The following is a 109,838-nucleotide window of genomic DNA, read 5'->3' on the forward strand; positions in this document are numbered from 1 at the left end:
CGGCTGGTGATGACCTCGCCCGTGACGACGAGGTGGTCGCCCAGGTCGACGAGCGCCTTGAAGTCGGCGAGCGACTCCTCGCCCACCTCGGCCAGCGACAGCATCGCCTGGATCTCGGAGCCGTCGCCCTCGCGCAGCCGGACGAAGCACAGCTTGCCGGTGTTGCGCAGGAAGATGACGCGGCCGGCGATCGACACGACCTGGCCGGTGTGCGCGTCGGCGCCGAGCTGCTCGGGGTCGTGGGCCTCGACGACCTCACGGATCGTGTGCGTGCGCTCGACGAGCAGCGGGTACGGATCGACGCCGGAGTCCAGCAGGCGCTGGCGCTTCTCCCGGCGCACCCGCATCTGCTCGGGCAGGTCGTCCTCGGGAAGTTCAGGCGTCTCGGTCACGAGGCACGAGTCTAGTCGGCGGCTCGAGGGCGGCCGACACGGTCACTCGGCCGCGCGGCCCTCCTCGGCCAGGTAGGGCTCCACGCGACGCTCGGGACGCACCCCGGCCTTGTCGGCGAAGAAGGCGCGCATCACGTCCATGTCGGCCTTCACGTCGCCCGTGAGGTGGATCGTCGGGCCGATGCCGGTCGTCATGGTGGTGCGGTCACAGTACGCGAGCGTGACGGGCAGGTCGGCCTCGCGGGCCAGGCGGTAGAAGCCCGACTTCCAGCGCGGCACGTTCCCGCGGGTGCCCTCGGGCGTGATGACCAGCTGGAAGGTCTCGCCCGAGCGGGCCTGCTTCACGAGGTCGTCGACGAGTCCGGCCGGGTTCTTGCGGTCGACGGCCACGCCACCGAGCGCGCGCATGATCGGGCCCGCCGGGCCGCGGAAGAGCTCCTTCTTGCCGAGGAACTTCGGGCGGAAGCCGGCGCGCCAGGCGACGCCCAGCATGAGGACGAAGTCCCAGTTCGAGGTGTGGGGCGCCGCGAGCAGGATGCCCGAGTGCTGCGGCGCGGGCTCCGACCGGAACGTCCATCGGCTGAAGAACCAGTACACGTCGGCGACCAGGCGCAAGATCCTCATCCCCGGAGGCTAGCGCGGCACGACTCCACCCGCGGTCCCGGACGCACGTCGGCGGAAGTTCGGCCGATCCACAGGCTGCGTTCACCTCACGGTCAGGTGCGGCGGGCAGCGTGGAGCCATGACAGCACCGCGGATCACCGCCCACCGGGGGCAGAGCGCGACGCACCCCGAGAACACCATCCCCGCACTGCGCGAAGCGGTGCGCCTGGGGGCCGACGCCCTCGAGATCGACGTGCAGCCCACGGCCGACGGCTCGATCGTGCTGATGCACGACCGCTCGCCGCTGCGCACCACGAACCTGCGCCACGTGCGCACCGCCAAGGTGGGCCTGTCGGTCCAGCGGTTCACCCTGGCCGAGCTGGCCGAGCTCGACGCCGGCAGCTGGAAGTCGCCGACCTTCGCCGGGACGCCCGTGCCCACCCTGCGCGACGTCGTGCACGCGCTGCGCGGCACCGACGCGCGGCTCGTCGTCGAGCTGAAGCCCGCTCCGGTGGACCCGCGCTCCTACGTGCGCGCCGTGCTCGACGAGCTCGGCAGCCACAGCCGCGCCACGCTGATGAGCTTCGACCGTGCGATCTGCGAGGCCGCGCTGCCGGTGCACCATGCCGTGGGCCTGGTGACCCGGAGCCGCCCGAGCCGCGAGGACCTCGAGCGCTTCGACGAGTTCCACGTCAGCGCCCGCCGCGTGGACCGCGCGCTCGTCGAGCGCGTGCACCAGTCCGGCGGCACCCTGACGGCGTGGACCGTGGACGACCCGCAGCAGGTCGAGCGCCTCGGCGCCCTCGGGGTCGACTCGGTCACCACGAACGACGTCTCCGCCGCCCGCCCGGCGCTCGTCTGACTCGCCCGCCCGGCACCCCGCTCCACTTCTGGAGCGCGTTGCACCCATTTCACGTCGAGAACGGTGCAACGCGTTCCAGAAGTGGAGAAGAGGGCGTGGGGCTCAGCGATTCTTCGCGGCCACGAGGCGCAGGCCCTGCAGCGTGAGCTTCGGGTCGCGGGCGGTGATCGTCTCGCACTCGGTGAGCACGACCGCGGCGTGGCTGCCGGTGGCGATGACCGAGACGTCCTCGGGCTCCTCACCGAGCGAGTCGATCATCCGCTCGACGATCGCGTCGATGAGGCCCGCGAAGCCGAACACGATGCCCGACTGCAGCGCCTCGACCGTGTTCTTGCCGATGACGTCCCGCGGCGTCGTGATCTCGACGCTGCGCAGCTGGGCGCTGCGGCGCACGATCGCATCCAGCGAGACCTCGACGCCGGGCGCGATCGAGCCGCCGAGGTAGCGACCCTGCGCGTCGATCGCGTCGATCACCGTGGCCGTGCCCGTGAGGTCGACGACGATCGCCGGGCCGCCGTACAGCTCCTTGGCCGCCAGTGCGTTGACGATGCGGTCGGTCCCGACCTCGCGCGGGTTGTCGGTGTGGATCGGCACGCCGGTCTTCACGCCCGGCCCGACGACCCACGCCGGCACGTCGCCGTAGTAGCGCAGATAGGTGCGCCTCAACGCCACCATCAGTGCCGGGACGGTGCAGCACATGGCGATCTCGTCCACCTCGGGCAGGTTCGCGCGACGCAGGAAGCCCTCCACCACGAGGAACCACTCGTCGGACGTGCGGCGCTCGTCGGAGGCGACGACGAAGTCGGCGATCAGCTCGTCGCCGTCGAACAGGCCGATGCTCGTGTCGGCGTTGCCCGCGTCGATCGCCAGCAGGGTCATGCCCGTCGCTCGCTCATACGGTCACCAGGTCTCCGCGCTTGAGGCCCGAGTCGGCCGGGACGTCGGCGGCGTCGTGGCCCAGCGTGACGATCGAGTTGTCGGCGTCGACGAACACGACGCTCGGCTGCAGCTCGCGGGCCTCGGCGTCCTCGACCTGCGCGTAGGCGATGAGGATGACGATGTCGCCGGGGTGCACGAGGTGCGCGGCAGCGCCGTTGATGCCGATGACGCCCGAGCCGCGGGGCCCGGCGATCGTGTAGGTCTCCAGGCGGGCGCCGTTGGTGACGTCGACGATGTGCACGAGCTCGCCCGGCAGGATGTCGGACGCGTCGAGCAGGTCCTCGTCGACGGTGACCGAGCCGACGTAGTGCAGGTCGGCCTGCGTCACGGTGGCGCGGTGGATCTTGGACTTCATCATGGTGCGCAGCATGGGGTCACTTCCCTCTCTTCGCGACGTCCCCGAGAGGGACGGCGCAGTTGTCGAGCAGGCGCGGTCGGCCCACCCGGGCGGCCACCAGCAGGCGCGACTCCCGGCCGGGCTGGGCCGGTCCGAGGTCGGGGCTGGTGAGCACGAGATAGTCCGGGTCGATGCCGGCGTCGGCCAGCACCTTCCCGGCGGCATGGAGGACGGCCTCGGGGCCGTCGGGGCCGGCGTCGACGCCGGCGCGGAGGGCGGCCGAGATCGCGGCGGCCCGCTCGCGCTCGGACGCGGTCAGGTAGCGGTTGCGCGAGCTCATCGCGAGCCCGTCGGCCTCGCGGACCGTGGGGCAGCCGACGACCTCGACGCCCAGGCACAGCTCGCGCGCCATGAGCCGAATCAGCGTCAGCTGCTGGTAGTCCTTCTCGCCGAACACGGCGACGTCGGGACGCACGAGGCCGAACAGCTTCGAGACGACCGTGAGCACGCCGCGGAAGTGCGTGGGGCGCTCGGCGCCCTCGAGGATCGAGCCGAGAGGGCCCGGGTCGACCGTGATCGCGCCGTCGAGGCCGTGCGGGTACATCTCGTCCACGGTGGGCGCGAAGACGACGTCGACCCCGGCGGCCTCGCAGTGCTCGAGGTCGGCGTCGAACGTGCGCGGGTAGGCGTCGAGGTCCTCCCCCGGCGCGAACTGCGTGGGGTTGACGAAGATCGAGACGACGAGCGTGTCGGCGAGTGGACGCGCATGCCGCATGAGGCTCACGTGGCCGTCGTGCAGCGCGCCCATCGTGGGGACGAGGGCGACGGTGCCGGACGTCGCGGCGCGCAGCTCGGCCGCGGTGCGGACGACGGTGGGCATCAGCGGACCTTCTCGCGGATGACGGCCGTGCGGACGGCGTCGGCCGTGTCGGTGTCGATGCGGCCCGTGGACTCGGCGCGGTCCGCGGTGGCGGTGGCCAGCGCGGCGTAGGTGCGGCGCACCGACGGGTCGGCCAGGTGGGCGATGTGGGCGCGGACGGTGTCGACGTCACCGCGCGCGACCGGACCGGTGAGGGCGGCGTCACCGTAGGCCAGCGTGTTGTCGAGCGCGGCCTCGAGCAGCGGGCGCAGCACGGCCGCGGGGTCCTCGGCGCCGATCTGGCGCAGCAGGTCCATGGCCTGGGTGACGATCGTCGTCAGGTGGTTCGCGCCGTGGGCGAGGGAGGCGTGGTAGGTCGCGCGGTCGGCCTCGTCGACCCACATGACCGAGCCGTCGAGCTCGGCGACGAGGGTCTCGGCGGCGTCGCGGTCGGCCGGCGCGGCGGTGACGCCGAAGACGCAGCCGCGGTCGAGGTCGACCTCGGTGCCGGTGAAGGTCATGGCGGGGTGCATCGCGAGGGTGCGGGCGCCGGCGCGCGCGAGCGGCTCGAGGACGGCGAGGCCGTGGCGGCCGCTGGTGTGGGCGATCAGGCGGCCGGGACCGACGTGTGGGGCGAGATCGGCCACGACACCGGCGAGGGCATCGTCGGGCACGGCCAGGACGACGATCTCGGCGCGGCGCACGACCTCGGCGGGCTCCAGCACGGGGACGCCGCCGAGCAGGGTCTGCACGCGGAGGCGCGAGGCGTCGGAGCGTCCGCTGACGCCGACGAGGCGGTGGCCGGCTCGCTGGAGCCGGGCGGCGAGGACGGCACCGACACGGCCGGCGCCGACCACACCCACGCGGGGGTGCGACATGGATCTTGCCTTTCGTTCCAGTCCCGGAGCGGGTACCAGACAAAGTGACGCCGTCAGTCTACGTCGCGGATCCGCCTCATGTGCACTGAGGTGACCACGATCACAGTGGGACGCACGATGAGGCATGCGGGTGCCGCAGAGGGGCGAAAGGCCTCATCGTCCGTCCCCGCGAGAGCGGGTCGCTCTGCCACACTGGCGCCATGGCTCGGATCCTCATCCGTGCGGGCAAGGACCCGTTCACGGCGGTCGTACCCGAGACGACCCTGACGCAGGACGTCTTCAACTCCAACAGCGGGAACTTCCTGTTCCAGCACTCCGTGTGGAAGGCGCTCGACGTGGCCCCGCACGAGCTGGTCGCGAACTCCACGCTGAGCGAGCGCCGCGCGGCCACGGCCGACGACGCCGCACGCATGAACGACGAGTTCGACCATTTCGTCGTGCCGATGGCGAACTCGTTCCGCGCCGACTTCGCGGACAAGCTCGACAACCTCGCGGCCCTGGTCGAGCAGCTGACGATCCCCGTGACCGTGATCGGCATCGGCGCGCAGGCCCCCGCCGACCGCTCCTTCGACGCCCTCGCGGACGTGCGCGACGTGACCCGGCGGTTCGTCGCGGCAGTCCTCGAGCGCTCCGCGTCGATCGGTGTCCGCGGTGAGTTCACGCGCGACTTCCTCGTCGACCTCGGCTTCCCCGGCGACTCCATCGACGTCATCGGCTGCCCCTCGCTGTTCCTGCACGGACCCGACCTGAAGGTCCGCGACGTCCCGGCCTCGCTCGCCGAGGACGCCGCGCTCGGCCTCAACCTGACCCCCGAGGTGCCGGGCATCGGCGCCTTCGCCACCGAGCAGGGCGCCCGGCACCCGAACCTGACCTACGTCGGCCAGGACCAGCACGACCTGAGGCTGCTGCTGTGGGGCGTCCCGCACCCGCACGTCACCGACCCGCTCGTGCCGGCGCACCTGCGGCACCCGCTGTACCAGCAGGACCGGATGCGGCTCTTCGTCGACACGTGGTCCTGGTACGACTTCCTCGCCCAGCAGGACTTCGTCTACGGCACCCGCTTCCACGGCAACGTGGCCGCGCTGCTGGCGGGCACGCCCGCGCTCATGCTGGCGCACGACTCGCGCACCCTCGAGCTGGCCGAGTACCACCGGATGCCGCACCGGCTGCAGCCGCGCTTCGACGAGCCGGTCCGCGTCGAGGACCTCCTCGAGGCCACCGACCTCGCGCCGTTCCACGAGGCGCTGCCCGAGCGCTTCGACCGCTACGCCGCCTTCCTCGAGCGCAACGGCCTCGAGCACCGCTGGCAGCCCGGCCGCGACGCCTCGCAGTTCGACGACCGGCTCGAGGCGGCCTCGTTCCCGCCGGCCGTGCACACGCTCGCGCGCCCCGATCTCGGCGAGGTCGCGGCCCGGCTGGACTGGCTGCGGCACGCGATGGTCATCGACATGACGCGGCACCCGAAGCGGTACGACTACCCCTTCGACACGCCGGCCTACCAGGGCGCAGGCTCGCGCCACGCCCGTCTGGCCGACCAGCGCGACGAGCGGGCGAAGCGGCAGCAGCAGCGGATCGACGAGCTGACCGCGCGGATCGACCGCCTCGAGCGCGTCACCCCCGGCGGCCTGCTCGTGCGGCTCGCGCGCAGGCTGCGCGCGCTCTTCCGCAGCTGACGGCGCCCCGCACGACTCGCGTGCGAGGCGCCGCCTCGTCGGAGGCTCAGACCTCCAGGTAGTGCTGCTTCTCGGCGTGGCCACGCGGCTCGTGCGCCATCTCGCCGAAGTCCTCGTACGCGTTCTCCCGGTGCAGCGCCCCGTCGAGGCCCTCGCGCTCCTGCTCGTCGGTGACCCGGATGCCGATCGTGCGGTGCAGCACCGTCGCGATCAGCCAGGTGAGCGTGAAGGTCCACGCGCAGGTGGCCGCCAGCGCCAGGGCCTGCTTGCCCAGGAGACCGACGCCACCGCCGTGCAGCAGGCCCGCCTCGCCGATCGGCGAGTCCGGGTGACCGATGAGGCCGATCAGCAGCGCACCGACGATGCCGCCCACGAGGTGCAGCGCCACGACGTCGAGCGCGTCGTCGTAGCCGAAGCGTCGCTTCAGGTTGACGGCGAAGTAGCAGACCATGCCCGCCACCACGCCGACGCCGAGGGCGCCCATCGGGGAGACCGTGCCGCACGAGGGCGTGATCGCGACCAGCGCGGCGATGGCACCGGAGCAGGCCCCGAGCGTCGTGGCGTGGCCGTCACGCACCTTCTCCACGACGAGCCACGCGCACGTACCGGCGCAGGCCGCGACCAGCGTGTTGAAGATCGCCACGGCGGCGTCGTTGTCGGCGGCACCCAGCGCCGAGCCGTCGAAGCCCAGCCACCCGGTCAGCAGCAGGCCCACGCCCGCCAGCACGAGCGGGAGACTGTGCGCCTTGGGCTGGACGGGCCACGTGCGACGGCGACCCAGCACGATGGCCAGGGCCAGCGCGGCGATGCCGGAGTTGACGTGGATGGGCGTGGACCCCGCGTAGTCGACCGCGCCCAGGACGTTGGCCAGCCAGCCGCCGGTGGTGTCCTCCCCGTCGAAGGCGAAGGTCCAGTGAGCCACCGGGAGATAGCAGAGCACGACCCAGATGGCGGCGAACATCATCCAGGCGCCGAAGCGCATCCGGTCGGCTGCTGCTCCGGCGACGATGCCGATCGTCAGGCCGGCGAAGCCGAGGTGGATCGTGGCCAGCGCCAGCGGCGGCAGCGCCGCACCCTCGGACGCCACCATCAGGTCGCCCAGCCCGGCGCTCTCCAGCGGGTTGCCGATGAGGCCGAGGCCGCCGACCGAGTCGCCGAAGACGGCCGAGTAGCCGAAGGCCACCCAGATGAAGGCGGTCAGGGCGAACGAACCGAAGACCATCATCATCATGTTCGTGGTCGTCCGGCGCGACACCATGCCGCCGTAGAACAGCACGAGTCCGGGCAGCATCAGGATGACCGCGATGATCGCGGTCAGGAGCCAAGCGGTGTTGGCGGCGTTCGTGGGATCCATGGGCGGGCGCCTCCGGTCAGTCAGGACGTGGACTGACGCACCGCCAATTCGATGCGTCATCGAAAGAGTCCGCCGACCGCTTTTCAATGACGCATCGAATCTGTTTCCGTCCGGTTAATCCTCCCCCAGCGCCTCCAGCGCGAGCCGCTCGACCTCGTCGATCCGCGCGGGTTCGGCCAGCAGTCCACGGACGGCGGTCGTCGCCGCCAGACGGGCTGCGTCCCGCGTCGAGGCCAGGGCGCTCGGCCGGTCGCTCGCATCCGGAGTCGGCGTACGCAACCGGTGCTGGACTCCCTCGGTCTGCGCGAGGCAGGCCACCACCGCCAGCCGGGCGTCAGCCGCGACGAGCGCTCCCTCCTCCGCGCCGGCCTCGACGATCCGTTCCAGCTCGTCGCGCAGCCGGCCGTAGTCGTCCAGCACCTCGGCGAACACGTCGGGCTGTGCGCGAGCCGCGCGCTCGAGGTCGTAGAAGTCGAGCGCCCCCTCGCACATCTGCAGGACGTCGGCGTACAGGACCGCGTAGAGCCTCACGGCCGCAGGAGCGTCCCCGGCGGCCAGGCGCTCGGCGACGTCGAGCGACTCGCGGTTCGCACTGACGAGGGCCTTGAGCAGGTCCTCCTTCGAGCGGAACCAGTAGTACAGGGAGGACTGGCCCAGCCCCACCTCGCGCGCGACCTGCGTCATCGTGGTCGGCGCGTAGCCCCGCTCGGCGAAGAGTCGCGAGGCAGCCTCGAGGATCTCGCGACGCGGATCGCCGCCGGCGACTCCCGTGCGTCGGGGGCGTCCGACGGAGCGAGCAGGAGGGGACTCGGTCATGGCGGCTCCTGTGAGTTAACACGCAGGCAACAGTTTCGATGACCTATCGAAATATCGCCCACGCATTCTTTCGATGAGTCATTGAAACCGTATCGCAGGAGGACCACCATGAGCGTCACCGACACCACCCCCACGGCCGCCCCCGACGTGGACGTCAGCGCCCTGCAGCACGAGCTCGCCGCCTCGGGCGTCCGCTACGCGATGGCCGGGTTCACCGACGTGCACGGCCGCCTGAAGGGCAAGGTCGTGCCGATCGGCCACCTCCCCCAGATGGCCGCCGGCTCGGAGCTGTTCACCGGTGCCGCCGTCGACGGCGTCCCCCAGGACATCAACGACGAGGAGGTCTCGGCGCACCCCGACCTGAGCCGCGGCTTCCGGCTGCCCTGGAAGCCCGAGGTGGTCTACTTCCCCTCCACCCTGTTCACCGAGGGCAAGCCGTTCGAGGCCGGTGCCCGCCACGTGCTGGAGCGCCAGCTGGCCGCCGCCGCCGAGCTCGGGCTGGGCTTCAACCTGGGCATCGAGACCGAGTTCTTCGTCCTGCGCCAGGGCGAGAACGGCCTCGAGGAGGTCTCGGACCGCGACACGGCCGAGAAGCCCTGCTACGACCTGAGCACGACGCTGGACAACTTCGCCTGGCTCACCGAGCTGGTCGAGGCGATGGACGAGCTCGGCTGGGACGTCTACTCGTTCGACCACGAGGACGCCCGCGGCCAGTTCGAGATCGACTTCACCTACTCCGACGCGCTCACGATGGCCGACCGCGTGACCTTCTTCCGGCTGATGGCCGGCGAGATCGCTCGCAAGCACGGCCACCTCGCCTCGTTCATGCCCAAGCCGTTCGCCGACCGGACGGGCTCGGGCGCGCACTTCAACATGTCGCTCAAGGACCTGGCGACGGGCGCCAACCTCTTCGAAGAGGGCGACGACACGCACGGCGTCGGCGTCTCGGAGATCGCCTACCACTTCATCGGCGGCATCCTGCGCCACGCGAAGGCCATCAGCGCGGTCATCGCGCCGACGGTCAACAGCTACAAGCGCCTCGTCCGCAAGGGCTCCACGTCGGGCTCGACGTGGGCCCCCGTGTTCGTGAGCTATGGCGACAACAACCGCACGAACATGCTGCGCGTGCCGCTGGCCGGCGGTCGCGTCGAGTGCCGAGCCGCGGACATCAGCTGCAACCCGTACCTGGGCGCGGCGATGATCCTGGCCGCGGGCCTGGAGGGCGTGCGCGAGCGCATCGACCCCGGCGCCCCGCACCGCGAGAACATGTACGAGTACTCCGACGCGCAGATCGCCGAGCTCGGCATCGACGTGCTGCCGCGCAACCTGTCCGAGGCGATCGACGAGTTCCAGGCCGACGCGCTCTCGCGCGAGGTGTTCGGCGAGGCGCTCTACAACGCGTTCATCGACCTCAAGCGCGACGAATGGCAGGCCTACCAGTCGCACATCTCCTCGTGGGAGACCGAGCGCTACCTGACGTTCTTCTGATGGTTGCGACCTCCACCGTCGAACGGCTCGCGCTGGACTCCCTTCCCCTGGAGTCCGGTGCGAGCCTGTCGGCCGAGCTGGCCTACGTCACGCACGGCACGCTGTCGCCGACGCGCGACAACGTCGTGCTGGTGCCCTCGTACTACACGGGCACGCACGACAGCTACCGCCCGTGGATCGGCGCGGGCGGCGTGCTCGACACGAATCGCTGGTTCGTCGTCGTGGTGAACATGCTGGGCAATGGCGTCTCGACGTCGCCGTCGAACGGCGGCGCGTTCCCGCTCGTGACCGTGCGCGACCAGGTCACGGCCCAGCGGCTGCTGCTGGACCACCTCGGCGTCGAGCGGCTGCGCCTCGTCCTGGGGTGGTCGATGGGTGCGATGCAGGCATACGAGTGGGCCGTGAGCCACCCCGACCGAGTGGACGCGCTGCTGCCGATCTGCGGTGCCGCGCGATGCTCGCCGCACAACCACGTCTTCCTCGAGGGCGTCCGAGCGGCGCTGCTCGCCGACCCCGCGTTCGCCGGGGGCGCATACGACGCTCCTCCCGTGGCGGGCCTCCGGGCCTTCGGCCGGGTCTACGCCGGTTGGGCCTACTCGCGCGAGTTCTTCGCCGACGGGACGTACCGCCAGCTCGGGTACGAGTCGGTGGAGGCGGTCCTGGAGGACTGGGCGCAGGACCACGCGGCCCGGGACGCCAACGACCTGCTCGCGATGATGGACACGTGGCAGTCCGGCGACGTGGGTCGCGGACGCGACGGCCACCAGCATGCCCTGGCGTCGATCACCGCCCGCACGATCGTCATGCCGTCGACCACCGACCTGTACTTCACGGTCGCCGACTCGGCGGTCGAGGCGCGCCTGGTGCCGGGCGCCGAGTTGCGACCGATCGTGTCCGATCTGGGGCACGTGGCCGGCCGGCCGGGCGTGCGCGCGGCCGAGACGGAGGCCGTCGCCGCGGCCGTCCGTGACCTGCTCGGCGGTGCGTGGGACCGCTGAGCACGGTCCGACTGGCAGACTGGAGCCCGCGCCTCGGCGCGGGCCTCTAGCTCAATTGGCAGAGCAGCGGACTTTTAATCCGCGGGTTGTGGGTTCGAGTCCCACGGGGCCTACCGCTCGTGGACACCGAGGTGTCGCGGCGCGGTCAGTCCGACGCGGCGACCGCGCGACGCAGGGAGTGCATCAGGAGCGCGCGCACCTCGCCGCGACTCACCTCGCGGGTCTGCAGGGCCAGGTGCGAGGAGTGCAGCAGCGACCAGAGCGTGTCGGCCACCCACCACGCCGGCTGCTCGCCGTCGATGGATCCGTCGGAGATGCCTCGCCGGGCGACGCCGAGCAGCAGCGGCTCGTCGTCCGGCTCGTCGTGGTGCAGCAGGAACCACCAGCCGAAGACGTCGAGCCCGTCGAACAGCTCCGAGCCGAACCGGAGCAGCGCGTCCAGCCCGGAGCCCTCGTCGAGACGGGCACCGGCCGCCACGTCGGCGTACTCGGCCTCGACGAACGCGTCGATCGCCGACTCGAGCGCCGGACGGTCGGGGAAGTACCGGTGCACGGTGCTGCGCGCGACGTCCGCCTCCTCGGCCACCTCCCGGATGCCGGCACTGCGGTTGGCGCTCAGCACCCGGACGGCGGCGCGCAGGATCGTGCGTCGCGTGCGGTCCTGCGCAGGCGTGAGCGGCTCGTCCATGCGGCCACCGTACTCGCTTGCCGGGCATCGCGCTCCCATCATGCGTCATTCATGACTGCATTTGGACACATGTGTCTTACTGGCGGAGTGTCCCATCGCTCCACATCACGCCTCGCGATCCTCTGGTCCTTCGCGCGTCCCCACGCCCGCGTCATCGGCGGGGCCCTCGTGCTGGGTCTCGTCGCCTCCTCCATGGAGCTCGCGACGCCGCTGGTCACCAAGGCCGTGCTGGACGCGCTCACGGCCGGTGGCTCCATCACGCTCCCCGTCGTGGCGCTCCTCGCGCTGCTCGTGGTCGGCGCGGTCGTCAGCTACGTGCAGTGGCGGCTCCTCGGCACGGTCGCCGAGGACATCGTGCTCGACGCGCGCCGCACGATGGTCGGCCGCTTCCTCTCCGCCAAGGTCCTGCCGTTGGTCGCGCGACCCACCGGCGAGCTCGTCACCCGCGTCACGAGCGACTCGGTGCTGCTGCGCGAGGCCGCTTCGTCGAGCCTCGTCGGGCTCGTCAACGGCAGCGTGGTGCTGGTGGGCACCCTGGCGCTGATGGCCTGGCTGGACCTGACGCTGTTCGGCGTGACCGTCGGAGCGCTGGCCGTCGTCGGGACGCTGTTCGCCGTGCTCGCGCCGGCGATCGCCACGGCCCAGGAGCGCGCCCAGTCGTCACTGGCCGACCTCGGCGCCGGCACGGAGGGCACGCTGCGCGCGATCAAGACCGTGAAGGCCGCCGTCGCGGAGGACCGGCAGCGCGTGCGTCTGCTGGACGACGCCGAGCGTGCCCGCGACCATGGCGTCGTGGCCGCGCGCCGCGAGGTGCTGGCCTGGACCGTCGCGCAGACCGGCGTGCAGGCAGCCATCGTCGCCGTCCTGGCGTTCGGTGCCGCGCGGGTGGCGTCGGGCGACCTGGCGGCGTCGACGCTCGTGGCCTTCCTGCTCTACGCCTTCGGCCTGATGGGGCCCGTGCTGTCGCTGAGCCAGGACGCGACCGCCCTTCAGGCCGGTGTGGCCGCCGCGGGTCGCATCCGCGAGATCGACGCGCTGCCCGCCGAGGTCGCCGTCGACACCGTCGACTCCCTCGACAGCGGCACGGTCGGCGGTCCGGTGGTGCTGCGCGACGTGACCGCCCGGTACGAGCCCGACGGACCGCGCGTCCTCGACGGCGTGTCGCTGACGGTGCCCGAGCGCGGCCACGTCGCACTCGTCGGACCGTCCGGCGCGGGGAAGACCTCGATTCTCTTCACGGTGCTCGGCTTCCTCGAGCCCGAGTCCGGGCAGGTCCTGGCCGGCACGACGCCGTACGAGCACCTCGACCACGCGCAGATCCGCCGGCGCCTGGCCTACGTGGAGCAGGAGAGCCCGGTCGTGCCGGGCACGGTCCGCGAGAACCTGCTCTTCACCCGCCCCGACGCGAGCCAGGCCGACCTCGACCGCGTGCTGCGCGAACTGCGGCTCGACGACCTCGTCGACCGGCTGCCGCAGGGCCTGGACACCCCGCTGTCGAACGTCTCGGTCTCCGGCGGACAGCGTCAGCGGATCGCCTTCGCCCGGGCCCTGCTGGCCGAGCCCGACGTGCTGCTGCTCGACGAGGCCACCGCCCAGGTGGACGGCACGACCGAGGCGGCCATTCACGACGCCATCCGTCGTCAGGCGCGCCGCGGCGCCGTGCTGACGGTCGCGCACCGGCTCTCGACCGTGGTCGACGCCGACGAGATCGTCGTCGTCGAGGCGGGCCGCGTGAGTGACCGCGGGACCCATGAGCAACTGATGGCCTCGAGCGCGCTGTACCGCGGGCTGGTCGACGCGCTCACGCTGCCATCGGTCGGTGGACGAGCTCCTTCAGCAGGATGAGCTCAACGGGCCGCACCGTCTCCCTCTCCCGCTCCCCGTGGAGCCGAGTGGCGCACACCGGATCCCCGAGCGGCGCAGAACCGCCCGCCACTCGGCGAGTGGCGGGCGGAATCGCGCCACTCGCGGTTCAGGGGGCGAGCGGCGGGGTGGTGCGGTCAGGCGGTGGGGTCCTCGCGGAGGCGGACGATCGCCTTGCCGGTGTTGGCGCCGGTGAGCAGGCCGACGAAGGCCTCGGGCATCGCGTCGAGGCCGTCCCAGGTGGTCTCGTTGTAGGTGAGGTCGCCGTCGCGGAGCCACTGGCCGACCTTCTGCTCGAACTCGGGGCGCAGGGACTCGTGGTCGCTCACGATGAAGCCGCGCAGCGTGAGGCGCTTGCCCACGGCCTTGAACATGTTGCGCGGACCGCTGGCCTTCGGGTCGTTGTAGCCCGAGATCGATCCGCACAGCGCCATCCGGCCGCGCTCGTTGATGTGCTCCAGCGCCGCCTCGAGGTGGTCGCCGCCCACGTTGTCGAAGTAGACGTCGAAGCCGTCGGGGAACGCCGCGCCGACCTGGCCCATGACGTCGCCGTCCTTGTAGTTGATCGCGGCGTCGAACTTCAGCTCGTCGGTCAGCAGCGCGACCTTCTCGGCCGAGCCGGCGCTGCCCACCACGCGCTCGGCGCCGGCGAGACGCGCGAACTGGCCGACGAGGCTGCCCACGGCACCGGCGGCCGCCGACACGAAGACCGAGTCGCCGGGCTGGAACGCGGCCACGTCGAACAGGCCCGCGTAGGCCGTGTGGCCGGGCATGCCCAGCACGCCGAGGAAGTACGAGGTCGGCAGGCCGTTGAGGTCGAGCTTCGTCGCGTACCGGTCGGCCAGCACCGCGTGCTCGCGCCAGCCGAGGCCGTGACGGACGACCGTGCCGACGGGCAGGCTCTCGGAGCGCGACTCGACGACGACGCCCACGGCACCGCCGTCGAGCGCGTGGTCGAGCTTGTACGGCGGCACGTACGACTTCACGTCGTTCATCCGCGGGCGCATGTACGGGTCGACCGTCAGCACGATGTTCTCCACCAGCACGTCGCCCTCGCGCAGCTCGCGCAGCTCGCGCTCGACGAAGCGGTAGGTCTCCGGTCCCGGCAGTCCGGTGGGTCGCTGGGCGAGGTGGATCTCGCGGGTCGTGGTGGTCATGCTCGTCCTCACGGTCGGTGGCCGCTGTCGCGGCGGTGGTGCCGGCCGGGTCGAAGCGATCGGCGGGCAGGGCCATCGTAGATGTCGGCGTGGAATCGTGGCCGAGGCCGAGCGGACGGTCGGCGGCGAGGGTCTCGAGCCCACGAATGTCACCAAGCCCCCCGAGTGTTACATGACCTGTGTCTCACCGGCCGAAAAGGGACGTCTCACCCCTCGATCCGCGGCGGTGGGCCGTGGAAGACTGGACGGACCATGTCGGCTGATCACACGCAGGGATCCGGGTCGGCCACCGCCCACGCCCGCGGTGTCGCCGACCTGTTGCGCCATGCCCAGGAGGTGGCCGCCGAGCTCGAGGCCTCCGCCGCCGCCGAGGCCGAGCGGATCACCACCGAGGCGCGCCGGCTCGAGGCCGAGGCCCGGCTCCTCTACGACGACGCGCGCCAGGTGCGCGACACCGCCGACGCCCACCTCGTCAACGTCACCGAACAGCTCGCCCGGGCGTCCGAGGACGCCGCCACGATCGTCGCCGACGCCAGCGAGCAGGCCACCGTGCTGGTCCGCGACGCCGAGCAGCGCCGCGAGGTCGCCGAGCGCGACGCCGAGGCGACCTTCGCCGACGCCCACGAGCGCACCGAGGCCCTGCTCACCGAGGCCGCCGGCGAGGCCGGACGCCTGCTGTCCGAGGCGCACGAGAAGGCCGACCGGCTGGTTCGCGACGCCGAGGCCCGCGCCGCCGCGCTCCTGGCCACCGCCGAGGCCGACAGCGAGCGCCGCACCACCGAGGCCGAGGAGTACGTCGAGCGCATCGTCGCCGAGGCCGACCAGCACACCCTCGAGATCTCGCAGGCCGCCACCCGCAACGCCGAGATGGTGGTCGAGTCCGCCATCGACGAGGCCGATCGCGCCAAGGTCGAGGCCGAGCGCCTGCTGTCCCACGCGCGTCAGGACGCCGACAGCCGCGTCGAGCACGCGCGCGCCGAGTCCGAGCGCACGATCGCCGCCGCCCGCGCCGAGCTCGACGAGACCCGCGCCACGATCGACCTGCTGCTGGGCAACGGCCGTCTCGAGTCCGAGCGGATGCGCCAGCAGGGCCACCGCGACGCCGCGTCGGTGCTGCGTCGCACCCGCATCGTGGCCGGCGGGATCGCGGCACGCGTCCGGGCCCGCCTGGCCGACGACATCGCGCAGGCCGAGGAGGCCGCCGCCGACCTCGCGTCGGCCGCCGACGACGTCCTCTCCGACGCCCAAGTGCGCGCCGAGCGCATCCTCGTCGAGGCCGGCCGCGAGGCCACCCGCCTGCGCTCGCGGGCCGAGGCCCTGGCCGAGGCCACCGAGGAGCGCGCGTCGCGCCGCCTCGCCGAGGCCGAGTCCGCCGCCCGCCTGCTGCGCTCGCGCGTGAGCGACGAGGTGCTCACCACCCAGCGCGACGCGCTGCGCGAGAGCAAGGCCCGCCGCGACGAGGCCAGGGCCCTGCTCGCCGAGGCCCACGAGCGCGTGGCGCAGGCCCGCCACGAGGCCCGCACCCTGCTCGAGCAGGCTCGCGGCGAGGCCGACGACCTGCTGGCCGCGCGCGATCGCGCCGCCGACGAGCTCGCACGACTCTCCGACGTCATCACGGTGCTCTCGGGCCATGACACCGACCACTCCGGCAACGAGGAGCAGCCACCCGCATGACCGAGTCCACCGCCGACTTCCGCATCGTCCTGCGCGGGTTCGACCCCGTCCAGGTCCAGTCCCGCGTCACCGAGCTCGAGGACGAGATCGAGCGCCTCCGCGCCGTTCCCGAGGCCCCGCCGGTCGACGAGGAGCCGCGGCCGGCCGAGCCCGCCTCCTTCGAGCACCTCGGCGAGCGCGTCGTGCAGATCCTGGCCCTGGCCCGCGAGGAGGCCGCGGCGCTGCGCGAGTCCGCCGCCACCGAGGTCGCCGAGGCGCGCCGCGCCGCCGACGAGGAGATCGCGCGTCTGCGCGAGCACGCGCAGGTCCACGCCGACACCACGCGCGGCGACGCCGAGGCCGAGGCGACCCGCACGGTCGAGGACGCCCGCACCACCGCCGCCGACCTGCTCGAGAGCGCCGAGCGCGAGGTGGCCACCCGGCGGCACGAGGCCGAGACGCTGGTCGAGCGCCAGCGCGCGAAGGCCGCCGCCGCCAACGCCGACTTCGAGGTCGCGATGGCCTCGCGCCGCGAGGCCGCCGAGCAGCAGTTCGCCGAGTCCGAGGCCGAGCACCGCTCGCGCCTCGACGAGCTGGAGCGCCGCCTGCAGGAGCAGCACGCGGCCGCCGAGGCCGAGCGTGCCGACGCCGAGCGCGACGCCCGCCGCATCCTCGAGGAGGCCCAGGCCCGCGCGAACGGCCTGGTCCACGACGCCAAGTCCACGGCCGACCGCATCCGGGCCGAGTCCGAACGAGAAGTTGCCGCCGCGATGCAACGACGCGACAGCATCAACGACCAGCTGGCGAACCTGCGCCAGATGCTGAGCACCCTCACCGGGTCGCCGGCCACGCCTCGGGACGACACCACCGCGTGACGCGAGACACCAGACCCGTCTGTTGAGGGCCTACGAGGTGCTTGTCCCCTCTGAGACACTGGACCCACCATGAGCAGCCCGAACTCGTCCTTCCGCACCGTCATGCGCGGCTACGACCCCAGCGAGGTCGACGCGCACATCGCCACGCTCAAGGAGCACGCGAAGGCCCTTCGCGAGCAGATCGCCGAGGGCGAGGACCGGCTGGCCGCGGTCACCGAGCCGAACTTCCGGCACCTCGGCGACCGCGTGGGCCAGATCCTCAGCCTCGCCGAGGAGGAGGCCGCCGCGCTGCGCAAGGCGACCGCCAAGGAGGTCGAGACCCAGCGCACCGACGCGAACGACGCGGTCCGCAAGCTGCGCAAGGAGGCCGACGCCTACGACGTCAGCACCCGTCGCGAGGCCGACGAGTACGCCGGCGCCACGCGGCGCGAGGCCGACGAGTACGCCGGCGCCACGCGGCGCCAGGCCGACGAGTACGCCGAGGCCACCCGTCGCGAGGCCGATCTCGAGGCCGACCGCGTGCGCAAGCAGGCGCTCGACGAGGCCGCCAAGGTCACCGAGGCGGCCCAGGCCGAGCTCGACCGCATCACCGCCGAGCACCAGCGGTCGGTCGCGGAGTTCGAGCAGGACCTCGCGGCCCGTCGCGCGAAGGCCGACGCCGAGCAGGCCGAGGCGGCCCGCCTCGACCGCGAGCGTGCCGACGAGGCGCACCGCAAGGCTGCCGCGATCGTCGAGGACGCCAAGGCGGAGGCCGAGCGCGTCCGCCTCGAGTCCGAGCGCGAGGTCGCCGAGATCGAGCGCCGCCGCGAGAGCATCAACGCGCAGCTGACGAACGTCCGCCGCGCGCTGGCGAACCTCACGGGCGAGGCCCCGCAGGAGGAGCAGGGCTCGCTCTTCGAGACCTCCTCCGAGCGCGGCTGACCCGCACCGAGCACGTCACGGCCCGCCCCAGCAGGGGCGGGCCGTTCTCGTTCCACAACGGACTGTTCTTTCGGCCTGCGGTCAGTCATCATTCTCCCCATGCGTCACTTTCGTCACATCGGAGCCGCGGCTGCCGTCGCGGTCACCGTGACCGCCCTCGCCGGGGGCGCGCTCGTGGTGGCGCAGGAGCGCACGGCGGTCGAACGTCAGTCCGGGACGACGCTGCAGCCGGCCGCGAAGAAGCCCGCGCTGAGGCTCGGCGCCACGCCCCGCAGCCTCGAGCGCGGACAGGTCGTGACGTTCCGCCTGAAGACCTCCACGAAGCACCCGCGGCCGGTGCACCTGCAGCGCTACGACTCGACCCGCAAGGCCTGGCGCACGATCGCGAAGCGCACGGTGCGCGGGAGCGCCTCCATTCGCCTGAAGCCCGGGACCGGCACGTTCACGTACCGCGCGGTCGCGCCGCGCGTGAGGCACAGGAGCGGAGGCTCCGCGCACACGCACCGGCTCGCCCGCTCGGGCAAGGTCAAGGTCGCCGTGCGCGCCGTGCAGCGCACCGTGCCGTCGCGGCCCGCCACCCTGACGGCCGAGGAGAAGACGCTCCTCGCCGCCGTGCGCGAGGCCCGCGGCACCTACGCGCGTCCCGCCGTCACGGCCGCCACCGATCGCGGCGCGGAGGCCTGCCTCACGACGTACGCGCGACGTCATGCGGCCTGGATGGCGAGCCTGGGCCGCGCCGCCGATCCGGGCTCCGCGGAGCACCGCGCCGCCGGCCGCAGCCTGCCCGCGAAGGACTGTCCCGGACGTACCGTCTCGGCCGTCACCCGCGCCGTCGGCGGAGCGAGTGCCGCCGACGCGATCCGCACGACGGTCGACGCCTGGCTGTCCTCTCCCTACGGCGAGACCGGCCGCCTGCTGTCGGCCTGCCACGACGCGAGCGGCTTCGAGTACGGGATCGCCTCGACCACGGCCGGCGGGACCCGCTGGCTCACCGTCCTCGTCTCGTCGGACACCGCCGCCACGAAGTCGTCGGGGGTCTGCTGATGGTCGCCCTCCCCGGCACGCAGCCGCGCCTGCCCGAGTACGCGCAGCACCTCGTCCGCCGGTTCACGTACGGCCACAACGGCCGTCTCGAGGCCGACGTCCTGCGGCTCGGATCGGTGGACGCGTGGTTCGAGGCGCAGCTGTCACCCGGCAAGGACGCGGCGGCGGACGCGACGCTGGCGTGGTTCCCGCACCTGCGCGACTCCCCCGCCACGGCGTGGGAGAACGCGCGCAGCGGCGCCTACGGCGGCTGGCAGTACGGCAACGACCTCGTCCGGTACTCGCTGTGCCGTCGCGTGGTGTCGACGTGGCAGGTGCACGAGGTGATGGTGGACTTCTGGTCCAACCTGCTGCACATCCCGGCCGGCGAGGACTCGAGCTTCCCCTGGCGGATGCACTACGACACGCACGCGATCCGGCCGCATGCCCTGGGCACCTACAAGGCGCTGCTGCGGGCCGCCGTGACCCACCCGTCGATGTCGGGCTACCTGTCCAACCACCGCAACACCAGGGCGCAGATCAACGAGAACCTCGGGCGCGAGCTGCTCGAGCTCTACACCGTCGGGCGCACGGCCGGGTACACCGAGGACGACGTGAAGGACTCGGCCCGTCTGCTCACCGGCTTCACCGTCGCGGTCGGCAAGGACTACGCCGCCGGCTACGACCCGGCCCGCCACCACGTCGGAGCCGTGTCGGTGCTGGGCCAGCGGTTCGAGAACGCGGCGGCGGACGGGCGGCCCCAGCTGGACGCCTACCTCGAGTGGCTCGCGATGCGGCCCGAGACGGCGACGCGCATCGCGCGCCGGCTGTGCGTGCGGTTCATCAGCGACGACCCGCCGCAGAGCGCGGTCGACGCGGTCCGCGCCACGTACCTCGAGTCGGGCTCGGACATCAAGGCGTGCCTGCGCACCCTCGTGCGGCACGACGCGTTCCGCGCCTCGGCCTTCCGCAAGGCGCGCACGCCCGTGGAGGACGTGCTGGCCACCCAGCGCGCGTGCGACATCGTGCCCACCGGCGCGGGCTCGGGCAGCCATGTCGACTCGTTCAGCTGGCAGTGCAGCTGGACCGGTCAGGCCCTGTTCTCGTGGCCGCGTCCCGACGGGTTCCCCGAGCAGTCCGACACCTACCTCTCCCCCGCGCGCATGCTGCGGACGTGGACGGTTCACACGTGGATGGCCAGCACGAACGGCACGCTCAAGCAGGCGACCCGTCCGCTCGTGCGCGACCTGATCCCGCCCGTGTGGCCGCTGCCGCTGGAGGACCTCGTGCACCACCAGTCGGTGATGATGACCGGCCGGCGGGCCACCGCCGAGACCGTCGCCGGGGCCGCCACGCTGATCGACAAGCCCGCGACCCACGTCTTCTCGAAGTCCTGGGAGCGCGAGACCGACTACCTCGCCTGGATGCTGACGCTGATCCGGACGGCGATCCTCAACGCGCCGGAGGCGATGCTGCGATGACCGACGGACACGACGCGTCCTGCGCCGACTACGGCGTGACCCGCCGCAACCTGTTGAGGTCGGCCGGCCTGATCGGCATGGCGGGCGTCTCCACGAAGATGTTCGGCGACGTCCTGACGTCCACCGCCTACGGCGCCACGAACGGCAACATCCTCGTCGTCCTCTCGCTGCGCGGCGGGGCCGACGGGATGTCGATGATGGTGCCGCACGCCGAGTCGGCCTACTACGCCGCGCGGCCGAACATCGCGGTGAAGAAGGGCGACCTGCTCCGGCCCGACCACACCTTCGGCCTGCACCCGTCCTTCAAGCCGCTCGAGTCGCTGTGGGACAGCGGACGAATGGCCGCGATCCACGCCGTGGGCCTGCCGACCCCGAACCGCTCGCACTTCGAGGCGATGGAGCTGGTCGAGGACGCCGACCCCGGGTCGTCGGAGCGCATCGGCTGGCTCAACCGCGTCATCGGCTGCTTCACCTCGAACGACGTCTTCGACGGCGTCCAGGTGGGCTCCACCGTCATGCCGACCTCGCTCATCGGGCCCGAGCCGTCGTTCGCGACCTCGGACTTCACCTCGCTCTCGGCGCCGTGGGCCGACCACGCCAGCCTCGGTCCGCGGGTTCGCTCGGTCCTGTCGACGATGTACCGCGACGCGGGCACCGTCATCGGCAAGGCCGGCCAGGAGGCCCTCGCCCTCGACCGGCGCACCGGCACGATCGCCGCCGAGGAGAAGAAGGGCCCGCAGCACGGCGCCGTCTACCCCGAGCACCACGAGCTCGGGCGCGCCCTGGCCAGCTCGGCCGCGCTCATCCGCGCGGGCGTCGGCGTGCGCGCGATCGCGGTGGACTTCGGCGGCTGGGACCACCACGTCGACATCTCCTGGCGGATCAGCCGGCAGGTCGAGCAGATGTCGAAGTCGATCGCGGCGTTCCTCACCGACCTCGGCCCCGACGCGTCGCGCGTGACGATCGTGACGCTCAGCGAGTTCGGGCGCCGGCTCGGCCAGAACGGCGCGGCGGGCCTCGACCACGGCTACGGCAACGCCGTATTCGCGTTCGGCGCCGGAGTGCGGGGCGGCTTCTACGCGAACTGGCCGACGCTCGCCACGGACCGACGGGTCGACGGCGATCTCGCCGTCACCACCGACTACCGCAGCGTGCTGGCCGAGATCCTCGCCGCGCGCTTCCCCGAGGTGGGCGTCGGCACGGTCTTCCCGGGCCTCACGCGCACGACCCTCGGGTTCATGTCGCCGTACTGAGTCAGCCCGGGAACTGGCGCACGCGGCGGCCGCGGACGTCGTCGATCGTGATCGCGATGTGGACGGCCGCGCCCTCGGCGGCGACCCACGAGTTCGGCAGCCGGGTGCCGAACTCCTCGAGCTGCTCCTTCGTGGCCCGCGTGGCCGTTCCGCGCACGACGACGCTCCAGCCGGTCTGGTAGGTGTCGTCGTGGTGGTCCGCCTCGAGGACGAACCGGCGGTCGACGATCGTGGACAGTCCTGAGGTCTCGCTCGTGCGGATCAGGATGATGCCGTCGTCGTAGGCGTAGTTGACGGGCAGCAGCTCCAGCTGGTCGCCGGTGTCGAACGCGATCCGCGCGAACCGACCGACCTTCAGCAGCTCACGGCACTCGTCCTGGTCCAACTCCTGGATCGATCCGGTGCTCATGAGTCCATTGTGCACGCGTGACCAGCGTTACGGTGTGGCCATGAACTCGCTCCGCAGCCCCTGGCTCGCCGCGTTCGGCCTCGCCGTCGTGGTGCACCTGGCGCTCGTGCTCGCCGAAGCCCAGCCGTGGGAGAGCATCACCAAGTGCCTCCTCGCCCCCTTGCTCATCGGGTGGGTGATCGAGCAGCAGGGCCCACGGATCCTCGTGCTCGCGCTCGTCCTCTGCCTCGGCGGCGACCTGTTCCTCGAGATCGACGGCCTCTTCCTCGCCGGCATGGCGTCCTTCGCGGCGGCGCACGTGTGCTTCGTGACGTTCTTCGTCCGCCGCGGCGCCCTCGACGTGCTGCGCCGCCGGGCGTGGATCCCGCTCGCGCTCGCGGTCGCCGCGGTCACGCTGCTGGCGTGGGTCTGGTCCGGGCTGGACGCCGAGCTGCGGGTGCCGGTGCTCGTCTACGCGCTGCTGCTGTCCTCCACCGCGGCCACGGCCCTGGCGGTCGACCTGCGGGCCGGGATCGGTGCCCTGCTCTTCCTGTTCAGCGACGGCCTCATCGCGGCACGCATCGCCGACCGGGTGCCCGAGGAGTCGGCGTTCGGTAACTTCGTCGTCATGCTGACCTACGCGCTGGCGCTGTTCTTCCTGACGACCGCGATCGTGCAGAAGGAGGCCCGCAGCCGGGCCGCCACCACGGGGCTCGATGCGACGCGGCCCACGGACTGCTGGCCGAAGCTGCCGACGGAGACCGCGTGAGCACCGTCGAGGCCTCGGGCCTGGCCTTCGACGTCGACCTCTTCGGACCCGAGGACGGCACGCCCGTCGTGCTGCTGCACGGCTGGCCGCAGGACCGCCGCTCGTGGCGTGGCGTCGCCGAGCGCCTCGCGGACGAGGGGCTGCGCGTCATCGTGCCCGACCAGCGCGGCTACAGCCCGACCGCGCGCCCGGAGGGCGTGGAGAACTACGACGCCGACGTGCTGGCCGACGACGTCGTCGCGATCGCGGCGGCCCTCGGGCACGACCGGTTCCACCTCGTCGGCCACGACTGGGGCGCGGCCGTCTCGTGGGTCGTGGCCACGCGTCACGCCGCCCACGTGCTGACGCTCACCGCGGTCTCGGTGCCGCACCTGGCCGCCTACAACGAGGCCCTCGCCGGCGACCCCGACCAGCAGGAGCGTGGCGCCTACATCGGCCTGCTGCGTCGTCCCGGCAAGGCCGAGACGGTCCTGCTGGAGGACGACGGGGCACGACTGCGCGCGATGTACGGCGGCGATGTTCCACCCGAGGACGAGGACGCCTACGTCGAGAAGCTGTCCGAGCCGGGCGCGCTGACGGCGACGCTGAACTGGTACCGCGCCATGACTCCCGCGCTCTCGGCGACGCCCTCGGTCACGGTGCCGACGACGTTCGTCTGGGGCGCCACCGACCTCGCGATCGGCCGCTACGGCGCCGAGCGCTGCGGCGACCACGTCACCGGCGACTACCGCTTCGTCGAGGTCGACAGCGGCCACTGGCTCCCCGACACGCACCCCGACCTGCTCGCCTCCGAGATCCTCGACCGGGTCCGCAGTTTCCCCGCTTAAGTGGGTTTTCTGTCACTGAGCGAGGTTTGCAAACCTCGTGAAGTGAGAGTTTCCCCGCTTGACCGGGGAAACTGTCAGCGCCGGAAACGGCATGATGGGCGCATGACGGAGCGCGCAGGACAACCGGCCGTGGCGGAGGACCTCGTCGACCTGGCCCATCTCGTGACCGCGTACTACACGCTGCGGCCGGACCCCGGCGTGGTGGAGCAGCGGGTCGCGTTCGGCACCAGCGGGCACCGCGGCTCGAGCCTCGACACCGCGTTCAACGAGGACCACATCGCGGCGACGACGCAGGCGATCTGCGACTACCGGAGCCACGAGGGCATCACCGGTCCGCTCTTCATCGGCCGCGACACGCACGCGCTGTCCGAGCCCGCCTGGGCGACGGCGCTCGAGGTGCTGGTCGGCAACGACGTCGAGGTCCTGGTGGACGCGCGCGACGGCTACACGCCCACACCCGCCGTCTCGCACGCGATCCTGCGCGCCAACCGCGGCCGCACCACCGGCCTGGCCGACGGCATCGTCGTCACGCCGTCGCACAACCCGCCCGCTGACGGCGGCTTCAAGTACAACCCGCCCCACGGCGGACCGGCGGGCAGCGACGCCACGTCGGTCATCGCCGACCGCGCCAACGAGCTCATCGCGGCCGGCCTCGGCGGCGTCCGGCGTGTGCCGTTCACGCGGGCGCGCGCCGCGTGCCGGCCCTACGACTACCTCGGCACGTACGTCGACGACCTGCCTCACGTGATCGACGTCGAGGCCATCGCGGCCGCGGGCGTGCGCATCGGCGCCGACCCGCTCGGCGGCGCCAGCGTGGCCTACTGGGCCGAGATCGCCGACCGGCACGGCCTCGACCTCACCGTCGTCAACCCCCTCGTCGACGGGACGTTCCGGTTCATGACGCTGGACTGGGACACCAAGATCCGCATGGACTGCTCGTCACCGCACGCGATGGCGTCGCTCATCGAGCAGCGTGACCGCTTCGACGTCGCCACCGGCAACGACGCCGACGCCGACCGCCACGGCATCGTCACGCCCGACGCCGGCCTGATGAACCCCAACCACTTCCTCGCCGTGGCGATCGCCCACCTCTTCGGCGGTGCGCGGCCCGACTGGCCCGCCGGCGCCCAGATCGGCAAGACCCTCGTGTCGTCCTCGATGATCGACCGCGTGGCCGAGCAGGTGGGCCGCCCGCTCGTCGAGGTCCCGGTGGGCTTCAAGTGGTTCGTGCCCGGCCTGATCGACGGCTCGTTCGGGTTCGGCGGCGAGGAGTCGGCCGGCGCGTCGTTCCTGCGCCGCGACGGCGGCGTGTGGACCACCGACAAGGACGGCATCACCGCCGCGCTGCTGGCGTCGGAGATCATCGCCACCACAGGGAAGACCCCCAGCCAGCTCTACGGCGAGCTGGTGGAGCGCCACGGCGACCCGGCCTACGCCCGCGTGGACGCCCCCGCCGACCGGCAGCAGAAGGCGCGCCTGGGCAGCCTGAGCGCCGACGACGTGACCGCGACCGAGCTCGCGGGCGAGCCGATCACCGCGGTGCTGACCGAGGCGCCGGGCAACGGCGCCGCGATCGGCGGCCTCAAGGTGACGACGGAGTCGGCGTGGTTCGCCGCCCGCCCCTCGGGCACCGAGGACGTCTACAAGATCTACGCGGAGTCGTTCCGCGGACCCGACCACCTGGCCGAGGTACAGGCCGCGGCGAAGTCGGTGGTCGACGCGGCGCTGGCGTCGGACTGAGTCAGGCGAACGGCCAGTCGAGGCCGGGGATGGTCAGGCCGCGACCCAGCTCGTGGGCGCGCTTGTTCCAGTCCATCGTCCGGGCGGCGATCCAGTAGCGCTGCTGCGCCATGAGCATCGTGAGGCTGGAGCCGACGATCTCGGGGTAGGCCGTGCCCATCGTGATCGCGATCTCGCGCGCCGCGCGGGCGTCGTGGGCCGCGTCGTGCGCCTTGTCGAGCCGGACGCCGTAGTGCGAGGCGACGTCGGACAGGCGGCGCTGGCCGTCGCGGTCGCGGTCGACGCCCCAGTCGATGACGAACGGGTCGACCACGAGGAGGCGGTCCCAGTCGGGCTGGTCCAGCCCATGGCGCTCGGCCTCGGCACGCAGCAGCGTGAGGTCGAACGAGGCGTTGTAGACGACCAGGCCGATGCGGCGCTGGACGAGGTCGTGGACCCACGCCAGCACGGGACGCAGCGCCTGCGCGGACATCGGCGCGCGCGCCAGGTCGGACGCGGTGATGCCGTGGATGTCGGCCGAGGACTCGGGGATCGGCACCCCGGGGTTGACCATGCCCATGAGGTCGCCGCCCACGTCGGACAGCGCGGCGAAGCTCAGGATCCGGTCGGCGCGCGGATCGATGCCGGTGGTCTCGAAGTCGAGCGAGGCGAGCGGCTGGCGGTACCAGGCGTTGGGGTCCTCGCGCGGGGGCAGGACGTTCTTGGCGCGCCGTCCCGGGCCGGGACGATCCGGCTCAGACGTGGGGCGGGCGGACGCTTCAGGCATGGGGCGGTTCCTCTCGGTGCTCATCATTCGACTCGTCCGCCCCCGCCCGCGTGTCCGCGTCCCGTTCCCTCAACCGTCCTTCGAGCTCGGAGACCTTGGACTTGCGCCGCCGAGCCGAGGCCAGTGTGCCGACCAGGGCCAAGGACGCGAGCACGCCCGCGATGGCCCCGAACAGCGTCGCCCACTGGAATCCGGGAGCCTCGTTCACCAGGGTGATCCAGCCCGCGTCCGACGCGCTGTTGTCGCCCAGGCTGATCGACAGCGTCAGCCAGTTGGGCGCGGCCAGCGCGACCGCCACGAGGGCCACCCCGATCTTCCACGGCCACTTCAGGAACGGGCGTCGCACCTGCCACACGACGAGCACCGGGAGGAAGCTGAAGACGAAGCCGTAGAACAGACCCCAGAAGATGCCGACGGTCATGCGTCCGTCGACCTGACCGCCCACGCGCTGGGCCCACCAGCGCGGCAGTGCCGCGGCCAGCAGACCGTAGACGACGAGGGCGACCACCACGAGCACGAGCACCACGACGATGCGCCGCACCCAGATCTCTGCCCCGGTCCGAGACCCGGGACCTTCCGATGACAGACCTGCGGAACGGGAGTTCGCGGGGTCGGCCATGGCGCCCATTCTGACACTCCTGCCGGACAGTTCACAGGGGGCCACCCGCTAGGGTTGACCCGAGCCCATGGTCTTCCTCGTCACGCTGCACTTTCTCGTTGCAGCGACCTCCCCTGCGCTCGTCCGCATGCTGGATCGCAAGGCGTTCCTGGTGCTCGCGCTCGTCCCCGCGGCCTCGTTCGTGTGGCTCCTGGGACCCGTCAGCCGGGCCACCACCGACGGCGAGGCCACGTACGAGCACTGGGCCTGGATCCCGCAGATCGGGCTCGACATCGACTTCGGCGTCAACGCGCTCAGCGGCATCGTGGCGCTGCTCGTCACGGGCGTCGGCGCCCTCGTGCTGGTCTACTGCGCCTGGTACTTCCGCCCCAAGGACTCCGAGATCTGGCGGTTCTCGGGCGTCCTCACCGGCTTCGCCGGCGCGATGCTCGGACTGGTCCTGGCCGACAACGTCTACGTGCTCTACGTGTTCTGGGAGCTCACGACGGTCCTGTCGTTCCTGCTCATCGGCCACAACCCCGAGCGCCGCGCCAACCGTCGAGCCGCGCTCAACGCCCTCATCGTCACGACCTTCGGCGGCCTGGCCATGCTCGTGGGCCTCATCGGCCTGCACCTGCTGAGCGGCACTCCGCGGATCAGCGCGATACTGGCCGACCCGCCCGCCGCCGGGACCGCCGTCACGGCCTCGATCGCCCTCGTGCTGGTCGGCGCCCTGTCGAAGTCGGCGCTGCTGCCGTTCCACTTCTGGCTGCCCGGCGCGATGGCGGCGCCCACCCCGGTCAGCGCCTACCTGCACGCCGCGGCGATGGTGAAGGCCGGCATCTACCTCGTCGCGCTGCTGGCCCCCGTGTTCGCCGAGACGCCCGGCTGGCGCCCGGTGCTCATCGGCTTCGGCATCGCCACGATGCTGCTCGGCGGCCTGCGCGCGCTGCGCCAGTACGACGTCAAGCTGCTGCTCGCCTACGGCACGGTCAGCCAGCTGGGCTTCCTCATGGCGGTCGTCGGTGCGGGCACCCGCTCGGCGGCGTTCGCCGGGCTCGCGCTGCTGTGCGCGCACGGCCTGTTCAAGTCGGCGCTGTTCCTCGTGGTCGGCGTGATCGACCGCTCCGTCGGCACCCGCGACCTCCGCGAGCTCTCGGGACTGCGCCGGGCTCGACCCCTCCTCTTCGCCACCACCGTCGTCGCCACCGCCTCGATGGCCGGCCTGCCCGTGCTGTTCGGCTTCACCGCCAAGGAGGCCGCGCTCGCCGCGTTCGTCGACCTCGGCGAGGACCTCGGCCACCCCGGTTGGGGCCTGGCCGCCCTCGTCGGCATCGTGCTCGGCTCGATCCTGACGGTCGCCTACAGCGCGCGGTTCGTGTGGGGCACCTTCGCCGACAAGCCCGGCGTCGAGCCGTGCACCCCGCGCGACTTCTCGGTCTGGTTCACCGTCGTGCCGGCCACGCTGGCCGCGCTCAGCCTCGTCGCCGGCCTCGCGGGTCCGTTCCTGACCCCGCGCCTGGCGACGTACTCCGACCAGTTCCCCGAGGGCGCCCACGAGGCCGTCCTCACGCTCTGGCACGGCTTCACGCCGGCGCTGTGGCTCTCGGTCCTGGCCATCGCCGCGGGCGTCGCGCTGTTCGTGTGGCGGCGCCCCGTCGCCGCGACCCAGCACGCGATCGTCGACCGGCTGCCGTTCCCCGACGCCGAGCGGGCCTACCAGGGCGTCATGCGCGGGATCGACCGCCTGGCCGTCGAGGTCACCGGTCGCACCCAGCGAGGCTCGCTGCCGGTCTACCTCGGCATCATCCTGGTCACCCTCGTGATCGTCCCCGGCATCGCGCTGTGGCGCGCCTGGGAGACGCCCGACGTGCGCCTCTCGGACAACCCGCTGCAGATCGTCGTCGGCATCGTCATGGTGGCCGCCGCGATCCTCACGGTGCGCTCGCGCCGCCGCCTGCGCGCCGTGCTGCTGCTCGGCGTCACCGGCTACGGCACGGCGATCCTGTTCGTCGCGCACGGCGCCCCCGACCTCGCCCTCACCCAGGTGCTCGTCGAGACGTTCCTGCTGGTCACGTTCGTGCTCGTCCTGCGCCGCCTCCCCCCGTTCTTCAGCGACCGCCCGTTCAACGTCGCCCGCTGGTGGCGCGTCGGCCTGGGCACCGCCACCGGCATCACGGTGGCCGGCTTCGCGTTCATGGCCACCAACGCCCGCCAGTCCACGCCGATCTCTGCCGGTTGGGCCGAGCCCGCCTACGAGTACGGCGGCGGCAAGAACATCGTCAACGTCGCCCTCGTGGACATCCGCGCGTGGGACACGATCGGCGAGCTCAGCGTCCTGGTCGTCGCGGCCACCGGCATCGCGAGCCTCATCTTCCTGCTGACCGACCGCTCGATGCGCCAGATCCGCCCGAAGCGCATCGTCACGGTGGACTCCAACGCCTGGCTGGCGGCCAACCTGCACGACCAGCGCCGCTCGATCGTGTTCGAGATCATCACCCGCCTGATCTTCCACACGGTGATCCTGTTCTCGATCTACCTCATGATCTCGGGCCACAACTCCCCCGGCGGCGGCTTTGCCGGCGGCCTCATCGCGGGCCTGGCCCTGATGATCCGCTACCTCGCCGGCGGCCGCGAGGAGCTCGACAACGCCGCCCCCGTCGACGCCGGCTTCGTGCTGGGCCTCGGCCTGGCCACCGCCGCCCTCTCGGGCCTGCTGCCCACGCTGCTGGGCGGCGGCGTCCTGCAGAGCGCGATCGTCGACATCCCGCTGCCGCTGCTCGGCGAGCTGCACCTGGTGACCTCGGTGTTCTTCGACATCGGCGTCTACCTCGTCGTGGTCGGCCTGTCGCTCGACGTGCTGCGCAGCCTCGGCAGCGGCATCGACGCCCAGATCGACGACGAGAACGACGCGGCCGAGGTCGCGACCAGCGAGGTGGCGCGATGACCGCGAACCTGATCCTGATCATCGTCGTGGGCGTGATGGTGGCCTGCGGCACCACGCTCGTGCTCGAGCGCAGCCTGACCCGCATCCTCGTGGGCTTCGTGCTGATCGGCAACGGCCTCAACGTCATGTTCCTCGTGGTCTCCGGTCCCGCCGGCGCCGCGCCCATCCTCGGCCTCTCGGGCGACCCGATGGCCGATCCCCTCCCGCAGGCCATGGCGCTGACCGCCATCGTCATCACCCTCGGCACCACCGCCTTCGGGCTCGCACTGGCGTACCGCGCCTGGCAGCTCACCGGCACCGACGACGTCCAGGACGACCTCGAGGACGACCTGATCCGCCGCCGCGCCGAGACCGACCAGGTCTCGGCCACCTTCGACGAGGCCGACAGCGAGCTGCCCGACGAGGGCTACGCGGGCGACGCCACCCTCGGGCCCGGTGACGAGGTGCCCCGATGAACGACCTGCTCGACCAGCTCGTCCTGGCCCCGGTGATCCTGCCGCTGCTGGGCGCGGGGCTGTGCCTGGCGTTCGGCCGCTTCGCCGCGCCCCAGCGCATCATCAGCATCATCACGCTGCTGGCCGTCGTGGCGTCCGCCGCCGTGCTGCTGGTGCGCGCCGACCGGCACGGACCCCAGTCCTTCAACGTGGGCGGCTGGCCGGCCGAGCTCGGCATCAGCCTCGTGGCCGACCGGCTCAGCTCGCTGCTGCTGCTGATCTCCACCCTCGTCACGCTGTGCGTGCTGCTGTACTCGATCGGCCAGGGCATCGTCGAGTACGGCCGAGACTCACCGCTGTCGGTCTTCTACCCCACGTTCCTGGTGCTGAGCGCCGGAGTCTCCAACGCCTTCCTCTCGGCCGACCTGTTCAACCTGTTCGTGGGCTTCGAGATCCTGCTCGCCTCGTCCTACGTGCTCATCACGCTCGGCGGCACCGAGGCCCGCGTGCGATCGGGCACGATCTACATCATCGTCAGCCTGGCGTCGTCGGCGCTGTTCCTCATCGCCATCGCGTCGGTCTACGCGGCCACGGGCACCGTGAACTTCGCCCAGCTGGCGCTGCGCCTGCCCGAGCTGTCCGATGCCACCGCCACGATGCTGCAGCTCATGCTGCTGCTGACGTTCGCGGTGAAGGCGGCCGTCTTCCCGCTGTCGGCCTGGCTGCCCGACTCCTACCCCACCGCGCCCGCCCCGGTCACGGCGGTGTTCGCCGGCCTGCTGACCAAGGTGGGCGTCTACGCCATCCTGCGCACCCAGACCCTGATGTTCCCCACCCACGAGCTGCGCACGATGCTGCTGTGGGCCTCCATCCTCACGATGGTGGTCGGCATCCTGGGCGCCGTCGCGCAGTCGGACATCAAACGTGTCCTGTCGTTCACGCTGGTCAGCCACATCGGCTTCATGCTCTTCGGCATCGCGCTGGGCACCGAGCTCGGCGTCGCCGGCGCGATCTTCTACATCGTCCACCACATCACGGTGCAGACCACGCTGTTCCTCGTGGCCGGACTGGTGGAGTACAGATCGGGCACGACCAACCTCGACCGGCTCGGCGGACTCGCCCGCCTGGCGCCGGTCCTGGCCGTGATGTTCTTCGTCCCGGCGATGAACCTGGCCGGCATCCCGCCGTTCTCGGGCTTCCTGGGCAAGCTGGCGCTGCTCGAGGCCGGCGTCGACGAGGCCGACTGGCTCGCGCTCGTCGCCGTGGCCGCCTCGGTCATCACCAGCCTGCTGACCCTCTACGCGGTCGCCAAGATCTGGAACCGCGCCTTCTGGCAGCCGGCCGGCGACCCCGAGGACGACACCCCCGTGCCGTTCGACCCGCAGGTCCAGGGTGGCTCGCTGCACGGCCGCAGCGGCGTCTCCACCGCCACCCAGCGCGAGACCACGTGGAAGACCGACACCGAGGGCGAGCGACTGCCCTCCCGGATGGCGGTGCCCACGATCGCGCTCGGCCTCGTCACCGTCGCGCTGACCGTGTTCGCCGCTCCGCTGTTCTCGGTGGCCGAGCGCGCCGCCGACGAGCTCCACGAGCGCACCCCCTACATCGAGGCGGTGCTCGGCGATGGCTGACCGCACCCGGGGGCTGCACCTGTGGCACCTGCCCGTCATCGCGTGGCTGACGATCGTCTGGCTGCTGCTGTGGGGCGAGGTCACCCGGATCAACCTCGTCGGCGGACTGCTCGTCAGCGCGATCATCGTCCTGGTGTTCCCGTTCCCGCGGGTGTCGGTCGAGGCGAAGGTCCGGCCCTGGGCCACGATCGTGCTGCTGTCGCGCTTCCTGGCCGACCTCGCGGTCGCCAGCTTCGGCGTCGCGTGGCTGGCCGTGCGGCCGAAGGACCCGCCGCCCAGTGCGGTGCTCGAGATCAAGCTGGTGAGCGGCTCCGAGCTGCGCCAGACCCTGACCGGCGAGCTCATCTCCCTGGTGCCCGGCTCGCTGCTCATCGAGCTCGACTCCGAGGGCCACCGCCTGTGGCTGCACGTGCTCGACGCCGGCACGCCCGAGCGCATCGCCGAGGCTCGCCGCAAGGCCCGGATGCAGGAGCACCGACTGCTGAGGGCGATCGGCACCGATGCCGAGGTCGCCGAGAGCGAACGACGACTCCGGGAGGACGCCGCATGACCGTCGTGGGAATCGTCTGTGCCGTGCTGCTGGGCCTCACCGGCCTGCTGTGCCTGGTGCGCATCGTGCGCGGCCCGACCATGCTCGACCGCACCGTCGCGGCCGACGTCTTCGTCGCGGCCTGCGTGGGCGCGATCGGCGTCGAGGCCGCGATCGGCCGTCACAACACCACGCTGCCGATCCTCGTCGCGCTGGCCCTGGTGGCCTTCCTGGGCTCGGTCAGCATCGCGCGGTACGCCGCGCAGTCCGCAGGAGGTGGCCAGTGAGCTGGGGCCTGATCGTCGACATCCTCTCGGGTACCTGCCTGGTGCTGGGGGCAGCGTTCGCGTTCGTCGCCGCGGTCGGCGTCGTGCGCTTCCCCGACGTGCTCACCCGCATGCACGCCGCCACGAAGCCGCAGACCTTCGGCCTGCTGCTCATCCTGGCCGGGCTCGCGCTGCGGATCGAGAGCCTGAGCGACCTGACCCTGGTGGTCGTCGTGGCCCTGTTCCAGCTGCTGACGGCGCCCGTCTCGGCGCACATGGTCGGACGCGCCGCGTTCCGCGCCGACCAGGTCGACCGCGACCGGCTCGTGGTGGACGAGGGCGACTGACCCTCTGGGCAGCGCCCCTCGCGCGCCCTAGAGTGCGGGCATGATCCGATTGCTCATCCGCGCGGCCATCAACCTGGTCTCCGCCGCCATCGGCCTGCTCGTGGCCAACGCCGTGCTGGACGACCTCGAGGTCACCGCCTCCGGCTTCGTCCTCACCGTGGTGATCTTCACGCTGGCCCAGGCGATCCTCGCGCCGTTCATCCTCGTCGTGGTGAAGCGCAACGCCGAGGCGTTCCTCGGGGGCGTCGGCATCGTCTCCACGCTGGTGGCGCTGTGGGTGGCGAGCCTGTTCGGCGACGCACTGACGATCTCGGGCCTGGCCACCTGGCTCATCGCCGCGGTGATCGTGTGGCTCGCGGCTGCTCTCGCGTCGTTCCTGCTGCCGTTCATCCTCGTCAAGGCCGGCGTGGAGAACGCGCGCGAGCGCCGCGGCGCCTGAGTCAGTCGGCGAGGTCGACCACGACGGGCGCGTGGTCGCTGGCGCCCTTGCCCTTGCGCTCCTCGCGGTCGATGAACGCGCCCTCCACGCGCTGCGCGAGCGCCGGCGAGCCGAGCACGAAGTCGATCCGCATGCCCTTCTTCTTCGGGAAGCTCAGCTGCGTGTAGTCCCAGTACGTGTAGACGCCCGGGCCGGGGGTGTGCGGGCGGACGACGTCGGTGAAGCCGGCGTCGACCACGGCTGAGAAGGCCGCGCGCTCGGGCTCGGAGACGTGGGTGCGACCCGCGAAGACCGCCATGTCCCACACGTCGTCGTCCTGCGGCGCGATGTTCCAGTCGCCCGTCAGCGCGATCTGCGCGTCGGGGTCCTTCGCGAGCCACGCCTGGCCCGCGTCGCGCAGCCGCGCCAGCCACTCGAGCTTGTAGGCGTAGTGGGCGTGGTCGACCTCGCGGCCGTTGGGGACGTAGAGGCTCCACATCCGCACGCCGCCGCACGTGGCGCCGATCGCGCGCGGCTCGAGGAGGTCCTCGTACTGCGGCTGGTCGACGCCGAACGAGCGCTCGACGTCCTCGAGGCCCACGCGCGAGATGATCGCGACGCCGTTCCACTGGTTGACGCCGACGTGCGCGTACTCGTAGCCCAGCGCCGACAGCTCCAGGCCGGGGAACTGGTCCTCACGGCACTTGGTCTCCTGGATCGCGAGGACGTCGACGTCGTGCCGGTCGAGCCAGCCGACGACGCGGTCGATGCGGCTGCGGATCGAATTGACGTTCCACGTCGCGATGCGCATCAGAAGTCGACTCGCAGGGGGTAGGAGGACTGTCCGTCAGCGGGGGTGTTCACGCCGAGCACGTGGGTCAACTGGATCTCGTTCCTCTCGAAGGCCAACCGCGATCCTGCCATGTAGAGGCCCCACACCTTGGCCCGGCCCTCGGTGACCTCGTCGAGCGCCTCGTCCCAGTGGTCGACCAGGTTCTGGCACCACGCGGCGAGCGTCAGCGCGTAGTGGTCGCGCAGGTTCTCGACGTGACGGACCTCGAAGCCCTCGTCCTGCATCGCGCTCACGATCGTGCCCGACCCCGTGAGCTCGCCGTCGGGGAAGACGTAGCGATCGATGAACTGCCCGGCCGTGGCGCGTCCCGTGTTGTCGCGGCGCGTGATGCAGTGGTTGAGCATCCGGCCATCGACCTTCACCTTGCTCCGCGCGAAGGCGAAGTAGTCGGCGTAGTTGCGCACGCCGATGTGCTCGGTGAGGCCGATCGAGCTGATCGCGTCGAAGTCGGTCTCGGGGACGTCGCGGTAGTCGCTGAAGCGCACCTCGGCGAGGCCGGACAGGCCCTGGCGCTCGATGGCCTGCTGCGCCCACTGGGCCTGCTCGCGCGACAGCGTGACGCCGAGCGCCTGCACGCCGTAGTGCTGCGCGGCGTGCCGGACCATCCCGCCCCAGCCGCAGCCGAGGTCGAGCAGCCGGTCGCCGGCCTTGAGGTCGAGCTTGCGGCAGATGAGGTCGTACTTCTCGGCCTGGGCCTCCTCCAGGCTCGCGTCAGGCTTGGGGTAGACGGCGCACGTGTAGGTCATCGACGGGCCGAGGACCAGCTCGTAGAACCGGTTCGAGACGTCGTAGTGGTGGTGGATCGCCTCGGCGTCGCGGCCCTTGCTGTGCCGCAGGCCCTCCAGGGCGCGCCGCCACTTCGGCAGGTGCTCCTCGGCCGGCGGGGTGGGCGGTCGGAGGTTGCCGAAGCCCAGGCTGCGGACGATCTGCAGCATCTCGGGGGCGCTCGGGACCCGGAACTTGAGGCGGCTCATGAGCGCCTTCATGATCTCGTACGGGTCGCCGGGGTGGACGCCCTCGACCTCGAGGTCGCCCGACACGTAGGCGCGCGCGAAGCCGAGGTCGCCCGGGGCGGTCATGAGGTAGGCCAGGCCGCGCTCGTTGACCAGGCGCAGGCGCAGGAGGGAGTCCTCCGGCCCGAGCGAGCTGCCGTCGAACGCCTCGAACCGGATGGGCATGCCGTCGCGCAGGAGCCGTTCGAAGGCCTCCGCGATCGTCAGTCGCGTCTCGGATGCGATGCTCATGAGTTCCTCACCGCCTTGTCGTAGAGAGAGTGGAGTCGAGCCTGCGGGTCGTACCGGTCTCGCAGCCGGTCGAGCCCCGCGGTGTCGTAGAGGGAGTCGAAGGTCTCGCGGTCGTAGAAGGCCTCGGAGTAGAGCGACTTGTGGCCGCCGAGCCGGTGCACCTCGGCCTCGATCCGGCGGTTCACGGCGCCCGGCTCGGAGTCCTCGGGCACGACGACGGTGCCCCAGAAGCCGAGGTTCACGTAGACCTCGCCGGGCACGAGCGGGTAGGTGGGCCACGCGCGCGTGGTGCGCAGCGGGCACAGCCAGACCGGCCGCATGCCGACCTCGCGGTCGAACCAGGCGAGGAAGTCGTCGAGCCGCTCGAGCGGGACCTCGATGTCCTGGATGACGCGCTCGCGACCCGGGACGTGCTTGAGGCGGTCGAGCACGCGGCTGACGCCGACGGTGGAGTCGAGCGCGACGAGCCGGTGGTAGACGTCGCTGCGGCGCCAGCGGCGCGGCCAGACCCGGCGGGCCAGCGGGTGCTGCGCCCCGAACGCGGCCGAGCACCAGAACCAGTCGGTGTCCCAGCGCCACAGGTAGTCCTCGAGCGTCAGCACGTCCTCGCGGCGCTGCTGGATCGAGCGGTAGTAGACCTGCTGGCCCGTGTAGTCGCTCGTGGGCAGGTCGGTGTCGGCGAAGCGCGCGAGGCTGAGGTAGACCTCATCGGGAGTGAAGGCGGTGCCGTCGACGGCATCGACCTCGACCCCCTCCCAGCGGCCCGTCTCGGCGATCTCGGCGATGGCCTTGGCGGCGTCCACGGCCGAGCCGAATCGCACGTGGCGCAGGTGGGCCTGGGCGGGCGCGGGCTCCAGTCGGATGCGGAGGCGCACCGCGTAGCCGAGGCTGCCGTAGGAGTTCGGGAACGCCGCGAACAGCTCGGCGTGCTCGTTGTCGGGAGTGGCGGTGACGATCTCGCCCGAGCCCGTGAGCACGTCCATCTCGAGCACGGCCTCGTGCGGCAGGCCCAGGCGCAGCGACGTGGACTCGATGCCGAGTCCGGTGACGGCGCCGCCGAGGGTGATGGTGCGCAGCTGTGGCACCACGGTGGGCACCAGGCCGTGCGCGAGCGTCTCCTCGACGAGCCTCTCGTACGTGCACATGCCCTGGACGTCGGCGGTGTGGCTGACGGGGTCGATCTCGATGACCCCGTCGAGTCCCGAGACGTCGAGGCCGGGGCCGTCGGTGCGGCCGCGGGGGCGAAAGAGGTTGGAGGTCTTCTTCGCGAGTCGGACGGGGCGTCCCTCGGGGATCGCCCGCCACGAGGCGAGGAGGGTGTCGACGGCGTGCTCGTGCTGCGTCCAACCCTGCATACTCCGCAGGCTATCCCCGTGGATGGTCCGGCAACCAGACCAAGGTCTCCACATTCTCTCCGGCGAGTCTCAGCGTGACCGGGCCGTGGACCCGCAGCTCGTCGCCGCCGGCGAGGGTGATGCCGTCGACCGTGACGGGTCCGCGGGTCACGTGCACCAGGGCTCCAGCCGGGGCGGCGACCTCGAGCGGCTCCCCCGCCGGTCGCGCGACCAGCAGCCGGGCGTCGGCGTGGACGGGCACCGTCTCGTGCAGGCCGGGACCGTCGGGCACCGTGACCTGGGCGTACTCGGGGGCGTCCCAGTTGCGGCTGCGCAGCATCATCTGGACGAATCGGAGGGGCTCGGTGGCGCTGGCGTTGCGCTCGGCGTGGGTGACGCCGGAGCCCGCGCTGAGCCGCTGGGCGAGGCCGGGCGCGACCTCGCCGCGCTGGCCCGTGGAGTCCTCGTGGGCGAGCACGCCGTCGAGCACCCACGTGACGATGTCGGCGTCCTCGTGGCGGTGGTCGTCGTAGCCGGCACCCGGGGCGAGGCGCTCCTCGTTGATCGCCACGACCGGCCCGAAGGCGACGTTGTCGGGGTCGTAGTGCCGCCCGTACGAGAACGAGTGGAGCGTCTCGGTGCCCTCGCCGACGGTGCGGTAGCGGTCGGCGGCGCGGCGGACGACGCGGTCAGGCATAGCCGAGCTCGTGCAGTCGCGCGTCGTCGATGCCGAAGAAGTGGGCGATCTCGTGGACCACGGTGATGCGGACCTCCTCGACGACCTCCTCCTCGGTCTCGCAGATCGCGAGGGTGGGGTTGCGGTAGACGAAGATGCGGTCGGGCACGACGCCGGCGTACGTGGAGTCGCGCTCGGTGAGCGGGATGCCGTCGTAGAGGCCGAGCAGGTGGGGGTCCTCGGGCGGCGCGTCGTCCTCGATGAACAGCACCACGTTGTCGAGCCGGTCGGCGAGCTCGGCGGGCACGTCGGCGAGGGCCGCGGTCACCAGCTCCTCGAACCGGTCCGGGTCGACGTCGATCACGCCCCGAGTCTAGGCGGCTCCCCGAAGCGCTGGCAGTGACGTTCGCGGGGCCATTCGGGCGCATCGAGCCCGCGAACGCCACCGCCACCGCTTCGGGGGGAGGTCGCGGGTTGCCCTATGCTGGACGGGTTGTCCGGCCCCCTTCGTCTAGCGGCCTAGGACGCCGCCCTTTCAAGGCGGTAGCGCGGGTTCGAATCCCGTAGGGGGTACTCGCTCGAGGCCGGCTCGGTCCGGCCTGCGACCGCCCTCCCCCCTCCACTTCTGGAACGCGTTGAACCGTTCGCGCGTCCCGAAGCGTGCATCCCGTTCCAGAAGTGAGAGCGTCGGCGGCCGGCGCGGGCCGCGGATTCCGGGATCGGCGCCGCGGCCACGTAGGGTGGTGGGGCCTCGGCCCCCGCCGAGTCGCCGCGTCGTCACGACCGAGCCCTCCGAGCCGAACTGCTGCACATGCCCCAGAGAACCCTGCCTCCCACCGCCGACGCGGAGGAGACGCCCCGCCTGCACTGGGCCGCCCTCGTCTTCACGATCGCGACCATGCTCAGTGCCGCGGTCGTCGGCCTCACCGCGAGCGACCACTTCACCCGCCTCACGATGGCCGCGAGCGTCATGGGCTGCATCGCGCTGTGGCAGACGCTGCGCGATCCGGTGGTCATGGTGGGCCTGACGGTCGTGATCCTGGGTGCCGTCCTCGGCTGGGGACTGAACTTCTACGACCGCATCTGGTGGTACGACGACTTCGCCCACTTCACGTTCTCGCTCGTCAGCACGATGGGCATCGCCCGGCTGCTGCTGCACAAGTACCGCGCCGAGTCCGCCGCGCTGCTGCTGGTCGCCCTGTGGCTGTCGTGGCTCGGCATCGGCTCGCTGTGGGAGATCGGCGAGTGGACGTCCGACCAGCTGCAGGCCACGCACCACTCGCGCGGCTACGCCGACACGATGGCCGACATGATGCTGAACTCGGCCGGCTCCGCGATCGGCATCTGGATCTACTGGACCTGGCTGCGCACCCCCGCCGACCGCGCCACGGTCCTGCCCCCGGCCGACTCCGCGCGCTAGGTTCGAGGCAGGGCCCGACCCAGGAGGACGGCATGAGCTTCGAGACACCCACCGGCACACGAGGACGCAAGAGCACGAGCAATCCCCTGATGCGACTGGTCAACCGGTTCATGGTCCGCAAAGCCCGCCGCTCGGAGACGGCCTCGCTCGGGCGCATGCGGATCCTCGCACTCACCACCACCGGCGCGAAGAGCGGCCAGCGCCGCGAGACGCCGCTCGCCTGGTTCCCCGGCGACGACGGCACGTGGCTGGTCGTGGCCTCGGCGAACGGCGCCGCGAAGAACCCCGCGTGGTACCACAACCTCGCGGCGCACCCGGACGACGCGACGATCGAGATCGGCGATCGCCGGATCGCGGTCACCGCCGAGCAGCTGCACGGTCACGAGCGCGAGGCGGCGCTCGCGGCGATCATCGCCGCCGCCCCGAACTTCGCCGGCTACGGCGACAAGACCGACCGCGAGATCCCGGTCATCCGACTGACCGAGCGTCCCGCGGCCGGCTGACGCGGGTCAGGCGCCGGCGACGTCGATGACGACGCGGCCGCGGATGCCGCCCGAGAGGATCTTCTCGCTCAGCTCGGGCAGGTCGGTGAAGGCCGCGTCCACCGCCACGGCGCGCAGGTCCTCCTCGGAGAACAGCTCGTCGAGGCGCGACCACGCCTGCTTCCGCGCCTCGAGCGGCGCATGCACGCTGTCGACGCCGAGCAGCGCGACGTTGCGCAGGATGAACGGCATGACGGTGGCGGGCAGGCCGTGGCCGCCGGCGAGTCCGCACGCGGCCACCGCGCCGCCGTAGCGGATCTGCGAGAGCACGTTGGCCAGCGTGGTGCCGCCGACGCTGTCGACAGCAGCGGCCCAGCGCTCCTTCGCGAGCGGCCGCGGGTCGCCCGAGAGCTCGTCGCGCGCGATGATCTCCGACGCACCGAGGTCCGTGAGGTACTGGTGCTCGCTGTCCTTGCCTGTCGCGGCGTGGACCTCGTAGCCGAGGCGCGCGAGGGTGGACACCGCGAAGCTGCCGACGCCGCCCGTCGCGCCGGTCACCAGGACCGGGCCGTCCTCGGGCGTCACGCCCGCGGCCTCCAGGCGCAGGACGCACAGCATCGCCGTCAGGCCTCCGGTGCCGACGGCCATGGCGCCCCACGGGCCGAGGCCGGCGGGGGTGGCGACGACCGAGTCCGACTCGATCCGCTGGTACTGCGAGTAGCCGCCGGGCTTGGTCTCCGACAGCTCCGCGCCGGTGAGCACGACCTGGTCGCCCTCGGCGAAGTCCCCGCCGCCCTCGACGACCTCGCCGGCCAGGTCGATCCCGCAGGTCATCGGGAACGAGCGCACGACGCCGGGCTTGCCCAGGATCGCGAGGCCGTCCTTGTAGTTGAGCGACGAGTGCGTGACGCGGACGAGCAGGTCGCCGCCGGTCAGCTCGTCGCGGTTCGAGGTCACCAGCTCGGCGGGCTGCTTGGGCGCGTCGACCCGGTAGGCCTTGAAGGTGGTCTCGGTCATGGGTGTCTCCTCGGACGTTGCGGTCGAATCGATGGTCAGAAGGTGCCGGTGTACGGCCGCGGGGCGACCGCGGCGTGGACGTACCGGATGAACTGGGTCCAGTCCCACACTGGCAGGCCCGTCGCACGATGCACGGCGGAGGTGTACGGCGGGAGGTCGCTGCACTCCAGGAAGATGCCGCCGATCGGCGCCTCGCGGGTGGCGCGCACGGCGGCGTCGACGACGTCGCGCTCCATGATCTCGGTGTCGAGCGTGCCGTTCTCGCGGAAGATCGCGTCGACGAAATGCTCGTACTCCTCCATGCCCACGATGTGCAGCCTGTCGAGGTCGGTGAAGCCCGCGGCCTCCAGCAGGGTGGGGGTCATGTTGGCGCCGTTCGCGGTGACGAGCGCGAGCCTGCGGTGCGAGCCCAGCATCGTCGTCAGCATCGGCAGCTGCTGCAGGCTCGACAGGAACACCGGGATGTCGAGCGCCTCGGCGACGGCCGGCTGGTAGGCCGCCATGAAGCCGCAGTTGCTGGTGATCGCGCGGACGCCCTCGTCCTGCAGCCGCAGGGCGGCCTCCACGACGCGACCCGTCGAGTCCGGGTCGGCGCCGTTGAGGACGGCCGAGCCGTCCATGCCCTCGATGCCGAGGTAGCGGATCGGGAAGTCGAACGTCGAGGCGTTGCCGATGTCGCCGGGCGGGAACGCGATGTGCCACTCGGCGCTCAGCATCCCGATCGTGTAGCCGTAGGACACCTGGCCCTTGCGCGCTTCGTAGACCGTCATCGTCGTCCTCTCATTTCCAGTCGTCGGCGTGCTCGCGCACGAAGTCGTCGAACGTGCGGGGCGCGCGTCCGGTCAGGTCCTCGAGGTCCGTCGTGATGTCGGCGTACCGCCCCTCGCGCACGTCGACCAGCAGCTCGGCGTAGTAGGAGCCGCGCTCCGTCCCGTCGTCGTAGGTCGTCGCGAGCTCCTCGACGCGCAGCGGGTCGGCCGCCTCCACGATGCGTCCCGTGACCACACCGATCCGGCGGGCCAGCTCGGGCACGCCGAAGGACTCCGGACCCGTGAGCGTGTAGCCGCGGCAGCAGTGGCCGTCCTCGGTGAGGGCCACGAGCGCCGCCTCGGCGATGTCGCGCGTGTCGAGCCACGACACGGGCGCGTCCCCGGTGGGCAGCGCGATCGTGCCGTCGACGACGCCGGCGCGGAAGCCGCCGCCCGCCGAGAAGTTCTGGAAGAACCAGCTCGGTCGCAGCAGCGTCCACTCGCCGTCCCACCGCTCCAGGACGCGCTCGACCGCGCGGTCCGGGTCGGCGTCCGGCTTGTCGCCCCGCCCCATCTCCGAGAGGAGGACGACGCGCCGGATCGCGGGCGCGGACGCGAGCAGGTCGGCGACGAGCTCGGCCATGCCCGTGCCGTGGGGCGGCTTGACCAGGTACAGAGAGTCGACGCCCTCGAGGGCCGCACCCCACGTGGCGCCGTCGGTCCAGTCGAAGACCCGGTCGCCGCAGCCCGGGCGGCTCGAGAGCCGCACGTGCGCGATCCCGCGCTCCGCGAGCAGGGCCGCGAGGTCGCGCCCGGTCTTGCCCGACGCGCCCGTCAGCGCGATCACGACTCCATCGTCTCCAGCCAGTTGGCCGGCACGAGGCAGAAGAACGCGTTCGTCCCGGGCGTGCCCTCGTACTCGACCGTGCAGCCCTTCTCGAGCGTCACGACCTCGCCGGCCGGCACCACGATCGTCTCGTCGCCGACGTGCAGCGAGAGCTCGCCGTCGATGACGTAGAACGCCTCCTCGTACGGCAGGGTCCACGGCTCGGAGCGGCCTCCGTCGGGGAACCGCACGATGCCGGCGGACAGCTCGGACAGGCCGTTCGGCATCGAACGGCGCTCGATGCCGATCGGCCCGTTCTGGGCGGTGAAGTCGGCGTTGAAGGGCGCCAGGCGGACGGGGTGGGACATGGAGGCTCCTCGGGTTCAGGGAAGGGGGATCATGCCGCCGTCGACGACATGGTTCTGGCCGGTGACGAACGACGCCTCGTCCGAGAGCAGGAAGCGCACGACCGTGCCGATCTCGTTGGGCTGGGCGTAGCGACGCTGCGGGATCGTGGCCAGGCGCTCCCGGTCGACCGGGTGGGTCTGCACGAAGCCCGGCAGGACGCAGTTGGCGCGGATGCCGTCGGCCGCGACCCGCGTGGCGTAGAGCTTCACCCAGCTCTGCACCGCCGCGCGGACGACGCTCGAGACGGGCATCGCCGGCTCGGGCAGGAGCGAGGCGTAGCTCGTCACCACGGCCCAGGCTCCACGACCGGCCGCCTGCATGTGCGGCGTGACCAGCCGGGCCAGGTCGACGACGCTCGTGAACAGCAGCTCGAAGCCGGTGCTCCAGTCCTCGTCGGTGAGCTCCAGCAGGTCGCCCTTCGGCGGGTGGCCGGAGTTCACGGCCACGGCGTCGATGCGGCCGAACCGCTCGATCGTCGTGGCCACGAGGTGCTCGCGGTCGGCCGCGTCCGTCAGCGAGCCACGCACGGCGACCGCTCCGAGCTCGTTGGCGAGCTCGACGACGGCCTCGGAGCGGGCGAACAGCACGAGGTCGTGCGACGACGCCAGCGTGCGGGCGATCCCCGCGCCGATGCCGCTGCTCGCCGCGGTGACGATCGCGACCGGACGGCTCACTTGCGCGCCGCCCGCAGCCACTCGAGGTTCTCGGTGGCCGTGCGGTGCGGGTCGAACGCCTTCACGTCCAGCACCGGGTCGGGCATGCCGAGCATGAGCTTGGCCAGCAGCTGCGACGCGGCGGGGCCCATCATCGTCCCGTGGCCGTCGAAGCCCGTGATGGTCCACAGGCCCGACTCGACCTCGCCGATGAACGGGTGGCCGTCGCCGCCGGTCGCGTCGGCGGCCGCGCTGATCGTGCTGCGGATGCCGACCTCGGCGAAGATCGGGGCGCGCGTCTCGGACGCCTCGGCGAACTCGGCCAGCATGTCGCTGACGCCGTAGCGCTCCGGCAGGGTGGAGCTCAGGATCGTCACCATGGCGCCGTCCTGCTCGCGCTCCACGCACCAGCCGGTCTCGAGGTCGATCGTCAGCGGCAGGCGCTGGTCGCCCAGGACGGGCGTCGTGAAGCCGTAGTGCACCCACATCGGGAAGATGTCCATGTCGAGGCCGAACTTCGCCAGGAGCTTGGGCGACCCGAGGCCGCTGGCCACGACGACGCGCTCCGCCACGACGGGCTCGGGCCCGGCGATGAGCCAGCCGCCCTCGACCTGCGTGAGGTCGGCGACCTCGAAGCGCTCGCGGATCTTCACGCCGAGCCGGCGCGCGGCCGCGGCCACGCCGTAGACGCCGTCGGTCGGGTTGACGCGGCCGTCCTCGGGAGTCCAGCAGCCGCCGACGAGGCCGTCGGTGCCGAGCCACGGCACGACCTCCTTGAGGTCCCGCGCGGTGAGCATCTCGACGTTCGGCGCGCCGTGCGTCGCCTGCGTCTTGGCCGCCTCGGCGAGCTTCGCGAAGAGCTCCTCGCGGCCGGTCAGCATGAGGTAGCCGTCCTGGTGGTACTGGCACGGCTGATCGAAGACGTCCTCGAACGTCTGCCAGAACCGGCGGCCACGGATGGCCAGCTCGATCTCCGTCGCCGTGCTGAACTGCTGGCGCACGCCACCGAGCGACCCGCCCGTGCATCCGCTGGCCAGCTCGCGACCCTCGAGCACGACGATGTCCTTCTCACCGAGCTCGGCCAGGTAGAAGGCGAGCGTGACACCGACGATGCCGCCGCCGATGATGGCGGTGCCGACCTTGGTCGCGTCGTTGCCGGGTGTCTGTCCCATTGAAGGGTCCTTTCGAAGATGTGGGTGATGTTCAGGGTGTGACGGGATCACATGACGCGTCCACCGTCGGAGACGATGACCTGCCCCGTGACGTTCGGCCAGGAGCTCACGTCGAGGCCGGTGCGGGCGATCTCCGCGGGGTCGGCGATCCGCTTGAGCGGGGTCGCGTCCTCCACCGCGGTCTGCTCGTCGGCCGGGATCGAGGCGTACATGTCGGTGGCGACCGGGCCGGGCGCCACGGCGTTGACCCGCACGTGCGGGGCGAGCTCGCGGGCGAGGGTCTTCGTCAGTCCGATGACCGCCGCCTTCGACGCTCCGTAGGAGACGCCGTGGACCGAGCCCACGACACCACCGGTCGAGGACAGGTTGAGCACGGCTCCCCCGGTCGCCGCGAGGTCGTCGCGCAGCGCCCGGGTCAGCTTCATGGGCGCCTTCACGTGGATCGCGAACGCGTCGTCCCACAGCTCGTCGGTGGTCTCGCCGAGCTCGCCGTGCGCGAGGATGCCGGCGTTGTTCACCAGCAGCGACACGGCACCGAGGTCGCCGGCGGCCGACTTCACGGCGGCGACGCCCTCGTCCGTCGTGACGTCGGCGACGACGGCGACCGCACGACCGCCGATCTCCTCCACCGCGCGCACGGTCTCCTCGGCGTCGGTGCCACGCCCGCGGTGGGTGAGCACGACCGCGTAGTCGCGGCGCGCGCACTCCAGCACGAACGCGCGACCGATGCCGCGCGAGCCCCCGGTGACGACGGCGACGGGAGTCGTCATCGGTCCTCCGGCAGCTGGACGACACCCTCGATCTCGACGAGACCGCCGAGGGGCAGCTCCTGGACCGCGAAGGCCGAGCGGGCCGGCGGGTCGGTCGGGAACCAGCGCGCGTACACCTCGTTCATGTCGGCGTAGTGCTCCATCGACGACATGAAGACGGTGGTCTTCACGACGTCGGCCAGCGTGGCGCCGTGCTCGCGCACGACGGCCTCGAAGTTGGCCAGCGCGCGGTCGGTCTGGTCGCTGGCGCCGTCGACGAGCGCGCCGTCGACGATGCCGAGCTGGCCGGACACGAAGAGCAGCGAGCCGGCCTTGACGCTCGCGCGGAGGGGGTAGGTGGCCATGGGTGGTTCCTTTCGGTAGGTCAGAAGGTCGCGGCGAGTCGGAAGGCCGCGTGGACCGCACCTTCGATGCGGTGGGGGTTCATGACGTCGCCGACCGCGTGCACGGTGACGTCGTCGGGCAGCTCGTCGAACAGCTCGGAGCGCGGCTCGGTCCAGGTGTGGACGACCCAGTCGGCCTCGAGCTCGACGACCTCGGAGGGGCGGACGACCGGCCGTCCGTGGTCGTCGGTGTGGCGGTAGGTCAGCGCCTCGACGCCGCCGTGGTGGCACAGCAGCCGCGGCCCGTCGGGGTCGAACTCCGTGACCTTGGTGGAGCAGCGGATCGCGATGCGGGCCTCGTGCATGAGCGTCAGGAAGTCGTCGCGGACCTCGGGCTCCACGAGTTCGGCGGGCCCCGGCGTGGCGGTCACGAAGGTCACCTCGCAGCCGGCGCGCGCGGCGACGAGGGCCGCCGACATCGCGTTGGTGCGGTGGTGCTCGTCCACCACGACGACTCGGCCCGAGAGGACCGGGTGCCCCGAGACGACGTCGGCCGCGGCGACGAGGCGCCGGTGGTCGCGCGCCGCCCACTGCGGCAGGGTCTCGGCAGCGCCGGTGGCCAGGACCACGATGTCGGGGTCGAGCGCCGCGATGTCGCGACCCTCGGCGGTCCGGCGCAGGCGCAGGTCCACGCCGAGGCGGCGGACCTCGTTGCCCAGCCAGTCGACGGCGTCGACCAGCCCGTCGCGACCCTCGGTGCGCGCGGCGATCCTCACGGTGCCGCCGGTGTCGGGACGCTCGTCGAACAGCGTGACGTCGTGCCCGCGCAGGGCGCTGACCCGCGCCGTCTCGAGTCCGGCGGGCCCGCCGCCGACCACCACGACGCGGCGCGAGGTGGGCGCGGTCGTGGTCTCGATGTCGCCGAGGAAGCGCTCGCGTCCCGTGACGGGGTTGTAGACGCACTTCACGTTGCGGTGACGGCCCAGCTCGCCCTGGCACATCTGGATGCAGCCGATGCAGGGCCGGATCTCGTCCTCGCGCCCCTCGAGCATCTTCGTGACGAGGTGGGGGTCCGCGATGTGGGCGCGCGTCATGCCCACGAAGTCGGCATCGCCGGCCTCGATCGCCGCGGCGGCCATCGCGGGATCCGTGATCCGCCCGACCGCGCCGACCGGCAGGCCGACGCGCTCGCGCACGGCACGCGCGTAGTGCAGGTAACAGCCACGGCGCACCGCCATCGTGGGGATGACCGAGCCGTTGAAGTTCGCCGAGACGTTCATCCCGTCGACGATGCCGAGCTCGTCGATCCGCTGGTCGATGTCGAGCCAGGCGTCGGTGTCCAGCGACCCCTCGGTCTCGTCCGACCCGTTGACGCGCACCATCAGCAGGGCGCCGCCGATCCGCTCGCGCACCGCCTCGAGCACGCGCCGGCAGAAGAGGAAGCGCGCCTCGTCGCTGCCGCCGTACTCGTCGGTGCGGCGGTTCGTCAGGGGCGAGAGGAACAGGTTGACCAGCTGGCCGTGACCCACGGCGATCTCGACGCCGTCCATCCCGCCGCGCACGGCCCGCTCGGCCGCGCTGGCGAAGGCCTCGACGATCTCGTCGACCTGGCGCCGCGTCATCTCGCGCGGGACCGAGCCGTAGAGGTGGTGCGAGAAGCCCGAGGGCGCCCAGACGCCCCCGTCGCCGCCGTCGGTGCGCCCGCCCATGTGCCCCAGCTGGGGCACGATCACGGCGCCGTGGGCGTGCACGGCCTCCGAGAGACGCTCGTAGCGCTCGACGATCCGGTCGTCGAAGTTGTGGTAGATCCCGTAGGGCGTGGGCGAGCTCGGGTGCACGGCGGTCGTGCCCATCGAGACCATCGCCGCGCCGCCCTTCGCCCGCTCGGCGAAGTACGCGACGTCGTCGTCGTTGGGCAGGTGCTCGGTGTCGATGTTGTGCGTCGCGTGGGCCGTCACGACGATGCGGTTCCGCAGCGTGACCGGACCGAGCCGCAGCGGCTCGACGAGGGAGCGCAGGTGGGCGGACGTCATGCCCATGCCTCCCACGCAGGGGCCGAGGCGTCGAGGACGAGCGCGTCGTCGTCCCGCAGTCCCGCCAGGACCCGGTCGGACTGCTCCCCCAGCGCCGGCGTCAGCAGCAGACGCCACTTCTCCTGCAGCTCGGCGCGACCGAAGTCGGTGCCGGGATCGCCCGGGGCGTCGAGGAAGACGCCGTCGACGCTGGCGCCGTCGGTGGTCTCGATCGTGACGCGGCTCGGGTAGCGCGCCGGGTAGTGCTGGTCGAGGTCGGCGTCGTGCTCGAGGACGACCCGCGAGGCGAGGTCGAGCCGCTCGGGCTCGGCGAGGACGGACTCGTCCATCTCGGCCGCACCGGCGGCGCCGTGCAGCGCGATCGAGGCCAGCACGAACGGGAAGCTGTACTGCGCGGAGTCGATCGTGCCGGGACGGAGCTCGTCGAGGAACGTGGCGGCCTGGTGGGTCCCCACGCGCACCCGTGCGATCCGCTCGGGCGTGATCGCGTGCTCGGCGAGCAGTCCGCGGAAGCCCGCGGCGGCGGCGTGCGTGTAGCGGCAGGCCGCGAACGACTTGAAGTAGGTGTTGCCCGTCTCGTAGACCTCGCCGATGCTCGTGACGAACGGGTCCTCGGCCGCCCCGGGCTGGTGGAACGGGGTCGCGGGGAGCACGTCGTTGTCGGCGAGCGCGTAGCCCTCCGGCAGGCTCATGAAGCCGGCGGCCGCGAGCTCGGCGGCCATGACGCCGGTGGCGGCGCCCCAGCCGATCGACTCCTTCACCATGGGCGAGCCGAACGTGGCCATCGGGGCGTGCAGCCAGCCGATCTTCACGGCGCGCTCGATCTCGTCGGCGTCGGCTCCGGAGACCTTGGCGGCCGCGGCGGCGGCGCCGATCGCGCCCGCGCAGCCCGTGCAGTGGTAGTGGTCGCCGTCGTGCTTGGGCCACAGCAGATGCGCGGCCCGCAGACCGATCTCGTAGCCGACGACCTGCGCCGTGAGCGCCTCCGCCACGGTGGTGCCGCTCGTCGCCGCCGCGAGCACGGCGGGCACGATGACCGACCCGGGGTGGATCGCGCCGGCCAGGTAGTGGCCGTCGTCGAAGTCCAGGGCACTGGCCGCGACGCCGTTGGCGAAGGCGGCCATGGTGGGCGACGAGCCCTGGCCGCGGCCGACGACCGGGGACGGGCCCGCGGTGCGGCCGGTGACCTTCGCGGCGATGCCGGCCGAGCCGGTCACGGCTCCCCCGACCATCGTCGAGACGGTGTCACTCAGGGCGTCGGCGGCCCGCTCGCGGACGGCGCTCGGGACGTCCTCCCAGCGCAGGCCGGCGGCCCAGTCGGACATCTTCTTGAGGGGATCGGTCATGAGGAGCTCCTGGCAGGACGAGACGTGAGGGGGTGGGCGGGAGGGTCGGGGCGCCCCGTGAAGGGGGCGGGGCGCCCCGACCGGTCACGGGGTGAACGAGGCGAACGCGCCGTCCTGGATCTCCAGCAGCGCCGTCGCCGGGGAGTCCGGGTCGACCGCCGCACCCTGGTTCTCGTCGAAGCGGAACGTGCCGCGGATCGGCAGCTCGAACGACTCGGTGTCGGCGACCTGCGAGATCAGCGACTCGCGGTCCTCGCCACCGTTCTCGAGCCCGTCGAGGAAGACGAAGAACGAGTCGTAGGCGACCGCGTTGGCCTCACCGGGCGCCTCGCCGTTGTCCGCGGAGTACGCGTCCACGAAGGACTTCACGCCCTCCGACGAGGAGTTCGGGTCGAAGACCGCGTTCACGAGCACGCCCTCGACGGCGTCCTTGCCGGCGATCTTGACCAGCTCGGGGGTGTTGGAGCCGGCCGTGACCAGGATCTTCACGTCGTCCCAGCCCAGGGCGTCGGCCTGCTTGATCTGCAGGGCGGCGTCGGTGTACGTGTTCAGCAGGACGATCGTGTCGACGCCCTGGTTGCGCAGCGTGGTCAGCTGGGGCGTGAAGTCCTTCTGTCCGGTGGTCGTGGCGATCGAGTCGACCACCTCGAGGCCCGCGTCGGGCGCGGTCTCCTCGAAGGACTCCACGAGTCCGGTGCCGTAGTCGTCGTCCGAGGCGATCAGGCCGACCTTCTCGGCGCCGATCTCCCGACCCGCCTGGTACGCCATCTCGGCACCCATGGAGGCGTCGTCGATGAGCGTGCGGAAGAGGTTCTCGTGCAGCTCGGCCGTGATCTCCGGGTTCGACGAGTAGCTGACGAACAGCGGGATGCCGCAGCGCTCGTAGATCGGCATCGCCGCGAGGGTCACGGACGAGTTGCTGTGACCGAAGACGGCCATGATGTCGTCGTCGTCGCAGATCTTCTGCGCCACCGAGGCGCCCTGGTTGGGGTCGGCCACGTCGTCGAACGACTTGACCTCGATCTTCGCGCCCTTGAGCGGGCCGGACTCGACGCCGCCTCCGTCGTTGATCTGCTTCGCCGCGAACTGGACGCCCGCGAGCTGGTTCTTGCCGTAGATCGCGTTCTCTCCGGTCATCGGTCCTGCGACGGCCACGACGATCGTGTCCTTGTCACCGGCCTCGTCACCGCCCCCACACGCGCTCAGCATGAGCGCTCCACCGGCCAGCGCGGCCAGCATCAGCTGTTTCCTCGACATGTCACTCCTGGTTTTCGTTGGTTGGGAGTTGCTGCCACGACCGGACGGCCGCCGCGATGGTGGGGAAGTGGTGCCCGGCGGGCGCGGAGTCCGCACCCGCCGGACCGGGACTCACGCGCCGGGGCGGGTCTTGATCTCGCCGCCCTGCACCTGCAGCAGCGACTGCGAGGGCTTGCCGGGCGTGACCGTGGGCTCGTGCTTGTCGTTGAAGACGAACTCCCCGACGATCGGCAGGTCGAAGGACTCGATGCCGTCGATCGTGCTGATCAGCGACTCGCGGTCCTTCGCGCCCTCGTCGAAGGCCCGGAAGACGACCCACGCGGAGTCGTAGGCCACGGCCGCGCCCTCGCTGGGCTCGCGACCGTTGGCGTCGCTGAACGCCTTGACGAACGCCTGGGTGCCCTCGTTGCTGCTGCCCGGGTCGAAGATCGCCGAGACGTACGTGCCCTCGGCGGCCTCGGCACCGGCGATGTTGACCAGCTCGGGGTTGTTGGCGCTGGCCGTGACCAGGATCGGCACGTCCAGTCCGAGGGCCTTCGCCTGCTTGATCTGCAGCGCGGCGTCCGTGTAGAGGTTCAGCAGGACGAGGCTGTCGATGCCGGCGTTCTTCAGCTCGGTCAGCTGCGGGGTGAAGTCCTTCTGACCGGTCGTGGTGACCAGGCTCTTGGCGACCGTGAGGCCGAGCTCCTCGGCGGCGGGCTCGAAGTTCTCCTTCAGGCCCACGCCGTAGTCGTCGTCCGACGAGATGACGCCGACGTTCTTGCCCTTCAGCTCGCCCGCGGCGAAGCTGGCCATCTCGGCGCCCAGCTTGGCGTCGTCGACGAGCGTGCGGAACAGGTTCTCGTGCAGCTCGGCCGTGATCTCGGGGTTCGAGGAGTAGCTGACGATCAGCGGGACGCCGCAGCGCTCGTAGATCGGCTCGGCCGCCAGGGTCGCGGAGGAGTTGACGTGGCCGAAGACGCCGATGACCTCGGTGTCGTCACAGATCTTCTGCGCGACCGACGCGGCCTGGTTCGGGTCGCCCGCGTCGTCGTACTTGACGACCTTGATCTTCTTGCCCTTCAGCGGACCCTCGGGGATGCCGCCGCCCTCGGTGTACTGGTCGACGGCCAGTTGGATGCCCGCCAGCTGCTGCTGGCCGTACTCGGCGCTGTCGCCGGTCATGGGTCCGGCGACCGCCAGGACGACGGTGTCGGAGTCACTGCTGCCGGAGCCGCCGCCACACGCACTGGCCAGGAGGGCCGTGCTGAGTGCGGCGGCCAGGGCCACGCGCTTGCTGAACATGTGTTGCTCCTACTTCTCTTGCGGGGGGTTGGTGGCGGCAGCCGCCTCGGCGTCGGCCGAGACGACTCCCAGGAACTGGTCGGCGAAGTGCTCGTTGTGGCGCAGCTCCTCGGACGTGCCGGAGTAGAGGATCGAGCCCGAGCCGAGCGCGTAGACGCGGTCGGCGATCTCCATCGCGCCGAGCGCGTTCTGCTCGACCAGCAGCACCGTCACGCCGCGGTCGCGCAGCTGGCTCACGAGCTCGAGGATCTGGTCGGCGAGCACGGGCGACAGGCCCATCGACGGCTCGTCGAGCATGATCATCGTCGGATTCGCCATGAGCGCGCGCTCCACGACGAGCCACTGCTGCTCGCCGCCGGAGAGCTGCCCGGCCGTGCTGCCGGCGCGGCGCGCCAGGATCGGCGTCGACGCGATGATCTCGTCGGCCCGCTTCGCCGCGGCGCGGAAGTCGCCCGTGTACGCGCCCGCCATGAGGTTCTCGCGCAGCGTGAACCGAGGGAACACGTGGCGGCCCTCCGGGACGTGCACGAGTCCGGCCGAGACGATCCGGTGCGCCGGGGTGCGCGCGAGGTCGGTCCCGTCGAACGAGGCCTCCCCGCTCACGGGTCGCAGCAGGCCCGAGAGCGTCTTGAGCAGCGTGGACTTGCCGGCGCCGTTCGCACCGACCAGCGCGACGATCTCGCCGCGGTTGACCTCGATCGAGACGCCGTCGAGGGCGGTGACGGGTCCGTACTGGACGCACAGGTCCTTGGCTTGCAGCAGCAGGTCAGGCATTGCGGAACCTCTTTCCCAGATACGCCTCGAGCACCTGCTCGTCGGAGCTCACGGTCTTCGGGTCGCCGTGGGCGATGCAGAGTCCGGCGTCGAGCACCATGACCCGTGACGCCGTGTTCATGACGACGTTCATGTTGTGCTCGATGACCACGATCGAGAGGTCGCGCTGGGCGTGGATCTGGCGGATCAGGGTCACGAGCGACGCGGCCTCGCGCGGGTTCATGCCGGCGGCCGGCTCGTCGAGCAGGAGCAGCTTCGGCGAGGTCGCCAGCGCCCGCGAGATCTCCACGCGGCGCTGGTCGCCGTAGCTGAGGTCCGTGGCGATGTGGTCGGCCTTGTCCGCGATCCCGACGAACTCGAGGATCTCGTCGGCGGCCTGGCGGGCCGACGCCTCGCGGGACGACCTGCCACGGCGCAGCGCGTCGTACCAGTGGAACGTCGAGTGCATCCCGATGAGGACGTTGTCCCGCACGGTGAGCCCGGGCGCCAGGCGGATGTTCTGGAACGTCCGCGCCAGCTTGTACCGCTTGCTCAGGATCCGCGAGGACGGCCAGCGGACGTCGTTGCCGCCGATCGTGAGCGAGCCGGACGTGGGCTTGTAGATGCCCGAGAGCACGTTCAGCAGGGTGGTCTTGCCCGATCCGTTCGGCCCGATCAGGCCGACGATCTCGTTCTCGGCGACCTCGAAGTCGACACGGTCGAGGGCGATGACGCCTCCGAACCGGCAGCCGACGTCGGTCGCCTTCAGCAGGGTCGTGCTCATCGGCTGACCTCCTCCTTCTCGTGCTCGTCCTCGATCTCGTCCGCCGCGGGCGTCGCAGCCGGCGCGCCCTTGCGGCGGCCGATCCTCCCGATGAAGGGCAGCCGGACCGCGTTGGGCGTCCGCGAGCTCAGCCCGAAGATCTGGGCGAGACCGCCCGGACGCCAGAGCAGGATCACGAGCATCAGCACGCCGAACACGGCCGAGCGGTAGTCGGCCAGGGCTCGCAGGTACTCGGTCGAGCCGATGACGAGGATCGAGCCGAGCAGCGGGCCGATCGTCGTGGCCATGCCGCCGATCAGGACGATCTCGACCACGAGGATCGACTGGTCGACCTTGAACGTCGCGGGTCCGACGAAGCCCAGCAGCAGCACCTGCAGCACGCCGGCGAGACCGGCGATCGCGCTGCCGATGCCGAACGACAGGACCTTGGTCAGCGGCACGTTGATCCCGTGGGCGCGGGCGATGATCTCGTCCTCGCGCACCGCGAGCATGGCCCGGCCGAAGTACGACCGTCCCAGGACCCAGGCGAAGCCCATCACGACGACGGTGACCCCGAGGATGAACAGGTACGTGTTCTCCAGCGGCGCCAGGTCCCAGCCGAAGAAGTTGCCGGCGGGGATGCCCGGGAGGCCGGTCGCGCCGCCCGTCAGGTCCTTCTCGTTGATGAGGAACAGGTAGAAGATCTGGCCGACGCCGAGCGTCACGAGGGCGAGGTAGTCGCCGCCCGCGCGCCATGAGGTGAGGCCGACCAGCAGTCCCACCACGCCCGCCCCGACGGTGGCCGCGACCATGACGAGCAGCAGCGGCATGCCGGTGTCGAGCAAGAGCCGCGCCGAGACGTAGGCGCCGACGCCGAAGACGGCGGCGTGGCCGAAGCTCAGCAGACCGGTGAACCCGAGGATGATGTTGAGACCCGTGGCGAACACCGTGAACACGAGGATCAGCGCGGCGACGCGCACCGTGTACGGCTCGACGAGATTCGGCAGCAGGACCGCGGCGACCAGCGCGATCGCGCCGATGGCCCAGAGGAGCTTCTTGGGGAGTACCTGCAGCATCAGACACGCTCCTGGATGCGGGCACCGAGCAGGCCGGTGGGACGGACGAGGAGGATCGCGATCAGCAGGACGAACGCCACCGCGTCGCGGTAGGAGCCGGTCGCGGGGCCGACGGTGGACTCCAGCACGCCGATGACCAGGCCGCCGATCATGGCGCCCTGCAGGTTGCCGATGCCACCAACGATCGCGGCCGCGAACCCCTTGAGCAGCACCGCGAAGCCCATGCCGAGGTAGACGACCTCGAGCGTGTTCGCGTAGAGCAGGCCGCCGACGACGCCCATCGCGCCACCGGTCAGGTAGACGACGGCGATCGTGCGGTTGACCGGCACGCCCATGAGGCGGGCGGCCGTCATGTCCTGCGCGACCGCGCGGATCGCGAAGCCCGCCTTGGTGAACTTCAGGAACGCCAGGAAGGCGAACATCGCGACGAACGCCACGACCAGCGTGACCACCGCCGACTTCGAGATCTGCAGGTCGCCGATGTGGACGTAGCCGCCGCCGGTGAACGACGGGAACGGCAGCGTGCCGTTGCCCCAGATGCGCTCGACGATGTTCCGGATGATGAGTCCGGCGCCGAGCGTGGTCATCATGGGGATGAGCAGGTGCTGGGTGAGGACCGGCCGTACCGCGACCTCCTCCACCGCGACCGCCAGCAGGCTGCCGACGACGATGCCGCCGAGGCACGCCAGGGGCAGCGGGACGCCGAGCGTGTAGAGCCCGTACGTCGAGAACGCGCCGGCCATGAGGATGTCGCCGTGGGCGAAGTTGACCAGCCCGAGCGCGCCGTAGACGACCGAGAATCCGATCGCCACGAGGGCGTACGTGCTGCCGATGGTCAGACCGTTGATGATCTGCTGCAGGAGCTCCATGGCGGCCTCAGTGCCCTGCGTCGACGAGCATGCCGGGACGGTGCGGGACGAGCGCGAGCGGGTCGAGGCCACGGTCGAGCAGGTCCTGGGGCGCCTGCTCCCCGCGGGCCAGCGCCGCGCCGAGACGGGCCGTCGCGGGCGCGGTCTGGATGCCGTAGCCACCCTGTCCGGCGAACCAGAAGAAGCCGGCGGCCTCGGGGTCCTCGCCCACCACGAAGTTGCGGTCGGGGACGAAGCTGCGCAGGCCGCCCCACGAGGTGGAGACGCCCTTCACGCCGATCGTGGTCGCGTCGTTGACCTCGTCGATCGCCCGCGAGATCTCGAGCGAGTCGGGCTTGGCGTCCTTCGGCTCGCTGGGGGTCTCGTCGGCCGGCGAGCACAGGAACTGCTCCCCCTCCGGCTTGACGTAGAACGCCTGGTCGATGTCGCCCAGGATGGGCAGGTCCTTCGTGCCGGCGCCGCCGGGCGAGGAGACCATGAAGATCGTCCGCAGCAGCGGTCGCAGCCCGATCTGGCGCACGCCGGCCGCCTCGGCCACGACGTCTGCCCAGGCTCCGGCGGCGTTGACCACCAGCGGCGCGCGCCGGGTCTCCCCGTCGCTCGTGGTGACCGACCAGCGGCCGTCGTCCTCGCGCTCGATGCGCTCGACCTTGGCGCCCTTGTGGATCTCGGCGCCGTTCTGGCGAGCCGTCCGGACGTAGCCGCCGTGGATCGCCAGGACGTCGAGCTCCATGGCGCCGGGCTCGTACATGCCGACGTTCGAGAAGCCCGGTCGCAGCAGCGGGAACAGCTGCATCATCCGCGCCTCGTCGACCAGCTCGGCATCGGGGACCAGGGGCAGCACGTCGCGGTGCAGCTCCTCGATCACGCTCTCGCGACCCTGCTTCGCGAACTGCAGCAGCGGCCGGGGCGTCATGAGGATCTGCTCGAACTCCGCGGGGGGCTTCGTGAGGAACTCGCGGCTGCCCGTGGTGAGCGCGCGGATGTTCGGTCCGCCGTAGGTCTCCAGGAACGTCGCGGCCGATCGGCCGGTCGTGTGGAAGGCCAGCGAGGACTCCATCTCGACGAGGCAGACCGACCGGTCGCTCGACAGCTCGCTGGCGATCGACACGCCGGCGATCCCGCCGCCGACGACGATCACATCGAATTCGGATTGGGTCATGCGCTCGACTCCCTACCTCGGCTCCACGTGACATCCATCACAGGAGCAGCACTATGACACCCGAAGATAGCGGGGCACAAGCGAGCGCTTAGTCAACATTGCGTTTCCGCAATGTAAAAAGCTGAGATTGCAGGGAAAATTAGTTACAACACTGCGGCGAGCAACGACTGCGACAGCCCTCGGAAGGTCTTTGCGTCCCAACCAGTGAGACGATTCCACCGGTCCAAGCGGTACGCGACGCTGTTCGGATGCAGGTGCAGGACCCGCGCCGTGTCGGCGATCGAGAAGCCGGTGTCAACGTACACATCCAACGTCTCGACGAGGTGCGGATTGGCTTCGACGACGTCCCGCAGCCCCCGCACGATGGGGTCCAGGCGGTCGGCCTGGGACCGGATCGTCGCCCTCAGCCAGTCCTCCTCGAACCGGCGCGTGGGCTGGGCGTCGGTGGCGATCTCGAGACACAGCCGGGCGTCGAGCAACGAGTCGCGAGCGCCCTCGAGCCCGGCGCGCTCGAGACCCACCCCGAGCCGGACGTCGGGCTCCGCCGCGCGGATCGCGAGCTCGAGCTCGTCGGCGCTGCAGCCCTGGGCCAGGACCTGGACGCCCGCAGGGTGACCGACCGCGAAGGCCGTGCCCCGTCGCAGGCCGGAGGTCAGGCTCGCGGCCTGCGCCAGCGGGTCGTCCTCGAGGCCGACCCACGCCCCGACGAACGCGCCGGCCGGGTCGAGCCCGAGCGTGACGGCCACGTCGTGCGCCTCGGCCGCCAGCTCGTCGCGCTGGAGCAGCTCGACGAGCCGCTGCCGCAGCGACAGGGCGTGGGTCTGGCGCGCCCGGGCCGTGGTCTCGTAGGCCGCGACGATCTCGGCCGTCATCACCTCGATCGAGCGCCACAGCAGCGTCGCCAGTCCCGGCAGGCAGGAGGTCTCCTCGTCCGCGTAGGCGACGAGGTTCTGCCACAGCTCGCGGTTGCCCACGTGGTACGCCCCGATGACGGTCGCGACGCTCACGCCCTGGGTGGCCCGCAGCCGGCCGAGGTCCGCGGCGCGTGCCCGCTGGCTGCCGCTCACGACCTCGTGCCGCCCGAGCGCGATCAGCAGCAGCCGCTGCTGCTCGGTGACGTGCTCGACGTGGTCGTCCAGGGGCACGAGCGAGTACTCGGGCTGGGCGAGCCGGATGCTGCGCGTGATGCGCGGTCCCAGCTCGTCGAGGTCGGCCGCCACCCGGGCGCACAGGGCCGTCGCGAGGCGCTTCTCGTGGTCGTCCATGACCCTCCTTTGTGGAATCCACCAAAGACCAGCCCGTTCTGGCCGGGATTTGGTGCTTCTGACCGGTGATATCACGAGTCAGGTCCGATTGAATCAGAGATCCACGTCACAGGAGGTCGTCGATGAAGCTCTCGGATCGCTACACGGTCGAGGACGGAACCGTCTTCATGTCCGGCTTGCAGGCGCTCGTGCGCCTCCCGCTGGACGTCGCGCGCTTCGACCGTCGCGAGGGTCGTCGAACCGCCGGGCTGGTGTCCGGCTACGAGGGATCTCCGCTCGCCGGCTACGACCTCGAGCTCTCGCGTCAGCAGCAGCTGCTCGACGCCGCCGACGTCCAGTTCAAGCCGGGACTCAACGAGGAGCTCGCGGCGAACATCGTCCAGGGCAGCCAGCTCGCCGGCAACGCCACGGACCGGATCAACGACGGAATCGTCGGGTACTGGTACGGCAAGGCGCCGGGTCTCGACCGGGCCTCCGACGCACTCCGCCACGCGAACCTCGGCGGCGCCCACCACGAGGGCGGCGCCGTCGCCATCGTCGGCGACGACTCGATCGCCAAGTCCTCCACCGTCCCCAGCTCGAGCGAGATCGCGATCGCCGAGCTGGGCATGCCCGTGCTCGTGCCTGCCGACCCGGCCGAGTGCCTCCGGCTGGGCCTGCATGCCGTGATGATGTCGCGCTTCAGCGGCCTGTGGACCGGCCTCAAGATCGCGACGAACGTCGCCGACGGCACCGCCAGCACGACCGTGTCCTCCGACTTCGCTCCCGTCATCCCCTCGCGTCGCATCGCGGGTCGGGACTTCACCCACACCGTCAGCGCGCGCTTCCTCCAGCCGACGCTGGCCGAGCTCGAGCGCAGCCTGTTCACCGAGCGCATCGAGCTGGCCCGGCGCTACATCGTGGCCAACGACATCAACCGGGTCGAGGGCGCCGGGGACGGTGCCGTCGTCGGCATCGTCGCGGCCGGCGGGACCTACTACGACGTCCGCCAGGCGCTCGCGGGGCTCGGCCTCGACGACGAGGACCTCGAGGCGAGCGGCATCCGGCTGCTCAAGCTCGGCGCCGTGCACCCGCTCGACCCGGAGCAGATCAAGGACTTCGCGATCGGCCTGTGCGAGGTCATCGTCGTCGAGGAGAAGCGCTCGTTCGTCGAGTCGGCCCTCAAGGAGATCCTCTACGGCCACCTCGAGGCGCCGTCCGTCAGCGGCAAGCGCACGCTGACCGGCCTGCCGCTGTTCCGTGCGGACGCCGACCTGACCCCCGAGATCATCGCCGACGTCCTGCGGGCGCGGCTGGCCGAGCACGTCTCGCTGCCCGAGGTCGAGGTCGAGCTCACGACCCGTCCGCGACGCCGGGCCCGCATCCAGCTGCCGCTGCTGACGGCGAACCGCACGCCCTACTTCTGCTCGGGCTGCCCCCACAACCGGTCCACCAAGGTGCCCGAGGGCTCGCTCGTCGGCGCCGGCATCGGCTGCTCGGGCATGGTCTCGCTCATGCCGGAGGAGCGCGTCGGCGATGTCATCGGGATGACGCAGATGGGCGGCGAGGGCGCCACCTGGATCGGCATGTCCCCGTTCGTCGAGAGCGGCCACCTCTTCCAGAACATGGGCGACGGCACGTTCCACCACTCCGGCTCGCTCGCGATCCGCGCGGCCGTGGCCTCGGGCGCCAACATCACCTACAAGCTCCTCTACAACTCCGCCGTCGCGATGACCGGCGGCCAGGAGGCCGTCGGCCTCATGACGGTCGACGAGATCGTGGAGGAGCTGCTCGCCGAGGGCGTGGCGAAGGTCGTCATCACCACCGAGGAGCCCCGCCGCTACCGGCGCCGCCGGCTGCCGAAGGGCGTCGACGTCCGCCACCGCGACGAGCTCATGCGCACGCAGGAGGAGCTCAGCCGCACCCCCGGCGTCACCGTCCTCGTCAACGACCAGGAGTGCGCTACCGAGCTGCGTCGCAAGCGCAAGCGCAAGATCGTCGAGGCGCCCCCGACGCGCGCGTTCATCAACCAGCGCGTCTGCGAGGGCTGCGGCGACTGCGGCGACAAGTCGAACTGCCTCTCGGTGCAGCCGGTGAGCACCGAGCTCGGTCGCAAGACCAAGATCCACCAAGCGTCCTGCAACATCGACCTGTCGTGCCTCGACGGCGACTGCCCCTCCTTCCTCACCGTCACCCCGGGCGGGGCGAAGGCCAAGCGCGTGGTCCCGGCGCTCTCGGCGGACGTGCTCCCCGAGCCCGAGCCGGTCGTCTCGGCGGACGCGTTCGAGATGCGCATCACCGGCATCGGCGGCACGGGCGTCGTCACGGTCTCGCAGATCGTCGCGACCGCGGCGCAGATCGACGGGCGCTTCGTCCGCGGGCTCGACCAGACCGGCCTGGCCCAGAAGGGCGGCGCCGTCGTCTCGGACGTCAAGCTCAGCACCACCCCGGTCGACCGTGCGAACAAGATCGCGTCCGGCCAGGCCGACCTGTACCTCGGCTGCGACGTCCTCGTCGCCGCGCAGGACTCCTACCTCGGGGTCGCCCACGAGGAGCGCACCGTCGCGATCGTCTCGACCGCCGAGGTCCCGACGGGCGCCATGGTCACCGACACGACGGTCTCGTTCCCCGAGGCCGAGAGCACGGTCGGCCGCATCCAGCAGGTGACCCGCGAGAGCGAGAGCCGCTTCGTCGACGCCCGGGCGATGACGCTCGACCTGTTCGACGACGACCAGTTCGCGAACATCTTCCTGCTGGGCGTGGCCCACCAGGCCGGCGCCCTGCCGGTCCGGGCGGCCAGCATCGAGACGGCGCTCGAGCTGAACGGCGTGGCCGTGGAGCGCAATGTGCAGGCGTTCCGCCGTGGTCGCCAGTTCGTCGCGGACCGCGCGGCGCTGCTGAGCGACCTGACCGCCGAGGCCCCCGAGACGTCGGCGCTGGCGCCGGTCTCCGACCGGGTCCGCTCGCTCGTCGCGCAGGCAGGCTTCGCCGAGGGCGCCGCCGACACCGAGCTGGTCACGTCGCGCGCGGCCGACCTCGAGTCCTACCAGAGCCTGGCCTACGCCCGCCGCTACGTCGAGGTGGTCGGGCAGGTGCGCGAGCGGGAGGCCGCGACGGCTCCCGGGTCGAGCGAGCTGACGCTCGCCGTGGCGCAGCACCTGCACAAGGTGATGGCGTACAAGGACGAGTACGAGGTCGCACGCCTGTCGATCGACCCGTCGCTCGACGCGGCCCTCGAGGCGGAGTTCGGCCCGGGCGCGAAGGCGCAGTACCGCCTGCACCCGCCGATGCTGCGGGCGCTGGGCATGAAGCGCAAGATCGCGCTGGGCGCCTGGTTCAAGCCGGCCTTCCGCGCGCTCTACGCGATGCGTCGCCTGCGGGGCACCGCGCTCGATCCGTTCGGCATGGCGAAGGTGCGCCGCGCCGAGCGGCAGCTGCGCGAGGAGTACGTCGAGCTCGTCGGGCGGATCTCGCGTGACCTGCCCGAGCTGGGCGTCGAGCGCGCGGCCGCCATCGCGGCGCTGCCCGACCTCGTCCGCGGCTACGAGGACATCAAGCTGCGCAACATCGAGCTCTATCGCGAGCGTCTTGCCGAGGCCCTCGCGCCGGCCGGCACGGCCCTCACGGAGGTGACCGCGTGAGCGGACTGTTCGACGTCGCCGGCCGCACCGTGCTGGTGACGGGCGGCGGGCGCGGCATCGGCCGGATGATCGCCGACGGGTTCGCGGCCGCGGGCGCCGAGGTGCACGTGGTCTCGCGGCGCCTCGACGTCGAGGAGCTGCGCGCGGCAGGCCTGCGACCCTGGGTCGCCGATCTCTCGACCGAGGCCGGCTGCGCCGAGTTCGCCTCCGAGTTCGCCGGCGCCACCGGACGGCTCGACGTGCTGGTGAACAACGCCGGCGCCACGTGGGGCGCTCCGCTGGAGGAGTTCGACTCCGCGGCGTGGGACAAGGTGGTCGACCTCAACCTCAAGTCGCCGTTCTTCCTCGTCCGCGAGCTGGCGCCCCTGCTCGAGGCATCGGCCACGCCGAACGCTCCCTCGCGGATCGTCAACATCGGGTCGATCGACGGCCTGCGCGTCCCGACCCTCTCCACCTATTCCTATACGGCGTCGAAGGCGGCGCTGCACCACCTCACGCGCGTGCTGGCCGTCGAGCTCGGCCCGCGGAACATCACGGTCAACGCGATCGCCCCCGGACCGTTCGAGTCCAAGATGATGGCGGCGGTGCTGGCCGAGTCGCGCGACGAGTTCGAGGGGGCCGCGCCCCTGGGCCGCATCGGGCGACCCGACGACGCGGCGGCGCTGGCCATCCTGCTGGCGGCTCCGGGAGGCTCCTTCCTCACCGGCACCGTGATCCCGCTCGACGGAGGCCTCAGCATCGTCAGTCCGCGCTGACGTGCCCCAGCATCTGCAGGATCAGCCCGACGTGGTGGTCGGCCAGCTCGTCGATCGTGCGTGACGAGCGCTCGTTGAACCACGGGGACACATCGGCGAGGCGCAGCACCGCCCGCGTCGCGGTGTGCACGTCGGGCACGCTGAAGTCGCCCTGCTCGATGCCGGCCCGGACCACGGACTCGACGATCTGGTGGATCTCGTCGGCCATCCCGAGCAGCTCGGCGAGCTGGCTCAGGCCGAGCGCGCGGTAGTCGCGGTTGACCACGAGGACGACGATCTTCTCCTCGGCGTGGAACCGCAGGTACTCGCGCACGATCACCGAGATCGTCTCCACGGGCGGGGCGCCGCGGTCGACGATCTCGCGCAGCATGTCGATCACGTAGCGGAAGGTGATCGCCGACATCTCGTGGAGCAGCTCGGACTTGGTGTCGTAGTACGTGTAGAGGCTCGCGGGGCTCGCCTCGGCCACGGTCGCGATGTCGCGGGTCGTCGTGGCGTGGAAGCCCCGGCCGGAGAACGCCACGACGGCGGCCACGAGGAAGCGGAAGCGCCCCGCCGGCTCGACGTCGTCGAAGAGACCGCGCGGGCTGACGGCCGCCGGGCTGCGCTGGAACGACATGCGCCGGCGCGCGGCCAGTTCCATGAAGTCATCGGGCTCGGCGCCGTGGGATGTCACGGCAGCGACTCTAGTGGTTGGTGCGCCGGGCTACCGAAGGGTCACTAGGGTCGGGAGCGTGGCCGGCCGCTTCGCTCCGTCGCCGTCGGGCGACCTGCACCTGGGGAACCTGCGCACCGCGATCCTCGCGTGGCTGTTCGCACGCGCCGACGGGCGCCCGTTCCTCCTGCGGGTCGAGGATCTCGACCGCCAGCGCTCGCGGGCCGAGTTCGAGGCCAGCCAGCTGGCCGACCTCGCCGCCCTGGGGCTGGACTGGGACGGCCCGGTCGTCCGCCAGTCCGAGCGCGACCCTCTCTACGCCGCCGCGCTCCAGCGCCTCACCGCGGCCGGCCTGACCTTCGAGTGCTTCTGCACGCGCCGCGAGATCGCCGAGGCCGTCAGCGCGCCGCACGGCCCGCCCGGCTCGTACCCCGGCACATGCCGCGACCTCACCGAGAGCGAGCGCGAGGCGCGCCGGGCCGAGCGCTCCCCCGCGATCCGGCTGCGCGCCCGCGAGCGCACGTGGACGATCCGCGACGAGCTGCACGGCGAGATCGAGGGCCACGTCGACGATCTCGTCCTGCGACGCGGCGACGGCGCCCATGCCTACAACCTCGCCGTCGTGGTCGACGACGCCGACCAGGACGTCGACCAGGTCGTCCGGGGCGACGACCTCCTCGACGCCGCCCCCGCGCAGGCCTACCTGACGCACGAGCTGGGCGCCCCCGAGCCGGCCTATGCGCACGTCCCGCTGGCCCTCAACGCCGACGGCCGGCGCCTGGCCAAGCGCGACGGCGACGTGACCCTGCGCGACCTCTCCCCCGAGCACGCCTGGGACCTGATCGGCACGTCCCTGGGCGTCGCGGCACGGTCGCCCGAGGCCCTGCTCGCCGAGCTGGACCCCCGGGAAATCAGCCGCGAGCCATGGATCGTCACGTTCTGACCACCCCCGTTTTGGAGACTCGCAGAACCGTCGGGTAGTCTTGCGGTCGCGGTTGAAACCGCAACGCACAAGGCCCCGTGGCGCAGTTGGTTAGCGCGCCGCCCTGTCACGGCGGAGGTCGCGGGTTCGAGTCCCGTCGGGGTCGCCAGTGCTGAGAGCCCCGCCCGTACGGGCGGGGCTTCTCTCATTCCATGAGTGCTCAGGCCGCGCCGAACGCCGCTACCTCCTCCCACGGCGGTGCCGCTGACATCGGCCGCTGATTGCCTGCGTGCTTCGCCTCGGTGTAACCTGACCCATCTGGGCTGGCCGAAAGGCCCTGGTCCAACCACTAGGCGGGGACATCCCCCGCCACCCTCTTGAGGCGGGTTCCACCCGCCTCAAGTCGTGTCCAGGGGCCTGACGTGCGTGAGCTGAGCATCTTCATCGACGAGTCAGGGGACTTCGGCCCGTTCGAGAAGCACTCGCCGTTCTACGTGCTGAGTCTCGTCTTCCACGACCAGAGCGACGACATCGCCGGTCACCTCGACAAGATCCACGAGGCACTGCTCTCCCGTGGACTGCGGAAGAACCATGCGATCCACACCGGACCATTGATCCGTCGTGAGAAGGACTACCGCCTGCTCGACATGCCGTCGCGCCGATCGATCTTCCGGGTGCTCGTCGACTTCGTCCGTACCTGCGACGTGACTCATCACTCGTGGGTGTTCAGCAAGCGCGAGGTGGGCGACACCGACAAGCTCGTCAGCGCCATGTCGCGCGCGCTCGGTGAGCTCATCCGCTCGAACTACGAGTACTTCACCTCTTGGCAGCGCATCGTCATCTACTACGACAACGGCCAGAAGGAGATCACCAACCTCGTCAACAGCGTGTTCAACGCCCACCTGAGCGTCGAGGTACGCCAGGTGGTCCCCGCGGACTACAGCCTGTTCCAAGCCGCGGACCTCTGCTGCACGATGGCACTGCTGAGGCAGAAGATCGGGGCCGGCGGATTGTCGCCGTCCGAACGCGGCTTCTTCTCCACGCCCAAGGACAGCGCCGAGCGCGCTCTCAAGAAGGGCTACTTCAAGACGCTGGATCGCAAGCGCTTCGGAGCCTGACGGCTCGGTCGCCAGTGCTGAGAGCCCGCCCGTATGGGCGGGGCTTCTCTCACTCCCTGGGACTCAAGCCGCGCCGAACGCCGCCGCCTCCTGCGCCTGGAACCTCCGGCGCCCGAGGGCGTTGATGATGCGCAGCGCGGGACCGCCGAGGTTCAGCACCCGGTGCTCCGCGTCGGCCGGCAGACCCTTGAGCGCCCACGGCACGAACTGCCGCGCCTGCGCGAGCGACTGCTTCGGCCGGAACCGGGTCCGCTCGAGCTCCTCCCACTCGCTGCCGCCGACGTAGCGGTGCAGGATCGGGATGGCCGCGCTCTCCTCGTGACCCAGGTGCTGGTCCAGCGCCTCGCCGAGCTCCTCCAGCGAGTCGGACAGCAGGTCGTGGGCCCGCACGTCGCCACCGGCCGAGAGCCGCTCGAGTGCGGCGGACGCCGCGGTCAGCAGCGGGTCGAGGACCGCGTGCTCGGCCTCCATCTCGTGCAGGACGCGCTCGGACTCGGCGTCGGAGGCGGCGCGCACGCGCTCGAGCAGCAGCGGCCAGAGGATCTCGTCCTCCTTGGTGTGGTGCTGGTGCAGCTCGTGCGTGAACAGCGACCAGCGCTCGGCGAGCAGGACCCAGCGCGGGGTGTCGTCGGTGGCGGTGTGCGCGGCGGCGCGGGTGAAGTCCCGCAGGTCGCGCCGGAACGCGTGGTGCAGGACGTACATCATGGTCATGTCGGCGGGGCCTTCGGGCGCGGCGGCCTGGCCCGGCAGCAGCAAGGGGGTGGGGGACATCTGCCTTCTCTCTCGGGACTGCGGTGCGACGGCGGACGGCACGCGCGGGCGCGGCCACCCACGACCGGAGAGCACCCGACGTCGCTGCTGATACGCAGCCGGAGGCGATTTCGGCGGCGCGGAGGCGGTGCGGTAGGGTGAACGTCGCTCCACGGAGCACGGCCAGGTAGCTCAGTTGGTACGAGCGTCCGCCTGAAAAGCGGAAGGTCGCCGGTTCGACCCCGGCCCTGGCCACCGCCTCGAGATCCCCGGTCACCGACCGGGGATTCTCGCTTTCTCCAGCAAGCGTGTCGACGCCCGCGTCGCATCGACCTACGCTGGAACGATGCGCTCCACCGTCCTCCAGGTCGCCCGCCGGCTCACCGTCGTGCTCGGCCTGCTGCTCACCGCCTCGCTGCTCGCGGCGCCCGCCCACGCCGCGAAGCCGAGCTCGCCGAAGCGATTCGGCGGCTACGCCTTCGACACCTGCGTGGCCCCCTCGAACGACGTCATGGACGCGTGGAACGTGGCCTCGCCGTACACCGTGGTCGGCATCTACACCTCGGGCAACTCGCGCTACTGCGACGAGTCGAAGCAGCCGTACCTGAGCCCCGCGTGGGTCCAGCGGCAGGCGTCGCGCGGCTGGCTGTTCCTGCCGATCCACGTCGGCTACCAGGCGCCCTGCTTCGACTCGAAGTCCGCGAAGAAGCGCATGTCGTACGACCGCACGAAGGCCCGCGCCCAGGCGCGCGCCGACGCCGACGAGGCCGTGCGCGCCGCGGCCCGCTACGGCTTCGCCAAGAAGAACGCGGTCTACCTCGACATCGAGTGGTACGACCGCGCCAACCGACGCTGCAACGCCGCGGTGCTGAGCTTCATCGACGCGTTCGTCCAGCGGGTTCACCAGCGCGGCTACAAGGTCGGCCTCTACTCCAGCGCGTCCGCCGCGATCCAGGCCGTCGACGAGGTGCGTCACGCCGGCTCGAAGACCTTCGACTTCCCCGACCAGATGTGGTTCGCCTGGACGAACAGGAAGGCGAACACGAACGGGCGCCCCTACCTGCAGAACACGTTCTGGAAGCGCGACCGCCTGCACCAGTACCACAACAACGTCACCGTCTCCTACCGCGGACGCAAGGTGCTGATCGACAAGAACGTCCTCACCGTGGGCGGCGGCTCGAAGGCCAAGAAGGAGCAGAAGGTGTGCGGCATCAAGCCCACCCTCAACCGCTACCGCACGCTGAAGGCGGGCTCGCGCGGCGGCGACGTGAAGCTGCTCCAGTGCCTGCTCAAGCGCGCCGGCCATGGCGCCACCGTCACCGGCCGCTGGAACGCCCGCACGACCAAGGCCGTGAACTCCTACCGGGCGTCGCTGGGCTGGTCGCAGACGTCCACGGCCTCGCGCCCGGTGTGGACGGCCCTGCTGTCGCGCGGCAAGACGCCGATCGCGCTCAAGCGGGGCAAGGTCGGCGAGCCGGTGCACCGCCTGCAGCGGTCGCTGCGGGCCGCGGGCCAGAAGGTGGACGTGACAGGCATCTACGACGCCCGCACGACCACGGCCGTGCGCACCTACCGCAAGTCGGTCGGACTGCCGACCTACCAGACCGCCGACCAGGCGGTGTGGGACGCGCTCCAGCGCGGTCGCCGCTGACTCAGGTGCGGCTGGTGGTCAGCAGGATGCCGCCGAGGCCCACCAGCATCGCGCCGCCGGAGCGCCGCACGGCCGCCAGCCGCCGCGGCGAGCCCGTGAACCACTGGCGCGCAGTTCCGGCCAGCAGCGCCCAGCCCGAGTCGCACACGATCGCGATGAGCAGGAAGAGCACGCCGAGCACGGCCATCTGCGAGCCGATGGCACCGGACTCGAAGCTCACGAACTGCGGCAGCACGGCGACGAAGAAGACGATGGTCTTGGGGTTGGTCGCGCCGACCACGAACCCCTCCCCCAGGGCGCGCCACGGCGACTCCTCGGGGCCGTCGACCTCGGCGGTGACCGCGATCGAGGCGTGGCGCATCGCCTGCACGCCGAGGTAGACGAGGTAGCCGGCGCCCAGCACCTTCACGATCGTGAACAGCACCGCCGAGCCGGCCACGATCGCGCCGAGGCCCAGCGAGACCGCCAGGACCACCGGCAGCCCGCCGAGCCCGTTGCCCAGCACGCTGAGGATGCCGGCGCGACGCCCGTGCGCGAGCGATCGCCCGATCACGAACAGGACGCTGGGACCGGGGATGAGGATCAGCACGAGCGAGGCGAGCGCGAAGGCGAGCAGCTGGTCGAGGGCGGGCACGGCTGAAGCGTAGTCCTCCGCGGGATCGCACGGGGAACGACGACGGCCCACCCGGGAGCCGGGTGGGCCGTCGTGCGGGAGTGACCGTCAGTGCATGACGACCGGGGGGTGACCCTGGTCGTCGAGCAGCTTCACGGGCTCGCTCTTGCGCGGCAGGAACGCGACCGGGATCAGCGTCACCAGGAGCACCGCGAAGGCGACCCAGTAGGACTGCTCGAACGCGTGGGCCAGGTCGTTGAACCCCGCCTGCAGCTGCTCGGGCGAGACGCCGAGCATCTGGACCAGCTGCGAGCCCTGCTCGGTGTGCGACGCGGCGGCCAGCTGCGCGGGCGTGAGGCCCTCGTCGACGCCCGGCAGCGCCTCCGAGCCCGGGATGATCGAGCCCTTCTGCATGCCGTTGGTCAGGACGACCGAGATGACCGCGATGCCCGAGGCGCTGGCGACCTGCTGCACGACGTTGAGCAGCGTCGAGCCGCGGGCGACCTCGTGCGAGGTGAGCGTCTTGAGCGCCGACGTGAAGATCGGCATCATCGTGGCGCCCATGCCCAGGCCCATGACGAACAGCCAAGCGATGATCTGCCAGTACGGCGTGCTGGGCTCGGTGCTCTGCGCGACGCCGAACATGCCGATCAGGATGCCGGCGAAGCCGAACGGGACGATCCGGCCGACCGGGACCCGGTCGACGAGCGAGCCGGCGATCGGCATCGTCAGCATCGCGCCGATGCCCTGCGGGGCCACCAGGATGCCGGCCATCATGACCGACTCGCCGTGGACCTGCTGGAAGTACGTGGGCACCAGCAGCAGCGCGCCGAAGAAGGCGCCGGCGAACAGGAACATCACGATGAGCGACACGCGCAGGTTGCGGTTGCCGAGCAGGCGCAGGTCGAGCAGCGGGTGCTTCGGGCGGAACGACCACACCACGAACGCGCCGATGAGCAGCACGCCGATGACGGTGGGGACGATCACCTTGGTCGCCATGGCGGTGCCCTCGCCCGGGATCGACGAGATGCCGTAGAGCAGCAGCGCCAGGCCCGGCGACATCAGCAGCATGCCGATGACGTCGAGGGACTCGCTGGGCTCGGGGGCGTCCTTGGGCAGCACGCGCGCGGCGTAGACCAGGCCGATGATGCCGATGGGCAGGTTGATGAGGAACACCCAGTGCCACGACGCGGCGTCGATGAGGATGCCGCCGATGATCGGGCCGAGGATCGGGCCCAGCAGCATCGGGATGCCCAGGATCGCCATGAGGCGGCCCATGCGGTGCGGGCCCGCGGCGCGGGTCATGATCGTCATGCCCAGCGGCATGAGCATGCCGCCGCCGAGTCCCTGCAGGACGCGGAAGGCGATGAGCGACTCGATGTTCCAGGCCGCGGCGCACAGCACCGAGCCGAGGGTGAACAGCGCGATCGCGGTCATGTAGAGGCGCTTGGTGCCGAAGCGGTCGGCCGCCCAGCCCGTCAGCGGGATGACGGCCGCGAGGGCCAGCATGTAGGCGGTGGCGGTCCAGGCGACGGTCGCGTACTTGAGCGGCTCGCCGTCGGTGGACAGCTCGGTCTGGAACGTCGGCAGGGCGACGTTGACGACGGTGACGTCGAGGATCGACATGATCGCGCCGAGCACGACCACGCCGGCGACCTTGAGGATCTCCGGAGTGATCCGGTCGTCGTCGGTGACTCCTTCAGGAGGACTGGCTGACATCTGATTCTTCTTTCGCAAGGGGCTTGAGGGCCTCGACGAGCGCGAGGCACTGATCGGTGTCGAGGGTGCCGAGCAGCGTGCGCACGGCGTCCTCCTTGGACTTCAGGTGGCTCTGCGCCAGGCTGCGTCCACGGTCGGTGAGGGTGACGAGCTTGACCCGCCGGTCCTCGGGGTTCTCGGTGCGCACGACGAGCTTCTTGCGCACCAGCTGCTGGATGTTCCGCCCCGCGGCCGCCGGCGAGAGCCCGACCGACTCGGCCAGGTCACCGATGGCGACGGGGTGCTCGTAGTGGGCGAGCACGAACGAGAGTCGCGCCTGGGTGAACGACAGGTCGAGTCCCGCCACGGACTCCAGCGACTCGCCCTCGGCCGTCGTGAACACCCGCCCAAGGAATCCTCGGACGGCTTCGAACGCGCAGGCATGGGGTGACTGGGTCATGACCGGGAAATACTAACGCACATGCAACTATTGCGGAACCGTGACCTTCGTTACGCCCCACGTGGACAAGGAGTTTCCCGCACTGCCGTAGGATTGGGCGAGTGCCTACACGCTCTGATCTGCGCAATGTCGCCATCGTCGCCCACGTCGACCACGGCAAGACCACTCTCGTCGACGCGATGCTCCAGCAGCAGGGCGCCTACGCCGAGCACCAGGAAGTGACCGAACGGGTCATGGACTCGGGTGATCTCGAGCGCGAGAAGGGCATCACGATCCTCGCGAAGAACACCGCCGTGAAGTACTCCGGACCCGGCACCGAGGACATCCCCGGCAAGACCGTCACCATCAACATCATCGACACCCCCGGCCACGCCGACTTCGGTGGCGAGGTCGAGCGCGGCCTGTCGATGGTCGACGCGGTCGTGCTGCTGGTCGACGCCTCCGAGGGCCCGCTCCCCCAGACCCGCTTCGTGCTGCGCAAGGCGCTGCTGGCGAAGATGCCGGTCATCCTCGTGGTCAACAAGGTCGACCGCCCCGACGCGCGCATCGCCGAGGTCGTCGACGAGACCTACGACCTCTTCATGGACCTGCTGCCCGAGGACGCCGCCGACGACGCGCTGGACTTCCCCGTCGTCTACGCCTCCGGCAAGGCCGGCGTCGCCTCGCTGGAGAAGCCCGAGGACGGCACGCTGCCCGACGGCGACAACCTGATCCCGCTGTTCCAGACGATCATGGAGCACGTTCCCGCCCCCGAGTACACCGAGGGCGCGCCGCTGCAGGCGCACGTCACGAACCTCGACTCCTCCCCCTTCCTGGGCCGCCTCGCGCTCGTGCGCGTCGAGGAGGGCGAGCTCAAGAAGGGCCAGCAGGTCGCGTGGATGAAGCGCGACGGCTCGGTCGAGCGGGTCAAGATCACCGAGCTGCTCGTCACCGAAGCGCTCGACCGCAAGCCCGGCGAGTCCGCGGGCCCCGGCGACATCGTCGCCATCGCCGGCATCAGCGAGATCAACATCGGCGAGACGCTGGCCGACCCCGAGAACCCCATCGCGCTGCCGCTCATCCACGTCGACGAGCCCGCGATCTCGATGACCATCGGCACCAACACGTCGCCGCTCGCCGGCCGCGAGAAGGGCACCAAGGTCACCGCCCGCCTCGTCAAGGACCGCCTCGACGCCGAGCTCATCGGCAACGTCTCGATCCGCGTGCTGCCCACCGACCGCCCCGACGCGTGGGAGGTCCAGGGCCGCGGCGAGCTCGCGCTGGCGATCCTCGTCGAGCAGATGCGCCGCGAGGGCTACGAGCTCACCGTCGGCAAGCCGCAGGTCGTCACCCGCGAGATCGACGGCAAGCTGCACGAGCCCGTCGAGCGCCTGACGATCGACGCGCCCGAGGAGTACCTCGGCACGATCACCCAGCTGCTCGCCGTGCGCAAGGGCCGCATGGAGCAGATGGTCAACCACGGCACCGGCTGGGTCCGCATGGAGTTCCTGGTCCCGGCGCGCGGCCTGATCGGCTTCCGCACCGAGTTCCTCACCGACACCCGCGGCACCGGCATCGCCCACCACATCTCCGAGGGCTACGAGCCCTGGTTCGGCGAGATCTCGACGCGCCCCTCGGGCTCGCTCGTGGCCGACCGCGCCGGCGCCGTCACCTCCTTCGCGATGACCAACCTGCAGGAGCGCGGCACGCTGTTCGTCGAGCCCTCCACCGAGGTCTACGAGGGCATGATCGTCGGCGAGAACTCCCGTGACGACGACATGGACGTCAACATCACCAAGGAGAAGAAGCAGACCAACATCCGCTCGGCCACCTCGGACAACTTCGAGAAGGTCATCCCGCCGAAGAAGCTCTCGCTCGAGCAGTGCCTGGAGTTCTGCCGCGAGGACGAGTGCGTCGAGGTCACGCCGAGCAACGTGCGCATCCGCAAGGTGATCCTCGACGCGGGCGAGCGCGCCCGCACCGCCCGCAAGCGCAAGTAAGCGCTCCGCGCCTCCTCCGAACCCCTCTCCGGCCTCGCCGGGGAGGGGTTCGTCGTCTTCCGACCAACCTGTGCGTCTTGCGTATAGTGTGTGTCGCACACTATGGTGTGACGCATGGACGAGCTGACCCAGCAACACCTGCAGGAGCTGCGCCGCGGAACCGTGGTGCTGGCCTCGCTGCTGAGCCTGCGCGAGCCCGGGTACGGCTACGGCCTGCTCGAGTCGCTGGCCGCCGCCGGCATCGCCGTGGACGGCAACACCCTCTACCCGCTGCTGCGGCGCCTCGAGAAGCAGGGCCTGCTCACCAGCGAGTGGAACACCGAGGAGGCGCGACCGCGGAAGTTCTACCGCACGAGCATCGAGGGCGAGCGGCTCGCCGCCGCTCTCCTGGCCGACTGGCACGAGATCGACACCGCCCTGGGGCGGCTCACCACCGGAGGAACCGCATGACCACCACGCTCACCGACCGCTACGTCCACGCCGCCACGCGCTGGCTGCCCGGACGCACGAAGGAGGAGGTCGCCGCCGAGCTGCGCGAGCGCATCGGCGACACGGTCGCCGCGCGCGGAGGCGGCGAGCAGGCCGAGCGCGAGACGCTCGAGGAGCTCGGCGACCCGCTGCGCGTCGCGGTCGACTACACGGGCCGCGAGCCCGCGCTCATCGGACCGCGCCTGTTCTTCCCGTGGCTGCGCCTCATGACGATCCTCGTCGCCATCGTCGCCCCGCTCGTCACCGCCGTCACCGTGATCGTCGGAGCCTTCGACGGCGACTCGATCGGGTCGATCATCGGCGGCGGCGTCTGGACGCTGCTCGAGATGGTCGTGCACCTGGTCTTCTGGACCACGCTCGTGTTCGCGGTACTGGACTGGATGGGCACCTCGATCGACGGCGTCGAGACCTGGTCGGTCGACCAGCTGCCCGAGCCCGACACCGGCACGGGCACCGCGGACCTCGTGGCCGGGCTGATCTTCCTGCCGGCGTTCGCCGCGATGCTCATCTGGCAGCACGTCGGCTCGCCGTTCTTCGACGACGGCGAGCGGATCCCGATGGCGGACCCGGAGCTGTGGAGCTGGTACCTGCCACTCGTCCTGGTGACGCTCGCACTGGAGCTCGTGCATCTCGTGTGGATCCACCACGCCGGCTACACGTGGGCGGCGGCCTGGGCGAACCTCGGCCTCGCGCTGCTGTTCGCGATCCCCACCATCGTCCTGCTGCTCGACGGGTCGATCGTCAACCCCGAGCTGGTCGCCCACCTCGACTGGGACCCCGAGATCGTCGACACGGTCCTGCGGGGCATCGCGGTCGGCGTGGGACTGGTCACCGCCTGGGAGGCGTTCGACGGGTTCCGCAAGGCACGGCTGCACGCCAGCCGGCTCTGACGGCGCGCGGGGCGAGGGTCAGTAGCCCGAGCCCCGCGTCTGCGCGAGGTAGACGAGCGCGGCCACCGTGCCGGCCAGCGGCAGGATGCCGATGGGGTTGCGCCAGATGATGTCGACGAAGATCGCCAGCGGCAGGATGATCAGCCACACGTTCTTCGGCAGCGTGCCGGCCATCTCGAAGTCGTAGGGCTTGCGGCGGACGCAGTCGACCAGGGCGAAGACCTTCGTGCACAGCAGCAGCCACCAGATCGCCGGGGTCACGAGAGCCAATTCCATGGGGGGAAGACTACGGTGGGCACCACCCTGAGGTGGTGCCCACCGCTGATTCCGTGGGATGCAGGCGTCAGGACGCGGAGGTCCCCGAGCCGTTCGACGTGGTCGACGACTTCTTCGCCGGCGCCTTCTTGGCGGTGCTGGACGTGCCCGTGGCCGTCTTCTTGGCCGCCGTCTTCGTGGCGGGAGCCGACTTCTTCGCGGCGGTCTTCTTGGTCGCGGTCGTCTTCTTGGCCGCGGTCTTCTTCGCGGCGGTGCCCGAGCCGGTCGCCTTCTTGGCCGGGGCCTTCTTGGCGGTGGTCGGCTTCGAGGCGGCCGTCTCCTTCTTCGCGGCCGTCTGGGCGGCTGACGACGACTTCTTGGTCGCGGTGGACTTCGCCGGGCTCTTCTTCGCGGCGGCCGGCTTGGCCGACGACGCGGGAGCGGTGGCCTTGCGGATGCGGGCCGAGCTGGCGAACGAGGCGGCAGCGGCGCCGGCGGACTCGGTGGCGTCCTCGACGGCCTCGGCGGCCTTGCCGGTGAGGTCCTCGGCCTTGGCGGTGAGCTCGTCGATGATCTCCTCGGCCTTGCCCTTGAGGTCGTCGACCAGGTCGTCGGCCTTCTCGCGGAAGTCGTCGACGGCGGTCTTGAGGTCGTCGACCTTGACGTCCTCGACCTTGCCGCGGAGCTCGGACACGAACACCTCGGCGCGCGCGGCGAGGTCGTCGGCGGCCGTCTTCACGTCGTCGATGGTCAGGCCCTTGGCCAGGGTGCGCAGGTCGTCGCTCTTCTTCACGAGGTCGGAGTACGCGGCGGTGGCGGAGCCGAGCGCGGTCTGCGCGAGGGTCTCGGCCTTCTTCTGCAGGGTGGCGACGTCGAAGCCCTTGACGCTCGACGGCAGGGCGGCGATGTCGTCCAGGATGGACTTGATCTGGGCGTTGATGGTGTCGGTGATGCTCATGAGCTCTCCTCGAGGTCTGCTGTTCCGACGAACGAACGGTAGATGTCCCGCAGCGCCGACTTCTGGCGCGCGGTCAACCGCGGGTCGCGGTCGATGGCGTCCTCGACCGAGGTCTCCCCGGCGCGCTCGGCATCGAGGATGCCGGCACGGACGTAGAGCGACTCGGCCGAGATCCTCAGTGCCTTCGCGATCTGCTGCAGCACCTCGGCGGACGGTTTGCGCAGGCCACGCTCGATCTGGCTGAGGTACGGATTCGAGACGTCCGCGAGCTCGGCCAGCTGTCGCAGTGACATCTGCGCCTGGGTCCGCTGGTCACGCAGGTACTCGCCGAGCGACCCGACGGCCGAGCCGACGGCATCTGGCATGTTCAACTTCCCCATGACTCCAGCGTGCTTGCAAAAGTTAGCGAATGCAAGCAAGTGTGATGCACCGGACACGAACGGCGCGATACGAGAAACGGGAGTGACTCGGGTTAGCCTGTGGTGGCCGATGTGCCCTCGGGTGGCGCACCTCCCTCTCTCACACCCGTCAGATCTCCATGAACTTCACGCTGCTCCGGCGCGCCCTGCTCGCCCTCGCCGTCACCGGCACCCTCCTGCTGGCCCCCTCCACCGCCGCCGAGGCCGCCCCGAAGAAGCCCGCCAAGGTCTCGGTCGTCCGCGCCAAGACCTACACCTCCACCCTGACGATCCGCTGGAAGCGCCCCGCGCGGGCGACGAAGGTGGCGATCTGCGTGAAGACCTCCCCGCGCGCCACGTCGTGCATCCGCAAGGTCACGACCCGCAAGACCGGGGTGACCTTCCGCAAGCTGCGCCCGAACTCCGGCACCGACTTCTACTACCGCCTCACCTCCTACCGCGGGAAGCGCCAAGGCCCGTCCACCCGCTGGAAGAAGGCCAACCTCAAGGTCGGCAAGGGCCCGACGCACCGCGTCACCGGCGGCCAGGGGCACTACCTGACCTTCCGCTGGAACCGCGCCACCAGCGCCTCCAGCTACCAGGTCCAGCTGTCCACCAACCGCTCGTTCCGCGGCCAGGTCATCACGGCCAGCCGCCGCGGCTTCGGCGCCAAGGTCACCGGCCTCAACGGCGGCATGACCTACTTCGCCCGCGTCCGTGGCGTCAACGGCGCGGTCAAGGGCCCGTGGGGCCCGGCCACGCGCACCAAGCTGACCGCCGTCGCGAGCCGCGCCACCGTCGCCACCTACAACCTCTGTGGAGAGGACAAGTGCCGCACCTCCGACAGCGGCGCCTGGTTCCTGCGCAACGTGCCGAAGTGGTCGGTGCGCAAGCCGCTCGCCGGCGCGGTGGTCCGCTCGGCCTCGCCCGACATCGTGCTGACGCAGGAGTCGGCCACCAAGACCGCGTTCCACACGCAGCTCCCCGGCTTCCGCAAGGGCGCCTACAAGAGCGCGAAGACGATCTACTTCAAGTCCTCCCGCTTCACCTCGCTCGACGGGGGCGGCCTCACACTGGACTCGAAGACGGGGCGCTACGCCACCTGGAACCTGCTGCGCGACCGCCGCACCGGCACGGCGTTCATCGTCACGAACTCGCACCTCGAGCCGCACAAGGGCGCCGCCCGCGACCAGCTGCGCCTCCAGCAGACCGCGCGCCTCATCTCGAAGGTCAACGCGATCAACCCCCACCGCCTGCCCGTGGTCTGGGGCGGTGACTTCAACTCCAACGAGTCGAACGCCAACCAGAGCAACTACCCGGGCGGCTTCGACGCGCCCCAGCAGCGCTTCGCCCGGCACGGGATCGTCAACTCGCTCGACCGCGCGGCGCAGGTGTCGAACGCCGAGCTGAACAGCGCCAACGGCGGAGTTCCGGTGCCCAAGTCGAACGGCCACCACGTCGACGCGATCTTCGTCCCGGTCGCCGGAATCACCGTCGAGGCGTGGTCGATGCCCGCGAACTTCATCGAGACCACGAACGGCCGCGAGTACGCGATGCCCTTCCCGTCCGACCACAATCCCGTCGTCGCGAGGCTGGTCGTCGGGACCCCGTAAGATGCCCTCGTGCCCGGTCTTTTCCGAACCTCGTGCCTCGTCGGCGCGGGCTTGGTGCTGACCGCCGCCGCCGGACTCCTGGCCGCCACCACCGATCCCGAGGGGAACGGTCCCGTGGTCGCGTTCGCCGGGCTCGAGACGCCGTACCTCAAGGTCACGTCGGTCGACGTCGACCCGAGTGCCGTCTCGCTGGCGTGGGCCGGCAACGGGACCCAGTACCGCGTCAGCCTCGGCGACGACCTCGCCCGGCCCGACCGCACGATCCTCACCAGCGAGCCGCAGGCCGTGCTGCCCGCACCGAAGGCGGCCGATCCGAAGGGTCGCGTGAGCTACCGCGTCGAGGCCGTCGACCAGGGCGCCACCGAGCTCGCGGTCGAGGGCACCGTCACCCTGCTCCCCGACGTGCCGCGCAAGCCGAAGGTCAAGGCCACCGCGCCCGACGGCGCGGTCGTGAAGTGGCGCAAGGCGGACTACGCCACCACCTACGACGTGGCCGTGTCCAAGAAGCGCAACCAGCTCCCCACCAAGGTGCGCCGGCTCGCGAAGGGCGGCACCGCGTTCACCACCTCCTCGCTCAAGCCCGAGCAGACCTACTACGTGCGGGTCCGTGCCGTCGGCGACGCCGGCGTGAGCGAGTTCGGCCCGCCCACGAAGATCACCACGCCGCCCGAGGCGTCGGAGTTCTCGATCGGCTCGTGGAACATCTGCGCCGAGGCCTGCAAGGGCTTCGGCGGCCGCGTGGGCGACCAGGCCGCGCAGGTGCACGCCTCGAAGGTCGACATCATGACCCTGCAGGAGGCCGGCGGCCAGCGCGTCGGCCCCACCACCCGCGCCGCCTTCAGCGGTGGCCCGAACGAGCTCGTGATGGCCGAGGGCGGCGGCAACTCGCGCTACATCCTCTACTCGTCGCAGAAGTTCGAGCAGCTCGCCGGCGGCCGCTGGTCGATCGGCCACGGCCGCTGGGCCACCTGGGCCCGCCTGGTCGACCAGGAGACCGAACGGCCGTTCGTCGTGGTCAGCGTGCACCTGCTCAGCGGGCACAACGCCACCGGCAAGCGCGCCGACGAGATGCGCTCGCTCATGGGCAGCCTCGCCTCGGTGAACCCCGACGGCGACCCCGTGGTGATGGCGGGCGACTTCAACTCCGGCACCCACCGCCGCGGCGACACCGTCGGTCCGATCGTGCGGGCGAACGGCCTGCGCGACTCGGTCGAGGTCGCCGAGGAGACCGAGAACGCCCAGGTCAACACCGGCAGCCGTCGCGGTGACAAGGCGATCATGTCCGCCGACCACGTCGACCACGTCTACGTCTCCGACGACTGGGCGGTCCCGTCCTGGCGCCAGTTCGCCAACCTGAACGGCACCACCTACGTCGGCCCGTGGCTCTCCGACCACAACATGATCGCCGCCACCGTCGCCCTCCCACGCGAGGAGGAGGAGCTCGTCAAGGAGCCCACGGCGATCGTCACGGTGCCCGCCGAGCTCGACCCGGACATCTCGCCCCGCCTCGTCGACTGACCCCGGGTCCCGTCGTTTCGGCGAAAACGATGTGACTGATGTGACTCTGGCGAGTTACCCTCGTGCCCATGCGTCTTCGTCTGCTGGCCTGTGCGGTGGTCGCCGTCCTGACCGCCGCCACCCTCGGCACCCCCGCCGAGGCGGCCTCCAAGAAGCCCGGCGCGGTCGGGCTGGTGTCGGTCACCGGGGCCGCCCCCTACGACTCGTCGGGCAAGAAGTACGCCAAGATCTCGATCTCGTGGCCGAAGGCCACGCGCGCCAAGAAGTACCAGGTCTTCGTCGCCGGCAGCCGTGCCGGCGTGGCCAAGGCCAAGAAGCCGCGCGTCACCGTGAAGTCGCGCAAGGCCACCATCACGAAGCTCAAGCGCAACCGCACCTACTGGATCCAGGTCCGCGCCGTGAACGGCTCGAAGGCCGGCAAGCGCTCGGCGCGCATCGCCCGCGTGACGCCCGCCGCCACCGCGAAGCTGTGGTCGAAGCGCCACCCCGTCTATCGCCTCATGAGCTACAACGTCTGCTCGAACGCGTGCAGCAAGTGGGAGACGCGCCAGCCGCTCGTCGTGAACGAGGTGCTGCGGCTCAAGCCCGACGTCCTGGCCGTCCAGGAGGCCAGCCGCTGGAAGAACGCCGTGATCCCCGGCTACACCGAGACGCTCGGCGGCAAGGACAACCGCATCTTCTACCGCACGGCCGCGTTCGAGCAGGTCACGCAGCGGCTCTCCGCCACCCAGCAGTCGGCCGAGTGCCCGCTGGAGACCGACCCCCGCACCGGCAAGGTCGTCCGCGACGACGAGGGCGATCCGGTCCGCGTCGAGCCGTGCATCCTGCCGCTCGACGGCGTGGCCGAGCCTGAGGGCAAGGACGCGCCCTGGTCGGTGCTGCGCCACAAGGCCAGCGGCCAGGCGGTCGTGTTCGTCGGCATCCACCTCAAGGTCGACGAGGGCGGCTCCAACGCCGCGGTCCGCGCCCGCCAGACCTCGCAGATCTTCACCGACCTGGGCAACCAGCTGGCGTGGTGGGGCAAGCGCCTGCACCACCTGCCGGTCGTGCTGCTGGGCGACTTCAACACCAACCGCAGCCGCGCCGGCAACAGCCGCCTCGAGACCGTGATGCAGGCCAACGGCTTCTACGACGCCTACGAGCAGGCGCTCAAGGTGTCGCGCCAGCACTTCAACACCGCCAACCCGCGGTGGTCCACGCAGCCGATCGTCGGCGTGACGTGGGGCGACCACGTGGACAAGGTCTGGGTGCGCCCCGGCCGCTCGCGCGTCCACCAGTGGGCCAACGTGGGCAAGATGTCCGGCGGCCGCTTCGTGGCACCGCTGCCCTCGGACCATCACCCGCTGATGGTGCGGGCGCAGGTCTCCTGACCCACGCCCGCCGGCCTCAGCCCTTCTTGTGGCGGGGCTTGCGGTCCTTGTCGCCGGAGGACTTCGACTTGTCGTAGGACTTGGGCTTGTCGTACGACTTGCCCGAGCCCTTCGCGTACGACTTCGACGGCGGGCGCTTGCGATCGCCGCCCGGACGTCCCGTGTCGGGCTGGATGTCGATCTTGCGACCGGAGATCCGGGTGCCGGACAGCGCGTCGAACACGGCCTCGGGCAGGTCGGCCGGCAGCTCGACGATCGTGTGCTCCATGCCGATCGTGATCTTGCCGAAGTCCGACCGCTTCAGCCCTCCCTCGTTCGCCAGCGCGCCGACGACCATCGAGGGGCGGATCTTGTGCCGCTTGCCCACCGCGATGCGGTAGGGCGCCAGGCCGTCGGAGCTCGGACGCGGCGTGCGCTCGGAGCGCTCGCGCGGGGCCCGCTTCTCCTGCGGCGGGTCGGGACGCAGGAAGAACTCCTTGTCGTCCTGGCTCATCACCGCGAGCGCCGCGGCGATCTCGGTCATGTCGACGTCGTGCTCCTGCGCGTACTGCTCGACGAGCCCGCGGTAGACGCTGAACTGGGGGTCGCCCATGGCGTTCGTGATCGAGCCGGCGAAGCGGTCGGCACGGCGGGCGTTGACCTCGTCGGGGGTCGGCACCGGCATCTGCTCCACGGGCCGACCCGAGACGCGCTCGAGGGACTCGAGCATGCGGCGCTCGCGCGGGGTGACGAAGACGATCGCGTCGCCCGAGCGGCCGGCGCGGCCCGTGCGGCCGATGCGGTGCACGTAGGCCTCGGGGTCGTGCGGGATGTCGTAGTTGACGACGTGCGTGATGCGCTCGACGTCGAGACCGCGCGCGGCGACGTCGGTGGCCACCACGATGTCGATCGCGCCGCTCTTCAGCGCGCCGACGGTGCGCTCGCGCTGGGCCTGGACGAGGTCGCCGTTCAGGGCGGCCGCCGTGTAGCCGCGGCTGCGCAGCTTCTCGGCGAGCTCCTCGGTGGCCTGCTTCGTGCGGACGAAGATGATCATGCCGTCGCCCTGCTCGACCTCGAGCACGCGCGTCAGGGCGTCGAGCTTGTTGTGGTGCGAGACCGGCATCCAGCGCTGGCGCACGTTGGTGGTGCTGCGCGTGGCCTGCGGGGTGCTGATGTCCTGTGGGTCGTGCAGGTAGCGCTTGGCCAAACGGCGGATCGCCGGCGGCATGGTGGCCGAGAAGAGCGCGACCTGCTTGTACTCGGGGGTGTCGGCCAGGATGCGCTCGACGTCCTCGGCGAAGCCCATGTTGAGCATCTCGTCGGCCTCGTCGAGGACCAGCATCTCGAGGTGCGACAGGTCGAGCGAGCCGCGGTCGAGGTGGTCGATGACGCGACCGGGCGTGCCCACCACGACCTGCGCGCCGCGCTTGAGCCCCTGCAGCTGGGCGCCGTAGCTCTGGCCGCCGTAGACCGGCAGGACCTTGAGGTTCGACCCGGCCGAGTAGCTGGAGATGGCCTCGCTGACCTGCAGCGCCAGCTCGCGGGTGGGCGCGAGCACGAGGGCCTGGGTCTTGGGCGAGCCCGGGTCGAGGCGCTGGATCATCGGCAGCGCGAAGGCGGCCGTCTTGCCGGTGCCGGTCTGGGCCAGGCCGACGACGTCGCCGCCCTTGATCAGCGCGGGGATCGCCTGCGCCTGGATCGGGCTGGGGGTCTCGTAGCCGAGGCTGCGCACCACGGCGACGAGCGTGTCGTCGAGGCCGAGGTCGTCGAAGGAGGCTTCGTCAGTCATCACAGGTTCAATCCGGCCCGCACGTGCAGGCCTGCGTCGGGGTCGACGACGGACTCCTGGGCGGCGGCGACGCCGTCGGCGAGGAGGGTGACGTCGACCGGGGTGTTCCGCTTGATCAGTGCGAGCGCGATGGGCCCGAGCTCGTGGTGGCGCGCCGCGCTCCCGACCTGACCCACGACCTTGCCGTCGTGGACGACATCGGTGCCGTGCGCCGGGAGGTGGTCGACGGAGCCGTCGAGGTGCAGCAGGGTGAGCCGGCGGGGCGGCCGGCCGAGGTTGTGGACGCGGGCAACCGTCTCCTGGCCCCGGTAGCAGCCCTTGTCGAGGTGCACGGCCGAGCCGAGCAGGCCGACCTCGTTGGGGATCGTGCGGTCGTCGGTGTCGGAGCCGAACCGGGGACGCCCGGCGGCGATCCGCAGCGCCTCCCACGCCAGCACGCCCACGGGCGTGCCGGGGACGGCGGACAGGTCGGGGACGAGCTCGGTGACCAGTCCGTCGGCCCAGCGCCCGATGACGAAGCGGTCGTCCACCGCGACGACCTCGACCCGCGACATGAAGCGCATGCGGTCGAGGAACTGCACGAGCGCCTCGCCCGCGCCGGGCTCGGTGTGCGCCCAGAAGGTCTCGCCGTCGTCGACGCCGGTGAAGTCGTGCTCGATGCGGCCCTGCGGCGAGAGCAGCAGGACGTCGGTCCAGCGGCCCGCCTCGAGCCCCTCCAGGAACTGCGTGGTGAGCGAGTGCAGCCACGTCAGCCGGTCGGGACCGGTGATCCGCAGGACGTCGCGGTGGGAGAGGTCGACGAAGCCGTCGCCCGACAGCAGCGTGCGCTGCTCGGCGGCGAAGGTGGAGCCGTAGTGCGCTGCGACGCCCGCGTCGAGGCCCTCGGCCTCGACCGCGCCCGGCCGGTCCAGCAGCGGGCTAGACACGCTCGAGCTTCCCCCACAGGTGGGACTGCATCGGCTGGCCCTCGGCGGCCATGTCGTAGGCGTACATCAGCGCTCCCTCGACGAGTCCGTACATCCGCTGTCCCGCGGTGTACTCCTTGGCGGTGACGGTGCGGGCCACGACGTCGGTGGCCAGCGTGACGCGGGCGCCCTCGACCTCGCCGTACCAGATCTCGGCGTAGCCGGTGGGGTGCGCGAGCACGAGCTCGAGCTTGCCCTCGCCGGACGGGCGCAGGAAGCCGGTCTCGAGCGCGCCGGGGCGGACGCGCTCGCCGGCATCGTCGGTGATCCACGTGCGGCTGAAGTAGTGCAGGAACGGCCGTCCGTCGTGCGCGAACGCCACGTCCTGCTCGAAGCCGAACGCCTCGATCGTGGGGTACTCGCCGCGGCCGTTGCCGTGCCAGGTCCCCAGCAGCCACGCGACCGGCATGAGGTCGGGGTGCAGGTCACTCGGGATCTCGAAGGCCATGGGTTCCATGCTATCGGCCGCCGCAGAAGTCGCCGCTACGCTCCTGCCATGCGTGCGGTGGTGCAGCGGGTCAGCCGGGCCGAGGTCCGGGTCGACGAGCAGGTCGTCGGTCGCCTCGACGGTGCGGGACTGGTGGTGCTGCTGGGGGTCACGCACGAGGACACGGCCACCGACGCCGAGCGTCTCGCCGCCAAGATCGTGCGGCTGCGGATCATGGCCGGCGAGCAGTCCGTCGACGAGACGGGCGGCGGCGTGCTGGCGATCAGCCAGTTCACGCTCTACGCCGACACCCGCAAGGGCCGCCGTCCCTCGTGGGGCGCAGCCGCACCGGGACCCGTGGCCGAGCCGCTCTACGAGACGTTCTGCGACGCGGTCGAGCGTGCGGGGGTGCCCGTGGCGCGCGGGATCTTCGGCGCCGACATGGCGGTCGAGCTGGTCAACGACGGACCCGTGACGATCGTGCTGGATTCCTGAGGGCCCTCTCAGCAACCCCCGTCATACTGGAAAGGTTGATGCGACGACGATGAGGAGGATGCGGTGACCGACGCCCCCGACGCGACCCGGCGACCCGGATCGCGAGCGTCGAACCGTCGTTCCTTCCGCCAGCGCCACCCGATGGTCGTCTGGTCGGTCGTGCTCATCGTGCTGCTGCCGCTGGTCGGCGGCGCCGCCTACGCCTTCAACCTCAAGCGCAAGCTCGACGACGTCGAGACCGTGAAGCTGAACCCCCAGAGCGAGCCCGACCCCGACGAGGGTCGCGCGCTCAACATCCTGCTGCTCGGCTCGGACAAGGGCGAGCCGCAGGAGGGGCAGTCGAAGAACACCACGATCTCCGAGGACGCCGCGTCGGGCGACTGGCCCAACGGCAAGTACCGCAGCGACACGCTCATGGTCGTGCACATCCCGGCCGACCGGAAGAAGGTCTACCTCGTCTCGCTGCCGCGCGACTCGTTCGTGCCGATCTACGACGAGAACGGCAAGACGACCCACTCGGAGAAGATCAACGCCGCGTTCAGCGCCGGCGGCCCGCTCGGCGCGATCAACACGGTGGAGAACCTCACCGGCCTGAAGATGGACCACCTGGCGATCATCGACTGGGAGGGCTTCAAGGACCTCTCGTCGGCCGTCGGCGGCGTCGAGGTGACCATCCCCCAGTCGTTCTACGACCCCAAGCAGAAGGTGCAGTGGGACGCCGGCACGCAGACGCTCGAGGGCAAGAAGGCCCTCGCATACGTGCGCACCCGCTACGGCCTCGTCGGCGGCGACTTCGACCGCATCAAGCGCCAGCAGAACTTCATGCGCTCGCTGATGGGCAAGATGCTCAGCTCGGGCGTCACCACCAGCCCGACGCGACTCACCCGGACCGTCACCGCGCTCACCGAGAACCTCACGGTGGACGAGGGCTGGTCGGGCACCGCGATGGCCAAGCTGGCGGTGTCGCTGCGCGGCGTCCGCACCGACGACGTCACCTTCATGACGGCTCCGGTGCAGGGCACCGACACCGATCCCACCTACGGCAGCATCGTCGTCCTCCAGCAGGACAAGATGAGCGAGCTGTTCACCGCACTGAGCCGCGACCGGATGGCCCAGTACCTCGAGAAGTACCCCGACGACGTCCTGCCGGACCCCGAGGACGTCAACTGAGCTAGCGGGCTCGGCGGTTCCACTCGATCGCCGGGCAGGTGTCCATCACCATCGGCACGCCCGCCGCGATCGTGCGCTCGAACGCCGCCTCGTCGACGACGCCCAGCTGGAACCACACGGCCTTGGCGCCGACCTCGACGGCCTGGTCGGCGAACGGCCCGGCGTCCTCGGAGCGGCGGAACACGTCGACCACGTCGATCGGGAACGGCACGTCGGCGAGCGTGGCGTAGCCCTGCTCCCCCAGCACCGTGGGCGCGTCGGGATGGATCGGCACGATGCGCTTGCCCCGCCGCTGCAGCAGCTGCGCGATCGAGTACGCGGTGCGCGAGGTGTTGGTCGACAAGCCCACCACGGCCCACGTCTCGAGGTCGTCGAGCATGAGCGAGACGGCGTCCGGATCCTGCCACGAGGTCATGCTCCGACCGTAGCCGCCGACGCCGACGCGCGCCGGTCGGCCGCCCCGCGCCCGGCCGGTCCGTATCCTGATCGCGTGACGACCGTCCTGACGTACGGAACCTTCGACCTCTTCCACATCGGCCACCTGCGGCTGCTGGAGCGCCTCTCCTCGATGGGCGACCGGCTCGTCGTGGGGGTCTCCACCGACGACTTCAACGCCGGCAAGGGCAAGAGCACCGTGGTGCCCTACGCCGACCGGGCCGCGATCGTCGGTGCGATCAAGGGCGTCGACCAGGTGCTGCCCGAGGAGTCGTGGGAGCAGAAGCGCAGCGACATCGTCGAGCACGGCGTCGACCTGTTCGTGATGGGCGACGACTGGACGGGCAAGTTCGACGACCTGTCCGACCTGTGCCGTGTCGAGTACCTGCCCCGCACGAAGGGCATCTCGACGACGGGCCTCAAGGAGATGCTGCGGGTGCTCGATCCCGGGCACATCGAGGAGATGCAGGACGCGCTCGGCGTCCTCTCGCGCCTGCTCGACCACTACCGCGACCTGACCTGAGCGGCGCCACCTGCCCTGAGGGTCAGTCGTTGCGGCCGGGCAGCATGAGCTCGAACGTCGTGAGCTCGTCCTCGGTCAGCTTGAGGTAGCCGCCCATCGTGGTGGCGAGGTCGGCCGCGATCGTCAGGCCGAGGCCGCCGGTGTCTCCGTCCTTGCGGCTGGTGCCGCGGCTGAAGATCTCGTTCCCGAACGTGCGGCGACCGCTGTCGCCGACGACGATCTCGACGTACGCGCCCGCGTCGCGGGCCGACACCGTGATGGGGCCGACGCCGTGGCTCGCGGCGTTCTCGATGAGCACGTCGAGGATCTGCACGACCGGGCCGGGGACGACCCGCGCCGGCACGGGGCCGCGGTCGTCGTGGTTGACGTCGTGACCGAGGGCCTCCACCTGCGGCTGCCAGCGCTCGACCACGTCGGCCACCAGCTCGTTGAGGTCGACGTCCACGGCGTCGCCCAGGCGCAGGCCGCGGGCCAGGCCCAGCAGCTCGTCGATCGCGCTGCTGAGGCGGTCGAGCTCGGGCAGGTAGCGGTTCAGCTCCTCGGCCACCTCGGGCGGCGTCTGCGGCCACAGCGCGAGGTCCTCGAGCTCGAGCCGCAGCGCCGTGATCGGGGTGCGCAGCTGGTGCGAGGCGTTCGAGGCGAACTCGCGCTCACGCCGGACGAGCTCGCCGAGCCGCTTCGAGCTGCTGCGCAGGGCGTCGCCGATCGCCTCGGCCTCCGGGATCGAGTAGTGCGGCGGGTCGACGTCGAAGCGTCCGGTGCCGAGCCGGTCGGCGGCCTCGGCCAGCTCGCCGAAGGGGCGCGAGAGCCGGCGCGCCAGCACGTAGCCGAATCCCGCGGCGACGACGGTCAGGCTCAGGCCGATGAGGATGAGCGGGACGAGGGCCTCGGAGATCCGTCGGTCGATGAGGTCGCGCGACCGCGAGAGCGTCAGCGAGCCGCCGTCGGCCAGGGCGCGCTCCTCGACGATGTCGTCGGCCGGGTCGGGCGTCGGGCCCGCCACGACCGTGGGCCCGTCGTCGGGCTCGTAGGTCAGCGTCTCGGCCTCGCTGAGGAAGCCGCCGAGGAACGCCTCGTCGACGGGCGACTCGTTCTTGCGTCGCTCGTCGACCACCACGGCCAGCTGGTCCGCGGCCCGCTCGATCTTGCGCTCCTCGTAGGTGGTCACGAGGTCGGCGAGCATGTACGCGCGCGGAATGCCGTAGAGCGCGAGCATCGCCGCGGTCATGCCCACCAGCGCCACGATCAGCCGCTCACGCACCGGGCTGGTCCTCCAGCCGGAATCCGACGCCGCGCACGTTGGCGATCTGCACCGGCGCGCCGGCCTCCTCGAGCTTCTGCCGCAGGCGGCCCACCGTCGCGTCGACCATCTTCGTCGAGCCGAACCAGTTCTCGTCCCACACCTCGTTCGTGAGGCGCTCGCGGGTGACGACGGCGCCGCGCACCTCGTCGAGCAGGACGAGGACGTCGAACTCCTTGGACGTCATCGAGACCTCGGCGTCGCCCACCCACGTGCGTCGCGCGGCGGTGTCGACCCGCAGCCCCGAACTGGCGGGGGCGGCGGGCGCCGCAGCCTCGGCCGCGACCGGAGCGGCACTGCGGCGCAGCAGCGCCCGCGCGCGAGCCAGCAGCTCGGCCAGCGCGAACGGCTTCGCGAGATAGTCGTCGGCGCCCACGTCGAGACCCACGACGCGGTCGAGCTCGCCGTCGCGGGCGGTCAGGATGATGATGCCGCCGTGGTACCCGCCCTCGCGGGCACGACGGCAGACCTCGAGCCCGTCGATGTCCGGCAGGCCGAGGTCGAGCAGCACGAGCTCGACGTCCCCGACGGCGATGCGGTCGACGGCCGCGAGGCCCTCCGCGACGCGCTCGACGTCGTAGCCCTCACGCTCCAGCGTGCGGACGAGGGGCGGGGCGATCTTGTCGTCGTCCTCGACGACCAGCACACGGGTGGCCACGCTCACCGAGCATACGGCCGTCGCGCCCGACGAGCATGCTCCCGTCTCACCCGACCGTCCTGCACCAGCAGCACCACGACCGCCGCGCTCAGCGCCAGCAGCGCGACGCGGGTCGGGGTCAGGCCCGACGCACCGCCTCCCGGCAGCCCGGCCGTGACGGCCAGCAGGGTGCCACCGGACGTGGCGGCCACGAGGGCGCCGGCCGCGAGGTGGGACTCGAAGCAGTTGTGCAGCCACATCTTCACGGCGGCCGCCACCCCGAGCACACCCATGACGATCTCGCCCAGCAGGTAGGCCGCCGAGGGCGCGTCGACCACCCGGACGAGGTAGAGCAGCGCGATGGCCAGGCACGCGACCGCGGCCCAGCGGGAGGCGGTGGTGCGGAGTCGTCGCATCTCAGAAGTCCTTGTCGGCGGTGCCGGTCTCGGTGACGTTGGTGGTGGAGCATCGGTTGCCCGAGAGGTCGGTGGCCGCGCTGCTCGGCGTCCAGACCATGGCCGCCGCGGTGGTGCTGGTCTTGAGGTCGCCGGCCTTGCCGCTGGCGAACGTGCCCAGCTTGAGCGTGACGACCGTGCGCTCGAGCCCGTTCACCGTGACCGTGCCGGCCGTCATCGTCGCGTTGATGCTGACGGTGCGCAGGAACCGGACGTAGTCGCCCTTGAGGTTCACCGAGCCCAGGCCGAGCACCGTGCTGCCGTTCATGACGTCGAGCGTGTCGCCCTTGCTGCCGCGCAGCAGGGCCGGCACGTTGCCGTCGCGCAGGCGGACCTGGACGTTCGTGCTCGTCCCGTTCCAGCCGGCCATGATCGACGCGGGGTTGACCTGCGCGGTGTAGGTGAACGTGACGGTGTCGTTGGCACCCGGCTGACCCGCGATGCTGCCCGATCCGTTGGTGGTCTGGACGTCGGCGCCGGCGAGCGGGCTGTTGTCGACCGGGACCGTCTCCAGGGCCGAGATCGTGGTGCGGCCCGAGCCGTCCAGCAGGACCGCGCGCAGGTCGTAGACCGCGCTGGCGACCTTCGTGGTGTCCCACGTGCAGGAGTACGGCGAGGTCGTGTCGGTGCAGACGTCGGTCCAGGTCGAGCCGCCGGTGGGGGCGTACTGGATCCGCACCGAGGTCACGCCGGCCGTGGAGCTGGCGACCGCCGACAGCGTGGCCGTACGGCTCAGCAGGACGCCCGGGTCGTTGAGCGAGACCGAGGAGACGGTGTTGTCGACGACGCGGTTCGCGACGGCGGCGGACATAGTGGCGTTGCCGGCCTCGTCGGTGGCGATCGCACGGAAGGAGTAGGCGCCGTTCGCGAGGTCGTTCGTGGCGGCGCGGCAGGACCACGGCTCGGCCTCGACCGTGCAGAGCGACTTCCACGTGGACGTGCCCGACGCGGCGTACTGGATCTCCACCGTGGCCACGCCGGAGTGAGCGTCCGCGGCCGTGGCGGCGAAGGTGCGCGTGCCGCTGAGCGGCGAGCCGGGGTCGGTCATCGTCACGGTGGGGGCGACGTTGTCGACGGTGACGTCCGTGACGATCTCGGAGGTCGTCGTTGTGGTGCCGGCGGTGAGCACGGCACGGAACTCGTAGTCGCCGGACGTGACGGCCGCGGAGCTCCACGAGCACGTGTAGGGGGCGGCCAGGTTCGAGCACGCGGTGGACCACGTGGACGCTCCGGCGAGGCGGTACTGGATGCGGACGGTGTGGCTCAGCGTGCCCGTGTTGAACGCGGCGGCCGAGAGCTGGACCGTGCCACGCACGGTGTCGCCCGGGTCGTTCATGACGACGAGGAGCTTGTTGGCCACGGCCGTGCGGACCGCGTCCGAGGTCGTCTCGTAGCCGGCGAGGTCGGTGGCACGCGCACGCAGGTCGTAGCGGCCGTCCGCGAGCGCGGCGGTGTTCCACGCGCAGGAGTACGGGGCCGTCGTGTCGGTGCACATCGCGGTCCAGGTACCCGATCCGACCACGCTGTACTCGAGAGTGACGTCCTTGACGCCCAGACCGGAGTCCGAGGCCTCGGCGGCGACGGTGACCGTGCCCTGCACCGCGGTGCCGGGGGACGTGACCGTGACCGTGGGCGGCGTCCAGTCGGGCGAGGCCGTGACGGTGGCGGTGCTGTCGGTGGTGGAGGTGAAGGCGGCCGAGGAGAAGCCGGGAGCGACGAGCGCAGCAACGGACAGGAGGGCCAGAACTGCCAGCAGACCGAGGGAACGGCGCGCGGGGGACGTGCGCATCGACTCTCCTGACTGGGTGTTCTGGTCCATGTCCTCAACGCTACGGAGCGTCGCTCCACGGCTGATCCACACGAGTTCCCCAGAAGCTCCACACTTCTGGGGCGCCTGACCGGGGACGGTCAGACGGCGACGCGGCGGCCGGGGACGACCGGCAGCGTCGGTGCCAGCACCGGGACGGGAGTGGGGAGGGTCCCGGTCGGTGCGGCAACGGGGGCGTCCGCGGCCTCGGGGGCCTCCTCGCGGCGCGGACGCAGGGCGCGGCCCAGCTCGACCAGGGCGAGGAGCGCGATGGCGGCGGCCGGCAGGCCGATCACCATCATGCGGGTCTCGCGGTCGGCCAGGGCCATGAAGACGTAGCCGACGTGCGGCACGGTGTGCTCGACGACGGGCTGGGTGCCCTCGACCAGGCTGAACTGCCACGGGTCGGGGTCGGGGTTGGCGTCGCCCTGCGTCGTGAAGAGGCGGGCGCCGTTCTCGGCCGGCTCGATCCCGGTGATGCGGTGCGTCACGAGCGTGCCGACGCCGCTGTCGGCCGGCGGGAGGTAGGTGATGACGTCGCCGACGGCGAGGTCGGCCACGGGCACGGGGCGCTCGAAGGCGATCGAGCCCTTCTCGAACGTGCCGGACATCGAGCCGCCGGTGATCACGTAGCGCTCGAAGCCGAAGAGGCTGGGCGCGATGTACGCGATGCTGGCGAGGGTGACCGCGACCAGGACCAGCGTGGAGACTCCACGCCCGAGCAGCCGGGCGGCGCGGGTGAGGTGCTTCATCGGAACTCCTGGGGACGGTCGGTGGGGGATCGAGGGGGTGCTGCGTGCTCCGGTCCGGGGTGGCAGGGCGCCCGAGAGACGCCCTGCCGTCAACCCAGTTCCCCGGAGCGGGGTCTCACTGGTTGGTGGTGGTCCCGTCCAGCTGGACGGCATCCCACGTGTACGTGGCGGTCGCGGACTTGCCCTGCTGCGTGTTGGGCGCGGCCTGGTCGAGCGTGACCGTGAAGGTGTAGTCGTTCGCCTCGCCCGGGGCCCACGTGCCGAGGGCGTTCTTGGTGCCGTCGGCCAGGCCGCCGAAGGTGCCGGTGTAGACCGTGGTGTTCTTCGTCGTGTTCTTGATGACGAGCTTGAGGTTCTCTCCGTCGAAGCCGTTGGTCGAGGCGACCTCGGTGAGGGAGAAGGCGGCGGCGAGCGAGCCGGTGTTCGTGAGCTTGAGCGAGCCGTTGAGCGTGTCGCCCGGCTTCAGGTTGTCCAGCGAGAAGACGGCCTTGCCGGCCTTGGAGTTGCTCTGCGTCAGGGTGCCCGACGTGGCGGCGCTGATCGTGTTGCCCGAGGTCGAGCTGAAGGTGGCACCCGAGCCCACGGCGATGGCGCCGGCGGCGAGCAGGGTGGCGAGCGGGACGAGGATCTTCTTGGTGCGCATGTTCTTCTCCTGGCTGTTCGAGCCGCTCTCTGCGGCCCGTCTGGGTTGACAAGAAGAACGCTACGGAGGCCAGATCCACGGAATCTCCACACGAGATCCCCACTCGATCCTCGGTTCGGCACCGGTTCCTCCCCGTGCCGGAACCGCTCGGAACGGACCTCCTCGGCGACCCCCGGACGCACGACGAGGGCCCCGGGAGATCACCCCCGGGGCCCTCGTGCGGTCTGGCTCAGATGGCGACGGCCACCTCGGCGACCGAGCCCTTGGCGGCGACGACCTGCGAGTCGACGACCTCGGCGCGCGGCGCGAGCGTGCGCAGCGTCCAGTTGCCCGGCGCGGCGAAGAACCGGAACTGGCCCGTGGCCGAGGTGGGCACCTCGGCGGTGAACTCACCGTTGCGGTCGAGCAGGCGCACGTAGGCGTTGCCCACGGGCTGCTCGCCCCGCAGCACGACACCCTGGATCACGGCCTGGTTCGCGACGTCGACGCCCTCGAGGCTGGGCCCGCCCTTGATCGCTCCGCACATCTCAGGCCTCCCCGGGCTCGTCACCGACGGCGACCGGCACGCCGCGCAGCGAGCCGTACTCGCTCCACGAGCCGTCGTAGTTCTTGACGTTGGAGTAGCCCAGGATCTCGCTGAGCACGAACCACGTGTGCGAGCTGCGCTCGCCGATGCGGCAGTAGGCGATGGTGTCCTTGCCCTGGTCGAGGCCGGCGTCTGCGTACAGCGACTGCAGCTCCTCGTCCTTGCGGAAGGTGCCGTCGTCGTTCGCGGCCTTGCTCCACGGCACGTTGCCGGCGGTGGGGATGTGGCCACCGATCTGCGCGGCCTCCTGCGGCAGGTGCGCGGGGGCGAGCAGGCGGCCGGCGAACTCGTCGGGGCTGCGCACGTCGATGAGGTTCTTCGTGCCGATGGCCTCGACGACCTCGTCGCGGTAGGCGCGGATGTCCTCGTTCGGCTCCTGCGCGGTGTAGGTGGTGGCGGCGCGCGAGGGGACCTCGTCGGTCAGCTCGCGGCTGTCGAGCTCCCACTTTTTGCGGCCGCCGTCGAGCAGTCGCAGGTTCTGGTGGCCGTAGTACTTGAGGTACCAGTAGGCGTACGCGGCGAACCAGTTGTTGTTGCCGCCGTAGAAGACGACCGTGTCGTCGTTCGACACGCCCTTCTCGCTCAGCAGCTGCTCCAGGCGCTCCTTGCTGACGAAGTCGTGACGGACGCCGTCCTGCAGGTCCTTCTTCCAGTCCAGCTTGATCGCGCCGGGGATGTGGCCCTTGTCGTAGGCCTCGACATCCTCGTCGACCTCGATCAGGACGATGCCGTCGTCGTTCAGGTGGTCCTCGACCCAGTCGGCGGTGACGAGTGCGGTCTCGCGGCTCATGGTGCTTCCTTTTCCTCTGCGAAGTGGTGGAGTCGTGCGGTGGTCTGGGGCCTCAGGCCGTCTGGCCGGCGAGGCGTCGGGTGGTCAGGTAGAGCTCGCAGCCCAGGCAGAAGCCCGTGGTGGCGTTGAGCAGGGCGGCGACGAAGGCCAGGCCCACGGCGACGAGGCCGACCGTGGTGAGTCCGGCCACGAGGGCCAGCAGGCCGATCGCGGTGAACACCAGGCCGACGGTCTGGGCGAAGCGCGGCGGGCGCGCGTCCTCGGTGCGCTGCGGCGCGCCGATGCGGGGTCGCACGACGGTGCGGAACAGCCACGCCCACGGCGAGGCCGACAGCGAGACGAACGCTCCCAGCGCGAAGATCGCCACCTGGACGCCGAGCAGCACCTCGCGCACGGGCGAGGGCGCCACGAGCACCAGCGCCAGGACCAGGCTGGTCACGGCGGCGGTGAAGCGCAGCGCGCGAGGATCGACGACGGGGGTGTCGTGGGACATGACGGGGTGCTCCGAACAGGAGTGAGGGCTGACAGTGCGGGTGAGGGAGTCAGCGCAGACGACACAGCGCCGAGCGCGTGCGGCAGTTGTCCACCGCGCGTCGTCGGGTCAGGTGTGTCGTGAACATGCCTCCAGCGTAGGGGCACGACCCCGTCGCCCTGCGCCCACATCCCGTCATGTGAGACGAACGTCCACGATAAGAGACGGTCAGGCGGAGATCGCCCGGTCGAGCGCCACGAGCACCTGGTCGCGCGTGGGCGCCCCGGAGGCCCGCTCGACGATCCGGCCACCCGCGTCGAGCACCAGCACGGTGGGCGTGCGCAGCACCCCGACCCGGCGGACGAGGTCGAGCTCGGCCTCGGCGTCGATCTCCACGGCGGTCACGCCCGGCACCAGACCCGTGACCTGCCCCAGGACCTGGCGCGTCGCCCGGCACGGGGCGCAGAAGGCACTGGAGAACTGGACCAGCGTGGCGCGCTCGCCGAGCGGGGCGCCGAGATCGTCCGGGCCGAGCCGCTCGGCGTCGTCCCGTGTCGTGGTCGTGGCGAACCGGCCGTTCTTCCAGCGCATGACGGCCGCGCCGACGCCTGCGACCACGACGGCCAGCAGCAGCACCTGCACTCCGGTCATCGGCTCTCCTCCTGGATCGGTCCACCATGTGTCAACGATGTGACGTGGTTCGCATTCCCGCGGCACCTCTCGTCACGGGCACATCACATGAAGTATGGTCGACAGGGCAATGAGGCTTCGATGAACGCGGTTCGTTCGTCGGGGCCTCGACGTGTATAGGAGGCCATCCGACCGTGTCCCACCTGCTGCTGCTGACGAAGAGCACCCAGTCGTCCGTCGAGGTGCTGCCGTCACTGGCGCTGCTCCCCCACCACGTGAAGATCCTCCCCGCCGAGGCCAGCGCGCTCATCGACGCGCCCCAGTGCGACGCCGTCCTGGTCGACGGGCGCCATGACCTCGCCCAGGTCCGGAGCCTCACCCGCGTCCTGCGCACGACGGGCATCGAGTGCCCGCTCATCCTCATCCTCACCGAGGGCGGCCTCACCGTCGCCGCCGCCGACTGGGGCATGGACGACGTCATCCTCACCACCGCCGGCCCCGCCGAGCTCGAGGCCCGCCTGCGCCTGAGCATGGGCCGCGTCGCCGCCGACGGCGACAAGTCCGAGGACGACAGCCACATCATCAGCGCCAGCGGCCTCGTGGTCGACGACGTCACCTACACGGCCAAGCTCGACAGCCGCGTCCTCGACCTCACCTTCAAGGAGTTCGAGCTCCTGAAGTTCCTCGCCCAGCACCCCGGCCGCGTGTTCACCCGACAGCAGCTCTTGCAGGAGGTGTGGGGCTACGACTACTTCGGCGGCACCCGCACCGTCGACGTCCACGTGCGTCGTCTCCGCGCCAAGCTCGGCCCCGAGAACGAGACCCTCATCGGCACCGTCCGCAACGTCGGCTACCGCTTCGTCTCGCGCCGCGAGCCCGGCGAGGCCGCCGCGGACCGCGCCGCCGAGCGCCAGGAGTCGGCCCGCCGCCAGGTCGCCGGCCGCGCCTGACCTTCGCCTCCGGCGGCTCCGCCTGACCTTCGCCTCCGGCGAACGAGATCTGTAGCGCTGTCCACCCTTTTCGGCGTCAAGCACCGGAAAAAGGGTGGATACCGCTACACATCTGGCTCGCGCGGAGCGTGAGCGGGCGTCAGCCGAGGGTGGGGATGAGGCCCTCGAGGTAGTCCACGGTGTCCTGCCAGCCCTCGACCGCGTGGCAGTCGACGCCGAGCGCGAGCACCGGGTAGTCGTTGCCCTCGGGGTCGAGGCGGTCGCCCACGAAGAGCATGGCGTCCAGGCCGATGCCGGTGGCGTCGGCCAGCTGCCGCATCCCGTAGGCCTTGTCGATGCCACGGTGGGTGATGTCCACCGAGGTCGAGCCGCCCGAGCGCACCTCGAGGTCGGGCAGCACGGCCGCCACGGCGTCGCGCAGGGCGCCCTTCTTGCGACCGTCGGGGTCCCACGCCATCTTCGCGTCGATGGGCGCCTTCTGGCCCAGCGCCGAGAACGTGATCTGCGAGCCGCGGTCCTCCAGGATGTCGCCCCACGTCTGCGACTCCCACAGGCCGAGCCGCCTCGCCTCCTGCTCGACGGCGGCGAGGGCGCGGTCGCGCTCGTCCTCGGTCAGCCGGTGGGCGTAGACGGTGACGATCTCCTCGCCGCGCAGCCGGTAGTACTGCGTGCCGCACGTGGGCAGCAGGTGGATCCGCTCGAGGACCTCGGCGGGCGCCGGCGGCAGCTGCTCGACGACCTGCTTGCGGAACTGCTCCAGCTGGCCGCCGGAGATGATCGCCACCTCGACCCGCTCGGCGAGCCGGATCAGCAGCTCGCCGATGGGCGCGGGGATCGCGCACTTCGACGGGGCGAGCGTGTCGTCGAGATCGAACGCGACGAGTCGGGGTCCGGACACGCGAGGGAGTCTACTGTTGAGTACATGCGCCGTCTGCACAACATGACCCAGGCGTACGACTGGGGCTCCACGAGCGACATTCCGCGTTTCCTGGGGCGGACGGTGTCCGGCGAGCCGGTCGCCGAGATGTGGCTCGGCACCCACCCGCTGGCCCCCTCGCAGGTCGAGACGGCCGAGGGTTTGCGACCGCTGTCCGACATCGCCGGCGAGGTCCCGTTCATGCTGAAGATCCTCGCGGCCGAGCAGCCGCTGTCGATCCAGGTGCACCCCGGGCAGGCCGAGGCGCGTGAGGGGTTCGCGCGCGAGGAGGCCGCGGGCGTCCCGCTCGACTCCCCGCAGCGCGTGTTCAAGGACCCGAACCACAAGCCCGAGATGGTCTACGCGCTCAGCACGTTCGACACCCTCGTCGGCTTCCGGCCCACCGCCGAGATCCTGCGCGTGTTCGCCCAGCTGGACACTCCCACGATCAACGCCGCCTCGGCGACCCTGCGCGCCAAGACGGGCTTCAAGGGGATCGTTCGCGTCCTGGAGAACCTGCTGATCGCTCCCCCGCCGCCGGCGGAGATCGCCCAGGTCGTCATCCAGTGCAAGGCGCTCGTCCACGACGGCGTCGACATCAAGCGGGCCTACAGCACCGCCGCGATGATCGCCCGCCACCACCCCGACGACGTCGGCATCGTGGTGTCGCTGCTGCTCAACCGCTTCACGCTGCAGCCGGGCGAGGCGATGTTCCTGGGCACCGGCGTCATCCACGCGCACCTGTCGGGCCTGTGCCTGGAGGCCATGGCGAACTCCGACAACGTCATGCGCGCGGGCCTCACCCGCAAGGCGCTCGACCCCGAGGGCCTGATCCGCTGCCTCGAGGCCGGCATGGCCCGCGTCGCGCGCGTCGAGCCGGGCTACCCGTCGTTCTCGACCGAGGTCTACCACCCCGAGGTCGAGGAGTTCGCGCTCGCGGTCACGCAGGTGTCGCCGGCCGACCCCGACGGCGTCTCGATCATCGCGGCGAGCCACTCGATCGTCATGTGCATCGGCGGCGCGGTGCAGCTGCTCAACGCGCAGGGCGAGAAGATGGCGCTCAGCCGCGGCGAGACGGTCTACACCGACGCGGAGGACGGCGACCTGACCCTCGTGGGCACCGGCGAGGTCGCACAGATCTACCTGCCCGGGCCGGGCACGCCCGACTCCGAGCTCAAGGACCTGGTGGGCCACCGGCCCGTGCGCGCGATCCCCTGACCGCCCATACCGAGATGTGCTCCATCTTCGACCTTTCACGCCGTTCCAAACGTCGAAGATGGAGCAGATCTCGGTCAGCGCAGGGCCACCTGCAGCAGCAGGGCGGCGGCCGGCAGCGCGAGCGAGGCGGCGAGCAGCAAGGGCGCCTTGCCGTCGCGCAGGACCAGGGCCTGCTCCGGCAGGCGTCGTGACCTCAGGTGCAGGGGCACGAAGAGCACGAGCATCAGCACCGCCGCGACGGACGCGAGCACGAACGTCCACGCCCGGTCGCCCTCCAGCGCGATCCGCGCCGTCACCACGAACATCACCACGAGGCTGAGCAGCGTGCGCTGCCAGGCCAGGACCGTGCGCTCGGTGGGCTCGCGGTGCTCGGTCACGACCCGAAGCCCCGGATGACCGCCACGTCGATCAGGAACAGCGCGACCGCGAGGACGAGGAAGGCCGCGAGCACGAGGTAGGGCCCGCCACCGGGGAGGGACGTGTCCGTGCGCAGCGCGCGCTCGGTGCGCGCCCAGCTCAGCCACGAGCCGACGGCGCCCCACAGCGCACCGGCGGCGAGCAGCACGACGATCACGTCCCGGACCCACGGCGTGAGCGCGAGGTCGAGCACCTCGAGCGCCAGGGCGAGCGCGAACAAGGCCCCCGACGTACGGATCCAGGCCAGGAACGTGCGCTCGTTCGCCAGCGTGAACCGCGGGTCGGGGTCCGAGCCCGCCCCGTAGACCTGCTGCGGCCATCGCGCCATCGTCGCCTCCTAGAGCAGGTCGTCGCGGTCGAGTCCGGGCAGCTGCGCGACGATCTCCTTCACGCGCTGCGACTGCGCGAGGTCGAGCACGAGCACGGCGTCGTCGGTCTGGACGACGGCCACGTTCCGCAGGCCGAGCACGGCGATCTGCACGCCGTCCTGCCCGCGGGCCACGCCGTCGGCGTCGACCCAGAGCACGTCGGGCGAGGACCCGAGCGGCGCGATCGAGGCGAAGTCGCCGAGGTCGTCCCAGCCGAAGGTGGCGGGCACCACGGCCATCCCGCCCTCGGCAGCGACGGGCTCGGCCACGGCGTGGTCGATCGCGATCGTGGTGAGGGTGGGCCAGGTGCGCTCCAGCTCGGCGACGAACGCCGGGCTGCCCCACGCGGCCGCGATGGCGCGCAGGCCCGCCGCGAGGTCGGGCTGGAAGCGCGCGAGCGAGTCGAGCAGCACCGAGGCGCGCGCGACGAACATCCCGGCGTTCCACACGAAGTCGCCCGAGGCCAGGTAGCCGCGCGCGGTCTCCTCGTCGGGCTTCTCGACGAACGTGCGCACGGCGCGTGCCGACGCGAAGTCCTCGAGCGGCTCGCCCGCGGCGATGTAGCCGAACGCCGTGGACGGCTCGGTCGGCTCGATGCCGATCGTGACGACGTAGCCCTGCTCGGCCACCGCGATCGCCTCGCGCACGGCGTCGGCGAACCGGTCGGGGTCGGGGATGCGGTGGTCGGCGGCGAACGAGCCCACGACCGCGTCGGGATCGGCGCGCTCGATGATCGCGGCGGCCAGGCCGATGGCGGGCATCGAGTCGCGCGGCGACGGCTCGAGCAGCAGGTTCACCAGCTCGGGCAGCTGGGCCGCGATGGCGCCGGCGTGGGCCGCTCCGGACACCACGTGCACGTGCTCCGGCGAGGCGAGCGGGAGCATCCGGTCCCACGTCTGCTGGATCAGCGTGCGCCCGGTCCCCTCGAGGTCGAGCAGGAACTTCGGGCGCGCCTTCCGCGACAGCGGCCACAGTCGCGTCCCGGCCCCGCCGGCGGGAATGATGGCGTGGAAGGTGGACACGGCCGTCACTGTAGTGGTCCGCCGCGCCCCTCGCGGTCGGTCGACTCCCCCGATCCCGGCCATACTGGGTGCCGTGTCCCGCCTGACCGCTCGTGAGCTGATCGACCTCGTCCTCGACCCCGACTCGTGGGAGTCGTGGGACGAGCCCGTGGACCACACCGTGCACCCCGAGCCGTACCGCACCGATCTGCTGGCCGCCGCCGAGCGTGCCGGCACCGACGAGTCGGTGATCACCGGGCGCGCCCTGATGCGCGGCCGGCCCGTCGCGGTGCTCGTCAACGAGTTCAAGTTCCTCGCCGGCTCGATCGGGCAGGTGGCCGCCGAGCGCATCGTGCGCGCGGTGCGCCGCGCCACCGCCGAGGGCATCCCCGTGCTGGCCACCACCGCCTCGGGCGGCACGCGCATGCAGGAGGGCACGCCCGCGTTCGTCCGGATGGTCGACATCTCGCGCGCCCTCATGGACCACAAGGCCGCCGGCCTGCCGTACCTGATCTACCTGCGCCACCCCACGACCGGCGGCGTCTTCGCGTCGTGGGGCTCGCTGGGCCACATCACGATCGCCGAGCCGGGCGCCCTCATCGGCTTCCTCGGCCCCAAGGTCTACGAGCTGCTCAACGGCGCGCCGTTCCCGCCCGGCATCCAGACCTCGGACAACCTCGCGAACCGCGGCATCATCGACGCCGTCGTCATGCCCGAGGAGCTGCCGTTCATGGTCGACACGGCGCTGTCGATCCTCATCGACCCGCCCGGCGAGTCCAGCCGCGAGCGACGACCCGCGGCCACCGAGCGCCGCCACGACGCGTGGGACTCGGTCCTGCTGACCCGCACGCCCGACCGTCCCGGCGTCCGCGAGGTGCTGCGCTGGGGCACCGACGAGATCATCCGGCTCCAGGGCACCGAGCGCGGCGAGCGCGACGCCGCGATGATCGTCGCCCTGGCCCGCATCGACGGCGAGCCGTGCATCGTGATCGGCCAGGACCGCACCACCCAGAGCCGGATCAAGCCGATGGGCCCCGCGGCCCTGCGCGAGGCGCGCCGCGGCATGAAGCTGGCGAACGAGCTGGGCCTGCCGCTCGTGTCGTTCATCGACACCCCGGGCGCCGAGCTCTCGCCCGACGCCGAGCAGGGCGCCATCGCCGGGGAGATCGCCCGCTGCATCAGCTCGATGTCGACGATGCGGGTGCCCTCGGTGTCGGTGCTGCTGGGCCAGGGCTGCGGCGGCGGGGCGCTCGCGCTGCTGCCCGCCTCGCGCACGATCGCCGCAGAGAACTCGTGGCTGTCGCCGCTGCCGCCCGAGGGCGCCAGCGCGATCGTCTTCGGCGACGTCGACCATGCCGCCCAGCTGGCCACCGAGCAGCGGATCAGCGCGTTCGACCTGTACGAGTCGGGCGCGGTGCACCACCTGGTGCCCGAGCCGGAGGGCGACGATCCCGAGGCCTTCGCCCGCGCCCTCGCGGCCGAGGTCGCCCACCACCTGCGAGAGCTGCGAGGACGCCCATGACCCTGCTGGACCTGGCCGAGTCCGCCCACGAGGCCGACGGCGTCGCCCCGTTCAACGAGGCCACCACGATCGCGCTGCGCGACGGCAGCCCGCTGCGGCTGGAGCGCTACGACGAGGTCGTCGGGGCGGTCGCGGTCGGTGACGCGCCCGTCGAGTTCGTCGTGCACCCGCGCTACCGGCGCCAGGGCCGCGGGCGAGCCCTCGTCGACGACCTCGTCGAGCGCGGCGAGACCCGGTTCTGGGCGCACGGCGACCTGCCCGGCGCGCAGGCGCTCGCCGCCGCCGCGGGCCTGCACGCCGAGCGCACGCTGCTCGTCCTGACCACGGCCGAGGCGGTCGTGCCCGAGGTCGTGACGCCGGCCGGCGTCACGCTGCGCTCCTTCCGCGAGGAGGACGCCGACGCGATCGTCGCGGTCAACGGGCGCGCGTTCGCCTCGCACCCCGAGCAGGGCGCGATGGATCGTGCCGACTTCGACCGCCGCCGCGCGCAGGAGTGGTTCGATCCCGCGGGACTGTTCGTGGCCGAGCGCGACGATGAGGTCGTCGGCTTCCACTGGACCAAGGTCGAGGACGGCGTGGGCGAGGTCTACGTCGTGGGCGTCGACCCCGCGGCGCACGGCGGCGGACTGGGCAAGGCGCTCACCGCGATCGGCCTGCGCCACCTGTGGAGCCGGGGCGTGTCCGCGATCGACCTCTACGTCGAGGGCGACAACGACCCGGCCCTGGCCGTCTACCGCGGCCTCGGGTTCACCGAGAAGGCGCGCGACGTCCTCTACGCCGCGCGCGCCTGACTCAGACCAGACCGCGCTGCAGCTCGGCCGCGAAGCGGCGCACCGCCGCAGGCGCGGCCCTGCCGAACCCGACCATCGTGGCGAAGCCGTGGATGAGTCCCGGCTCGCGCACGAGCGAGACGCCGACCCCGGCCTCGCGGAGCGCCTCGGCGTACGCCTCGCCCTCGTCGCGCAGCGGGTCGAACGCCGCGGTCACCACGTGGGCCGGCGGCAGGTCGTGCAGGTCGCCGCGGATCGGCGAGATCCGCGGGTCGGTGCGGTCCTCGTCGCGCACGAGGTACGCGCCGGTGAACTCCTCCATGAGGTCCTCGGTCAGGAAGTAGCCGCGGCCGAAGTCGCGCCGACTCTGGCGGATCGTCGTGAAGTCGGTGACGGGGTAGACCAGCAGCTGGAAGCGCGGCACGGGTCCGCCGGAGCGCACCATCTCCTGCGCCACCACGGTGGCGAGGTTGCCGCCGGCGCTGTCGCCGCCCACCGCGATCCGGTCGGCGTCGATCGCCAGCGCGGAGGCGTTCTCGCACACCCAGGTCCACGCGGCGACGCAGTCCTGGACCGCCGACGGGAACGGATGCTCGGGCGCCAGCCGGTAGTCGACCGCGACGACGCGCACCATCGCCTGCTCCGCCACGAACCGGCACAGGGCGTCGTGGCTCTCGAGGTCGCCGAGCGTGAAGCCGCCGCCGTGAAGCCAGACGAGGGCCGGCGACGGGCCGACCAGGTCGCGCGGCGTGTAGAACCGCAGCCGGATCGGGCCGGCGGGACCGGCGATCTGGCGCTCGGTCACGGCACCGATCGACTGGGTGCCGCCGAGCAGGCGGTCGGCGCGGGCGAGGTCGCGACGCTGGCGGCTGATGGGCGTCGAGGCCGGGTCGGGGGCCTCCAGCCGCATGAGCGCCAGCAGCGCCTGCATGTCGGGGTGCAGCACCTGGTCGCCGTGGCGCCGTGGCGCCCCGAACATGGCCCGCTTCACGGGTCGGGGAGCCGCGCCGACGGCGGCGACGGCGGCCCTGCGAACCCGTCCTGACACGCTCATGGACGCGAACGTAGCAGCCTCACGCGTCACTTCTGTGACACAAAGCGCGCAATTGCTTGCCGGATGGCGCATCATGGAGAGGACGACACCACGTCTCGTACACGACGAGAGGAAAGTCGATGGGCACTGCGAAAGCGTTCAAGGTCGACCAGAGCGAGCCTCAGCCCAACCTGGCCGCGCCCCTGGGCGAGACCCCGGTGGCACGCCCCGGGTTCCGCCGCTCCATGTCCCTGCTCGTCCTGCTCTCGATCCCCCTGTGGGCGCTCCTCGCCGGTGGCGCCTACCTGGTGGTGCGGGCGCTCGGCTGAGTTCACCTGCTCTTCACCTGACCGTGGCAGGGTGAGTCCATGGAGACCACCGACCTGACGGTCCCTGAGCCCCTCGCCTCGTCCCCCGACGAGTTCGACGTCGATCCGCCCTACGACGCCACCGACGGTGCGCTGCCCGACGACCGCTTCCTCGACCGCGAGCTGTCGTGGATCGCGTTCAACGCCCGCGTGCTGGAGCTCGCCGAGGTCGAGACGCTCCCACTGCTGGAGCGAGCCCGGTTCCTGGCCATCTTCGGCAGCAACCTCGACGAGTTCTTCATGGTGCGCATCGCCGGCCTGAAGCGGCGCATCGCCGCCGGCGTGGCGGTGCCCTCGGCCAGCGGCCTCAACCCACGCGACGTGCTCAGCTCGAGCCTGCAGGCCAGTCGCGTGCTGATGGAGCGCCAGGCCAACCTCCTGCACGACGCGATCATGCCCGCGCTGACCGACGAGGGGATCTGCCTGCTGCGCTGGCACGAGCTCACCGACGAGGAGCGCGGCACGATCACCGAGTTCTACCACCATCGCGTGTTCCCGGTCCTGACGCCGCTGGCGGTCGACCCTGCGCACCCGTTCCCCTACATCTCCGGCCTCTCGCTGAACATCGCGCTGGTCATGCGCAATCCGCGCACCGGCAAGGAGCACTTCGCCCGCGTGAAGGTGCCGCCGGTCATCCAGCGTTGGATCAAGGCCTCCGACGGCCGCTACGTGGCGCTCGAGGACGTCATCGCGGCGAACCTCGACAGCCTCTTCCCGGGCATGGAGATCATCGACCAGCACACGTTCCGCGTCACCCGCAACGAGGACCTCGAGGTCGAGGAGGACGACGCCGAGAACCTGCTGAAGGCCCTCGAGAAGGAGCTGCTGCGGCGCCGCTTCGGCCCGCCCGTGCGGCTCGAGGTCGACGAGACCATGTCCGACGCCGTGCTGGAGCTGCTGGTCAGCGAGCTGGGCGTCTCGGACGAGGAGGTCTTCCGCCTGCGGGGTCCGCTCGACCTGCGCAGCCTCAACGAGATCGCCGACAACGATCGCCCCGACCTGAAGTTCCCGCCGTTCGTGCCCGGCACCCACGAGCACCTGGCCGAGGTCGAGACCGCGAGCCCCGCCGACATGTTCAGCGCGCTGCGCAAGCGCGACGTGCTGGTGCACCACCCCTACGACTCGTTCGCCACGAGCGTGCAGCGCTTCATCGAGCAGGCCGCGGCAGACCCGCACGTGCTCGCGATCAAGCAGACGCTCTACCGCACGTCGGGCGACTCGCCGATCATCGACTCGCTCGTCGACGCCGCCCGCTCGGGCAAGCAGGTGCTGGTCCTCGTGGAGATCAAGGCGCGCTTCGACGAGCAGGCGAACATCCGCTGGGCCCGCAAGCTCGAGCGCGCCGGCTGCCACGTCGTCTACGGCCTCGTGGGGCTCAAGACGCACTGCAAGCTGGCGTTGGTGATCCGCGACGAGCCCGACGGGCTGCGCCGCTACGCCCACATCGGCACCGGCAACTACAACCCGAAGACCGCGCGGCACTACGAGGACTTCGGCCTGCTGACCTCCAACCGCGAGATCACGCACGACCTCACCGAGCTCTTCAACAGCCTCTCGGGCTTCGCGGTCTCCAGCGACTACGACTCGCTGCTGGTCGCCCCGCGCGAGCTGCGCTCGGGCCTCATCGAGCGGATCGACGGCGAGATCGACAAGCAGCGCGCCGGCAAGCCGGCGCACATCGCGATCAAGCTGAACTCGCTCGTGGACGAGGCGATCATCGACAAGCTCTACGAGGCGTCCCGCGCGGGCGTCGGGGTCGACCTCATCATCCGCGGCATCTGCGCGCTGCGACCCGGCGTGCCGGGCCTGTCCGAGAACATCCGGGTGCGCAGCATCCTGGGCCGCTTCCTCGAGCACAGCCGGGTGTTCGTCTTCGGCGCCGGCGACGACCGCGAGGTGTGGATCGGCTCGTCCGACCTCATGCACCGCAACCTCGACCGTCGCGTCGAGGTGCTCGTGCGGGTGCCTTCGGCCGCCCACGGCGACCAGCTGGCCGACCTCCTCGACACGATGGCGTCCGACGAGACGCTCTCGTGGCACCTGGGCGCCGACGGCGCCTGGACCAGGGTGCCCGGGGCGAACGTCCAGGAGATGCTCATCGACCGGGCACGCTCTCGTCGGTCCCGGGCCTGAGGGCGCACACTGTCACCATGGCGAGCAAGGTCATCACCGCCGCGGGCGGCATCGTGTGGCGCAAGGCCGGCCCGAAGGGATCCGGCGGCCTCGAGGTGCTGCTCGTGCACCGCCCCGGCTACGACGACTGGACCTTCCCCAAGGGCAAGACCGATCCCGACGAGCCGCTGCCCGTCACGGCCGTGCGCGAGATCGCCGAGGAGACCGGCTACCGGGTGCGCCTCGTGCACCCGCTGCCCGAGGTGACCTACCGCGTCCGCGGCGGGCTCAAGCAGGTCGCCTACTGGATCGCCCGCCCCGTCGACGACGAGACCGACTTCCGTCCCAACCGCGAGGTCGACCAGGTGCGCTGGCTCTCGCCCCGCGCCGCGCGCAAGAAGCTGACCTACGAGCACGACCGCCGCCTGCTGGAGGCCTTCGAGGACCTCGTGGCGCGCAAGTCGCACAAGGCGCGCACGCTCGTGGTGCTGCGACACGCGAAGGCGGTCGGGCGCGATGCGTGGGACGGCGGCGACCTCGACCGGCCGCTCGCCCCCGCCGGTCACGACCGGGCCAAGGAGCTCGTCCCGGTGCTCACCGCGTTCGGCGCCCGGCGCATCGTCAGCAGCCCCGTCACCCGCACCGTGCAGACCGTGGACCCCTACGTCGGCGCCACCGACGAGCTGCTCGAGCTCGACGACCGGCTCGTCGAGGGCGCCTCGGCCGCGAAGGTCGAGCGGGCCGTCGAGGGACTCCTCGGCACGAAGCGCCCCACGGTCGCCTGCACACACCGCCCGACGCTGCGCGACGTCTACACGGCCCTGGGCATCGACGGTCCGGTGCTGTCGCCCGGGCACGCCCTGGTGATCCACCACCGCAAGGGACGGGTGCTGGCGTCCGAGCTGGTGTGACGGGCCGGAACGCCGTCGCGCACACCCAGCCTTCCGCCTGAGTTCACCTGTCGTTCACCCTCGCCGCAGGTTCGATACACCTGCGATTCCTAGCGTGACGGTGTTCGAGGCGATCGCCTCACACACACGCTCCATGAGAGGGAACACAGTGAACCGCAAGTCCATGCGCACCCTGGCCGCCACCGCGGCGGGTTCCGCGCTGTTGTTCAGCCTGTCCGCCTGCGGCGCCGCCAACGAGAGCGCCTCGGCCGACGACTCCTCCGAGAGCTCGCTCAGCGGCACCCTCAACGGCGCCGGCGCGAGCTCGCAGCAGTCCGCCGTCAACGCGTGGAAGCAGGGCTTCCAGACCGCCAACGCGGATGTCACCGTCAACTACGACGCCATCGGCTCCGGCGGCGGTCGTGAGCAGTTCATCGCGGGCGGCGTCTCCTTCGCCGGCTCCGACGCCTTCCTCGACGACGAGGAGGTGGCGGCCGCCAAGGACCGCTGCGGCTCCGACGTCGTGACCGTCCCGGTCTACGTCAGCCCCGTCGCGGTCGTCTACAACCTGGACGGCGTCGACGACCTGCAGCTCTCGCCGCAGACCATCGGCGCGATCTTCGCGGGCGACGTCACGAAGTGGAACGACAAGGCCATCGCGGCGGACAACCCTGACGCCGAGCTGCCCGACTCGACCATCACGCCCGTCCACCGCGGCGACGCCTCGGGCACCACCGAGAACTTCACCGCCTACCTGGACGCCGCCTCCGAGGGCTCCTGGACGCACGGTGAGGTCGAGGAGTGGCCGGTCAAGGGTGGCGAGGCCGCCCAGCAGACCTCCGGCGTGATCCAGGCCGTCTCCGGCGGCCAGGGCACGATCGGCTACGCCGACGCCAGCCAGGCCGGCGAGCTGAGCACCGTCGCGGTCAAGGTCGGCGAGGAGTTCGTCGCGCCGACCCCCGAGGCCGCCGCCAAGGTCCTCGACGCCGCCACGCAGGTCGAGGGCCGCGCCGCCACCGACCTCGCCCTGGAGATCGACCGCAAGACCGAGGCCGCGGGCGTCTACCCGATCGTCCTGGTCTCGTACCAGATCGCCTGCCAGAAGTACGAGGACGCCACCGAGGCCGAGCTCGTCAAGGAGTGGCTGACCTACGTCGCCGGCTCCGAGGGCCAGAACGCCTCCGCCGAGGCCGCCGGCTCGGCCCCGCTCTCGGACGACTTCGCCGCCAAGGTCAAGACGGCCATCGACACGATCGGCTGATGCGCTTGGTCCGGGCGAGGGCCGCACCCCTCGCCCGGGTCATGCGCAGCAGACGAACTCCGACAAGGACACACGTGAGCACTTCCACCGAACCGCGAGCGGCCACCCGCCCCGGGGACCGCGTCTTCCGCGGCATCTCCCTCGGGGCGGCCGTCGTCATCCTGGCGACGCTCGCCGGCGTGGCGATCTTCCTGACCGCCGAGGGCATCCCCGGCATCACCGCCTCCCCCGACGAGGTCAAGAGCGGCGAGGGCTTCCTGCAGTACGTCGGACCCCTGGTCTTCGGCACGCTGTGGGCGGCCACGATCGCGCTCGTCATCGCGACCCCCGTCGCGATCGGCGTCGCGCTGTTCATCTCGCACTACGCGCCGCGCCGCCTGGCCCAGCCGATCGGCTACCTCATCGACCTGCTGGCCGCCGTGCCCAGCGTCGTCTACGGCACGTGGGGCATCATCACGCTGTCGTCGGCGATCCAGCCGCTGTACGTCTGGCTCGAGGAGAACCTCGGCTTCATCCCGCTGTTCGCCGGGCCCGCCTCGGCCACGGGGCGCACGATCCTGACCGCCGCCCTCGTGCTCGCGATCATGGTGCTGCCGATCATGACGGCGATCTGCCGCGAGATCTTCCTGCAGACCCCGCGCCTGCACGAGGAGGCCGCGCTCGCCCTCGGCGCCACGCGCTGGGAGATGACGAAGATGGCCGTCTTCCCCTACGCCCGCTCGGGCATGGTCTCGGCGGCGATGCTGGCCCTGGGCCGCGCGCTCGGCGAGACGATGGCCGTCGCGATGGTGCTGAGCGCCTCGGGCGTCGTCACCTTCAACGTCATCAGCTCGGGCAACCCCAACACGATCGCCGCGAACATCGCGCAGTCGTTCCCCGAGGCCAGCGGCCTCACGGTCAACGCGCTGATCGCGACCGGCCTGGTGCTGTTCATCATCACCTTCGCGGTCAACTTCGCCGCCCGCGCCATCGTCGCCCGCAACAAGGAATTCTCCGGAGCGAACTGACATGACCACGACCCTCACCCCTCCCCCGCAGCAGGACGACCTCGCGGACTCCCTGCGCACGCGCAGCCTGCCCGCGGCGGCACCGCGGGCCATCCACGTGCTCGCCGTCGTCCTCGTCGTCGCCGGCCTCTTCACCGACCTGCGCCTCGCCGTCCTGGGCTACGCGCTCGCCTGGTTCGTCCCGCTCTGGTCGCGCCTCGTCGAGGGCCGCCGCAAGGCCGTCGACCGGCTCGTGACCCTGCTCGTGGCGTCCGCCTTCGGCCTCGCGCTCATCCCGCTCGGCAGCATCATGTGGAGCGTGCTCGAGAAGGGCCTGCCGGTCCTGAGCTCGGAGTTCTTCACCTACTCGATGCGCAACGTGGTCGGCGAGGGCGGCGGCATCTACCACGCGATCGTCGGCACCCTGCTGATCACCGCGGGCGCCACCGTCATCTCGGTGCCGATCGGCCTCTTCACGGCGATCTACCTCATCGAGTACGGCGATGACAGCCGCCTGTCGACGTGGATCCGCTTCCTCGTCGACGTCATGACGGGCATCCCGTCGATCGTCGCCGGCCTGTTCGCCTACGCGCTGTTCGTGGTGTTCTTCGGCGACGGCGTGCGCATGGGCATCGGCGGCGCGGTCGCGCTGTCGGTGCTGATGATCCCGGTCGTCGTCCGCTCCTGCGAGGAGATGCTCAAGCTCGTCCCGAACGAGCTGCGCGAGGCGTCCTACGCGCTGGGCGTGCCGAAGTGGCGCACGATCGTCAAGGTCGTGCTGCCCACCGCCCTCGCCGGCATCGTCACCGGCATCACGCTGGCCATCGCCCGCGTGATCGGCGAGACCGCTCCGCTGCTGGTGATCGCCGGCGCGACCGACTCGGTCAACTTCAACCTGTTCGACGGGCGTATGGCGACCCTGCCCGTCTTCACCTACTCCTCCATCATGCAGCCCGGCGTGCCGCCGGAGCCGAGCATCGAGCGCGCCTGGGGCGCCGCTCTCGTGCTGCTGATCATCGTGATGCTGCTGAACCTCGTCGCCCGCCTCGTCTCCCACTTCTTCTCGCCCCAGGGCGAGCGCTGAACCACCCGGAAGGAAACCCCATGGCCAAGAGCATCGACGTCTCGGACCTGAACATCTACTACGGCGACTTCCTCGCCGTCGAGGGCGTGAACATCGCCGTCCCCGCCCGCGCGGTCACCGCGTTCATCGGCCCCTCGGGCTGCGGCAAGTCCACGTTCCTGCGGTCGCTGAACCGCATGCACGAGGTCATCCGCGGCGCCCGCGTGGAGGGCAAGGTACTGGTCGACGGCCAGGACCTCTACGCCTCGGAAATGGACCCGGTGAACGTCCGCCGCAAGATCGGCATGGTGTTCCAGCGGCCCAACCCGTTCCCGACGATGTCCATCTCGGAGAACGTGCTCGCGGGCCAGCGACTCAACAGCAAGCGGATGAAGAAGTCCGAGGCCGACGACATCGTGGAGCGCTCGCTGCGCCGCGCCGGGCTCTGGGCCGAGGTCAAGGACCGCCTCGACCGACCCGGCTCGGGCCTCTCCGGCGGTCAGCAGCAGCGCCTGTGCATCGCGCGCGCGGTGGCCGTGGAGCCCGAGGTGCTGCTCATGGACGAGCCCTGCTCGGCGCTCGACCCGATCTCCACGAGCGTCATCGAGGACCTCATCCACGAGCTCAAGAACGACTACACGATCGTGATCGTCACCCACAACATGCAGCAGGCCGCCCGCGTCTCGGACCAGACGGCCTTCTTCAACCTCGCGGGCGTCGGCCAGCCCGGCCGCCTCGTCGAGCTGGGCCCGACCGAGAAGATGTTCGCCAACCCCGACGACCCGGCCACCGAGGCCTACATCCAGGGTCGGTTCGGCTGAGCGACCACCTCTTACGGGAGGAAGGGGCGCGCGAGGAAGTAGAACGCGGCGGCGACGGCCGCGGCGGCGGGCATGGTGACGACCCAGGCCACGACGATGTTCTTCGCGACGCCCCAGCGGACGGCGCTGAAGCGCTTGGTGGCGCCCGAGCCCATGATCGCCGACGTGATCGTGTGGGTGGTCGAGACCGGCGCGTGCAGGCCGATCGCCATCACGTAGAGGACGCTGGCCGCAGTGGCCTCGGCGGCGAAGCCCTTCGGCGGGTCGAGCTCGATGATGCGGCGGCCGAGCGTGCGCATGATGCGCCAGCCGCCCGAGTAGGTGCCCGCGGCGATCGCGCTGGCGGCCGCGACGATGACCCACAGGGGCACGTCGTCACCGGTGTGGAAGCCGCCGGCGACGAGCGCCAGCACGATGATGCCCATCGTCTTCTGGGCGTCCTGCAGGCCGTGGCCGAGCGCCATGCCGGCGGCCGAGACGGTCTGCGCGTGGCGGAAGCCGCGGTTGACCCGCGTGGGCTTGGCACGACGGAAGATCCACATGATCGCGGTCATCAGCCCGAACGCCAGGAAGAAGCCCAGCGCGGGGCTCAGCACCATCGGGATCGCGACCTTGTCGACCAGCGTGTCCCAGTGGACCACGGTGGACGAGGCGATGCCGGCGCCGACGATGCCGCCGATGAGGGCGTGCGAGGACGACGACGGGATGCCGAAGTACCATGTGATGAGGTTCCAGGTGATGGCACCGATCAGGGCCGCCAGCACGATCGTCAGCGCATGGGCCCGGTCGGCGTCGGTCAGACTGGTGACCCCGTCGATGTCGATGATCCCCTGGATCGTCTTGGCGACCTCGACGCCCAGCCAGGCGCCGACGAAGTTCAGGACGGCGGCCATCGCCAGCGCGACCCGCGGGGTCAGCGCCCGCGTCGACACCGAGGTGGCGATCGCGTTGGCGGCGTCGTGGAAGCCGTTCGTGTAGTCGAACACGAGGGCGATCACGACGACCGTGACCACCATGACCGTGACCAGGTCCACTCAGGACTCCTTGACGGCGATCTGCTCGACCGT

Annotated in this window: 113 protein-coding genes and 4 tRNA genes (2 of these 117 only partly in view); 52 read left to right on the forward strand and 65 right to left on the reverse strand. The window is 71.2% G+C overall.

The window, feature by feature from the left end:
- Together lysS and O3S82_RS15020 are read right to left on the reverse strand one after the other, a co-directional pair.
- On the reverse strand, positions 1-347 hold the 5' end (the start) of the coding sequence (gene lysS, locus O3S82_RS15015; protein ID WP_179427899.1) for a lysine--tRNA ligase. It extends 1,111 nt beyond the left edge of the window; the window shows 347 of its 1,458 coding nt (coding positions 1-347); it begins with the start codon at positions 345-347; its stop codon lies beyond the left edge, outside the window.
- Positions 348-434: 87 nt separating this feature from the next.
- Positions 435-1,016, reverse strand: a complete 582-nt coding sequence (locus tag O3S82_RS15020; RefSeq protein WP_269303881.1) for a 1-acyl-sn-glycerol-3-phosphate acyltransferase — start codon at positions 1,014-1,016, stop codon at positions 435-437.
- Between the two features lie 118 nt (positions 1,017-1,134).
- Here O3S82_RS15020 and O3S82_RS15025 point away from each other — a divergent pair, with 118 nt between their 5' ends.
- The gene (locus O3S82_RS15025; protein ID WP_269303883.1) at positions 1,135-1,857 is read left to right on the forward strand and encodes a glycerophosphodiester phosphodiesterase; all 723 of its coding nucleotides are present in this window, start codon (positions 1,135-1,137) and stop codon (positions 1,855-1,857) included.
- Between the two features lie 102 nt (positions 1,858-1,959).
- On the opposite strand, the gene O3S82_RS15030 is transcribed toward O3S82_RS15025, so the two are convergent.
- From O3S82_RS15030 to O3S82_RS15045, 4 genes are read right to left on the reverse strand one after another with little or no spacing between them, the layout of a single operon-like run.
- A complete protein-coding gene (locus O3S82_RS15030) occupies positions 1,960-2,736 on the reverse strand; it encodes a type III pantothenate kinase (RefSeq protein WP_179422515.1) in 777 nt (258 codons plus the stop codon).
- 13 nt (positions 2,737-2,749) lie between these two features.
- Entirely contained in the window at positions 2,750-3,166 is a 417-nt protein-coding gene (gene panD / locus O3S82_RS15035) for an aspartate 1-decarboxylase (RefSeq protein ID WP_179422512.1), read from the reverse strand.
- Positions 3,167-3,170: 4 nt separating this feature from the next.
- Positions 3,171-4,013 carry a pantoate--beta-alanine ligase gene (panC, locus tag O3S82_RS15040; RefSeq protein WP_179422510.1) on the reverse strand — a complete coding sequence of 281 codons (843 nt, stop codon included), beginning with the start codon at positions 4,011-4,013 and terminating at the stop codon, positions 3,171-3,173.
- Complete coding sequence (locus tag O3S82_RS15045; protein WP_269303886.1) at positions 4,013-4,870, reverse strand: Rossmann-like and DUF2520 domain-containing protein; 858 nt, start codon at positions 4,868-4,870, stop codon at positions 4,013-4,015. Before O3S82_RS15045 ends, panC begins: the two co-directional genes overlap by 1 nt.
- Positions 4,871-5,070: 200 nt before the next feature.
- On the opposite strand from O3S82_RS15045, the gene O3S82_RS15050 reads away from it, so the two are divergent.
- The gene (locus O3S82_RS15050; protein ID WP_269303888.1) at positions 5,071-6,543 is read left to right on the forward strand and encodes a polysaccharide pyruvyl transferase family protein; all 1,473 of its coding nucleotides are present in this window, start codon (positions 5,071-5,073) and stop codon (positions 6,541-6,543) included.
- A 46-nt stretch (positions 6,544-6,589) separates the two neighbouring features.
- Here O3S82_RS15050 and O3S82_RS15055 read toward each other — a convergent pair whose 3' ends face one another.
- Positions 6,590-7,897, reverse strand: a complete 1,308-nt coding sequence (locus tag O3S82_RS15055; RefSeq protein ID WP_269303890.1) for an ammonium transporter — start codon at positions 7,895-7,897, stop codon at positions 6,590-6,592.
- Between the two features lie 114 nt (positions 7,898-8,011).
- Positions 8,012-8,713 (reverse strand): TetR/AcrR family transcriptional regulator, encoded by a 702-nt coding sequence (locus O3S82_RS15060; RefSeq protein ID WP_269303892.1) that lies wholly within the window; start codon positions 8,711-8,713, stop codon positions 8,012-8,014.
- A 108-nt stretch (positions 8,714-8,821) separates the two neighbouring features.
- Here O3S82_RS15060 and glnT point away from each other — a divergent pair, with 108 nt between their 5' ends.
- The 3 genes from glnT (at position 8,822) to O3S82_RS15075 (ending at position 11,312) form a co-directional block, all read left to right on the forward strand.
- Complete coding sequence (glnT, locus tag O3S82_RS15065) at positions 8,822-10,201, forward strand: type III glutamate--ammonia ligase (protein ID WP_269303894.1); 1,380 nt, start codon at positions 8,822-8,824, stop codon at positions 10,199-10,201.
- Positions 10,201-11,199 carry an alpha/beta fold hydrolase gene (locus tag O3S82_RS15070; RefSeq protein ID WP_269303896.1) on the forward strand — a complete coding sequence of 333 codons (999 nt, stop codon included), beginning with the start codon at positions 10,201-10,203 and terminating at the stop codon, positions 11,197-11,199. Before glnT ends, O3S82_RS15070 begins: the two co-directional genes overlap by 1 nt.
- A gap of 40 nt (positions 11,200-11,239) precedes the next feature.
- Positions 11,240-11,312 (forward strand) — tRNA-Lys (locus O3S82_RS15075).
- 32 nt (positions 11,313-11,344) lie between these two features.
- On the opposite strand, the gene O3S82_RS15080 is transcribed toward O3S82_RS15075, so the two are convergent.
- A complete protein-coding gene (locus O3S82_RS15080; protein WP_269303898.1) occupies positions 11,345-11,887 on the reverse strand; it encodes a TetR/AcrR family transcriptional regulator in 543 nt (180 codons plus the stop codon).
- 87 nt (positions 11,888-11,974) lie between these two features.
- Between O3S82_RS15080 and O3S82_RS15085 the strand changes: the two genes are divergently transcribed.
- Positions 11,975-13,732 carry an ABC transporter ATP-binding protein gene (locus O3S82_RS15085; protein WP_269303899.1) on the forward strand — a complete coding sequence of 586 codons (1,758 nt, stop codon included), beginning with the start codon at positions 11,975-11,977 and terminating at the stop codon, positions 13,730-13,732.
- 155 nt (positions 13,733-13,887) lie between these two features.
- On the opposite strand, the gene O3S82_RS15090 is transcribed toward O3S82_RS15085, so the two are convergent.
- Positions 13,888-14,919: an NADP-dependent oxidoreductase gene (locus tag O3S82_RS15090; RefSeq protein WP_331283451.1), complete on the reverse strand. Its 1,032-nt coding sequence runs from the start codon at positions 14,917-14,919 to the stop codon at positions 13,888-13,890.
- A gap of 240 nt (positions 14,920-15,159) precedes the next feature.
- Between O3S82_RS15090 and O3S82_RS15095 the strand changes: the two genes are divergently transcribed.
- From O3S82_RS15095 to O3S82_RS15120, 6 genes are all read left to right on the forward strand, one after another.
- On the forward strand, positions 15,160-16,581 hold the full coding sequence (locus O3S82_RS15095) for a hypothetical protein (protein WP_269303904.1): 1,422 nt from the start codon (positions 15,160-15,162) through the stop codon (positions 16,579-16,581).
- Complete coding sequence (locus tag O3S82_RS15100; RefSeq protein ID WP_179422492.1) at positions 16,578-17,435, forward strand: cellulose-binding protein; 858 nt, start codon at positions 16,578-16,580, stop codon at positions 17,433-17,435. The genes O3S82_RS15095 and O3S82_RS15100 overlap by 4 nt, the downstream gene beginning before the upstream one ends.
- Before the next feature lie 69 nt (positions 17,436-17,504).
- Entirely contained in the window at positions 17,505-18,356 is an 852-nt protein-coding gene (locus tag O3S82_RS15105; RefSeq protein WP_269303906.1) for a DivIVA domain-containing protein, read from the forward strand.
- Between the two features lie 99 nt (positions 18,357-18,455).
- On the forward strand, positions 18,456-19,400 hold the full coding sequence (locus O3S82_RS15110; RefSeq protein ID WP_269303908.1) for a hypothetical protein: 945 nt from the start codon (positions 18,456-18,458) through the stop codon (positions 19,398-19,400).
- The gene (locus O3S82_RS15115) at positions 19,400-20,860 is read left to right on the forward strand and encodes a DUF1800 domain-containing protein (protein ID WP_269303910.1); all 1,461 of its coding nucleotides are present in this window, start codon (positions 19,400-19,402) and stop codon (positions 20,858-20,860) included. Before O3S82_RS15110 ends, O3S82_RS15115 begins: the two co-directional genes overlap by 1 nt.
- The gene (locus O3S82_RS15120) at positions 20,857-22,113 is read left to right on the forward strand and encodes a DUF1501 domain-containing protein (RefSeq protein WP_269303912.1); all 1,257 of its coding nucleotides are present in this window, start codon (positions 20,857-20,859) and stop codon (positions 22,111-22,113) included. Before O3S82_RS15115 ends, O3S82_RS15120 begins: the two co-directional genes overlap by 4 nt.
- Position 22,114: 1 nt before the next feature.
- On the opposite strand, the gene O3S82_RS15125 is transcribed toward O3S82_RS15120, so the two are convergent.
- A complete protein-coding gene (locus O3S82_RS15125) occupies positions 22,115-22,522 on the reverse strand; it encodes a pyridoxamine 5'-phosphate oxidase family protein (RefSeq protein ID WP_179422482.1) in 408 nt (135 codons plus the stop codon).
- A gap of 40 nt (positions 22,523-22,562) precedes the next feature.
- Here O3S82_RS15125 and O3S82_RS15130 point away from each other — a divergent pair, with 40 nt between their 5' ends.
- The 3 genes from O3S82_RS15130 (at position 22,563) to pgm (ending at position 25,837) form a co-directional block, all read left to right on the forward strand.
- On the forward strand, positions 22,563-23,270 hold the full coding sequence (locus O3S82_RS15130; RefSeq protein ID WP_269303914.1) for a lysoplasmalogenase: 708 nt from the start codon (positions 22,563-22,565) through the stop codon (positions 23,268-23,270).
- The gene (locus O3S82_RS15135; RefSeq protein ID WP_269303916.1) at positions 23,267-24,097 is read left to right on the forward strand and encodes an alpha/beta fold hydrolase; all 831 of its coding nucleotides are present in this window, start codon (positions 23,267-23,269) and stop codon (positions 24,095-24,097) included. Before O3S82_RS15130 ends, O3S82_RS15135 begins: the two co-directional genes overlap by 4 nt.
- 102 nt (positions 24,098-24,199) lie before the next feature.
- Positions 24,200-25,837, forward strand: a complete 1,638-nt coding sequence (gene pgm / locus O3S82_RS15140) for a phosphoglucomutase (alpha-D-glucose-1,6-bisphosphate-dependent) (protein WP_269303918.1) — start codon at positions 24,200-24,202, stop codon at positions 25,835-25,837.
- Position 25,838: 1 nt separating this feature from the next.
- Here pgm and O3S82_RS15145 read toward each other — a convergent pair whose 3' ends face one another.
- Positions 25,839-26,603 (reverse strand): exonuclease domain-containing protein, encoded by a 765-nt coding sequence (locus O3S82_RS15145; protein ID WP_179422474.1) that lies wholly within the window; start codon positions 26,601-26,603, stop codon positions 25,839-25,841.
- Positions 26,596-27,144 carry a hypothetical protein gene (locus tag O3S82_RS15150; RefSeq protein WP_269303920.1) on the reverse strand — a complete coding sequence of 183 codons (549 nt, stop codon included), beginning with the start codon at positions 27,142-27,144 and terminating at the stop codon, positions 26,596-26,598. Before O3S82_RS15150 ends, O3S82_RS15145 begins: the two co-directional genes overlap by 8 nt.
- A gap of 145 nt (positions 27,145-27,289) precedes the next feature.
- On the opposite strand from O3S82_RS15150, the gene O3S82_RS15155 reads away from it, so the two are divergent.
- Genes O3S82_RS15155 through O3S82_RS15185 form a run of 7 tightly spaced genes read left to right on the forward strand, consistent with a single transcriptional unit; the run spans position 27,290 to position 33,794 of the window.
- Positions 27,290-30,148, forward strand: a complete 2,859-nt coding sequence (locus tag O3S82_RS15155; protein WP_269303922.1) for a Na+/H+ antiporter subunit A — start codon at positions 27,290-27,292, stop codon at positions 30,146-30,148.
- Positions 30,145-30,603 (forward strand): Na(+)/H(+) antiporter subunit C, encoded by a 459-nt coding sequence (locus tag O3S82_RS15160; protein WP_269303924.1) that lies wholly within the window; start codon positions 30,145-30,147, stop codon positions 30,601-30,603. The genes O3S82_RS15155 and O3S82_RS15160 overlap by 4 nt, the downstream gene beginning before the upstream one ends.
- Positions 30,600-32,213, forward strand: a complete 1,614-nt coding sequence (locus tag O3S82_RS15165) for a Na+/H+ antiporter subunit D (protein WP_269303926.1) — start codon at positions 30,600-30,602, stop codon at positions 32,211-32,213. The genes O3S82_RS15160 and O3S82_RS15165 overlap by 4 nt, the downstream gene beginning before the upstream one ends.
- Positions 32,206-32,763: a Na+/H+ antiporter subunit E gene (locus tag O3S82_RS15170; protein WP_269303928.1), complete on the forward strand. Its 558-nt coding sequence runs from the start codon at positions 32,206-32,208 to the stop codon at positions 32,761-32,763. Before O3S82_RS15165 ends, O3S82_RS15170 begins: the two co-directional genes overlap by 8 nt.
- Positions 32,760-33,029, forward strand: coding sequence for a monovalent cation/H+ antiporter complex subunit F (locus O3S82_RS15175; RefSeq protein WP_179422462.1), 270 nt, complete (start codon positions 32,760-32,762; stop codon positions 33,027-33,029). The genes O3S82_RS15170 and O3S82_RS15175 overlap by 4 nt, the downstream gene beginning before the upstream one ends.
- On the forward strand, positions 33,026-33,355 hold the full coding sequence (gene mnhG, locus O3S82_RS15180; RefSeq protein ID WP_179422460.1) for a monovalent cation/H(+) antiporter subunit G: 330 nt from the start codon (positions 33,026-33,028) through the stop codon (positions 33,353-33,355). The genes O3S82_RS15175 and mnhG overlap by 4 nt, the downstream gene beginning before the upstream one ends.
- Positions 33,356-33,395: 40 nt before the next feature.
- Positions 33,396-33,794: a phage holin family protein gene (locus tag O3S82_RS15185; protein ID WP_269303931.1), complete on the forward strand. Its 399-nt coding sequence runs from the start codon at positions 33,396-33,398 to the stop codon at positions 33,792-33,794.
- 1 nt (position 33,795) lies between these two features.
- Here O3S82_RS15185 and O3S82_RS15190 read toward each other — a convergent pair whose 3' ends face one another.
- The 5 genes from O3S82_RS15190 to O3S82_RS15210 are packed head-to-tail and all read right to left on the reverse strand — an operon-like array spanning position 33,796 to position 38,244.
- Complete coding sequence (locus O3S82_RS15190) at positions 33,796-34,584, reverse strand: exodeoxyribonuclease III (protein WP_269303933.1); 789 nt, start codon at positions 34,582-34,584, stop codon at positions 33,796-33,798.
- Entirely contained in the window at positions 34,584-35,870 is a 1,287-nt protein-coding gene (locus O3S82_RS15195) for a class I SAM-dependent methyltransferase (RefSeq protein ID WP_269303935.1), read from the reverse strand. Before O3S82_RS15195 ends, O3S82_RS15190 begins: the two co-directional genes overlap by 1 nt.
- Positions 35,867-37,225 (reverse strand): FAD-binding oxidoreductase, encoded by a 1,359-nt coding sequence (locus tag O3S82_RS15200; protein ID WP_269303937.1) that lies wholly within the window; start codon positions 37,223-37,225, stop codon positions 35,867-35,869. The genes O3S82_RS15195 and O3S82_RS15200 overlap by 4 nt, the downstream gene beginning before the upstream one ends.
- A gap of 10 nt (positions 37,226-37,235) precedes the next feature.
- A complete protein-coding gene (locus O3S82_RS15205) occupies positions 37,236-37,901 on the reverse strand; it encodes a pirin family protein (RefSeq protein ID WP_269303939.1) in 666 nt (221 codons plus the stop codon).
- Positions 37,894-38,244 (reverse strand): metallopeptidase family protein, encoded by a 351-nt coding sequence (locus tag O3S82_RS15210; RefSeq protein WP_179422450.1) that lies wholly within the window; start codon positions 38,242-38,244, stop codon positions 37,894-37,896. The genes O3S82_RS15205 and O3S82_RS15210 overlap by 8 nt, the downstream gene beginning before the upstream one ends.
- A gap of 136 nt (positions 38,245-38,380) precedes the next feature.
- On the opposite strand from O3S82_RS15210, the gene O3S82_RS15215 reads away from it, so the two are divergent.
- From O3S82_RS15215 to O3S82_RS15225, 3 genes are all read left to right on the forward strand, one after another.
- Positions 38,381-38,453, forward strand: a tRNA-Glu gene (locus tag O3S82_RS15215).
- 238 nt (positions 38,454-38,691) lie between these two features.
- A complete protein-coding gene (locus O3S82_RS15220) occupies positions 38,692-39,300 on the forward strand; it encodes a hypothetical protein (RefSeq protein ID WP_269303941.1) in 609 nt (202 codons plus the stop codon).
- Between the two features lie 32 nt (positions 39,301-39,332).
- Entirely contained in the window at positions 39,333-39,803 is a 471-nt protein-coding gene (locus O3S82_RS15225; RefSeq protein ID WP_269303943.1) for a nitroreductase/quinone reductase family protein, read from the forward strand.
- Between the two features lie 6 nt (positions 39,804-39,809).
- Here O3S82_RS15225 and O3S82_RS15230 read toward each other — a convergent pair whose 3' ends face one another.
- From O3S82_RS15230 to O3S82_RS15315, 18 genes are all read right to left on the reverse strand, one after another.
- The gene (locus O3S82_RS15230; protein WP_269303945.1) at positions 39,810-40,799 is read right to left on the reverse strand and encodes an MDR family oxidoreductase; all 990 of its coding nucleotides are present in this window, start codon (positions 40,797-40,799) and stop codon (positions 39,810-39,812) included.
- A gap of 35 nt (positions 40,800-40,834) precedes the next feature.
- Positions 40,835-41,569, reverse strand: coding sequence for an aspartate/glutamate racemase family protein (locus tag O3S82_RS15235; RefSeq protein WP_179422436.1), 735 nt, complete (start codon positions 41,567-41,569; stop codon positions 40,835-40,837).
- A gap of 10 nt (positions 41,570-41,579) precedes the next feature.
- On the reverse strand, positions 41,580-42,395 hold the full coding sequence (locus tag O3S82_RS15240) for an NAD(P)H-binding protein (protein ID WP_269303946.1): 816 nt from the start codon (positions 42,393-42,395) through the stop codon (positions 41,580-41,582).
- A complete protein-coding gene (locus tag O3S82_RS15245) occupies positions 42,392-42,742 on the reverse strand; it encodes a cupin domain-containing protein (RefSeq protein WP_269303948.1) in 351 nt (116 codons plus the stop codon). The genes O3S82_RS15240 and O3S82_RS15245 overlap by 4 nt, the downstream gene beginning before the upstream one ends.
- Positions 42,743-42,757: 15 nt before the next feature.
- Positions 42,758-43,456, reverse strand: a complete 699-nt coding sequence (locus O3S82_RS15250) for an SDR family oxidoreductase (RefSeq protein WP_269303950.1) — start codon at positions 43,454-43,456, stop codon at positions 42,758-42,760.
- Positions 43,453-44,607, reverse strand: a complete 1,155-nt coding sequence (locus tag O3S82_RS15255) for an NAD(P)/FAD-dependent oxidoreductase (protein ID WP_179422428.1) — start codon at positions 44,605-44,607, stop codon at positions 43,453-43,455. Before O3S82_RS15255 ends, O3S82_RS15250 begins: the two co-directional genes overlap by 4 nt.
- 47 nt (positions 44,608-44,654) lie before the next feature.
- The gene (locus O3S82_RS15260) at positions 44,655-45,377 is read right to left on the reverse strand and encodes an SDR family NAD(P)-dependent oxidoreductase (RefSeq protein WP_269303953.1); all 723 of its coding nucleotides are present in this window, start codon (positions 45,375-45,377) and stop codon (positions 44,655-44,657) included.
- Positions 45,374-45,721 carry a RidA family protein gene (locus O3S82_RS15265; protein WP_179422424.1) on the reverse strand — a complete coding sequence of 116 codons (348 nt, stop codon included), beginning with the start codon at positions 45,719-45,721 and terminating at the stop codon, positions 45,374-45,376. Before O3S82_RS15265 ends, O3S82_RS15260 begins: the two co-directional genes overlap by 4 nt.
- 20 nt (positions 45,722-45,741) lie before the next feature.
- Complete coding sequence (locus O3S82_RS15270; protein WP_269303955.1) at positions 45,742-47,733, reverse strand: oxidoreductase; 1,992 nt, start codon at positions 47,731-47,733, stop codon at positions 45,742-45,744.
- On the reverse strand, positions 47,730-49,079 hold the full coding sequence (locus O3S82_RS15275; protein ID WP_179422420.1) for an MmgE/PrpD family protein: 1,350 nt from the start codon (positions 49,077-49,079) through the stop codon (positions 47,730-47,732). Before O3S82_RS15275 ends, O3S82_RS15270 begins: the two co-directional genes overlap by 4 nt.
- 84 nt (positions 49,080-49,163) lie before the next feature.
- Positions 49,164-50,336, reverse strand: a complete 1,173-nt coding sequence (locus tag O3S82_RS15280) for an ABC transporter substrate-binding protein (protein WP_179422418.1) — start codon at positions 50,334-50,336, stop codon at positions 49,164-49,166.
- Between the two features lie 111 nt (positions 50,337-50,447).
- Positions 50,448-51,620 carry an ABC transporter substrate-binding protein gene (locus tag O3S82_RS15285; RefSeq protein WP_190263501.1) on the reverse strand — a complete coding sequence of 391 codons (1,173 nt, stop codon included), beginning with the start codon at positions 51,618-51,620 and terminating at the stop codon, positions 50,448-50,450.
- A gap of 9 nt (positions 51,621-51,629) precedes the next feature.
- Entirely contained in the window at positions 51,630-52,394 is a 765-nt protein-coding gene (locus O3S82_RS15290; RefSeq protein WP_269303960.1) for an ABC transporter ATP-binding protein, read from the reverse strand.
- Positions 52,387-53,157: an ABC transporter ATP-binding protein gene (locus O3S82_RS15295; RefSeq protein WP_179427893.1), complete on the reverse strand. Its 771-nt coding sequence runs from the start codon at positions 53,155-53,157 to the stop codon at positions 52,387-52,389. The genes O3S82_RS15290 and O3S82_RS15295 overlap by 8 nt, the downstream gene beginning before the upstream one ends.
- A complete protein-coding gene (locus O3S82_RS15300) occupies positions 53,154-54,212 on the reverse strand; it encodes a branched-chain amino acid ABC transporter permease (RefSeq protein WP_269303963.1) in 1,059 nt (352 codons plus the stop codon). The genes O3S82_RS15295 and O3S82_RS15300 overlap by 4 nt, the downstream gene beginning before the upstream one ends.
- A complete protein-coding gene (locus tag O3S82_RS15305; RefSeq protein ID WP_179427889.1) occupies positions 54,212-55,081 on the reverse strand; it encodes a branched-chain amino acid ABC transporter permease in 870 nt (289 codons plus the stop codon). The genes O3S82_RS15300 and O3S82_RS15305 overlap by 1 nt, the downstream gene beginning before the upstream one ends.
- Positions 55,082-55,088: 7 nt before the next feature.
- Positions 55,089-56,243 (reverse strand): NAD(P)/FAD-dependent oxidoreductase, encoded by a 1,155-nt coding sequence (locus tag O3S82_RS15310; protein WP_269303966.1) that lies wholly within the window; start codon positions 56,241-56,243, stop codon positions 55,089-55,091.
- Positions 56,244-56,386: 143 nt separating this feature from the next.
- On the reverse strand, positions 56,387-57,508 hold the full coding sequence (locus tag O3S82_RS15315; protein ID WP_269303968.1) for a PucR family transcriptional regulator: 1,122 nt from the start codon (positions 57,506-57,508) through the stop codon (positions 56,387-56,389).
- Positions 57,509-57,600: 92 nt separating this feature from the next.
- Between O3S82_RS15315 and O3S82_RS15320 the strand changes: the two genes are divergently transcribed.
- Together O3S82_RS15320 and O3S82_RS15325 are read left to right on the forward strand one after the other, a co-directional pair.
- The gene (locus O3S82_RS15320) at positions 57,601-61,128 is read left to right on the forward strand and encodes an indolepyruvate ferredoxin oxidoreductase family protein (RefSeq protein WP_269307072.1); all 3,528 of its coding nucleotides are present in this window, start codon (positions 57,601-57,603) and stop codon (positions 61,126-61,128) included.
- Positions 61,125-61,883 carry an SDR family oxidoreductase gene (locus O3S82_RS15325; protein ID WP_269303970.1) on the forward strand — a complete coding sequence of 253 codons (759 nt, stop codon included), beginning with the start codon at positions 61,125-61,127 and terminating at the stop codon, positions 61,881-61,883. Before O3S82_RS15320 ends, O3S82_RS15325 begins: the two co-directional genes overlap by 4 nt.
- On the opposite strand, the gene O3S82_RS15330 is transcribed toward O3S82_RS15325, so the two are convergent.
- Positions 61,870-62,559: a TetR/AcrR family transcriptional regulator gene (locus O3S82_RS15330; RefSeq protein ID WP_269303972.1), complete on the reverse strand. Its 690-nt coding sequence runs from the start codon at positions 62,557-62,559 to the stop codon at positions 61,870-61,872. The two genes, O3S82_RS15325 and O3S82_RS15330, sit on opposite strands and share 14 nt — an antisense overlap.
- Positions 62,560-62,617: 58 nt before the next feature.
- Between O3S82_RS15330 and gluQRS the strand changes: the two genes are divergently transcribed.
- From gluQRS to O3S82_RS15345, 3 genes are all read left to right on the forward strand, one after another.
- The gene (gluQRS, locus tag O3S82_RS15335) at positions 62,618-63,481 is read left to right on the forward strand and encodes a tRNA glutamyl-Q(34) synthetase GluQRS (protein ID WP_269303974.1); all 864 of its coding nucleotides are present in this window, start codon (positions 62,618-62,620) and stop codon (positions 63,479-63,481) included.
- Between the two features lie 71 nt (positions 63,482-63,552).
- Positions 63,553-63,629, forward strand: a tRNA-Asp gene (locus tag O3S82_RS15340).
- Positions 63,630-63,882: 253 nt separating this feature from the next.
- Positions 63,883-64,578, forward strand: coding sequence for a DUF3800 domain-containing protein (locus tag O3S82_RS15345; protein WP_179427875.1), 696 nt, complete (start codon positions 63,883-63,885; stop codon positions 64,576-64,578).
- A gap of 63 nt (positions 64,579-64,641) precedes the next feature.
- Here O3S82_RS15345 and O3S82_RS15350 read toward each other — a convergent pair whose 3' ends face one another.
- Entirely contained in the window at positions 64,642-65,349 is a 708-nt protein-coding gene (locus O3S82_RS15350; protein ID WP_179427873.1) for a hemerythrin domain-containing protein, read from the reverse strand.
- Between the two features lie 160 nt (positions 65,350-65,509).
- Between O3S82_RS15350 and O3S82_RS15355 the strand changes: the two genes are divergently transcribed.
- Together O3S82_RS15355 and O3S82_RS15360 are read left to right on the forward strand one after the other, a co-directional pair.
- Positions 65,510-65,583: transfer RNA gene (locus O3S82_RS15355), tRNA-Phe, on the forward strand.
- Between the two features lie 91 nt (positions 65,584-65,674).
- On the forward strand, positions 65,675-66,979 hold the full coding sequence (locus O3S82_RS15360; protein ID WP_269303977.1) for a glycoside hydrolase domain-containing protein: 1,305 nt from the start codon (positions 65,675-65,677) through the stop codon (positions 66,977-66,979).
- 1 nt (position 66,980) lies between these two features.
- On the opposite strand, the gene O3S82_RS15365 is transcribed toward O3S82_RS15360, so the two are convergent.
- The 3 genes from O3S82_RS15365 to O3S82_RS15375 form a co-directional block, all read right to left on the reverse strand.
- The gene (locus O3S82_RS15365) at positions 66,981-67,613 is read right to left on the reverse strand and encodes a LysE family translocator (RefSeq protein ID WP_179427869.1); all 633 of its coding nucleotides are present in this window, start codon (positions 67,611-67,613) and stop codon (positions 66,981-66,983) included.
- A gap of 87 nt (positions 67,614-67,700) precedes the next feature.
- On the reverse strand, positions 67,701-69,311 hold the full coding sequence (locus O3S82_RS15370; RefSeq protein WP_269303980.1) for a DHA2 family efflux MFS transporter permease subunit: 1,611 nt from the start codon (positions 69,309-69,311) through the stop codon (positions 67,701-67,703).
- Entirely contained in the window at positions 69,292-69,750 is a 459-nt protein-coding gene (locus tag O3S82_RS15375; RefSeq protein ID WP_269303982.1) for a MarR family winged helix-turn-helix transcriptional regulator, read from the reverse strand. Before O3S82_RS15375 ends, O3S82_RS15370 begins: the two co-directional genes overlap by 20 nt.
- A gap of 101 nt (positions 69,751-69,851) precedes the next feature.
- Here O3S82_RS15375 and typA point away from each other — a divergent pair, with 101 nt between their 5' ends.
- From typA to O3S82_RS15390, 3 genes are all read left to right on the forward strand, one after another.
- Entirely contained in the window at positions 69,852-71,729 is a 1,878-nt protein-coding gene (gene typA / locus O3S82_RS15380; protein WP_179427861.1) for a translational GTPase TypA, read from the forward strand.
- 114 nt (positions 71,730-71,843) lie between these two features.
- Entirely contained in the window at positions 71,844-72,179 is a 336-nt protein-coding gene (locus tag O3S82_RS15385; RefSeq protein WP_179427859.1) for a PadR family transcriptional regulator, read from the forward strand.
- On the forward strand, positions 72,176-73,108 hold the full coding sequence (locus O3S82_RS15390; protein ID WP_269303986.1) for a hypothetical protein: 933 nt from the start codon (positions 72,176-72,178) through the stop codon (positions 73,106-73,108). Before O3S82_RS15385 ends, O3S82_RS15390 begins: the two co-directional genes overlap by 4 nt.
- An 18-nt stretch (positions 73,109-73,126) precedes the next feature.
- Here the strand turns inward: O3S82_RS15390 and O3S82_RS15395 are convergent, their stop codons facing one another.
- From O3S82_RS15395 to O3S82_RS15405, 3 genes are all read right to left on the reverse strand, one after another.
- Entirely contained in the window at positions 73,127-73,384 is a 258-nt protein-coding gene (locus O3S82_RS15395) for a DUF2516 family protein (protein ID WP_179427855.1), read from the reverse strand.
- Between the two features lie 67 nt (positions 73,385-73,451).
- Positions 73,452-74,321: a hypothetical protein gene (locus O3S82_RS15400; RefSeq protein ID WP_269303988.1), complete on the reverse strand. Its 870-nt coding sequence runs from the start codon at positions 74,319-74,321 to the stop codon at positions 73,452-73,454.
- On the reverse strand, positions 74,318-74,701 hold the full coding sequence (locus O3S82_RS15405) for a helix-turn-helix domain-containing protein (RefSeq protein WP_179427852.1): 384 nt from the start codon (positions 74,699-74,701) through the stop codon (positions 74,318-74,320). The genes O3S82_RS15400 and O3S82_RS15405 overlap by 4 nt, the downstream gene beginning before the upstream one ends.
- Positions 74,702-74,859: 158 nt before the next feature.
- On the opposite strand from O3S82_RS15405, the gene O3S82_RS15410 reads away from it, so the two are divergent.
- The 3 genes from O3S82_RS15410 (at position 74,860) to O3S82_RS15420 (ending at position 79,220) form a co-directional block, all read left to right on the forward strand.
- Positions 74,860-76,332 carry an endonuclease/exonuclease/phosphatase family protein gene (locus O3S82_RS15410; protein WP_269303991.1) on the forward strand — a complete coding sequence of 491 codons (1,473 nt, stop codon included), beginning with the start codon at positions 74,860-74,862 and terminating at the stop codon, positions 76,330-76,332.
- Between the two features lie 9 nt (positions 76,333-76,341).
- Entirely contained in the window at positions 76,342-77,850 is a 1,509-nt protein-coding gene (locus O3S82_RS15415) for an endonuclease/exonuclease/phosphatase family protein (RefSeq protein ID WP_269303992.1), read from the forward strand.
- Between the two features lie 68 nt (positions 77,851-77,918).
- Positions 77,919-79,220, forward strand: a complete 1,302-nt coding sequence (locus O3S82_RS15420) for an endonuclease/exonuclease/phosphatase family protein (RefSeq protein WP_179427845.1) — start codon at positions 77,919-77,921, stop codon at positions 79,218-79,220.
- A 16-nt stretch (positions 79,221-79,236) separates the two neighbouring features.
- Here the strand turns inward: O3S82_RS15420 and O3S82_RS15425 are convergent, their stop codons facing one another.
- Genes O3S82_RS15425 through O3S82_RS15435 form a run of 3 tightly spaced genes read right to left on the reverse strand, consistent with a single transcriptional unit; the run spans position 79,237 to position 82,401 of the window.
- A complete protein-coding gene (locus O3S82_RS15425) occupies positions 79,237-80,988 on the reverse strand; it encodes a DEAD/DEAH box helicase (protein WP_179427843.1) in 1,752 nt (583 codons plus the stop codon).
- Positions 80,988-81,914 (reverse strand): CAF17-like 4Fe-4S cluster assembly/insertion protein YgfZ, encoded by a 927-nt coding sequence (gene ygfZ, locus O3S82_RS15430; RefSeq protein ID WP_269303994.1) that lies wholly within the window; start codon positions 81,912-81,914, stop codon positions 80,988-80,990. Before ygfZ ends, O3S82_RS15425 begins: the two co-directional genes overlap by 1 nt.
- Positions 81,907-82,401, reverse strand: coding sequence for an FABP family protein (locus O3S82_RS15435; protein ID WP_269303996.1), 495 nt, complete (start codon positions 82,399-82,401; stop codon positions 81,907-81,909). Before O3S82_RS15435 ends, ygfZ begins: the two co-directional genes overlap by 8 nt.
- A 48-nt stretch (positions 82,402-82,449) precedes the next feature.
- Between O3S82_RS15435 and dtd the strand changes: the two genes are divergently transcribed.
- Together dtd and O3S82_RS15445 are read left to right on the forward strand one after the other, a co-directional pair.
- Positions 82,450-82,875 carry a D-aminoacyl-tRNA deacylase gene (gene dtd, locus O3S82_RS15440; RefSeq protein ID WP_179427837.1) on the forward strand — a complete coding sequence of 142 codons (426 nt, stop codon included), beginning with the start codon at positions 82,450-82,452 and terminating at the stop codon, positions 82,873-82,875.
- 63 nt (positions 82,876-82,938) lie between these two features.
- Positions 82,939-84,045, forward strand: a complete 1,107-nt coding sequence (locus O3S82_RS15445; protein ID WP_179427835.1) for an LCP family protein — start codon at positions 82,939-82,941, stop codon at positions 84,043-84,045.
- A 1-nt stretch (position 84,046) separates the two neighbouring features.
- Here O3S82_RS15445 and O3S82_RS15450 read toward each other — a convergent pair whose 3' ends face one another.
- On the reverse strand, positions 84,047-84,460 hold the full coding sequence (locus O3S82_RS15450; protein WP_179427833.1) for a CoA-binding protein: 414 nt from the start codon (positions 84,458-84,460) through the stop codon (positions 84,047-84,049).
- A 75-nt stretch (positions 84,461-84,535) separates the two neighbouring features.
- Between O3S82_RS15450 and O3S82_RS15455 the strand changes: the two genes are divergently transcribed.
- Positions 84,536-85,003 (forward strand): adenylyltransferase/cytidyltransferase family protein, encoded by a 468-nt coding sequence (locus O3S82_RS15455; RefSeq protein ID WP_179427830.1) that lies wholly within the window; start codon positions 84,536-84,538, stop codon positions 85,001-85,003.
- A gap of 22 nt (positions 85,004-85,025) precedes the next feature.
- On the opposite strand, the gene O3S82_RS15460 is transcribed toward O3S82_RS15455, so the two are convergent.
- From O3S82_RS15460 to O3S82_RS15505, 10 genes are all read right to left on the reverse strand, one after another.
- Positions 85,026-86,264, reverse strand: a complete 1,239-nt coding sequence (locus O3S82_RS15460) for a sensor histidine kinase (protein WP_269304002.1) — start codon at positions 86,262-86,264, stop codon at positions 85,026-85,028.
- The gene (locus O3S82_RS15465) at positions 86,257-86,961 is read right to left on the reverse strand and encodes a response regulator transcription factor (protein WP_179427826.1); all 705 of its coding nucleotides are present in this window, start codon (positions 86,959-86,961) and stop codon (positions 86,257-86,259) included. Before O3S82_RS15465 ends, O3S82_RS15460 begins: the two co-directional genes overlap by 8 nt.
- Before the next feature lie 2 nt (positions 86,962-86,963).
- The gene (locus O3S82_RS15470) at positions 86,964-87,356 is read right to left on the reverse strand and encodes a hypothetical protein (protein ID WP_179427824.1); all 393 of its coding nucleotides are present in this window, start codon (positions 87,354-87,356) and stop codon (positions 86,964-86,966) included.
- Position 87,357: 1 nt separating this feature from the next.
- The gene (locus O3S82_RS15475; RefSeq protein ID WP_269304004.1) at positions 87,358-89,214 is read right to left on the reverse strand and encodes an Ig-like domain-containing protein; all 1,857 of its coding nucleotides are present in this window, start codon (positions 89,212-89,214) and stop codon (positions 87,358-87,360) included.
- Positions 89,215-89,303: 89 nt separating this feature from the next.
- On the reverse strand, positions 89,304-89,954 hold the full coding sequence (locus O3S82_RS15480) for a signal peptidase I (RefSeq protein WP_179427822.1): 651 nt from the start codon (positions 89,952-89,954) through the stop codon (positions 89,304-89,306).
- A 115-nt stretch (positions 89,955-90,069) separates the two neighbouring features.
- Positions 90,070-90,597, reverse strand: coding sequence for a TasA family protein (locus O3S82_RS15485; protein ID WP_269304007.1), 528 nt, complete (start codon positions 90,595-90,597; stop codon positions 90,070-90,072).
- 229 nt (positions 90,598-90,826) lie between these two features.
- On the reverse strand, positions 90,827-91,123 hold the full coding sequence (locus O3S82_RS15490) for a DUF1416 domain-containing protein (protein ID WP_179427818.1): 297 nt from the start codon (positions 91,121-91,123) through the stop codon (positions 90,827-90,829).
- Between the two features lies 1 nt (position 91,124).
- A complete protein-coding gene (locus tag O3S82_RS15495; protein ID WP_179427816.1) occupies positions 91,125-91,973 on the reverse strand; it encodes a sulfurtransferase in 849 nt (282 codons plus the stop codon).
- 52 nt (positions 91,974-92,025) lie between these two features.
- Positions 92,026-92,466 carry a DUF4395 domain-containing protein gene (locus O3S82_RS15500; protein ID WP_269304010.1) on the reverse strand — a complete coding sequence of 147 codons (441 nt, stop codon included), beginning with the start codon at positions 92,464-92,466 and terminating at the stop codon, positions 92,026-92,028.
- Positions 92,467-92,673: 207 nt separating this feature from the next.
- A complete protein-coding gene (locus tag O3S82_RS15505) occupies positions 92,674-93,096 on the reverse strand; it encodes a thioredoxin family protein (RefSeq protein ID WP_269304011.1) in 423 nt (140 codons plus the stop codon).
- A gap of 173 nt (positions 93,097-93,269) precedes the next feature.
- On the opposite strand from O3S82_RS15505, the gene O3S82_RS15510 reads away from it, so the two are divergent.
- Positions 93,270-94,025, forward strand: coding sequence for a winged helix-turn-helix transcriptional regulator (locus O3S82_RS15510; RefSeq protein ID WP_179427810.1), 756 nt, complete (start codon positions 93,270-93,272; stop codon positions 94,023-94,025).
- Positions 94,026-94,164: 139 nt separating this feature from the next.
- On the opposite strand, the gene O3S82_RS15515 is transcribed toward O3S82_RS15510, so the two are convergent.
- On the reverse strand, positions 94,165-94,923 hold the full coding sequence (locus O3S82_RS15515; RefSeq protein WP_269304014.1) for an HAD-IIB family hydrolase: 759 nt from the start codon (positions 94,921-94,923) through the stop codon (positions 94,165-94,167).
- A 24-nt stretch (positions 94,924-94,947) separates the two neighbouring features.
- On the opposite strand from O3S82_RS15515, the gene manA reads away from it, so the two are divergent.
- A complete protein-coding gene (gene manA / locus O3S82_RS15520; RefSeq protein WP_179427806.1) occupies positions 94,948-96,159 on the forward strand; it encodes a mannose-6-phosphate isomerase, class I in 1,212 nt (403 codons plus the stop codon).
- A gap of 74 nt (positions 96,160-96,233) precedes the next feature.
- On the opposite strand, the gene O3S82_RS15525 is transcribed toward manA, so the two are convergent.
- From O3S82_RS15525 to O3S82_RS15535, 3 genes are read right to left on the reverse strand one after another with little or no spacing between them, the layout of a single operon-like run.
- Positions 96,234-96,536: a DUF202 domain-containing protein gene (locus O3S82_RS15525; RefSeq protein WP_179427804.1), complete on the reverse strand. Its 303-nt coding sequence runs from the start codon at positions 96,534-96,536 to the stop codon at positions 96,234-96,236.
- On the reverse strand, positions 96,533-96,904 hold the full coding sequence (locus O3S82_RS15530; protein WP_269304017.1) for a YidH family protein: 372 nt from the start codon (positions 96,902-96,904) through the stop codon (positions 96,533-96,535). The genes O3S82_RS15525 and O3S82_RS15530 overlap by 4 nt, the downstream gene beginning before the upstream one ends.
- Positions 96,905-96,913: 9 nt before the next feature.
- Positions 96,914-97,966 (reverse strand): mannose-1-phosphate guanylyltransferase, encoded by a 1,053-nt coding sequence (locus tag O3S82_RS15535; protein ID WP_269304019.1) that lies wholly within the window; start codon positions 97,964-97,966, stop codon positions 96,914-96,916.
- Positions 97,967-98,039: 73 nt separating this feature from the next.
- Between O3S82_RS15535 and O3S82_RS15540 the strand changes: the two genes are divergently transcribed.
- Entirely contained in the window at positions 98,040-99,467 is a 1,428-nt protein-coding gene (locus O3S82_RS15540; protein ID WP_269304021.1) for a carboxyl transferase domain-containing protein, read from the forward strand.
- Positions 99,464-100,258, forward strand: coding sequence for a mycothiol synthase (mshD, locus tag O3S82_RS15545; protein WP_269304023.1), 795 nt, complete (start codon positions 99,464-99,466; stop codon positions 100,256-100,258). The genes O3S82_RS15540 and mshD overlap by 4 nt, the downstream gene beginning before the upstream one ends.
- A gap of 1 nt (position 100,259) precedes the next feature.
- Here the strand turns inward: mshD and O3S82_RS15550 are convergent, their stop codons facing one another.
- A complete protein-coding gene (locus O3S82_RS15550; protein ID WP_269304025.1) occupies positions 100,260-101,291 on the reverse strand; it encodes an alpha/beta hydrolase in 1,032 nt (343 codons plus the stop codon).
- Between the two features lie 119 nt (positions 101,292-101,410).
- Here O3S82_RS15550 and O3S82_RS15555 point away from each other — a divergent pair, with 119 nt between their 5' ends.
- The 7 genes from O3S82_RS15555 to pstB all read left to right on the forward strand — a co-directional run bounded on the left by O3S82_RS15555 (position 101,411) and on the right by pstB (position 108,771).
- A complete protein-coding gene (locus tag O3S82_RS15555; RefSeq protein ID WP_179427794.1) occupies positions 101,411-101,599 on the forward strand; it encodes a hypothetical protein in 189 nt (62 codons plus the stop codon).
- A 39-nt stretch (positions 101,600-101,638) separates the two neighbouring features.
- Positions 101,639-103,771, forward strand: a complete 2,133-nt coding sequence (locus O3S82_RS15560) for an RNA degradosome polyphosphate kinase (protein WP_269304027.1) — start codon at positions 101,639-101,641, stop codon at positions 103,769-103,771.
- A 17-nt stretch (positions 103,772-103,788) separates the two neighbouring features.
- Positions 103,789-104,661 (forward strand): NUDIX hydrolase, encoded by an 873-nt coding sequence (locus O3S82_RS15565; RefSeq protein ID WP_269304029.1) that lies wholly within the window; start codon positions 103,789-103,791, stop codon positions 104,659-104,661.
- Positions 104,662-104,794: 133 nt separating this feature from the next.
- Positions 104,795-105,901, forward strand: coding sequence for a phosphate ABC transporter substrate-binding protein PstS (gene pstS / locus O3S82_RS15570; RefSeq protein ID WP_179427791.1), 1,107 nt, complete (start codon positions 104,795-104,797; stop codon positions 105,899-105,901).
- Positions 105,902-105,975: 74 nt separating this feature from the next.
- A complete protein-coding gene (gene pstC / locus O3S82_RS15575) occupies positions 105,976-106,908 on the forward strand; it encodes a phosphate ABC transporter permease subunit PstC (protein WP_269304030.1) in 933 nt (310 codons plus the stop codon).
- Position 106,909: 1 nt separating this feature from the next.
- Entirely contained in the window at positions 106,910-107,971 is a 1,062-nt protein-coding gene (gene pstA / locus O3S82_RS15580) for a phosphate ABC transporter permease PstA (protein ID WP_269304032.1), read from the forward strand.
- A gap of 20 nt (positions 107,972-107,991) precedes the next feature.
- The gene (pstB, locus tag O3S82_RS15585; RefSeq protein ID WP_269304034.1) at positions 107,992-108,771 is read left to right on the forward strand and encodes a phosphate ABC transporter ATP-binding protein PstB; all 780 of its coding nucleotides are present in this window, start codon (positions 107,992-107,994) and stop codon (positions 108,769-108,771) included.
- Between the two features lie 11 nt (positions 108,772-108,782).
- Here pstB and O3S82_RS15590 read toward each other — a convergent pair whose 3' ends face one another.
- Together O3S82_RS15590 and O3S82_RS15595 are read right to left on the reverse strand one after the other, a co-directional pair.
- Positions 108,783-109,799 (reverse strand): inorganic phosphate transporter, encoded by a 1,017-nt coding sequence (locus O3S82_RS15590; protein WP_179428393.1) that lies wholly within the window; start codon positions 109,797-109,799, stop codon positions 108,783-108,785.
- 6 nt (positions 109,800-109,805) lie between these two features.
- Positions 109,806-109,838, reverse strand: partial view of a DUF47 domain-containing protein gene (locus O3S82_RS15595; protein WP_179427786.1) — the final stretch only. Its footprint extends 585 nt past the window's final position; 33 of the gene's 618 nt are visible here — the last part of the coding sequence; the start codon falls outside the window, past its right edge — the gene reads right to left on this strand; the stop codon is at positions 109,806-109,808.

This window comes from Aeromicrobium sp. HA, assembly GCF_027171405.1.
GTDB lineage: Bacteria > Actinomycetota > Actinomycetes > Propionibacteriales > Nocardioidaceae > Aeromicrobium > Aeromicrobium tamlense.

What these genes read in the sequence shown, in the direction of transcription:
- O3S82_RS15020 (WP_269303881.1), bottom strand. Translation starts at nt 1,016, where the DNA reads ATGAGGATCTTGCGCCTGGTCGCCGACGTGTACTGGTTCTTCAGCCGA.
- O3S82_RS15025 (WP_269303883.1), top strand. Translation starts at nt 1,135, where the DNA reads ATGACAGCACCGCGGATCACCGCCCACCGGGGGCAGAGCGCGACGCAC.
- O3S82_RS15030 (WP_179422515.1), bottom strand. Translation starts at nt 2,736, where the DNA reads ATGACCCTGCTGGCGATCGACGCGGGCAACGCCGACACGAGCATCGGC.
- panD (WP_179422512.1), bottom strand. Translation starts at nt 3,166, where the DNA reads ATGCTGCGCACCATGATGAAGTCCAAGATCCACCGCGCCACCGTGACG.
- panC (WP_179422510.1), bottom strand. Translation starts at nt 4,013, where the DNA reads ATGCCCACCGTCGTCCGCACCGCGGCCGAGCTGCGCGCCGCGACGTCC.
- O3S82_RS15045 (WP_269303886.1), bottom strand. Translation starts at nt 4,870, where the DNA reads ATGTCGCACCCCCGCGTGGGTGTGGTCGGCGCCGGCCGTGTCGGTGCC.
- O3S82_RS15050 (WP_269303888.1), top strand. Translation starts at nt 5,071, where the DNA reads ATGGCTCGGATCCTCATCCGTGCGGGCAAGGACCCGTTCACGGCGGTC.
- O3S82_RS15055 (WP_269303890.1), bottom strand. Translation starts at nt 7,897, where the DNA reads ATGGATCCCACGAACGCCGCCAACACCGCTTGGCTCCTGACCGCGATC.
- O3S82_RS15060 (WP_269303892.1), bottom strand. Translation starts at nt 8,713, where the DNA reads ATGACCGAGTCCCCTCCTGCTCGCTCCGTCGGACGCCCCCGACGCACG.
- glnT (WP_269303894.1), top strand. Translation starts at nt 8,822, where the DNA reads ATGAGCGTCACCGACACCACCCCCACGGCCGCCCCCGACGTGGACGTC.
- O3S82_RS15070 (WP_269303896.1), top strand. Translation starts at nt 10,201, where the DNA reads ATGGTTGCGACCTCCACCGTCGAACGGCTCGCGCTGGACTCCCTTCCC.
- O3S82_RS15080 (WP_269303898.1), bottom strand. Translation starts at nt 11,887, where the DNA reads ATGGACGAGCCGCTCACGCCTGCGCAGGACCGCACGCGACGCACGATC.
- O3S82_RS15095 (WP_269303904.1), top strand. Translation starts at nt 15,160, where the DNA reads ATGTCGGCTGATCACACGCAGGGATCCGGGTCGGCCACCGCCCACGCC.
- O3S82_RS15100 (WP_179422492.1), top strand. Translation starts at nt 16,578, where the DNA reads ATGACCGAGTCCACCGCCGACTTCCGCATCGTCCTGCGCGGGTTCGAC.
- O3S82_RS15105 (WP_269303906.1), top strand. Translation starts at nt 17,505, where the DNA reads ATGAGCAGCCCGAACTCGTCCTTCCGCACCGTCATGCGCGGCTACGAC.
- O3S82_RS15110 (WP_269303908.1), top strand. Translation starts at nt 18,456, where the DNA reads ATGCGTCACTTTCGTCACATCGGAGCCGCGGCTGCCGTCGCGGTCACC.
- O3S82_RS15115 (WP_269303910.1), top strand. Translation starts at nt 19,400, where the DNA reads ATGGTCGCCCTCCCCGGCACGCAGCCGCGCCTGCCCGAGTACGCGCAG.
- O3S82_RS15120 (WP_269303912.1), top strand. Translation starts at nt 20,857, where the DNA reads ATGACCGACGGACACGACGCGTCCTGCGCCGACTACGGCGTGACCCGC.
- O3S82_RS15125 (WP_179422482.1), bottom strand. Translation starts at nt 22,522, where the DNA reads ATGAGCACCGGATCGATCCAGGAGTTGGACCAGGACGAGTGCCGTGAG.
- O3S82_RS15130 (WP_269303914.1), top strand. Translation starts at nt 22,563, where the DNA reads ATGAACTCGCTCCGCAGCCCCTGGCTCGCCGCGTTCGGCCTCGCCGTC.
- pgm (WP_269303918.1), top strand. Translation starts at nt 24,200, where the DNA reads ATGACGGAGCGCGCAGGACAACCGGCCGTGGCGGAGGACCTCGTCGAC.
- O3S82_RS15145 (WP_179422474.1), bottom strand. Translation starts at nt 26,603, where the DNA reads ATGCCTGAAGCGTCCGCCCGCCCCACGTCTGAGCCGGATCGTCCCGGC.
- O3S82_RS15155 (WP_269303922.1), top strand. Translation starts at nt 27,290, where the DNA reads ATGGTCTTCCTCGTCACGCTGCACTTTCTCGTTGCAGCGACCTCCCCT.
- O3S82_RS15160 (WP_269303924.1), top strand. Translation starts at nt 30,145, where the DNA reads ATGACCGCGAACCTGATCCTGATCATCGTCGTGGGCGTGATGGTGGCC.
- O3S82_RS15165 (WP_269303926.1), top strand. Translation starts at nt 30,600, where the DNA reads ATGAACGACCTGCTCGACCAGCTCGTCCTGGCCCCGGTGATCCTGCCG.
- O3S82_RS15170 (WP_269303928.1), top strand. Translation starts at nt 32,206, where the DNA reads ATGGCTGACCGCACCCGGGGGCTGCACCTGTGGCACCTGCCCGTCATC.
- O3S82_RS15175 (WP_179422462.1), top strand. Translation starts at nt 32,760, where the DNA reads ATGACCGTCGTGGGAATCGTCTGTGCCGTGCTGCTGGGCCTCACCGGC.
- O3S82_RS15185 (WP_269303931.1), top strand. Translation starts at nt 33,396, where the DNA reads ATGATCCGATTGCTCATCCGCGCGGCCATCAACCTGGTCTCCGCCGCC.
- O3S82_RS15190 (WP_269303933.1), bottom strand. Translation starts at nt 34,584, where the DNA reads ATGCGCATCGCGACGTGGAACGTCAATTCGATCCGCAGCCGCATCGAC.
- O3S82_RS15195 (WP_269303935.1), bottom strand. Translation starts at nt 35,870, where the DNA reads ATGAGCATCGCATCCGAGACGCGACTGACGATCGCGGAGGCCTTCGAA.
- O3S82_RS15200 (WP_269303937.1), bottom strand. Translation starts at nt 37,225, where the DNA reads ATGCAGGGTTGGACGCAGCACGAGCACGCCGTCGACACCCTCCTCGCC.
- O3S82_RS15205 (WP_269303939.1), bottom strand. Translation starts at nt 37,901, where the DNA reads ATGCCTGACCGCGTCGTCCGCCGCGCCGCCGACCGCTACCGCACCGTC.
- O3S82_RS15220 (WP_269303941.1), top strand. Translation starts at nt 38,692, where the DNA reads ATGCCCCAGAGAACCCTGCCTCCCACCGCCGACGCGGAGGAGACGCCC.
- O3S82_RS15225 (WP_269303943.1), top strand. Translation starts at nt 39,333, where the DNA reads ATGAGCTTCGAGACACCCACCGGCACACGAGGACGCAAGAGCACGAGC.
- O3S82_RS15230 (WP_269303945.1), bottom strand. Translation starts at nt 40,799, where the DNA reads ATGACCGAGACCACCTTCAAGGCCTACCGGGTCGACGCGCCCAAGCAG.
- O3S82_RS15235 (WP_179422436.1), bottom strand. Translation starts at nt 41,569, where the DNA reads ATGACGGTCTACGAAGCGCGCAAGGGCCAGGTGTCCTACGGCTACACG.
- O3S82_RS15245 (WP_269303948.1), bottom strand. Translation starts at nt 42,742, where the DNA reads ATGTCCCACCCCGTCCGCCTGGCGCCCTTCAACGCCGACTTCACCGCC.
- O3S82_RS15255 (WP_179422428.1), bottom strand. Translation starts at nt 44,607, where the DNA reads ATGGGACAGACACCCGGCAACGACGCGACCAAGGTCGGCACCGCCATC.
- O3S82_RS15260 (WP_269303953.1), bottom strand. Translation starts at nt 45,377, where the DNA reads ATGACGACTCCCGTCGCCGTCGTCACCGGGGGCTCGCGCGGCATCGGT.
- O3S82_RS15265 (WP_179422424.1), bottom strand. Translation starts at nt 45,721, where the DNA reads ATGGCCACCTACCCCCTCCGCGCGAGCGTCAAGGCCGGCTCGCTGCTC.
- O3S82_RS15270 (WP_269303955.1), bottom strand. Translation starts at nt 47,733, where the DNA reads ATGACGTCCGCCCACCTGCGCTCCCTCGTCGAGCCGCTGCGGCTCGGT.
- O3S82_RS15275 (WP_179422420.1), bottom strand. Translation starts at nt 49,079, where the DNA reads ATGACCGATCCCCTCAAGAAGATGTCCGACTGGGCCGCCGGCCTGCGC.
- O3S82_RS15280 (WP_179422418.1), bottom strand. Translation starts at nt 50,336, where the DNA reads ATGTCGAGGAAACAGCTGATGCTGGCCGCGCTGGCCGGTGGAGCGCTC.
- O3S82_RS15285 (WP_190263501.1), bottom strand. Translation starts at nt 51,620, where the DNA reads ATGTTCAGCAAGCGCGTGGCCCTGGCCGCCGCACTCAGCACGGCCCTC.
- O3S82_RS15290 (WP_269303960.1), bottom strand. Translation starts at nt 52,394, where the DNA reads ATGCCTGACCTGCTGCTGCAAGCCAAGGACCTGTGCGTCCAGTACGGA.
- O3S82_RS15295 (WP_179427893.1), bottom strand. Translation starts at nt 53,157, where the DNA reads ATGAGCACGACCCTGCTGAAGGCGACCGACGTCGGCTGCCGGTTCGGA.
- O3S82_RS15300 (WP_269303963.1), bottom strand. Translation starts at nt 54,212, where the DNA reads ATGCTGCAGGTACTCCCCAAGAAGCTCCTCTGGGCCATCGGCGCGATC.
- O3S82_RS15305 (WP_179427889.1), bottom strand. Translation starts at nt 55,081, where the DNA reads ATGGAGCTCCTGCAGCAGATCATCAACGGTCTGACCATCGGCAGCACG.
- O3S82_RS15310 (WP_269303966.1), bottom strand. Translation starts at nt 56,243, where the DNA reads ATGACCCAATCCGAATTCGATGTGATCGTCGTCGGCGGCGGGATCGCC.
- O3S82_RS15315 (WP_269303968.1), bottom strand. Translation starts at nt 57,508, where the DNA reads ATGGACGACCACGAGAAGCGCCTCGCGACGGCCCTGTGCGCCCGGGTG.
- O3S82_RS15350 (WP_179427873.1), bottom strand. Translation starts at nt 65,349, where the DNA reads ATGTCCCCCACCCCCTTGCTGCTGCCGGGCCAGGCCGCCGCGCCCGAA.
- O3S82_RS15360 (WP_269303977.1), top strand. Translation starts at nt 65,675, where the DNA reads ATGCGCTCCACCGTCCTCCAGGTCGCCCGCCGGCTCACCGTCGTGCTC.
- O3S82_RS15370 (WP_269303980.1), bottom strand. Translation starts at nt 69,311, where the DNA reads ATGTCAGCCAGTCCTCCTGAAGGAGTCACCGACGACGACCGGATCACT.
- O3S82_RS15375 (WP_269303982.1), bottom strand. Translation starts at nt 69,750, where the DNA reads ATGACCCAGTCACCCCATGCCTGCGCGTTCGAAGCCGTCCGAGGATTC.
- O3S82_RS15385 (WP_179427859.1), top strand. Translation starts at nt 71,844, where the DNA reads ATGGACGAGCTGACCCAGCAACACCTGCAGGAGCTGCGCCGCGGAACC.
- O3S82_RS15390 (WP_269303986.1), top strand. Translation starts at nt 72,176, where the DNA reads ATGACCACCACGCTCACCGACCGCTACGTCCACGCCGCCACGCGCTGG.
- O3S82_RS15395 (WP_179427855.1), bottom strand. Translation starts at nt 73,384, where the DNA reads ATGGAATTGGCTCTCGTGACCCCGGCGATCTGGTGGCTGCTGCTGTGC.
- O3S82_RS15400 (WP_269303988.1), bottom strand. Translation starts at nt 74,321, where the DNA reads ATGAGCATCACCGACACCATCAACGCCCAGATCAAGTCCATCCTGGAC.
- O3S82_RS15405 (WP_179427852.1), bottom strand. Translation starts at nt 74,701, where the DNA reads ATGGGGAAGTTGAACATGCCAGATGCCGTCGGCTCGGCCGTCGGGTCG.
- O3S82_RS15410 (WP_269303991.1), top strand. Translation starts at nt 74,860, where the DNA reads ATGAACTTCACGCTGCTCCGGCGCGCCCTGCTCGCCCTCGCCGTCACC.
- O3S82_RS15420 (WP_179427845.1), top strand. Translation starts at nt 77,919, where the DNA reads ATGCGTCTTCGTCTGCTGGCCTGTGCGGTGGTCGCCGTCCTGACCGCC.
- O3S82_RS15425 (WP_179427843.1), bottom strand. Translation starts at nt 80,988, where the DNA reads ATGACTGACGAAGCCTCCTTCGACGACCTCGGCCTCGACGACACGCTC.
- O3S82_RS15435 (WP_269303996.1), bottom strand. Translation starts at nt 82,401, where the DNA reads ATGGCCTTCGAGATCCCGAGTGACCTGCACCCCGACCTCATGCCGGTC.
- dtd (WP_179427837.1), top strand. Translation starts at nt 82,450, where the DNA reads ATGCGTGCGGTGGTGCAGCGGGTCAGCCGGGCCGAGGTCCGGGTCGAC.
- O3S82_RS15450 (WP_179427833.1), bottom strand. Translation starts at nt 84,460, where the DNA reads ATGACCTCGTGGCAGGATCCGGACGCCGTCTCGCTCATGCTCGACGAC.
- O3S82_RS15470 (WP_179427824.1), bottom strand. Translation starts at nt 87,356, where the DNA reads ATGCGACGACTCCGCACCACCGCCTCCCGCTGGGCCGCGGTCGCGTGC.
- O3S82_RS15475 (WP_269304004.1), bottom strand. Translation starts at nt 89,214, where the DNA reads ATGGACCAGAACACCCAGTCAGGAGAGTCGATGCGCACGTCCCCCGCG.
- O3S82_RS15480 (WP_179427822.1), bottom strand. Translation starts at nt 89,954, where the DNA reads ATGAAGCACCTCACCCGCGCCGCCCGGCTGCTCGGGCGTGGAGTCTCC.
- O3S82_RS15485 (WP_269304007.1), bottom strand. Translation starts at nt 90,597, where the DNA reads ATGCGCACCAAGAAGATCCTCGTCCCGCTCGCCACCCTGCTCGCCGCC.
- O3S82_RS15490 (WP_179427818.1), bottom strand. Translation starts at nt 91,123, where the DNA reads ATGTGCGGAGCGATCAAGGGCGGGCCCAGCCTCGAGGGCGTCGACGTC.
- O3S82_RS15495 (WP_179427816.1), bottom strand. Translation starts at nt 91,973, where the DNA reads ATGAGCCGCGAGACCGCACTCGTCACCGCCGACTGGGTCGAGGACCAC.
- O3S82_RS15500 (WP_269304010.1), bottom strand. Translation starts at nt 92,466, where the DNA reads ATGTCCCACGACACCCCCGTCGTCGATCCTCGCGCGCTGCGCTTCACC.
- O3S82_RS15505 (WP_269304011.1), bottom strand. Translation starts at nt 93,096, where the DNA reads ATGACCGGAGTGCAGGTGCTGCTGCTGGCCGTCGTGGTCGCAGGCGTC.
- manA (WP_179427806.1), top strand. Translation starts at nt 94,948, where the DNA reads ATGCGCCGTCTGCACAACATGACCCAGGCGTACGACTGGGGCTCCACG.
- O3S82_RS15530 (WP_269304017.1), bottom strand. Translation starts at nt 96,904, where the DNA reads ATGGCGCGATGGCCGCAGCAGGTCTACGGGGCGGGCTCGGACCCCGAC.
- mshD (WP_269304023.1), top strand. Translation starts at nt 99,464, where the DNA reads ATGACCCTGCTGGACCTGGCCGAGTCCGCCCACGAGGCCGACGGCGTC.
- O3S82_RS15550 (WP_269304025.1), bottom strand. Translation starts at nt 101,291, where the DNA reads ATGAGCGTGTCAGGACGGGTTCGCAGGGCCGCCGTCGCCGCCGTCGGC.
- O3S82_RS15555 (WP_179427794.1), top strand. Translation starts at nt 101,411, where the DNA reads ATGGGCACTGCGAAAGCGTTCAAGGTCGACCAGAGCGAGCCTCAGCCC.
- O3S82_RS15560 (WP_269304027.1), top strand. Translation starts at nt 101,639, where the DNA reads ATGGAGACCACCGACCTGACGGTCCCTGAGCCCCTCGCCTCGTCCCCC.
- O3S82_RS15565 (WP_269304029.1), top strand. Translation starts at nt 103,789, where the DNA reads ATGGCGAGCAAGGTCATCACCGCCGCGGGCGGCATCGTGTGGCGCAAG.
- pstS (WP_179427791.1), top strand. Translation starts at nt 104,795, where the DNA reads ATGAGAGGGAACACAGTGAACCGCAAGTCCATGCGCACCCTGGCCGCC.
- pstA (WP_269304032.1), top strand. Translation starts at nt 106,910, where the DNA reads ATGACCACGACCCTCACCCCTCCCCCGCAGCAGGACGACCTCGCGGAC.
- pstB (WP_269304034.1), top strand. Translation starts at nt 107,992, where the DNA reads ATGGCCAAGAGCATCGACGTCTCGGACCTGAACATCTACTACGGCGAC.